General features: G+C 63.7%; 80 protein-coding genes, 2 tRNA genes and 6 pseudogenes. 31 read left to right on the forward strand and 57 right to left on the reverse strand.

The genetic code is table 11. The features are described from left to right. Positions 1 to 136: transposase domain-containing protein (locus N5J71_RS10395; protein WP_279916846.1), on the forward strand; the 136-nt coding region annotated here is incomplete at its 5' end. A 256-nt stretch (positions 137 to 392) separates the two neighbouring features. Here N5J71_RS10395 and ychF read toward each other — a convergent pair. The 9 genes from ychF to N5J71_RS10440 form a co-directional block, all read right to left on the reverse strand. Continuing rightward, positions 393 to 1,493: a redox-regulated ATPase YchF gene (gene ychF, locus N5J71_RS10400; protein WP_074861200.1), complete on the reverse strand. Its 1,101-nt coding sequence runs from the start codon at positions 1,491 to 1,493 to the stop codon at positions 393 to 395. A gap of 25 nt (positions 1,494 to 1,518) precedes the next feature. Next, positions 1,519 to 2,109, reverse strand: a complete 591-nt coding sequence (gene pth / locus N5J71_RS10405) for an aminoacyl-tRNA hydrolase (RefSeq protein WP_279916823.1) — start codon at positions 2,107 to 2,109, stop codon at positions 1,519 to 1,521. Between the two features lie 63 nt (positions 2,110 to 2,172). After that, on the reverse strand, positions 2,173 to 2,778 hold the full coding sequence (locus tag N5J71_RS10410) for a 50S ribosomal protein L25/general stress protein Ctc (protein ID WP_003459503.1): 606 nt from the start codon (positions 2,776 to 2,778) through the stop codon (positions 2,173 to 2,175). 107 nt (positions 2,779 to 2,885) lie between these two features. Continuing rightward, positions 2,886 to 3,827 carry a ribose-phosphate pyrophosphokinase gene (locus N5J71_RS10415; protein ID WP_003244667.1) on the reverse strand — a complete coding sequence of 314 codons (942 nt, stop codon included), beginning with the start codon at positions 3,825 to 3,827 and terminating at the stop codon, positions 2,886 to 2,888. Positions 3,828 to 3,873: 46 nt separating this feature from the next. Next, positions 3,874 to 3,948: transfer RNA gene (locus tag N5J71_RS10420), tRNA-Gln, on the reverse strand. Between the two features lie 56 nt (positions 3,949 to 4,004). Next, positions 4,005 to 4,079 (reverse strand) — tRNA-Gln (locus N5J71_RS10425). 26 nt (positions 4,080 to 4,105) lie between these two features. Next, complete coding sequence (ispE, locus tag N5J71_RS10430; RefSeq protein WP_279916824.1) at positions 4,106 to 4,981, reverse strand: 4-(cytidine 5'-diphospho)-2-C-methyl-D-erythritol kinase; 876 nt, start codon at positions 4,979 to 4,981, stop codon at positions 4,106 to 4,108. Between the two features lie 198 nt (positions 4,982 to 5,179). Next, positions 5,180 to 5,797, reverse strand: a complete 618-nt coding sequence (gene lolB / locus N5J71_RS10435; RefSeq protein ID WP_039964354.1) for a lipoprotein insertase outer membrane protein LolB — start codon at positions 5,795 to 5,797, stop codon at positions 5,180 to 5,182. Beyond that, complete coding sequence (locus N5J71_RS10440) at positions 5,794 to 7,521, reverse strand: tetratricopeptide repeat protein (RefSeq protein WP_279916825.1); 1,728 nt, start codon at positions 7,519 to 7,521, stop codon at positions 5,794 to 5,796. The genes lolB and N5J71_RS10440 overlap by 4 nt, the downstream gene beginning before the upstream one ends. A 208-nt stretch (positions 7,522 to 7,729) precedes the next feature. Here N5J71_RS10440 and hemA point away from each other — a divergent pair, with 208 nt between their 5' ends. The 6 genes from hemA (at position 7,730) to N5J71_RS10470 (ending at position 13,298) form a co-directional block, all read left to right on the forward strand. After that, positions 7,730 to 9,010 carry a glutamyl-tRNA reductase gene (hemA, locus tag N5J71_RS10445; RefSeq protein WP_104729116.1) on the forward strand — a complete coding sequence of 427 codons (1,281 nt, stop codon included), beginning with the start codon at positions 7,730 to 7,732 and terminating at the stop codon, positions 9,008 to 9,010. Next, positions 9,007 to 10,089 (forward strand): peptide chain release factor 1, encoded by a 1,083-nt coding sequence (gene prfA, locus N5J71_RS10450; protein WP_074861193.1) that lies wholly within the window; start codon positions 9,007 to 9,009, stop codon positions 10,087 to 10,089. The genes hemA and prfA overlap by 4 nt, the downstream gene beginning before the upstream one ends. A 40-nt stretch (positions 10,090 to 10,129) precedes the next feature. Beyond that, positions 10,130 to 10,963, forward strand: a complete 834-nt coding sequence (prmC, locus tag N5J71_RS10455; RefSeq protein WP_003459512.1) for a peptide chain release factor N(5)-glutamine methyltransferase — start codon at positions 10,130 to 10,132, stop codon at positions 10,961 to 10,963. 4 nt (positions 10,964 to 10,967) lie between these two features. Beyond that, positions 10,968 to 11,717 carry a molybdopterin-synthase adenylyltransferase MoeB gene (locus tag N5J71_RS10460; protein WP_074861203.1) on the forward strand — a complete coding sequence of 250 codons (750 nt, stop codon included), beginning with the start codon at positions 10,968 to 10,970 and terminating at the stop codon, positions 11,715 to 11,717. A gap of 177 nt (positions 11,718 to 11,894) precedes the next feature. Then, complete coding sequence (murI, locus tag N5J71_RS10465; RefSeq protein WP_257598766.1) at positions 11,895 to 12,686, forward strand: glutamate racemase; 792 nt, start codon at positions 11,895 to 11,897, stop codon at positions 12,684 to 12,686. A gap of 96 nt (positions 12,687 to 12,782) precedes the next feature. Beyond that, a complete protein-coding gene (locus tag N5J71_RS10470; protein ID WP_279916826.1) occupies positions 12,783 to 13,298 on the forward strand; it encodes an acyloxyacyl hydrolase in 516 nt (171 codons plus the stop codon). 840 nt (positions 13,299 to 14,138) lie between these two features. Here N5J71_RS10470 and N5J71_RS10475 read toward each other — a convergent pair. The 12 genes from N5J71_RS10475 to N5J71_RS10530 all read right to left on the reverse strand — a co-directional run bounded on the left by N5J71_RS10475 (position 14,139) and on the right by N5J71_RS10530 (position 24,493). After that, positions 14,139 to 14,450 carry a YkgJ family cysteine cluster protein gene (locus N5J71_RS10475; protein ID WP_003459516.1) on the reverse strand — a complete coding sequence of 104 codons (312 nt, stop codon included), beginning with the start codon at positions 14,448 to 14,450 and terminating at the stop codon, positions 14,139 to 14,141. 318 nt (positions 14,451 to 14,768) lie between these two features. Next, positions 14,769 to 15,296 carry a DUF2878 domain-containing protein gene (locus N5J71_RS10480; protein ID WP_074861227.1) on the reverse strand — a complete coding sequence of 176 codons (528 nt, stop codon included), beginning with the start codon at positions 15,294 to 15,296 and terminating at the stop codon, positions 14,769 to 14,771. Next, on the reverse strand, positions 15,289 to 16,563 hold the full coding sequence (locus N5J71_RS10485; protein WP_279916827.1) for an SAM-dependent methyltransferase: 1,275 nt from the start codon (positions 16,561 to 16,563) through the stop codon (positions 15,289 to 15,291). The genes N5J71_RS10480 and N5J71_RS10485 overlap by 8 nt, the downstream gene beginning before the upstream one ends. Next, positions 16,550 to 17,350, reverse strand: coding sequence for a DUF1365 domain-containing protein (locus N5J71_RS10490; protein WP_108234471.1), 801 nt, complete (start codon positions 17,348 to 17,350; stop codon positions 16,550 to 16,552). The genes N5J71_RS10485 and N5J71_RS10490 overlap by 14 nt, the downstream gene beginning before the upstream one ends. After that, positions 17,350 to 18,597 (reverse strand): NAD(P)/FAD-dependent oxidoreductase, encoded by a 1,248-nt coding sequence (locus N5J71_RS10495; protein ID WP_279916828.1) that lies wholly within the window; start codon positions 18,595 to 18,597, stop codon positions 17,350 to 17,352. Before N5J71_RS10495 ends, N5J71_RS10490 begins: the two co-directional genes overlap by 1 nt. Further along, positions 18,594 to 19,349: an SDR family NAD(P)-dependent oxidoreductase gene (locus N5J71_RS10500; RefSeq protein WP_074861219.1), complete on the reverse strand. Its 756-nt coding sequence runs from the start codon at positions 19,347 to 19,349 to the stop codon at positions 18,594 to 18,596. The genes N5J71_RS10495 and N5J71_RS10500 overlap by 4 nt, the downstream gene beginning before the upstream one ends. After that, the gene (locus N5J71_RS10505; protein ID WP_074861217.1) at positions 19,346 to 19,768 is read right to left on the reverse strand and encodes a nuclear transport factor 2 family protein; all 423 of its coding nucleotides are present in this window, start codon (positions 19,766 to 19,768) and stop codon (positions 19,346 to 19,348) included. Before N5J71_RS10505 ends, N5J71_RS10500 begins: the two co-directional genes overlap by 4 nt. Next, complete coding sequence (phrB, locus tag N5J71_RS10510) at positions 19,765 to 21,201, reverse strand: deoxyribodipyrimidine photo-lyase (RefSeq protein ID WP_279916829.1); 1,437 nt, start codon at positions 21,199 to 21,201, stop codon at positions 19,765 to 19,767. Before phrB ends, N5J71_RS10505 begins: the two co-directional genes overlap by 4 nt. Then, entirely contained in the window at positions 21,189 to 22,145 is a 957-nt protein-coding gene (locus N5J71_RS10515) for a MerR family transcriptional regulator (RefSeq protein WP_074861232.1), read from the reverse strand. Before N5J71_RS10515 ends, phrB begins: the two co-directional genes overlap by 13 nt. A gap of 4 nt (positions 22,146 to 22,149) precedes the next feature. Then, positions 22,150 to 23,100, reverse strand: coding sequence for a YbgA family protein (locus N5J71_RS10520; RefSeq protein WP_074861213.1), 951 nt, complete (start codon positions 23,098 to 23,100; stop codon positions 22,150 to 22,152). A 167-nt stretch (positions 23,101 to 23,267) separates the two neighbouring features. Next, the gene (locus N5J71_RS10525; RefSeq protein WP_074861211.1) at positions 23,268 to 23,510 is read right to left on the reverse strand and encodes a TIGR02450 family Trp-rich protein; all 243 of its coding nucleotides are present in this window, start codon (positions 23,508 to 23,510) and stop codon (positions 23,268 to 23,270) included. Continuing rightward, the gene (locus tag N5J71_RS10530; RefSeq protein ID WP_279916830.1) at positions 23,507 to 24,493 is read right to left on the reverse strand and encodes an NAD(P)/FAD-dependent oxidoreductase; all 987 of its coding nucleotides are present in this window, start codon (positions 24,491 to 24,493) and stop codon (positions 23,507 to 23,509) included. The genes N5J71_RS10525 and N5J71_RS10530 overlap by 4 nt, the downstream gene beginning before the upstream one ends. A gap of 191 nt (positions 24,494 to 24,684) precedes the next feature. On the opposite strand from N5J71_RS10530, the gene N5J71_RS10535 reads away from it, so the two are divergent. The 4 genes from N5J71_RS10535 to N5J71_RS10550 all read left to right on the forward strand — a co-directional run bounded on the left by N5J71_RS10535 (position 24,685) and on the right by N5J71_RS10550 (position 29,381). After that, on the forward strand, positions 24,685 to 25,587 hold the full coding sequence (locus tag N5J71_RS10535) for a TIGR01777 family oxidoreductase (protein ID WP_279916831.1): 903 nt from the start codon (positions 24,685 to 24,687) through the stop codon (positions 25,585 to 25,587). 213 nt (positions 25,588 to 25,800) lie between these two features. Next, positions 25,801 to 26,823, forward strand: coding sequence for a ferrochelatase (hemH, locus tag N5J71_RS10540; RefSeq protein WP_125874837.1), 1,023 nt, complete (start codon positions 25,801 to 25,803; stop codon positions 26,821 to 26,823). A gap of 309 nt (positions 26,824 to 27,132) precedes the next feature. Continuing rightward, complete coding sequence (locus N5J71_RS10545) at positions 27,133 to 28,464, forward strand: spinster family MFS transporter (RefSeq protein WP_279916832.1); 1,332 nt, start codon at positions 27,133 to 27,135, stop codon at positions 28,462 to 28,464. A 143-nt stretch (positions 28,465 to 28,607) separates the two neighbouring features. Then, positions 28,608 to 29,381 carry a hypothetical protein gene (locus tag N5J71_RS10550; RefSeq protein WP_279916833.1) on the forward strand — a complete coding sequence of 258 codons (774 nt, stop codon included), beginning with the start codon at positions 28,608 to 28,610 and terminating at the stop codon, positions 29,379 to 29,381. Between the two features lie 35 nt (positions 29,382 to 29,416). On the opposite strand, the gene N5J71_RS10555 is transcribed toward N5J71_RS10550, so the two are convergent. Then, a complete protein-coding gene (locus tag N5J71_RS10555; protein ID WP_108234459.1) occupies positions 29,417 to 29,758 on the reverse strand; it encodes a zinc ribbon domain-containing protein YjdM in 342 nt (113 codons plus the stop codon). Between the two features lie 468 nt (positions 29,759 to 30,226). Between N5J71_RS10555 and N5J71_RS10560 the strand changes: the two genes are divergently transcribed. After that, entirely contained in the window at positions 30,227 to 31,036 is an 810-nt protein-coding gene (locus N5J71_RS10560; protein ID WP_279916834.1) for a gamma-glutamyl-gamma-aminobutyrate hydrolase family protein, read from the forward strand. Positions 31,037 to 31,066: 30 nt separating this feature from the next. Here N5J71_RS10560 and N5J71_RS10565 read toward each other — a convergent pair whose 3' ends face one another. From N5J71_RS10565 to N5J71_RS10575, 3 genes are all read right to left on the reverse strand, one after another. Further along, complete coding sequence (locus N5J71_RS10565; protein WP_116619740.1) at positions 31,067 to 31,540, reverse strand: LEA/WHy family protein; 474 nt, start codon at positions 31,538 to 31,540, stop codon at positions 31,067 to 31,069. Between the two features lie 54 nt (positions 31,541 to 31,594). Next, on the reverse strand, positions 31,595 to 32,440 hold the full coding sequence (locus N5J71_RS10570) for an EamA family transporter (protein ID WP_074860181.1): 846 nt from the start codon (positions 32,438 to 32,440) through the stop codon (positions 31,595 to 31,597). Positions 32,441 to 32,560: 120 nt separating this feature from the next. After that, entirely contained in the window at positions 32,561 to 33,364 is an 804-nt protein-coding gene (locus tag N5J71_RS10575) for an outer membrane protein OmpK (RefSeq protein ID WP_279916835.1), read from the reverse strand. Positions 33,365 to 33,643: 279 nt separating this feature from the next. Between N5J71_RS10575 and N5J71_RS10580 the strand changes: the two are divergent. Next, positions 33,644 to 34,078: pseudogene (locus N5J71_RS10580) on the forward strand (SDR family NAD(P)-dependent oxidoreductase); the annotation flags it as partial. Between the two features lie 125 nt (positions 34,079 to 34,203). On the opposite strand, the gene N5J71_RS10585 reads toward N5J71_RS10580, so the two are convergent. Beyond that, complete coding sequence (locus N5J71_RS10585) at positions 34,204 to 34,770, reverse strand: TetR/AcrR family transcriptional regulator (protein WP_003459546.1); 567 nt, start codon at positions 34,768 to 34,770, stop codon at positions 34,204 to 34,206. 29 nt (positions 34,771 to 34,799) lie between these two features. After that, entirely contained in the window at positions 34,800 to 35,369 is a 570-nt protein-coding gene (locus N5J71_RS10590; protein WP_116619732.1) for a PaaI family thioesterase, read from the reverse strand. A 222-nt stretch (positions 35,370 to 35,591) separates the two neighbouring features. On the opposite strand from N5J71_RS10590, the pseudogene N5J71_RS10595 reads away from it, so the two are divergent. After that, positions 35,592 to 35,849, forward strand: a pseudogene (locus tag N5J71_RS10595) (dihydrolipoyl dehydrogenase); the annotation flags it as partial. 186 nt (positions 35,850 to 36,035) lie between these two features. Here the strand turns inward: N5J71_RS10595 and N5J71_RS10600 are convergent. From N5J71_RS10600 to N5J71_RS10635, 8 genes are all read right to left on the reverse strand, one after another. Then, a complete protein-coding gene (locus N5J71_RS10600) occupies positions 36,036 to 36,401 on the reverse strand; it encodes a DUF5064 family protein (RefSeq protein ID WP_257598065.1) in 366 nt (121 codons plus the stop codon). A 12-nt stretch (positions 36,402 to 36,413) separates the two neighbouring features. Beyond that, positions 36,414 to 37,340 (reverse strand): carbamate kinase, encoded by a 927-nt coding sequence (gene arcC / locus N5J71_RS10605; RefSeq protein ID WP_074860188.1) that lies wholly within the window; start codon positions 37,338 to 37,340, stop codon positions 36,414 to 36,416. Positions 37,341 to 37,451: 111 nt separating this feature from the next. Next, on the reverse strand, positions 37,452 to 38,462 hold the full coding sequence (locus N5J71_RS10610) for an ornithine carbamoyltransferase (protein ID WP_206408066.1): 1,011 nt from the start codon (positions 38,460 to 38,462) through the stop codon (positions 37,452 to 37,454). A gap of 84 nt (positions 38,463 to 38,546) precedes the next feature. Then, positions 38,547 to 39,797: an arginine deiminase gene (gene arcA / locus N5J71_RS10615; protein WP_279916836.1), complete on the reverse strand. Its 1,251-nt coding sequence runs from the start codon at positions 39,795 to 39,797 to the stop codon at positions 38,547 to 38,549. Between the two features lie 15 nt (positions 39,798 to 39,812). Continuing rightward, positions 39,813 to 41,240 (reverse strand): arginine-ornithine antiporter, encoded by a 1,428-nt coding sequence (gene arcD, locus N5J71_RS10620; protein ID WP_279916837.1) that lies wholly within the window; start codon positions 41,238 to 41,240, stop codon positions 39,813 to 39,815. Positions 41,241 to 41,642: 402 nt separating this feature from the next. After that, entirely contained in the window at positions 41,643 to 45,578 is a 3,936-nt protein-coding gene (gene putA / locus N5J71_RS10625) for a trifunctional transcriptional regulator/proline dehydrogenase/L-glutamate gamma-semialdehyde dehydrogenase (RefSeq protein WP_279916838.1), read from the reverse strand. Between the two features lie 261 nt (positions 45,579 to 45,839). Beyond that, the gene (locus tag N5J71_RS10630; protein ID WP_279916847.1) at positions 45,840 to 46,442 is read right to left on the reverse strand and encodes a LysE/ArgO family amino acid transporter; all 603 of its coding nucleotides are present in this window, start codon (positions 46,440 to 46,442) and stop codon (positions 45,840 to 45,842) included. Continuing rightward, positions 46,442 to 46,855, reverse strand: a complete 414-nt coding sequence (locus N5J71_RS10635) for an ACT domain-containing protein (RefSeq protein WP_074860197.1) — start codon at positions 46,853 to 46,855, stop codon at positions 46,442 to 46,444. The genes N5J71_RS10630 and N5J71_RS10635 overlap by 1 nt, the downstream gene beginning before the upstream one ends. A gap of 94 nt (positions 46,856 to 46,949) precedes the next feature. Between N5J71_RS10635 and N5J71_RS10640 the strand changes: the two genes are divergently transcribed. Both N5J71_RS10640 and N5J71_RS10645 read left to right on the forward strand, forming a co-directional pair. Then, on the forward strand, positions 46,950 to 47,852 hold the full coding sequence (locus N5J71_RS10640) for a LysR family transcriptional regulator ArgP (RefSeq protein ID WP_084341568.1): 903 nt from the start codon (positions 46,950 to 46,952) through the stop codon (positions 47,850 to 47,852). A gap of 112 nt (positions 47,853 to 47,964) precedes the next feature. Further along, positions 47,965 to 48,963 (forward strand): NAD-dependent epimerase/dehydratase family protein, encoded by a 999-nt coding sequence (locus tag N5J71_RS10645; protein ID WP_128579549.1) that lies wholly within the window; start codon positions 47,965 to 47,967, stop codon positions 48,961 to 48,963. Here the strand turns inward: N5J71_RS10645 and N5J71_RS10650 are convergent. Continuing rightward, entirely contained in the window at positions 48,954 to 49,241 is a 288-nt protein-coding gene (locus N5J71_RS10650) for a hypothetical protein (RefSeq protein ID WP_003459588.1), read from the reverse strand. The genes N5J71_RS10645 and N5J71_RS10650 overlap by 10 nt on opposite strands. A gap of 350 nt (positions 49,242 to 49,591) precedes the next feature. Here N5J71_RS10650 and N5J71_RS10655 point away from each other — a divergent pair, with 350 nt between their 5' ends. Further along, positions 49,592 to 50,440: an ATPase gene (locus tag N5J71_RS10655; protein ID WP_279916839.1), complete on the forward strand. Its 849-nt coding sequence runs from the start codon at positions 49,592 to 49,594 to the stop codon at positions 50,438 to 50,440. Between the two features lie 112 nt (positions 50,441 to 50,552). Here the strand turns inward: N5J71_RS10655 and N5J71_RS10660 are convergent, their stop codons facing one another. Further along, positions 50,553 to 51,602, reverse strand: coding sequence for an alkene reductase (locus tag N5J71_RS10660; protein WP_003459590.1), 1,050 nt, complete (start codon positions 51,600 to 51,602; stop codon positions 50,553 to 50,555). A gap of 27 nt (positions 51,603 to 51,629) precedes the next feature. Next, positions 51,630 to 51,950 carry an ArsR/SmtB family transcription factor gene (locus N5J71_RS10665; RefSeq protein WP_039964365.1) on the reverse strand — a complete coding sequence of 107 codons (321 nt, stop codon included), beginning with the start codon at positions 51,948 to 51,950 and terminating at the stop codon, positions 51,630 to 51,632. 102 nt (positions 51,951 to 52,052) lie between these two features. Here N5J71_RS10665 and N5J71_RS10670 point away from each other — a divergent pair, with 102 nt between their 5' ends. Beyond that, complete coding sequence (locus N5J71_RS10670; RefSeq protein ID WP_003459592.1) at positions 52,053 to 52,622, forward strand: acyl carrier protein phosphodiesterase; 570 nt, start codon at positions 52,053 to 52,055, stop codon at positions 52,620 to 52,622. A gap of 24 nt (positions 52,623 to 52,646) precedes the next feature. Here the strand turns inward: N5J71_RS10670 and N5J71_RS10675 are convergent, their stop codons facing one another. Then, complete coding sequence (locus tag N5J71_RS10675) at positions 52,647 to 55,385, reverse strand: cation-transporting P-type ATPase (RefSeq protein ID WP_279916840.1); 2,739 nt, start codon at positions 55,383 to 55,385, stop codon at positions 52,647 to 52,649. Between the two features lie 340 nt (positions 55,386 to 55,725). On the opposite strand from N5J71_RS10675, the gene N5J71_RS10680 reads away from it, so the two are divergent. Further along, the gene (locus N5J71_RS10680) at positions 55,726 to 56,574 is read left to right on the forward strand and encodes a universal stress protein (protein ID WP_003459594.1); all 849 of its coding nucleotides are present in this window, start codon (positions 55,726 to 55,728) and stop codon (positions 56,572 to 56,574) included. A 79-nt stretch (positions 56,575 to 56,653) separates the two neighbouring features. Here the strand turns inward: N5J71_RS10680 and N5J71_RS10685 are convergent, their stop codons facing one another. Next, positions 56,654 to 57,442 carry a lysophospholipid acyltransferase family protein gene (locus N5J71_RS10685; protein WP_074859335.1) on the reverse strand — a complete coding sequence of 263 codons (789 nt, stop codon included), beginning with the start codon at positions 57,440 to 57,442 and terminating at the stop codon, positions 56,654 to 56,656. A 151-nt stretch (positions 57,443 to 57,593) separates the two neighbouring features. Next, positions 57,594 to 58,325 (reverse strand): L-ornithine N(alpha)-acyltransferase, encoded by a 732-nt coding sequence (olsB, locus tag N5J71_RS10690; protein ID WP_003459597.1) that lies wholly within the window; start codon positions 58,323 to 58,325, stop codon positions 57,594 to 57,596. Positions 58,326 to 58,472: 147 nt separating this feature from the next. Here olsB and N5J71_RS10695 point away from each other — a divergent pair, with 147 nt between their 5' ends. The 6 genes from N5J71_RS10695 (at position 58,473) to N5J71_RS10720 (ending at position 63,593) form a co-directional block, all read left to right on the forward strand. Then, complete coding sequence (locus tag N5J71_RS10695; RefSeq protein ID WP_074859332.1) at positions 58,473 to 59,363, forward strand: acyl-CoA dehydrogenase family protein; 891 nt, start codon at positions 58,473 to 58,475, stop codon at positions 59,361 to 59,363. 66 nt (positions 59,364 to 59,429) lie between these two features. Beyond that, entirely contained in the window at positions 59,430 to 60,215 is a 786-nt protein-coding gene (locus N5J71_RS10700; RefSeq protein WP_003459601.1) for an oxygen-binding di-iron domain-containing protein, read from the forward strand. Positions 60,216 to 60,298: 83 nt separating this feature from the next. Beyond that, positions 60,299 to 61,417, forward strand: a complete 1,119-nt coding sequence (locus tag N5J71_RS10705) for a serine hydrolase domain-containing protein (protein WP_084341565.1) — start codon at positions 60,299 to 60,301, stop codon at positions 61,415 to 61,417. Next, a complete protein-coding gene (locus tag N5J71_RS10710) occupies positions 61,414 to 61,734 on the forward strand; it encodes an amidase (protein ID WP_108235196.1) in 321 nt (106 codons plus the stop codon). Before N5J71_RS10705 ends, N5J71_RS10710 begins: the two co-directional genes overlap by 4 nt. A 129-nt stretch (positions 61,735 to 61,863) precedes the next feature. Next, the gene (locus N5J71_RS10715) at positions 61,864 to 62,436 is read left to right on the forward strand and encodes a YceI family protein (protein ID WP_074859324.1); all 573 of its coding nucleotides are present in this window, start codon (positions 61,864 to 61,866) and stop codon (positions 62,434 to 62,436) included. Between the two features lie 2 nt (positions 62,437 to 62,438). Next, positions 62,439 to 63,593, forward strand: a complete 1,155-nt coding sequence (locus N5J71_RS10720) for a phospholipase D-like domain-containing protein (protein ID WP_244185620.1) — start codon at positions 62,439 to 62,441, stop codon at positions 63,591 to 63,593. 39 nt (positions 63,594 to 63,632) lie between these two features. Here the strand turns inward: N5J71_RS10720 and N5J71_RS10725 are convergent. The 4 genes and pseudogenes from N5J71_RS10725 to N5J71_RS10740 form a co-directional block, all read right to left on the reverse strand. Next, positions 63,633 to 64,976 (reverse strand): annotated as a pseudogene (locus N5J71_RS10725) (short-chain fatty acid transporter). Between the two features lie 190 nt (positions 64,977 to 65,166). Next, complete coding sequence (locus N5J71_RS10730; RefSeq protein ID WP_279916842.1) at positions 65,167 to 66,348, reverse strand: acetyl-CoA C-acetyltransferase; 1,182 nt, start codon at positions 66,346 to 66,348, stop codon at positions 65,167 to 65,169. 148 nt (positions 66,349 to 66,496) lie between these two features. Continuing rightward, complete coding sequence (locus N5J71_RS10735; RefSeq protein WP_074859311.1) at positions 66,497 to 67,153, reverse strand: CoA transferase subunit B; 657 nt, start codon at positions 67,151 to 67,153, stop codon at positions 66,497 to 66,499. 12 nt (positions 67,154 to 67,165) lie between these two features. Then, a complete protein-coding gene (locus N5J71_RS10740) occupies positions 67,166 to 67,864 on the reverse strand; it encodes a CoA transferase subunit A (protein ID WP_074859308.1) in 699 nt (232 codons plus the stop codon). A 106-nt stretch (positions 67,865 to 67,970) separates the two neighbouring features. On the opposite strand from N5J71_RS10740, the gene N5J71_RS10745 reads away from it, so the two are divergent. After that, on the forward strand, positions 67,971 to 68,855 hold the full coding sequence (locus N5J71_RS10745; protein WP_003459617.1) for a LysR family transcriptional regulator: 885 nt from the start codon (positions 67,971 to 67,973) through the stop codon (positions 68,853 to 68,855). A gap of 53 nt (positions 68,856 to 68,908) precedes the next feature. Here N5J71_RS10745 and N5J71_RS10750 read toward each other — a convergent pair whose 3' ends face one another. The 3 genes and pseudogenes from N5J71_RS10750 to N5J71_RS10760 form a co-directional block, all read right to left on the reverse strand. Beyond that, entirely contained in the window at positions 68,909 to 69,502 is a 594-nt protein-coding gene (locus N5J71_RS10750) for a nucleotidyltransferase family protein (protein ID WP_108235203.1), read from the reverse strand. Between the two features lie 2 nt (positions 69,503 to 69,504). Then, positions 69,505 to 71,703, reverse strand: coding sequence for an OsmC domain/YcaO domain-containing protein (locus N5J71_RS10755; RefSeq protein ID WP_279916843.1), 2,199 nt, complete (start codon positions 71,701 to 71,703; stop codon positions 69,505 to 69,507). A gap of 129 nt (positions 71,704 to 71,832) precedes the next feature. Continuing rightward, a pseudogene (locus tag N5J71_RS10760) lies at positions 71,833 to 72,276 on the reverse strand (LysR substrate-binding domain-containing protein); the annotation flags it as partial. On the opposite strand from N5J71_RS10760, the pseudogene N5J71_RS10765 reads away from it, so the two are divergent. Beyond that, a pseudogene (locus N5J71_RS10765) lies at positions 72,193 to 72,603 on the forward strand (ATP-binding protein); the annotation flags it as partial. The pseudogenes N5J71_RS10760 and N5J71_RS10765 overlap by 84 nt on opposite strands. Positions 72,604 to 72,899: 296 nt before the next feature. Here the strand turns inward: N5J71_RS10765 and N5J71_RS10770 are convergent. From N5J71_RS10770 to N5J71_RS10785, 4 genes are read right to left on the reverse strand one after another with little or no spacing between them, the layout of a single operon-like run. After that, entirely contained in the window at positions 72,900 to 74,063 is a 1,164-nt protein-coding gene (locus N5J71_RS10770; RefSeq protein ID WP_003459627.1) for a Wadjet anti-phage system protein JetD domain-containing protein, read from the reverse strand. Then, positions 74,050 to 77,424 carry an ATP-binding protein gene (locus N5J71_RS10775; protein ID WP_074859299.1) on the reverse strand — a complete coding sequence of 1,125 codons (3,375 nt, stop codon included), beginning with the start codon at positions 77,422 to 77,424 and terminating at the stop codon, positions 74,050 to 74,052. The genes N5J71_RS10770 and N5J71_RS10775 overlap by 14 nt, the downstream gene beginning before the upstream one ends. Then, complete coding sequence (locus tag N5J71_RS10780) at positions 77,421 to 78,128, reverse strand: DUF4194 domain-containing protein (RefSeq protein WP_003459631.1); 708 nt, start codon at positions 78,126 to 78,128, stop codon at positions 77,421 to 77,423. Before N5J71_RS10780 ends, N5J71_RS10775 begins: the two co-directional genes overlap by 4 nt. Then, positions 78,115 to 79,575 (reverse strand): DUF3375 domain-containing protein, encoded by a 1,461-nt coding sequence (locus N5J71_RS10785; RefSeq protein ID WP_074859337.1) that lies wholly within the window; start codon positions 79,573 to 79,575, stop codon positions 78,115 to 78,117. The genes N5J71_RS10780 and N5J71_RS10785 overlap by 14 nt, the downstream gene beginning before the upstream one ends. Positions 79,576 to 79,732: 157 nt before the next feature. Between N5J71_RS10785 and N5J71_RS10790 the strand changes: the two genes are divergently transcribed. The 4 genes and pseudogenes from N5J71_RS10790 to N5J71_RS10805 all read left to right on the forward strand — a co-directional run bounded on the left by N5J71_RS10790 (position 79,733) and on the right by N5J71_RS10805 (position 86,067). Beyond that, positions 79,733 to 80,647 (forward strand): WYL domain-containing protein, encoded by a 915-nt coding sequence (locus N5J71_RS10790; protein WP_003459634.1) that lies wholly within the window; start codon positions 79,733 to 79,735, stop codon positions 80,645 to 80,647. Between the two features lie 203 nt (positions 80,648 to 80,850). Then, positions 80,851 to 81,888: pseudogene (locus N5J71_RS10795) on the forward strand (IS630 family transposase). 199 nt (positions 81,889 to 82,087) lie between these two features. Then, the gene (locus N5J71_RS10800; protein ID WP_003459639.1) at positions 82,088 to 85,522 is read left to right on the forward strand and encodes an AAA family ATPase; all 3,435 of its coding nucleotides are present in this window, start codon (positions 82,088 to 82,090) and stop codon (positions 85,520 to 85,522) included. Positions 85,523 to 85,524: 2 nt separating this feature from the next. Next, on the forward strand, positions 85,525 to 86,067 hold the full coding sequence (locus N5J71_RS10805; RefSeq protein WP_003459641.1) for an isochorismatase family protein: 543 nt from the start codon (positions 85,525 to 85,527) through the stop codon (positions 86,065 to 86,067). Positions 86,068 to 86,172: 105 nt separating this feature from the next. Here N5J71_RS10805 and N5J71_RS10810 read toward each other — a convergent pair whose 3' ends face one another. The 5 genes from N5J71_RS10810 to nhaC all read right to left on the reverse strand — a co-directional run bounded on the left by N5J71_RS10810 (position 86,173) and on the right by nhaC (position 91,764). Then, a complete protein-coding gene (locus N5J71_RS10810) occupies positions 86,173 to 86,742 on the reverse strand; it encodes a transporter substrate-binding domain-containing protein (protein WP_279916844.1) in 570 nt (189 codons plus the stop codon). A 64-nt stretch (positions 86,743 to 86,806) separates the two neighbouring features. Next, entirely contained in the window at positions 86,807 to 87,808 is a 1,002-nt protein-coding gene (rlmF, locus tag N5J71_RS10815) for a 23S rRNA (adenine(1618)-N(6))-methyltransferase RlmF (protein WP_279916845.1), read from the reverse strand. A 220-nt stretch (positions 87,809 to 88,028) separates the two neighbouring features. After that, complete coding sequence (locus N5J71_RS10820; RefSeq protein WP_279870293.1) at positions 88,029 to 89,858, reverse strand: SLC13 family permease; 1,830 nt, start codon at positions 89,856 to 89,858, stop codon at positions 88,029 to 88,031. A gap of 32 nt (positions 89,859 to 89,890) precedes the next feature. Then, positions 89,891 to 90,187 (reverse strand): winged helix-turn-helix domain-containing protein, encoded by a 297-nt coding sequence (locus N5J71_RS10825; RefSeq protein WP_003459649.1) that lies wholly within the window; start codon positions 90,185 to 90,187, stop codon positions 89,891 to 89,893. A gap of 146 nt (positions 90,188 to 90,333) precedes the next feature. Next, a complete protein-coding gene (nhaC, locus tag N5J71_RS10830; protein ID WP_074859284.1) occupies positions 90,334 to 91,764 on the reverse strand; it encodes a Na+/H+ antiporter NhaC in 1,431 nt (476 codons plus the stop codon). Positions 91,765 to 91,769 lie beyond the last annotated feature (5 nt).

Consider the following 91,769-nt stretch of genomic DNA (forward strand, 5'->3'; position numbering starts at 1 on the left):
CGCCAAGGCTAATGGGCGAGAGCCCTATGCCTGGTTGCGCCACATCCTTGAACGCCTGCCAGCGGCGAGCCGCGTCGAGGGTTACGAAGCGCTGCTGCCGTGGAGTTGCTCGCCAGCTTCTGCCTCTGCTTCCTGAAAAAAAACCGTCCGCCAGGACGGGGTTTATGGAGCGGTTACGTGACTACATTGGTCGATTTTTCTGGGAAGGACTGGTCTAGTCAGCATTGGGGAGTGCTGAAAAGCCCATTTCCTGGGGTGGCCTGGTTCAGTCGGGTCGTTCGTAGCGGATTCATAATGCCCGGTTCGCGCTAGCCGCTACCTGGAGATTCCCAAACCCCAAAAACAACAAAACCCCGCTTCGCGGGGTTTTGTTCATGCACTGCTCCCAACGATCAAACGTTAAAGCGGAAGTGCATCACGTCGCCGTCCTTGACGATGTAGTCCTTGCCTTCCAGGCGCCATTTGCCGGCTTCCTTGGCGCCGGCTTCGCCCTTGTACTGGATGAAGTCGTTGTAGGCGATGACTTCGGCGCGGATGAAGCCTTTTTCAAAGTCGGTGTGGATCGCTGCAGCCGACTGCGGGGCGGTGGCGCCGACTTTGACGGTCCAGGCGCGTACTTCCTTCACGCCAGCGGTGAAGTAGGTCTGCAGGTTGAGCAGCGAGTAACCGGCGCGGATCACGCGGTTCAGGCCCGGCTCTTCCATGCCCATGGTTTCGAGGAACATCTGCATTTCTTCGAGATCGTCCAGTTCGGCGATCTCGGCTTCGATCTTGTTGCACACCGGTACGACGATGGCGCCTTCCGCTTCGGCGATGGCGTTGACCACGTCGAGGTGCGGGTTGTTCTCGAAGCCGTCTTCGGCGACGTTGGCGATGTACATCACCGGCTTGGTGGTGAGCAGGTGGAAGGTCTTGGCCAGGCGCTTCTCGTCGTCACCCAGGTCTTTGAGCAGGCTGCGTGCCGGCTTGCCTTCGGTGAGGTGGGGGATGAGCTTTTCCAGCAGGGCCTTCTGCGCCACGGATTCCTTGTCGCCACCCTTGGCGGTGCGAGCCACGCGCTGCAGTTGCTTCTCGCAGCTGTCGAGGTCGGCCATGATCAGTTCGAGGTCGATGATCTCGATGTCGCGCTTGGGGTCGACGCTGTTGGCAACGTGGATGACGTTCTCGTCTTCGAAGCAGCGCACCACGTGGGCGATGGCGTCGGTCTCGCGGATGTTGGCGAGGAACTTGTTGCCCAGGCCTTCACCTTTCGACGCGCCCGCTACCAGGCCGGCGATGTCGACGAATTCCATGGTGGTGGGGATGACCTTTTCGGGCTTGACGATCTCGGCCAGGGCATCCAGGCGCGGGTCGGGCATGGGCACGATGCCGCTGTTCGGCTCGATGGTGCAGAAGGGGAAGTTCTCCGCCGCGATGCCGGATTTGGTGAGGGCGTTGAACAGGGTGGACTTGCCGACGTTGGGCAGGCCGACGATGCCGCAGTTGAATCCCATGATGTGTCCCTCGGGGGAAAGGTGGTTACTTGGTGGCCTTCTGGCTATGCAGTTTGCGCATGGCCACGGCCCAGTCGCCGGCAAGTATTTCCGGCAGGACGTCCAAGGCGAAGTCGATGCTCTTGTCGAGCAGTTCCTGTTCGCTGCGTGGGGCGCGTCCGAGCACGTAGCCGGATACCAGGCTGGCGTGCCCCGGATGGCCGATGCCGAGCCGCAGGCGATGGAAGTTATTCTGGTTGCCGAGCTGGGCGATGATGTCGCGCAGGCCGTTGTGCCCACCGTGGCCGCCGCCCTGTTTGAGCTTGGCGACGCCGGGTGGCATGTCGAGTTCGTCGTGGGCCACCAGGATTTCTTCGGGCTTGAGCTTGAAGAAATTGGCCAAGGCCGCCACGGACTGGCCGCTGCGGTTCATGTAGGTGGTGGGGATGAGCAGGCGAACTTCGCGCCCCTGGTGAACGAACTTGCCCACCAGGCCGAAATATTTGCGATCGACGCTGAGGTTGACGCGCTGGCTCTCGGCCACGCGCTCAACGAAAAGGGCCCCTGCATTGTGCCGGGTCTGGTCGTATTCGGGGCCGGGGTTACCCAGGCCAACGATCAGTTGTACGGCAGTCATACAGGAGCCCTTTTGAGGAAATCGCCCGGCGTGATCGCCTGCCGGGCGGGTTCCGCGCTGCGATTACTCGGCAGCGCCTTCTTCGTCTTTAACGCGGCTGGCGTGGATGTTGGAGACAGCCAGGTCGTTACCGTGAGCCAGAGCAACCAGCTCAACGCCTTTCGGCAGCTTCAGGTCGGACATGTGGACAGTCTGGCCAACTTCCACGGCAGCCATGTCGACTTCGATGAATTCCGGCAGGTCTTTCGGCAGGCAGGAAACTTCGACTTCGCTGATGGTGTGGGAGATCTCGCCACCTTGCTGCTTCACGCCAACGGCGGTTGCTTCGTTGATGAAGTGCAGGGGTACGTGGGCGGTCAGTTTCTGGCCGGCTACGACGCGCTGGAAGTCAGCGTGCAGAACGAAGCCTTTGGCCGGGTGGCGCTGCAGGGCTTTGATCAGAACGTTTTCTTTGGTACCGGCAACGTCCAGGCTCAGGACGTGGCTGAAGGCAGCTTCGTTTTCCAGCAGCTTGGCCAGGTCTTTGGCCAGCAGGCTGATCGATTGCGGGGCTTTGTCGCCACCGTAGATCACGGCAGGCACCATGGACACGTTACGACGCAGGCGGCGGCTCGCACCTTTCCCCAGGTCGGAACGCACTTCGGCATTCAGGGCAAATTCAACAGTCATTTCACATCTCCAAAATAACCAAACCGCCTTGTGGCTTGCGACCAGCCTCGGGCGGTAGGGCAAAAAGCCCCGCACGAGGCGGGGCAGTGTGATCTGGCCAGTTCCGCTTAGCGGAACATGGCGCTGATCGATTCTTCGTTGCTGATGCGGCGAACCGCTTCGGCGACGACCGGGGCGATGTCGAGCTGGCGAATGCGCGAGCAGGACTGCGCCGCAGCGGACAGCGGGATGGTGTTGGTGACCACCAGCTCGTCCAGGACGGAATTCTCGATGTTCTCGATGGCGCGGCCGGACAGCACCGGGTGGGTGCAGTAGGCGTAGACCTTGGCGGCGCCGCGCTCTTTCAGCGCTTTGGCGGCGTGGCACAGGGTGCCGGCAGTGTCGACCATGTCGTCGACCAGGATGCAGGTACGGCCTTCGACGTCACCGATGATGTGCATCACTTCGGACTGGTTGGCCTTCTCACGACGCTTGTCGATGATCGCCAGGTCGACGCCCAGGCTCTTGGCCACGGCGCGAGCACGTACGACGCCACCGATATCGGGGGAGACGATCATCAGGTTGTCGAAGCGCTGGTCTTCGATGTCGTCGACCAGGACCGGGGAGCCGTAGATGTTGTCCACCGGGATGTCGAAGAAGCCCTGGATCTGGTCAGCGTGCAGGTCGACGGTCAGCACGCGGTCGATACCGACCACGGTGAGCATGTCGGCAACCACTTTGGCGCTGATTGCCACGCGCGCGGAACGCGGACGGCGATCCTGGCGGGCATAACCGAAGTAGGGGATGACTGCAGTGATGCGAGTCGCCGAGGAACGGCGGAAGGCGTCGGCCATCACTACCAGTTCCATCAGGTTGTCGTTGGTGGGTGCACAGGTCGGCTGAATCAGGAAGACGTCCTTACCGCGAACGTTCTCGTTGATTTCGATCATGACTTCGCCGTCGGAGAACTTACCGACCGAAGCATCGCCGAGGGGAATGTGCAGCTGACGAACGATCCGTCGCGCCAGATCGGGGTTTGCGTTCCCCGTGAAGACCATCATCTTGGACACGCGCAGTACCTGCCGGCTGGGGGTATACCTGGATGGGTATGGAAAATGGCAGGGGCGGCTGGATTCGAACCAACGCATGCCAGGATCAAAACCTGGTGCCTTACCGCTTGGCGACGCCCCTATATTCTGTGTTGAATGCTTTTTGACTCGGTTCTCGATGCCTCCCGAGGGAGGTTATGGCAGGGGCGGCTGGATTCGAACCAACGCATGCCAGGATCAAAACCTGGTGCCTTACCGCTTGGCGACGCCCCTGTATCGTATAACCGAATGCTGAGCATTCACTTCTTGGCCAATGCTTGGAGCTTGCGGTGCAGCATCGAAATGTTGCGACCTTGAGCGACAAAACTCGGCAGAGTGCCTGGAAGTTGGCGGGCGACTTTATCAGCATCGTCCCGATTTGGGAAGCTCCCAAATATGCAAGCTCCAGTGCCGGTCAATCTAGCTGAAACAAATTTGTTCAACAAGATCAAAGCGTTACGAACTTCAGGGTAACGCTTCTCTACGACCGGCTGGCAGTCGTTTCGACCACCCCCCGCAAGAAGGCTGCGAACTTTAATGGGCGGCGTATCCCGTGTCAACTCGGGCGAGCCGAAAACTTCTGCTGTGCTTACAAAGACTTGCGGTACGGCGACGAGGAACCAGGGTTCGTCCAGTTTTACGGGGGTCAGGCGCTCGCCAACGCCCTCGGCGAAGGCGGCGTGGCCGCGCACGAATACCGGCACGTCGGCGCCGAGGGCCAGGCCCAGTTCGGCCAGACGATCTTCGCCCAGTTGGGTGCTCCACAGGTGGTCGAGGCCGAGCAGGGTAGTGGCGGCATCCGAGCTGCCGCCGCCGATGCCGCCGCCCATGGGCAGGCGTTTGTCCAGCCAGATATCGGCGCCCAGTAGGGTGCCGCTGGCTGCCTGCAACCTTTTGGCCGCACGCACGATCAGGTTGCTGTCATGCGGTACGCCTTCGATGGGCGTGTGCAGGCGGATTTCGCCATCCTGGCGAACGCTGAAGCCGAGTTCGTCGCCGTGGTCGAGAAACTGAAACAGGGTCTGCAGCTCGTGATAGCCGTCGGCGCGGCGGCCGAGGATATGCAGCATCAGGTTGAGCTTGGCGGGGGCGGGCAGGATCAGTTCGGCGTGGCTGGGGATGGCGGTGTTGGTCATGGAGTGCGCTGAAGAGTCGTGTTAGGGGCGGGGGAGAGGGGCGGCAAATCACCCTCTCCCCGGCCCTCTCCCATAAATGGGAGAGGAAGTGGTTCGCGGAAGTAGCAGGCCGCGTGGCCTATCCACGCGGCTGCGTGCTATGGGCGGCGCTGGGCAAGCTGTCGCGGCTGAAGCCCCTCCCACAGAGAATGTGGTCGCTTACTGCCCCAACTGACGCGGCTGCCAGTCCTTGATCACCAGGGTCACTTCCAGGTCCTGGCCGTAGAGCTTCAGGCGCTCCGGCAGGGCGTAGCCGTTCTGCTCGGTGTAGCGCTGGTATTCGACCTGCCAGCCGTCCTGTTCCAGCTGCGCCAGGTGGCTTTGCTCATCGAGTGTAATGCGGCTGCGGCTTTCCGGGGCGGGCAGGCCGCGAATCCACCAGAGCAGGTTGGACACTGGCAGGTCCAGGCGCAGTTGCTCTTGCAGCAGGGCTTCCGGCGATTCGGCGCGGAAACGACCGCGGTTGGATACTTCCAGCAGGATGTCGCCCGGGCGGCCGGTCAGGCGGGCGGCGCCGCCACCCAGCGGGCCGGACAGGCGAATGTCGTAGTAATCCTGGCGCTGCAGCCAGAACAGGGTGGCGCTACCGGAATCCTGCGGGGCGCGGATGCCGATCTTGCCGTTGATCTGCCAGCCGTCGAGCTGAGTGATCTGCTCTTTGTGGGCTTTCCACTGGGCCGGGTCGCCCTGGCCTTCCAGCGCTTCGTGCGAGGTGAGGCCGGCGCAGCCGGCGAGCAGGGCGATAAGGCTGAATACGAGTAGGTGACGAAGCATCAAAGAGTCTCGGAACCGGTCAGGCGCAACAGCGTGTCACGCAGAATGGGGCTGTCGGGCGTTGCGCTGAGGGCGTCGCGCCAGACGCGTCGGGCGTCGCGCTGCTTGCCTTGGGCCCAGAGCACTTCGCCGAGGTGGGCGGCCACTTCGTGGTCGGGGAATTTCTCCAGGGCCTGGCGCAGCAGGCGCTCGGCCTCGTCGAGGTTGCCCTGGCGATAGTTGACCCAGCCGAGGCTGTCGAGAATCGCCGGGTCGTCCGGGTTGAGCTGGTGCGCTTTCTCGATCAGCTCGCGCGCTTCTTCATAGCGCGTGGTGCGGTCGGCCAGGGTGTAGCCGAGGGCGTTGAGCGCCATGGCGTGTTCCGGCTCGCGCTGGATGATATAGCGTAGGTCGGTTTCCAGCTGGGTCAGGTCATCGCGCTTTTCCGCGAGCATGGCGCGGGTATAAAGCAGGTTCAGGTCGTTGGGGTACTGTTCCAGCCCTTCGTTGATCACCTTCCAGGCCGCCTCGACCTGGCGGTGATTGCTCAGGCCTTCGGCTTCGATCAGGTACAGCTGGATGGCGTAATCGGGCTGTGCGCTGCGTGCCTGGGCCAGGCGTGCGCTGGCTTCTTCATTGCGCTGTTGGGCGAACAGCAGTTCGGCCTGGCGTTGCTGGGCCGGCAGATAGTCGTTGCTCGGGCCGACCAGGGCGTATTCCTGCAGAGCTCTGTCGTTGTCGCTCAGCGCTTCGTAAGCGCGGCCGAGGTTGTAGTGCGCGGCATCGACATGGCTGCGGCGTTCGACCAGCTCTTCGAGGTAGACGATGGCTTCTTCCCAGGCTTCAGCTTCCAGGCACACCAGCGCCAGGGAGAAACGCAGGTCGTCGTCGTTGGGGTTTTCCTGCACCAGCTTGGCGAACTCGCCCTTGGCGTCGTCGAGGCGATCCTGCTCGACCAGCAGGCGCGCATAGGTCAGGCGCAGGCGTTTGTCGTCGGGGTTGTTGCGGATGCCTTTCTGCAGGATCGGCATGGCCTCTTTGCCACGGCCGAGGCTCTGCAGCAGGCGGGCGCGCAGCAGGATCGGCGATACCTCGTTGCTGCTCGCCGCGCTGTCTTCGAGCAGCTTCAGTGCCTCTTCGGCGCGGCCGTCCTGTTGCAGGAGGATGGCCTTGCCGAACAGCAGCTGGCTGTTGTCCGGGTTCTTGCTCAGCAGGCGATCGAAGCCCTGCAGCAGGCCGGCGCGGGTATCCGGGTCGGTTTCTGCGGCGGACAGGGCGAGGAAGTCGAAGTGGGTATCGCCCTGGCGCTGCAGCACCTGCTCCATATAGGTCATGGATTCGTCGTAACGGCCAGCGCGGGCCAGCTGCACGGCGGCGGCGCGTTGGGCGTCGATGTTGCTTGGCGCGCTCCTGGCCCAGATCAGTGCGCTGTCGAGCGCGGCCTGTTCGGCGCCGAGGTACTCGGCAATACGGAAGGCGCGTTCGGCAACACCGGCATCGCCAGTGGCGTTGGCCTGCTGCACGTAGTTGCTGAGGGCGATGTCGAAGCGATTGCGCTGCCCGGCCAGCTCGGCAGTGAGCAGGGCGAACAGGGTTTCCTCGCTGAACGAGCCGTATTCGCTCGGTTCCAGCTGGGTGGTCTGATCGGCTTCCTGTACCGGCGGCGTACCGTCCGGCTCGCTGGGGGCGAAGGTTTGGCAGCCGCTGAGGAAGGCGAATGCAGTGAGCAACGCGAGGGGTCTGTTCATAGTGCCTTGTCGTGCGTTATTCCGGGGCGGGGCCGTGCTGGCGCGTGCCCTGCGACGTTCGCGGCATCATGACACAAGCCTTGGAGCAAGCCCACTGGCCAGGACGATGCGGCGAACTGTCTATTGGGACAATAGGTCGCGGGAGTTGTTCTCTCGGGGGCGAAGTAGGACAATTGCCGGCTCCCGTATTGCCCCTCAGCGACCCTGCATGGCCTTTATCGCCCTCGGTATCAACCACAAGACCGCCTCGGTAGAGGTGCGCGAGCGCGTTGCTTTCACCCCGGAGCAACTGGTCGAGGCGTTGCAGCAGCTGTGTCGGCTGACACCCAGCCGCGAGGCAGCGATCCTCTCTACCTGCAACCGCAGCGAGTTGTACCTGGAGCAAGATCAACTGAGCAGCGATGAAGTGCTGCAGTGGCTGGCCGACTATCATCGCCTGAGTGTCGACGAATTGCGCGCCTGCGCCTACGTGTACAGCGAGGAGGACGCGGTTCGGCACATGATGCGCGTCGCCTGCGGGCTTGACTCGATGGTGCTGGGCGAGCCGCAGATTCTCGGCCAGCTCAAGTCCGCCTACGCCGTGGCGCGTGAGGCCGGCACCGTCGGGCCATTGCTCGGGCGCCTGTTCCAGGCCACCTTCAGCACCGCCAAGACCGTGCGCACCGACACTGCCATCGGTGAAAACCCGGTGTCCGTGGCCTTCGCTGCCGTGAGCCTGGCCAAGCAGATCTTCGCCGACCTGCACCGCAGCCAGGCGCTGCTGATCGGCGCCGGCGAAACCATCAGCCTGGTCGCCCGCCACCTGCATGATCAGGGCATCAAGCGCATCGTCGTCGCTAACCGCACCCTGGAGCGCGCCAGCCAGTTGGCCGAGCAGTTCGGCGCGCATGCGGTGCTGCTGTCGGACATCCCCGATGAGCTGGCGCACAGCGATATCGTCATCAGCTCCACCGCCAGCCAGTTGCCGATTCTCGGCAAGGGGGCGGTGGAAAGCGCGCTGAAAAAACGCAGGCACAAGCCGATCTTCATGGTCGACATCGCCGTGCCGCGTGATATCGAGCCACAGGTGGGCGAGCTGGACGACGTTTACCTCTATACCGTCGACGACCTGCACGAGGTCATCGAGGAAAACCTCAAGAGCCGCCAGGGCGCGGCGCAGGCAGCCGAGGAGCTGGTGGCAGCCGGTACCGACGATTTCATGCTGCGCCTGCGCGAGCTGGCCGCAGTCGATGTGCTCAAGGCCTATCGCCAGCAGGCCGAGCGTCTGCGCGACGAGGAACTGGCCAAGGCGCAGCGCATGCTGGTCAATGGCAGCAATCCCGAAGATGTGCTGGCGCAACTGGCCCGTGGCCTGACCAACAAGCTGCTGCACGCACCCAGCGTACGCATGAAGAAACTCACCGCCGAGGGGCGCGTCGATGCGCTCAGCCTGGCCCAGGAATTGTTCGCTCTCGACGAGAGCGCGCCGCAGGACAAAGGTCTGCAATGAAAGCTTCACTGTTGAACAAGCTGGACAACCTCAGCGACCGCTTCGAGGAACTGACGGCGCTGCTCGGCGATGCCGAGGTGATTTCCAAGCAGACGCAGTTTCGCGCCTATTCCAAGGAATACGCCGAGATCGAGCCGGTGATTGCCACCTTCCGCGAGCTGCGCAAGGTACAGAGCGACCTCGAAGGCGCTCAGGCGCTGCTCAAGGACAGCGACGCGGACATGCGCGAGATGGCCGAAGAGGAAGTGGCCCAGGCCAAGGAAGCGCTGGTCACCCTGGAAGACAAGCTGCAGCGCATGCTGCTGCCGAAAGACCCCAACGACGGCCGCAACGTCTATCTGGAAATCCGCGCCGGCACCGGCGGTGACGAGGCGGCGATCTTCTCCGGCGACCTGTTCCGCATGTACTCGCGCTATGCCGAGAGGCAGGGTTGGCGCGTCGAGGTGCTGTCGGCCAACGAAGGCGAGCACGGCGGTTTCAAGGAAGTGATCGCCCGTGTCGAGGGCGACAACGTCTACGCCAAGCTCAAGTTCGAGTCCGGTGCTCATCGCGTGCAGCGCGTGCCAGAAACCGAATCCCAGGGCCGCATCCACACCTCCGCCTGCACTGTGGCGGTATTGCCGGAGCCGGACGAGCAGGCGGCCATCGAGATCAACCCGGCCGATTTGCGCGTAGACACCTACCGCTCATCCGGCGCCGGTGGCCAGCACGTCAACACCACCGACTCGGCGATCCGCATCACCCACATTCCCACCGGCACCGTGGTGGAATGTCAGGAAGAACGCTCGCAGCACAAGAACCGCGCCAAGGCCATGGCCTGGTTGGCGGCCAAGCTGCAGGACCAGCAGGAAGCGGCGGCGCACAAGGAAATCTCCGAAACGCGCAAGCTGCTGGTGGGCTCGGGCGACCGCTCCGAGCGCATCCGCACCTACAACTTCCCGCAGGGCCGGGTGACCGACCACCGCATTAACCTGACCCTGTATTCGCTGAACGACGTGATCGCAGGCGGCGTCGACGCCATCATCGAGCCGCTGCTGGCCGAGTACCAGGCCGACCAGTTGGCGGCGTTGGGCGATTAAGTGCAGCGGTGCGCATGGCTGGCGCCGCTACGAGAACGACATGGCCACCATTGAATCCCTGCTTAACAGCGCCGACCTGCCCGACTCGCCCACGCCGCGGCTGGACGCCGAGCTGCTGTTGGCGGCCGCGCTGAACAAGCCGCGCAGTTACCTGCGTACCTGGCCGGAGCGCGAGCTGGATGACGAGCAACTGGCCCTGTTTCAGAACCACCTGCAACGCCGTCGTCAGGGCGAGCCAGTCGCTTATATCCTCGGTCATCAGGGCTTCTGGAGCCTCGATCTGGAAGTGGCGCCACATACCCTGATTCCACGTCCGGACACCGAACTGCTGGTGGAAACCGCGCTCGAACTGCTGCCGGCCACGCCGCTGGCTGTACTCGATCTGGGCACCGGCACCGGCGCCATCGCCCTGGCCCTGGCCAGCGAGCGTCCGGCCTGGCAGGTGACCGGCGTGGATCGCGTCGAGGACGCCGTGGCCCTGGCTGAGCGCAACCGTCAGCGCCTGCAACTGGGTAACGCAGCGTTCTTGCATAGCCACTGGTTCTCTGCACTGAGCGGACAGCGTTATGGCCTGATCCTGAGCAACCCACCCTATATCCGCGCTGACGACCAGCATCTCGAACAGGGTGATGTGCGTTTCGAACCGAGCAGCGCTCTGATCGCCGGCAGCGACGGGCTGAACGATATTCGTGTGATCATCCAGGCCGCGCCGCAGCACCTGCTGTCCGGTGGCTGGCTGCTGCTGGAGCATGGCTTCGATCAGGCCGAGGCCGTGCGCAGCTTGCTCAGCGAGGGCGGCTTCGTCGCGGTCAATAGTCGGCGTGACCTGGGTGGTCATGAGCGCATCAGTTTGGGACGTTTCGACCGTGAGTGATCAGATGCTGAGCGATGATGAGCTGCTGCGTTACAGCCGGCAGATCCTGCTGAAACAGATTGATGTGCAAGGCCAGCTGCGCCTTAAACAGGGCCGTGTATTGATCGTCGGTATGGGCGGGCTGGGCTCGCCGGTGGCGCTGTATCTGGCGGCCGCTGGCGTCGGTGAGTTGCACCTGGCGGACTTCGATACGGTGGACCTGACCAACCTGCAGCGGCAGATCGCCCACGACACCGCCAGCATCGGCCAGGCTAAGGTGGATTCGGCCATGGCGCGGCTGGGGGCGATCAATCCGCAGATCACACTGGTGCCGCATCGGCAGGCGTTGGACGTCGACTCGCTGGCCGCCGCCGTGAGCTCCGTCGACCTGGTGCTGGACTGCTCGGACAATTTCTCCACCCGCGAGGCGGTCAATGCTGCCTGCGTCGCGGCGGGCAAGCCGCTGGTCTCCGGGGCGGCGATCCGCCTGGAAGGCCAGCTCTCGGTGTTCGATCCGCGCAACGCCGCCAGCCCTTGTTATCACTGCCTGTATGGCCACGGCAGCGAGGCCGAGCTGACCTGCAGCGAAGCCGGCGTGGTCGGCCCGCTGGTGGGGCTGGTCGGTAGCCTGCAGGCACTGGAGGCGCTCAAGCTGCTGGCCGGTTTCGGTGAGCCGCTGGTGGGTCGCTTGCTGCTGATCGATGCGCTGGGCACGCGCTTTCGCGAACTGCGGGTCAAGCGCGACCCGGCTTGCGAGGTGTGCGGTGGGCGCTAACAGGCCGTTGAAAAACGTAGGCGAGGCAGGCAAGACAAGGCAAAAACGGCCGAAAAAGCGCAGTTTACGTGTTGTAAATGAGCATTTTGAGGCCGTTTTTAACGCAGTATTGCCAACGCAGGTAGTTTTTCAACGGCCTGCTAAGGATAGGCTGCGTAGCCGTGGGGATGATTTGAAATGAATCAGTCGCAGGCGCCGATTGGCGTTTTCGACTCCGGCGTCGGCGGCCTGTCGGTGCTGCGCGAGATTCGTCAGCTACTACCCAACGAGTCGCTGCTTTACGTCGCTGACAGCGGCCACGTGCCTTACGGCGAGAAAAGCCCGGAATACATTCGCGAACGCTGCGTGCTAATCACCGAGCACCTGCTGGCGCAGGGTGCCAAGGCCCTGGTGCTGGCCTGCAATACCGCCACGGCCGCAGCTGCCGCCGAGCTGCGCGAGCGTTATGCGGATTTGCCCATCGTCGGCATGGAGCCGGCGGTAAAACCGGCGGCGGCGGCGACCCGCAGTGGCGTGGTCGGTGTGCTGGCAACCACCGGTACGCTCAAGAGCGCCAGGTTCGCTGCACTGCTCGATCGCTTCGCCAATGATGTGCGGGTGATCACCCAGCCCTGTCCGGGGTTGGTGGAATGCATCGAGGCCGGCGAGCTGCAGGCACCGGCCACGCGCGAACTGCTGCAAGGTTATGTGGCGCCGCTGTTGGCCGAGGGCTGTGACACGCTGATTCTCGGCTGCACCCACTATCCCTTCCTGCGTCCGCTGCTGGTCGAGCTGGTGCCACCTTCGGTGACCCTCATCGATACCGGCGCGGCAGTGGCGCGGCAGCTGCAGCGTTTGCTCACTCAGCACGACATGCTGGCAACTGCGCCCACTCGGGCCACTCGCTACTGGAGCAGCGGAAACACTGCGCAACTTTGCCGAGTATTGCCGATTTTGTTGAGTGAAACGGCCGAAGTGCTTTCGATATAGTGAATTTTTTTCGGTTTGGGCTTTCTCTGATATCGAATACTTCTATATTTTTGTAACGAGCCTGATAAAAACTTCCCGCTATACAAGGAATGACTCATGAAGAAGTTATATGCCTTTGCCGCAGCTACGGCCCTGACGTTTGGAATCATGGGTGCTGCGCAGGCTGCGGACGTAACCGCGGCTATTGGTCAGAGTGGCGACTCCACCATGGTTTATCGCTTGGGCGCGCAGTGGGACTGGAACCACAGCTGGCTGGAGAGCAGCTATGGACGTCTGACTGGTTACTGGGACCTGGGTTACACCTACTGGGATGGCGATGACACGGCGAGTAACCACAGCGTTTCTTTCGCGCCGGTATTCGTTTACGAGTTCGCCGGGCAGAACGTGCGTCCGTACATCGAAGCCGGCATCGGCGTTGCGGCGTTCTCCAGCACCGAGCTTGAGAGCAACGATCTGGGCTCGTCGTTTCAGTTCGAAGACCGTATCGGCGTCGGCCTGCGTTTCGCGGGGCAGGAGATTGGTCTGCGTGCCATTCACTATTCCAACGCGGGCCTGAAGAACCCCAATGACGGCGCGGAAGCCTACACCGTGCATTACCGCATGAGCTTCTGAATAAAAAGACCGGGCAAGCCCCTAATGCCAGTCAGTTAAGCTGACTGGCATTTTTATTGTGCGCCAGGCATGGCGCGTAGCGCCGTGACTGGCGCTGTTCGGTTCACTGTGGTGGTGGACTGGACGACTTGGAGGTGAAAGTCCTCTACACACCCGGCAAGGGGAAGTGTTAGCCAGAGGCAAGGGTGTCGCGGGCGACTGCGAATCTGAAGGAAGCCCGAGGCAAAATGCTGGCCTGACGAACAGGAAGCGGATAGAGGCGGCGTAGCGGGGTGAGGTAGCAACGATTGCCAAAGCCCGATACTTGCACGGAACGCTACGACGTAAATCCGACAGGCATAAGCAGGAAGGTCGCGCGAATTACCCTGGGAGATCTGTTTGGCCTGCCATGTGCTACCGGCCCCGAGAGGTGACGGGATGGGCGAACAGAAGTCAGCAGAGGCCGTAGTAGTTGCTCGGAACCGGAGCGATGAAGGGCTGAACCTGTCATGAGTGGATAGTCAGGTGTGCTCTCTGTTGGCGCGTAAAGCAGAAACGCCGTGAACAGCGGTGGTCGAGACCATCAGGAGGTAGGAGTCGGAAACTCCGAGGGCCGGTCTGGGCGCTTAGCTACCGCAGGCGACACATCAACGGAACCAAGCTCGCTGATGCTGTTTGTCAGTAGGCAGGAACCGCCGTATACGGAACCGTACGTACGGTGGTGTGGGAGGACGGCGGGGGTGACCCCGCCTCCTACCCGATTCAGCGCGCAGAAGGTCAAGCTGTAGCGCTTAACTGACTGGCATTAGGCAAGCCCCGGTCTTTTTCATTGTGCCTCTGGCCTGTGCGCGGTGCGCTCCGCTAGCGATAGGCCTGAGCGATGCCCCGGCGCTCTTCCAGGCATTCGGCCGCACCCAGCTCGAACTCCCGGCAGATCAGTGGGCGCACCTCGTAGATGGTGCAGCGCATGCTGTTGCGGTCCAGCGCTGCGCACCAGTTGTCGTCCAGGCGACGCATCACTTCGCTGCCCCACTGGTCGGTATCGATCAAATGCTGCGGCACGTCGTTATCGCCGAACAGCATCACTTCCAGCTGGCAGCAGCAAGCCGCGCAAGTGCTGCAACTGATCTCGGGTTCGGTTGGCAGTTGGGTATGGGGGATGGTCTGGCTCATGGCGCGGCAGTGTACGCCATGCAGTGGATACGCGGGGCTTTTCGTAGGAGCCCCGCCTCGGGGCGAAGCGTTTTGGGGCCGCGCCGCCTGGTTCGCGGCGCGGCGCCGCTCCTACGCATGCGGGCATTTGTGCTTTTCGTAGGAGCCCCGCCTCGGGGCGAAGCGTTTTGGGGCCGCGCCGCCTGGTTCGCGGCGGGGCGCCGCTCCTACACATGCGGGCATTTGTGCTTTTCGTAGGAGCCCCGCCCCGGGGCGAAGCTTTTCGAACCCGAGCCGAAGTGGTTTGCGGCGAGGCGCCGCTCCTACGGAGGCTATCGGCTAGGCCGAGCGGCGGCTGCGCAGGCTCTGCTCGTATTGCGCACGATAGAGTTTGGCGAAGCCGTGCAGCACCGGCATCACCATGGCCCAGACCAGCGCCAGAATGGCCAGGGTTGGCCAGGTACCCAGTGGCAGGGTGACGCCGGCGATCTTGGCGCCGCCGTAGTAGGACAGCGGTGCGGCAACCGCGCCGAGCAGGCTGGCTCGCCACCAGGGCTGGGCAGTCCAGGCCAGACAGTGATTGAGCGTGCTGGCCAGTAGCAGCCAGAGCAGGGCCAGCCACAGGGGGATCAGCTGGCGCTCCTCGCCGAAATCGAATACGCCGAGGTTGAGCAGAAAACTGTCCAGCGCGCTGCCGGCGAGAAACACGCTGAGCAGCAGCTTGCCTTCGGCCGCCCAACTGCTGACCCACAGCAGGTGCACGCCAATGATCACTGCCACCACCAGCAGCCAGGGGCTGTCGCCAGCAAAGACGCAGACCAGCCAGCCGAGCTGGAACAGGAGGGCATTGGCGATCAGCTTAGGCATCGAAGTTTCCTAACAGAGGCGCAGGGCGTGCGGCCGGTTTGGCCAGCAGCAATTGCGCGGTGCCAATGGTGCGTTCGAGGAAGCCGCCTTCGCAATAGCAGAGGTAGAACTCCCACAGGCGATAGAAGTAATCGTCGTAGCCCAACTGCTCCAGGCACTGCCGCGCGTGACGCAGGTTGTCGTGCCACAGACGCAGGGTACGCGCGTAGTGCAGGCCGAAATCTTCCATGTGATGCAGGTTGAAGTCGGTATGCCGGGTGACCACGTCGAGCATCTTCTGCACCGAGGGCAGGGCGCCGCCGGGGAAGATGTAGCGCTGGATGAAGTCCACCGACTTGCAGGCCTGCTCGTAGCGTTGATCACGGATGGTGATGGCCTGTAGCAGCATCAGCCCGTCGGGCTTGAGCAGGCGCGCGCACTGCTCGAAGTAGGTGGGCAGGAAGCGATGGCCGACGGCTTCGATCATCTCGATGGAGACCAGCTTGTCGTACTGGCCATCGAGGTCGCGGTAGTCCTCCAGCAGCAGGGTGACGCGATCCTCCAGGCCCAGCTCGCGAATGCGTCGCTCGGTATGGGCGTGCTGCTCGCGCGACAAGGTGGTGGTGGTCACCCGGCAGCCGTAATGAGTAGCGGCATAGATGGCCATGCTGCCCCAGCCGGTACCGATCTCCAGCAAGTGGTCCGTAGGCTGCAGTGCAAGTTTCTGGCAGATGCGTTCGAGCTTGTTGAGCTGCGCCTGCTCCAGGCTGTCGTCCTCGTTCGCGAACATGGCTGCCGAATACATCATGGTCGGGTCGAGGAATTGTTCGAACAGGTCATTGCCCAGGTCGTAGTGTGCGGCGATATTGCGGCGCGAGCCCTTGCGGGTGTTGCGATTGAGCCAGTGCAGGCCCTGGATAAGCGGCCGGCCGAGGCGCGCCAGGCCACCCTCCATGGCGTCCAGCACGTCGAGGTTGGCGACGAAGATGCGAATCACCGCAGTCAGGTCCGGCGTGCTCCAGTAGCCATGTATGTAGGCTTCGCCCGAGCCGATCGAGCCATTGCCCGCCACCAGACCCCAGACCGCAGGGTCATGCACGGTGATTTCGGCGCGCAGATGAGCCTGGGGGTTACCGAAGTGCAGGCTGTCACCCGCCTCATGAATTACCAGCAGACCGTGGTGCAGGTTCTGCAGCTGGCGCATCACGGCGCGCCGCAACAGACCGGCGCCAATGCCGTTGCCACTGCGTACCAGGCTTCTTGTTGCGGTCAGGCTAGAGCTCTTCATGGGGCATGTCCTTCGCTTGCGGGCGGGCTACACGGAAGCTGCCTTCCGCGGGCTTGTGGTCGAAAATCGGGATGCGCTTGAACAGCAGGCGCATCGCCTGCCAGTAGATGGCGGCCAGGGTTTTGCCGGTCATCCAGGGGAAACTCAGCAGATAGCGGTGCAGGCTGGCGCGGTCGAGAGCTTCGCGGTGCAGGCTGAGGCTGGCATCGAACATCTTGGTATCGGCTTGCCAGTCGGCCATGTGCACGCCAAGGCGTTCGCCGACGGCGCTGAAACTCATGCGGTATTGCAGCTCGCGCGGCAGGAAAGGCGAGACGTGAAAGGCCTTGTCCACGCTGACTTGATGGCGGCCTTCACCCTCTGCCGGCAGCACGTAGTGATAACGCTCACGCCACGGCGTATTGCTGACTTCACAGAGAATCGCCATCAGTCGCTGGTCGGCGTCATGGCAGTAAAAGATGCTCACTGGATTGAACGCCAGGCCCCAGCTGCGCGGCTGCGTCAGCACGCAGATGCGACCTTGCGGGCGTGTGCCCAGTGCCTGCTCCACGCGATCGCGCACCGCCTCATGCAGGGGCACGCCCTGGCGGGTGGACTCGGGCAGGTAGTCGCTCTCGCGAAAGGCGAATGGCGCCCAGCGGCCGGAACCGGCCAGCTTTGACAGGGCGAACAGCTGCGCCTGCTCACTCAGGTCGAGGTACAGCAGACCCATGCGATAGCGAAAGGCATGGGCGCGCGGGGCGAAGCGGCGATGCTGCACCCAGCCGCTGTACAGGGCGCTGTGCATCAGAGCGTCTCTCCGAAGGCACGGGCTACGCGCAGTGCGCTGACCACGCCATCTTCATGAAAACCGTTGGCCCAGTAGGCGCCGCAATAGTAGGTGTGCTGCGCGCCGAGCAGCTCTTCCCAGCGCGCTTGCGCCGCCGTGCCGGCCAGGCTGTACTGCGGGTGGGCGTACTGGAAGCGTGCGAGGATCTTGCTCGGGTCGATGGCGGCCGTCTGGTTGAGGCTGACGCAGAAGGTGGTGTCGCTGTCGATGCCCTGCAGGATGTTCATGTCGTAGGTCACCGCCGCCATCTGTTCACGCGGCCCGCCCAGGCGATAGTTCCAGCTGGCCCAGGCCAGCTTGCGCTTGGGCAGCAGGCGCGTGTCGGTGTGCAGCACCACGTCGTTGTTGGCGTAGGGCAGGGCGCCGAGGATTTCACTTTCTTTCTCGCTGGCTTGATCGAGCAGGGCCAGGGCCTGGTCGCTGTGGCAGGCGAAGATCACCTTGTCGAAGCGCTCGCTGCCGGCAGCGCTGTGCAGGGTGACGCCATCCTGATCACGCACGACGCGGCTGACCGGGCAGTTGAGGCGAATGCGCTCGGCGAAGCTGGCGGTCAAGGGCGCCACGTAGCTGCGCGAGCCGCCTTCGATCACCTGCCAGGTCGGCCGGTCGCTGACCGAGAGCAGGCCGTGGTTCTTGCAGAAGCGCACGAAGAACTGCAGCGGGAAACCGAGCATGTCGGCCAGTGACATCGACCAGATGGCCGAGCCCATCGGCACGATGTAATGCTCGATGAAGCGGCGGCCATAGCCGTTGCTGTCGAGGTACTGGCCGAGCGTGGTGTCGGCGCTGATGCGGTTGTTGGCCAGGTCGTCCAGCGACTGGCGATTGAAACGCAGGATGTCGCGCAGCATGCCCCAGAACGCCGGCGACAGCAGGTTGCTGCGTTGGGCGAACAGGGTATTGAGGTCGTGGCCGTTGTACTCCACGCCGGTGGCCGGGTCGCTGACCGAGAAGCTCATTTCGGTGGGCTTGAAGCCGACGCCGATCTGCTCCAGCAGGCGAATGAAGTTGGGGTAGGTCCAGTCGTTGAAGACGATGAAACCGGTATCGATGGCGTAGCTGCGACCGTCCACCTGCACGTCGACGGTATGGGTGTGGCCGCCGATCCAGTCGCTGGCTTCGAACACCTGAATGTCGTGCTGGCGATTGAGCAGGTAGGCACAGGTCAGGCCGGCGATGCCGCTGCCGACGATGGCGATTTTCATGCGTTGTCCTCGTTGCGCGCCAGGCGGCGACCTATGGCCAGTTGCAGGCTGCTGGGCAGGCTGCCGAGCAGTTTCAGCACGGCGATGAAGGGAGTGGGAAAGGCGACCTCGTGTGGGCGCTTGTCCAGGCGTTCGGCGATGTGCCGTGCGGCGCGCTCCACCGGCCAGCGCATGGGCATCGGAAAGTCGTTCTTCTGCGTCAGCGGGGTGTCGACGAAACCGGGGCTGACCAGGGTGACGTCGATGCCTTCGCTGGCCAAATCGATGCGCAGCGTCTGCAGCAGGTAACGCATGGCGGCCTTGGACGCACCATAGGCCTCGGCACGCGGCAGCGGCATGAAGGTGACCGAGCTGCCCACACCGACCAGATGCGGGCGGTTGCCCTGGCGCAGCAGCGGCAGGGCGGTTTCGATGCAGTAGCTGGCAGAAAACAGGTTGGCCTTGACCACGCGCTCGATCATCGCCGCCTCGAACTGACGCACCTCGACGTATTCGCAGGTGCCGGCATTGAGGATCACGCAATCCAGTGCGCCCCACTGCTGGGCGATGCGCTGGCCAATGGCACGCACCTGTTCGGCGTCGGTCAGGTCACCCGGGGCGACCAGTACCTGCTCGCCATAGCGCGTGGCAAAGTCTTGCAACGGGCCACTGCTGCGTGCGCTCAACGCCAGCTGGTGGCCGGCCTTGAGCAGTTCTTCGGCCAGGGCAGCGCCGATGCCGCTGCTGGCACCGGTCAGCCAGATGCGTTTCATGCCAGCCTCCGCTTCAACCAGGCGATCACGCTGCCGAGTACCGGCAGATGTTCATAGAGCAGTGCGCCAGCATCGAAGTAGTCACGGTGTTGATAAACGCGCTCACGCCAGAGCAGGTGCGAGCAGCCTTCGACGGCGATTTCCTCGCCGCCACGTAGGCGTGGGTGGCGATAACGCATGGTCCAGCGCAGGTAGCCCTCACCTTTGGCGACCTGATCGAAGCCGTGGAACTCGAAACGCAGCGCCTCGACGTTGGCGTAGAGTTCGGCGAAATAGCGGCGCAGCGCTGTCAGCCCATGCACTTCATGCAGCGGGTCGCGAAACAGCAGGTCATCGCTGTACAGCTCGCCGAGCAGATCGAGGTTGTCCTTGTTCAGCGCGGCGAAGCGCTCGGCGAAGTCGTGAAGAAATGCACTCATGCCGGAACCTCCCGCGCAGACAGGTTCTTGAACGCCGCCAACGCGCGTTCACGCGAGCGCGACAGATCGACGATCGGGCGCGGGTAACCGGCGGGCGCGAACAGGCCGCCCAGTGCGGACGGGTCATGAATATCGCGCTTGTTCAGGCCGGCCAGTTCCGGCACCCACTGGCGAATGAACTGGCCTTCGGGATCGAACTTCTGCGACTGGCTGATCGGGTTGAAAATGCGGAAGTACGGCGCTGCATCGGTGCCAGTGGAGGCGCTCCACTGCCAGCCGCCGTTGTTCGCCGCCAGATCGCCATCGATCAGGTGACGCATGAAGAAGCGCTCGCCCTCGCGCCAGTCGATCAGCAGGTTCTTGGTCAGGAACATGGCGACGATCATGCGCAGGCGGTTGTGCATCCAGCCGGTTTCCAGCAGTTGGCGCATGGCCGCATCGATGATCGGCAGGCCGGTGCGGCCCTCTTGCCAGGCGGCCAGGTCTTCGGGGGCGTGGCGCCATGGCACCGCCTCGGTTTCCAGGCGGAAGGCACGGTGGCGCGATACCCGTGGGTAGCCGACCAGTGTGTGCTTGTAGAACTCACGCCAGAGCAGCTCGTTGATCCAGGTGACGACGCCTGGGTTGCCACTGTCGAACTCGCCCTGATTGGCCGCGAGCGCGGCATGTAGGCATTGGCGCGGCGATACGACGCCGGCGGCCAGGTAGGCTGACAACTGGCTGGTGCCAGGCTTGGCGGGGAAGTCGCGTTCGTCCTTGTAGTAGGTGACCTGCTCGTCGCTAAAGCGCTGCAGGCGCTGCAGGGCCGCCTCCTCTCCGGCGGGCCAGAGCAGGCGCAGGCTGGCGCTGGGTGTGGCGAAACCCTCTGCGGTTTCGGGTATCGCCTCACTGCCGATGGCCAGCGGCGTTTGCGCCTTCGGTGGGGCGATCAATGCCGGCAGGGCCGTGTGCAGGCGCTCGTAGCACACCTTGCGGAACTGGCTGTAGACCTGGAAGTAGCCGCCGGAGCGGGTCAGTACGCTGCCAGGCTTGAACAACAGCTGATCGAGATGGCTGTGCCAGGCAATGGCCTGCTGGCCGAGGTAGGCGCAGACCTGCTGATCGCGCAGGCTCTCGTTGATGCCGTACTCCTCGTTGACGTGCACGGCGCTGATGTCGTGTTCATGACACACCTCGGCGACCTGCAGCGGCGCCTCGCTCCAGTCGTGGCAGTGGCGTACCAGCAGCGGCACATTGAGCGCCGCCAGGGCCTTGCTCAGCTCCGCCAGGTTGCGCAGCCAGAAGTCCACCTTGCTCGCGGCGTCGTCATGGCGCTGCCACTGGCCGGGCGTGACCAGATACAGGGCGATGGTCGCGCCGCTGCTCATGGCGCGGCTCAGGGCGGTGTTGTCCTGGGTGCGCAGGTCGCTGCGAAACCACATCAGTTGCTGCATGGGGTTACCTCTTGGGTGCCGAGCAAACCCTGTTGCAACAGCCAGGCGTGCGCGGCGAGCGGGTCGCTGGCCGACTCCAGGCTGGTCAGCGAGTCGCGGTGAATGTGAGCGGCGGGGCCGGCGAGCAGCAGCGGCACCCGGCATTGTTCGGCCAGACGGGGTAACTGGCGGCGTACCAGGGCGCCATCCAGCGCTTCTTCGGCATACAACAGCACGGCGCGCGGGGCGATGTGCTCCAGCGCCGTCAGCAGTTCATTGGTCGGCAGCGGCCAATCGAAGACCTCCACCGGACAATCGCTGGCGCTGGCCAGCCAGGCGCACAGCCACAGGCCCGGTTCCATCGGTGCCTCGCCGAGGTTGATCAGCAGCAGCGGCGCGCCACCGACCTGGCGATTGCAGTGGTAAATGCGGGTGGCCAGCTTGCTGCGCAGCCAGGAGAGGAAGAACACCTGCTCGGCACGTGCGCCGAACTGGCCCTGCCAGCGCTGGCGCAGTTCACCGAGCAGCGGCCACAGCAGTTGTTCGACCAGGGTGCTGGCCGGGTAGAGCGCCAGTGCCGAGTTGAAGCGATCATCCAGGCGTCGCTCGTTGAACTGGACGATGCAGCCGAGCAGCTCGTTGCGCTGACGTGACCAGTTGTCGCTGTGGGTTGCTTGCGGCACCTGCTCGTGGTCGAGCAGCGCCTTGACCTGGCCGACGGCAACGCCGCGAGCCAGCCAGGCGAGAATGGCGTTGATGCGTGCGAGGTTGGCCGGTGAGTAGAGGCGGTGTCCCTTGGGTGTGCGGTAGGGCACGATCAGCCCGTAGCGGCGTTCCCAGGCGCGCAGGGTCACGGCGTTGATGCCGGTGCTGCGGGCCACCTCGCGAATCGGCAGGTAGCCCTCGTCGAGCGCCTGGCGGTAGTCGTGGCCGGTTTCTTCTTCGGCGATGGTTTCGCTGGTCATGGCATCACAGCGCATTGCGCAGGCTGAGTGGCTCGGGGTGCGGCTGCAGATACGCTTGCTCGGCGATGTAGCGATCCGGGTGACGGCGGAAGTGGTGCTTGAGCAGCGTCAGCGGCACCACCAGCGGCACGATGCCGTCGCGGTATTGGCCAATCAGTTGCTGCATTTCCTGCTTCTCGGCGGGGCTGAGCGCACGCTTGAGATAGCCGCTCAGGTGCTGCAGCACGTTGCTGTGGGTGCCACGGGTGGCGCATTTCTTCAGCGCGCTCATCAGCTCGCTGAAATAGCGCGGCGCCAGCTCACCCAGATCGTGCTGGCTCAGGTCGCCGAGCATGCGTCCGAGCGTCTTGTAGCGCAGCGGGTCGGTGGCCATCAGCAGGTACTTGTAGCGCGAGTGGAAGGCGATTAGGGCGCGACGCGTCAGGCCTTGCTGCAACAGACGCTGCCATTCGGCGTGGGCATAGACGCGGGTGATGAAGTTCTCGCGCAACACCGGATCATTGAGGCGGCCGTCTTCTTCCACCGGCAGATCCGGATGCCGCGCGCATAAGGCCGCAGCGAAGATGCCGCGCCCCGGCTCGCTCGGGCGTCCGCCTTCCTGATACACCTTGACCCGCTCCAGGCCGCAGGACGGTGACTGCTGCATGAAGATGTAGCCGCTGATGCCCTGCAGTTCAGTGGCCATGCGTTCGCCGTAGGCGGCCAGGGCGTCGGTGACGTCTCGCGAGCGGTCGACGGTGCCGACGGCGCGCGGCGCTTGTGGGTCGCCGACCAGGCGAATCGGCTCCCGAGGGATCGACATGCCGATGCCGACTTCGGGACAGACCGGGATGAAATCGAAGTGTTCGGTCAGGCTGCGGCTGCACAGGCGCGACAGTTTGTGGCCACCGTTGTAGCGGACTTCGGCGCCCAGCAGGCAGGCGCTGATGCCCAGTTTGGCTTTGCTTGCTTGCATAACCTGACCTCATTAGACCTTGTACATGAAGTGATTCGTGTACAACTTGTGTCTATCATAGGTGCGCAGTTATACAAGTCAAATATTTTGTATAGGTTTGGTATTGGTTTTTCTGTGCAGGCAATCGGCGCCAGCCGAGGGGGCCGCCGCCGGGTATCACGGGAGGGTCAGCGCCAGCCTTGCAGCCAGCGTTCGCTGTCCTGCAACTGGTGCCAGTCGAGTTGCTGGCTGCGTTGTGTGAGGACCGCCTGAAGCTCGACGCCGAGGATGTTGTCCTGCTCGTCGCGGATCAGTTCGGTCACCAGGAAATGACGCTCGCGGTTCTGCGGCTGCGCGGCTGTCCATTTCGACAGCAGCAGTTTGCGCGGGTTGAGGCGGCGTTTTTCAGGCCTGTTGTTGGGTTGGCTCATTGCAGGTGCTCAAGCAGGCGACGCGCAGCATCCTGGCCGCTGAGCCAGGCGCCTTCGACCCGCCCCGACAGGCACCAGTCGCCACAGGCATACAGGCCCAGATCGGCATCGGCCAGTGCCCCCCACTGATGCGCCTGTGCCGGGCGTGCATACAGCCAGCGATGGGCGAGGGTGAAGCTCGGCGGCGGCACGGCGCAACCGATCAGCTCGGCGAAGGCGCCGTGCAGTTGTTCGATCACCGCTTCCTTGGGCAGATCGAGATTCTGCCGGCTCCAGACGCTGCTGGCGTGCAGCACCCAGGTGTCGAGGCGGGTGTCGCGGCCAGGTTTGCTGGGGTTGCGCGCCAGCCAGTCGAGCGGGCTGTCCTGCACGAAGCAGCCCTCGACGCGAGTGTCCAGGGGGCTGTCGAAACCCAGTGCGACCGCCCAGGTCGGGTCCATGATCACGCTCGCTGCGGTGCCAGCCAGTTTCGGCGCGGCTGCCAACAGGGCACTGGCTTGGGGGGCGGGCGTAGCAACGATCACATGGCTGTAAGGGCCGTGGCTGTTGCCTTCGGCATCGAGCAGGCTCCAGTAGCGGTCGCCACGGAACACTTCGGTGATACGGCAACTGAATTTGACCGGCAGGGCGCCGAGCATGGCACGGGTGATGGCACTCATACGCGGGCTGCCGACCCAGCGTAGTTGCTCGTCAGGTGAGGCGCTGAGCTGGCCGTCCTGGGCGTTGTACAGGCTCGGTTGCCACTCGGCGACCCAGCCGCGGGCCTGCCATTGCTGCACCACCTCGACGAAGCGGCGGTCACGTGCGGTGAAGTATTGTGCGCCAAGATCCAGGCTGCCTGCGTCACTGCGCTTGCTCGCCATGCGCCCGCCGCTACCACGGCTCTTGTCGAACAGTTCGATATCCTGGCCGGCGGCGTGCAGGGCCTGGGCAGCGGATAGCCCTGCGATGCCGGTGCCAATGATGGCGATGGGTGCGTTCATGGTTACCTCGTCAGCGCTGAATGCTATACAGGCTAAGGCTTGGACAAGAGCTATACAAGAGTGTTTTCATGTATAGCTGTCACCGAAAGCGGCGCTCCCTTACTTTAGGTTTAGGACAAACGCGACAGGTATGCGCGTCATGAACCAGACTAAAGGTGAAGTTTCTTCCATTGCCATGCGAGGACGATGCCATGCATATCCTGCTGACCGGCGGCACCGGTCTGATCGGACGAGCGCTCTGCGCGCACTGGAGCGAACAGGGCCACCGCCTGACTGTCTGGAGTCGTGAGCCAAGCAAGGTCGCGCGCCTCTGTGGGGCCGATGTTCGAGGCATTGCCCGGCTTGAAGAGCTGGGTGAAGAACCACTGGACGCGGTGATCAATCTGGCCGGCGCGCCCATTGCTGACCGCCCCTGGAGCAGCAAGCGCAAGGCTCTGTTATGGTCCAGCCGTATCGGGGTGACCGAGCAGTTGCTGGCCTGGCTGCAGGGGCGTACACAGCGTCCAGCGTTGTTGTTGTCGGGCTCGGCGGTGGGGTGGTACGGCAACGGCGGTGAACGTGAGCTGAGTGAAGATACGCCGCAGGTCACCGATGATTTCGCCGCGCAGCTGTGTGGGGCCTGGGAAGAAACTGCACAACGCGCCGAGGACCTGGGGATTCGCGTGGTGCTGGTGCGCACCGGCCTGGTGCTGAGCCCGGATGGCGGCATGCTCAAACGCCTGTTGCTGCCGTTCAAGCTCGGCCTGGGTGGGCGCATCGGTGATGGTCGGCAGTGGATGCCCTGGATTCATATCGCCGATCAAATCGGCCTGATCGATTTTCTCTTGCAGCAGGGCGACGCTCGCGGTCCTTATAATGCCTGCGCGCCATTACCCGTGCGCAATGCCGAGTTCAGCAAGGCGCTGGGCCAGGCGCTGAGCCGCCCGACCATTTTCCCGGCGCCGGCCTTCGTCCTGCGCGCTGCACTCGGCGAGATGTCCGAGTTGCTGCTCGGCGGCCAGCGTGCCGTGCCGGCGCGCCTGCTGGAGGCGGGTTTCAGTTTTCGTTTTACCCATCTGGATGTGGCACTAGCCGATCTATTGGGCCATCACTGACCGCAGGCAGTTGCAAAACTACCTGCGTTGCCATTGCAGCGTTAAAAACAGGCTCGGAATGCTCATTTACAAGACGTAAACTCCGCTTCCTCGCCTGTCTTGACTCGCTGGCGCTCGCCCTTCGGGCCAGCCTTCGGCTGTTACTCCCGATGGTCGTTGCGCCTTGCACTGGCTGCCTCGCTAACGTTTTTCAAAAGCCTGCTGGGATTTCGCATGACCGATCACGCATTGTTGCTGGTTAACCTGGGTTCGCCCGCGTCCACCGAAGTAGCCGATGTCCGCCGTTACCTCAATCAGTTCCTGATGGATCCCTACGTGATCGACCTGCCCTGGCCGCTGCGTCGATTGCTGGTGTCGCTGATTCTGATCAAGCGTCCTGCCGCATCGGCGCACGCCTACGCCTCGATCTGGTGGGAAGACGGTTCGCCGCTGGTGGTGATCAGTCGCCGTCTGCAGGAAGCGATGAAGGCTCATTGGACCCAGGGGCCGGTGGAGTTGGCCATGCGTTATGGTGAGCCTTCCATCGAGTCGACTCTGCAGCGTCTGGCTGCGCAGGGCATCCGTGACGTGACCCTGGCGCCGCTGTATCCGCAGTTCGCCGACAGCACCACCACCACGGTGATCGAAGAGGTCAAGCGGGTGGTGCGCGAGCGCGGCCTGAACATGCGTCTGTCCACTCTGCCGCCGTTCTACGATCAGCCGGAATACCTCGACGCCCTAGTGGCCAGCGCCAAGCCTTATCTGCAGCAGGATTTCGACCACCTGCTGCTGAGCTTTCACGGCCTGCCGGAGCGCCACCTGCACAAGCTCGACCCCAGCGGTCATTGCCTGAAAGGCGAAGATTGCTGCCGCAGCGCTTCGCCCGAGGTGCTCGCCAACTGTTACCGCGCGCAATGCCTGCGCAGTGCGGAGCTGTTCGCCCAGCGCATGGGCCTGCGTCCTGAGCAATGGTCGGTGAGCTTTCAGTCGCGTCTGGGGCGTGCCAAATGGATCGAGCCCTATACCGAGAGTCGTCTCGACGAGCTGGCTGCACAGGGCGTGAAGAAGCTGCTGGTGATGTGTCCGGCCTTCGTCGCCGACTGCATCGAGACCCTGGAGGAAATCGGCGACCGTGGCCGCGAGCAGTTCGTCGAGGCCGGTGGCGAGAGCCTGCAGCTGGTGCCCTGCCTGAACGATCATCCCGACTGGGCGGCGGCGTTAAAGGTGCTGTGCGAGCGGGCGCCACTGATGATCTGAGCGCCTGTTCAGGTAAAACAGCGCTGCGGCCAATGCCGGTCAGAGACAGAACGGTAGGAGCCGGCTTGCTGACGATCCGCTCAAAAAGCATCGCCGGCAAGCCGGCTCCTACAGATTCGCTTAACTGACGGGCAATACGCTCTGAGCGACTATTGAGTTTCGCTACCGAGCCATTCGCCTCGGCGGGTATGAAGCATTCGCCGATCTGATAACACCTTCGAGCGATACTCACTGCCGTTTATATCGTCCTAAGCTGGCGCTTCTTTCAACCGTCGCGTATCGCGTTCTGCGGTGCCGAGGAGAGCGTCCGTGCATAACAACAATAACGGCTATCCCTCCAGTGCCCGAGCCTGGACCACTGTTGCCATCCTGATGGTGGCGTATGTCCTGTCCTTCGTTGATCGGCAGATTCTCAACTTGCTGGTCGAGCCCATTCGTCGCGATTTGGCGATCAATGACACGCAGATGAGCCTGCTGATGGGCCTGTCGTTCGCCCTGTTCTACACCGTATGCGGCATTCCGCTGGGGCGGGTGGCCGATACTCGCAGTCGGCGCGGGTTGATCGCCGTCGGCATTCTGTTCTGGAGCGCCGCTACCGCCGCCTGCGGCATGGCCAAGATGTACTGGCAGTTTCTGCTGTGCCGCATCGGCGTGGGTGTGGGCGAGGCGGCGCTGTCGCCGGCAGCCTATTCGCTGATTGCCGACAGCTTTCCCGCCGAGCGCCGGGCCACGGCCATCAGCGTCTATTCCATGGGCGTCTACCTCGGCTCGGGCCTGGCCTTTCTGGTCGGTGGCCTGGTCATTCAGTTCGCCTCGGCGCAGGGCGACGTTACGTTGCCGGTGCTGGGTGAGGTGCGTCCCTGGCAGCTCATCTTCCTCATTCTCGGCGGTGCCGGCGTGCTCTTCACGTTGTTGATGTTCGCGGTCGAGGAGCCTGCTCGGCGTGGCGTCGGTGCTGGGGTGGCGGTGCCGCTCAGTGAAGTGGGGCGCTACATTCGTGCCAATCGACGTACCGTGCTGCTGCACAACTTCGGCTTCGCCGGTTTGGCCTTCGCCGGTTACGGTAGCGCCGCCTGGATACCGACCTTCTTCATCCGTACCCACGGTTGGGATGCCGGCCAGGTCGGCATTGTCTACGGCAGTATCGTTGCGGTATTCGGTTGCCTGGGGATCGTCTTCGGTGGGCGACTGGCTGACTGGATGGCCAAGCGCGGGCGCAGCGATGCCAACATGCGTGTCGGCCTTTACGCGGCTCTGGGTGCCTTGCCGATGGTGGTGCTGTTCCCGCTGATGGACAGCGCCTTCTGGGCCAGCATGCTGCTGGCGCCTGCGGTGTTCTGCCTGAGCATGCCGTTCGGCGTGGCGCCGGCAGCGATCCAGGAAATCATGCCCAACTCGATGCGCGGCCAGGCGTCGGCCATCTATCTGTTCGTCATCACCCTGATCGGCCTGGGCGTTGGTCCGACCGCTGTGGCACTGGTGACCGATTTCGTCTTCGCCGACGACAACGCGCTGCGCTACTCGCTGCTGATCGTCACCACCCTGGCGGTGTTGATGTCGATCATCCTGCTGGCCAAGAGTCTCAAGCCCTACCGCGAAAGCGTGACGCGCCTGGAGCAATGGGCCGCCAATCCAGCCTGAGTAGGCGCATTTTTCTGCCGTGCCGAGCATTGATCGGCACGGTTTATGCGCCAGGGCACAGGCAGCGTGGAATTTTTGCGCTTTACTGAGGTTCTGAGTGTTGCGCGCGCCATTGGGGCGCGTGCCAGCCAGGGAACCTCTGCATGGGAGCGAGGCCAGCGTCTGCTGCACAGGGCAGGCCAATCAACAGCTCGGTATTTTGGCAACGGCTGGTGCTGCCGGGGTTGGCTGCGCTGTTGTTGTTGGGTGGTTGCACAGGGCGCCTGGACAACGACTCCATCGTGCATACCCGCAGCCCGCTCAAGCCCGCCGAGGTGCTGCAGACCGATGTCGACCGTATGGCGACCCTGGCCATGCGCAACAACCTCAACAGCCTGTATCGGCTGATGAACAAGCTGTATCAACGTAACCCGCGCGAGTGGCGCAAGAATTCCCTGCCTGACGCCGCCGCTGCCGAACGCGCCATCCAGTACGCCATCGAACACAATCAGGATTGGCCGACACTGGGCGGTCGGCGTGATGTCGCGGCGCTGGATTACTCACTTAGCTCGGGATTCCAGGGCGACCGCGTGGCGGCCTTCACCTATGCCATCGGCAGCATGCTGGTGACGGCTCACGGCGGCCGCACCGAGTTCTACCTGACCGACAGCTTCAATGCGCAATTCATCCACAACGCTGCACGCAATCTGGAAAAGGCCGGCTGGATGCTGTCGCAGCGCCGTGATGCCACAGGCCGCCCGCTGCTGTTATCCAACGAGTTCTCCGAACAGGGCAACAACCTCAGCTACGCCGTGGAGTTCGGCAAGATGGTGGCGCGTCTCGATCTGCTCACCCATGTGCTGGAAGAGCGCTACCGGCGCATGGGCGCCAACTATGCGCAGAGCCTGTTCTTGCTGAATTTCCTGCCGGTGCAGTGAGCCGGCCGCCGCCCGTTGCGAGCGGCGGCGTAGCGTCACACCTTGCGTACGAACTCGGACTTGAGCTTCATCGCGCCGATGCCATCGATCTTGCAGTCGATGTCGTGATCGCCGTCGACCAGGCGAATGTTCTTCACCTTGGTGCCGACCTTGACCACCAGTGATGAGCCTTTGACCTTGAGGTCCTTGATCACGGTGATGGTGTCGCCGTCCTGTAGCAGGTTGCCAACCGAATCCTTGATCACCCGCGCGTCATCAGCGCCGTCGGCATTCTCGCCGGCTTTCCACTCATGGGCGCACTCGGGGCAGACCAGTTGATCGCTGTCTTCGTAGGTGTATTCGGAGTTGCATTTGGGGCAGGGCGGCAGAGCGGTCAAGAGGTGTCCTCGGTGCAGGTGAGAAACCGCAGATTATATAGGGTTTTGTCCGCAGGCGCCGCTCTAGGGCGCGGAGCGGCCTGGCGGACTTGTGTTTTAAATATTGGACTTGTTTTCCGGCGGTAGTTTGCCCGGATTGCCCTTAGAGCGCCTTTTAATGGGTGTTCACTTGTTGTGCGATAAATGGCTTACCAGAAAATCTTGAGCAGATTTGTTTGACATATTTTACGGCTCGGGCAGACTGGTTGCAGATTCCGTTGCCGAACCGGGTAGCGGGCAGCGTCGCTGTAGCCCCCTCTCTGGATGGAGTTGACCCGGTTCGAGCCGCCGTCGGAAGGCGGCACTCAGGCTCAGGATGAGTCTCGGTGCACGGGGTTAGCCAAACAGGCCGGAGGTGCTACAGCAGAGTGTTCTGCTGGCCTGCGGTCTGCACAGCAACGACAGGCCCGGCCTGTCCCAAGGTGACGTATGTCCGACAACAAGATCCGCAGCACTCCCAGCAAGAACACTTTCCGCAAGCCCGTCGTGTTGATGTCCATGGGCGCTCAAGAGCGCAAGGGCCACGACTATCAGGTAATGACTCACAAATATATCCAGCCCCTGGTCGAGTTCTCCGGTTGTGTGCCGGTGCTGGTGCCCACCTGCTGTGGCATCGACGACCTCGAACAGTACCTGGACATGGCTGATGGCGTGTACTTGACCGGTGCCGGCAGCAACATCGACCCGGCGCTCTATGGCCAGGAAAACGAAACGCCGAACAAGGGCCAGGACCGCGATCGCGACCTGTTCGATCTACCCTTGATCCGTGCCGCCATCGCCCGCGGTCTGCCGATCTTCGGTATCTGCCGCGGCATGCAGGAAATCAACGTCGCGCTGGGTGGCGACATCTACCAGAAGGTCTACGCCGAGCCGGGTTTCAACGACCATCGCGAGAATCCCGATGACCCGGTCGAGGTGCAGTACGCGCCCAGCCACAGCGTGCGCCCGGTAGCCGGTAGCTGGTTCGCCGAGCTGATGGGCAAGGACGAGATTCAGGTCAACTCCCTGCACGGCCAGGCCATTCGCAACCTGGGTAAGGGGCTGGAGGTGCTGGCAACCGCCGAGGATGGTCTGATCGAGGCGATCCACGCGCCGAGCCTGTCGCCCTTCCTGTTCGCGGTGCAGTGGCACCCGGAATGGCAGGCTGCACTGAACCCGGATTCGGTGAAGATCTTCCAGGCTTTCGGTGACGCCTGTCACCGCCGAGTCGCCTCGCGCAACAGCCGTCAGGCTGCCTGATCCGGGCCAAACGCGCCGCCGGCCCCTGCATTAGTAGGGGCTTGGCGGTTGCGGCCAGTTCAGGGTGCCGCTGTCGCTGAAGCGACGCGTGCCGAACAGGCCATCGGCGAGTTTGCCGCGCAGCACGTAGGGTGCTTCCTGGCCGGGTTGATAGCCGGCCGCGCCCCAGGCCTGACGCACCACTGAAAACGCCGAAATACTCACCGGGACGCTCAGTACCGTCTCGCCGAAGCGTGGCACGCTGCCGCTCTGGTCGCTGACGCCACTGGCCAGCGGTTGGCCGTTTACGTCCAGATCCAACGCCATGCCGTTGAAGCTCACCGCGCTGTCATTGGGGTTCTGCACTCGCAGTTTGACCGCGAAACGCACTTCCAGGCCCTGACCGGGCAAAGGTTCCAGGCCGACCAGGTCGACCCGTAGCGGATCACGATTGCTCAGGCTGGTGCAGGCGCCCAGGCTGGCTGCGAGCAGGCTGATGAGGCAGAGACGGAGCAGACGAGGCATGACGATCTTCCCTGGACTTGATGAGTTCAGGATAGAAGACCGCAGTGCGCGCCATTAGCTCCCGGCACGTTGCCGGCTGCCCAGCACCAGTGCGATACCGCCGAGCACGGCGATGGCGCTCAAGGTCAGGCGCAGAGACAACGCTTCGCTCAGCAGCAGGCTGCCGCCGAGAGCGGCGAGAATCGGCACGCTCAGTTGCACCGTGGCGGCCTGGCTGGCGCGTAGTCCGGGCAGGGCGCTGTACCAGATGGCGTAGCCAACGCCGGAGGTCAGGGCGCCGGACAGCACGGCGTAGAACAGACCGGGCCCGTCCCAGTCGAGGTGTGGCAGCAGCACCAGCGCCAGCAGCAGGGCCAAGGGGGCTGCACGCAGGAAGTTGCCGGCGGTCACGGCCAGCGCATCACCCTGGCCACGCCCAAACAGCGAGTACGCTCCCCAGGCGATGCCGGCCAGCAGCATCAGCAAGGCCGCCAGCAGTGGTGGCGCACTGGCGCCGGGCAGCAGCAGCGCCAGCAGGCCGGCCGTCGCCAGCGCCGTGCCGAGGCTGGCGCCCAGCCCCAGGCGTTCGCCGCGTAGCAAGCCCCAGAGCAGCATGCTCAATTGCACCGAGCCGAACAGCAGCAGGGCGCCGATGCCGGTATCCAGCTGCAGATAGGCGAAGGAAAACGTTGAGGCGTAAGTGAACAGTGCCAGTGCGCCTGGCCAGTTACCGGCGATGGGTTGTCTGGCCTGCCTCAGCCTGAGCAACAGCCAGAGTGTCAGCGCGCCGGCGAGCAGGCGGATCGCCGTGAAGCTGGCAGCATCGATGTCGGTTTCACGCAGCGCGAGGCGGCATAGCAGTGAGTTGCCGGCGAAGGCGAGCATGGCAAGGCAGGTCAGCAGCAGGATACGCGGTGGCATCGTCCATCCTTGGGTGAAGGTCTGGTGATGCCGTGCAGCTAACCACGCCAGGCTGGTCGATGGCATTGGCAGAAGGTCGCAAGTGGCTGCGACCTTGGCCATTCAGGCAGGGGCAGATGATCAGAAGTGCGCTTTGACCAGCAGGCTGGCGGTGTTCTGGTCGGTCGGGCCAACGAATTGGCTGACGTCGCCGCCGTCCTTGATGCCGTACTTGTTCTTCCAGTAGTCGTATTCGATACCGACGTAGAGCTGTTTCTCGCCCCACTTAAGCGCCTTGCCCAGGTCGTACTTGATCTGTGGGTTGAAGTGCAGGTTGGCGTGGTAGTCGCCACGGCGGTTGCTGTCGTTGTCCACCACCCAGTCCATGAAACCGTCGATGAGAATGTCCGATTCGCCGACGGGGATGGTGTAGCTCCACACCGGGGTGATCTGCCAGACGTTGCTGCCGGGGCGGCTGCCGTCGGTGGTGCGCAGGTAGGTATTGAGTTGGAAGTAATCGAAGCCGGGGATGTCCAGGTCGACCGCCGGGCCGATCAGGTAGGACTCGACGTCGTCTTCACCGAACTCGTAGGTGGTGGCGATCAGCACGTCCTTGATCGGCCCGAAGGAGAAGTCGGCACCGGTGATCTTGCCCAGCGAGAAGCGCGGGCTGAATTCGCCATAGAAGGTATGGCCGTCACCCGCGCCGTTGGTGGCCTCGGTGTTGTACTTGATCACGTCGACGAACAGGAACAGGTCACCGAAGCTCCAGCCGCTCGCGTGCTCGAAGGTGATGGTCTGCTGGATTTCCGGGTCGATCTTGAAATCCTGGCCGTAGAGGTAGGTCAGGCTGTTGTTCTGCCACTGCATCAGGTCACCGGCAATGGCCTGGCCGCCTGCCAGCAAACCGCCGGCCAGTGCCAGCGAAGAGAGAGTGCGATTCATGGAAGCTCCTGGTGGTTAAGACGTGTCGTTATGGTTTTTTGCCTGCCATTCATGGCGGTCGCCCTTGCGGAGCCGACGTCAAAAGTCGCTCCCGGCGGTTTTAAACCTGTCCGTCTGGTCAGGCTGGTGCTGTTAGAGCAAAAACGGTGCCAATTCTCTTGATTGTGCATATCCCTTGCAAATCAAAAGGATGCGCGGAATTTTCAGGTTCGCTCCAGTGCCATCGATGCACCCTTTTCTGACCAAAAGGACAAAAACGGCCATAACTTGGTGCGCAACCGTCTGGCGGCCGCGGCAGCTGGCAATTTCTCAGCAGCTGGGAGTGGCGGCATCATCAACCTCGGCTCGGTGGTGGCGCTGGCACCGGAAATGTTCAACGCCGTGTACAGCGCGACCAAGGCTTATGTGCTGAGCCTGACCCAGACCCTGGCTAGCGAATTGAGTGGTTCGGGGGTGCAGCTGCAGGCGCTGATGCCAGGCGTGACCCGCACCGAAATCTGGGAGCGCAGCGGCACCGATGCGTCGGCTCTGCCGCCGTCGATGATCATGGAAGTGGGCGAGATGGTCGATGCTGCGCTGGCCGGCTTCGATCAGGGTGAACTGGTGACCATACCCTCGCTGCCGAATGCAGCCGACTGGGACACCTTCGTCGCTGCCCGCGCTGCCTTGGGGGCGAACCTGTCGCGCAACCAGGCGGCTGCGCGCTACAAGTGAGTCGGAAGCAGTCTCGTTATTGGTTATGTGCACGTGAATGACGTTGTAGGAGCGGCTTCAGCCGCGAATTTCGCGGACAAATCCGCTCCTACGGGTGCACAGTTAACTCAGGCATAGCCTTGTCACTACGCGTCCTGCGCCTGCTCGATCAGCAGGCGACAGGTCGTTTTCAGCAGGCGGTCGGACAGCTCCGGGTCCTTGACGCTACGCGACAGCAGCAGGGCGCCGACCAGGCTCGAGAGCAGCAGTACGCTCTGCTCGGCGGCATCGTCACCGCCGAGGTTGTCCTCGATCATGGCCAGACGGTCGCGCACCAGGGCGTCGGTGGTTTCGCTGGCCTCGCCACGTTGGCCCAGCTCGGCGGACATGGTCGGCAGCGGGCAGCCACTGCCGGGGTTGGCGCGATGCGCGCTGGACAGGTAGCTGGCGATAAAGCGTGGCAGCGGTGCCTCGGCATCCTTGGCCAGCGCCTCGGTGCTGCGGGAAAGTTCCTCCACCGCATGGCGCAGGGCGTTTTCCACCAGATCGTCCTTGGACTTGAAGTGGGCATAGAAACCGCCATGGGTCAGGCCGAGCGCTTTCATCAGTGGCTGGAGGCCGGTGGCCCCGACGCCATCGCGGCGAAAGCGCAGGGCCGCCTCCTCGATGATGCGTTGGTGGGTCTTGGCCTTGTGGTCTTCCGAATAGCGCATGGGCTTTCTCGTCTATCAGATGCTGGCTGTCATCTTACACCTGCATCGCCGTTCTGGCGCGGCGCGCTCATGTCGAGAATAAGACAAGTGGTGGAGGCGACGGCGTAGAGGCGCTCGTCGACATCGTACAGTCGGCCTTCGGCCAGCGCGGTGGAACGGCCGACATGGATGATGCGGCCTTCGGCGCGTACCGGACCGGCTTCACTGCGCAGCGCGCGGATGTAGCTTACCCGCAGGTCCGCGGTGGTGTAGCCCAGGTCCGTCTTGAGCAGGGTATGCACGGCGCAACCCATGCAGGAGTCACGGAGTGTGGCGATGTAGCCGCCATGCAAGCTGCCCAGCGGGTTGTAGTGGCGCTGATCTGGCGTGCCCTGGAAGACGAACAGGCCGCTGGCCCATTGCACCGGGGTGAAGTCGAGCACTGCGTTGATCTGCAGGGAGGGCAGGTTGCCGCGGCCGATGCCGTCGAAGAAATCCATCGGCGACATGGTGGCCACCTCCGCCAGGCTGAGGATGCCCGGGGCGGCGAGTTGGTTGCGAATGGCCTGCTCCTCGGCAATCCAGGTGGCGAGTCGGGCATCTCTGGATAAGGCGGTCATGCAGGCTCCAGATAAATATGATGCTCGGTATTCAATGTTTCATATTGTGGTCGAAATATAATTAGCCGCCAGGCGCTGTTCGTCGGCGCCTTTGGCCTTGGCCAGTTGCGGCTCGGGCGCCGTCCGGTGCTGCTTGCCGGGTTGAGCCTCTATCTGCTGGTGACCCTGGGCATGCTGCTGGCGCCGAACATCGACGTGCTGATCGGCATGCGTATGCTGCTCACCGCCAACAGTCGGGCGAAGATCAACCACGAGACCGAAGGTTTCGTGAAGATCCTCGCCGACGCCAATACCGACCAGATTCTCGGCGTGCACATGATCGGCCCAAGCGTAGGTCAACTGATCGGCGAGTATTGCGTGGCCATGGAATTCTCCGCCTCGGTCGAGGACGTCGCGCTGACCTGCCATCCGCACCTGACCCGCTCGGAGGCAGGGCGTCAGACGGCGATGGGGGTGCATGGCTGGACCATGCAGGCCTGAGAACTAGTAGGGCGCGCGGGGTCGTGCTGGTCGAGCGTCAGGCGGTTACTTAAATTGAACGATCGCATCTGAAAAAACCGTTATGCCCGCCTTCGCGGGAGTGACGATAAATAGCCGTTTCAGCGCGCAGCCCAATGCAATCCGGGAAATGAGCGAGAGCCCCGGATTTCATCTCATTGGGCTACGTCATAGGATGTGGTCGAGATTTACCGGCTCGCCCGGTTGGGCGTTGAGTTTGCTGCGGATGTCGGCGAATACCTTGTCGTATTCGTCGTGGCCGCGCATCACCGGGCTGGCGTTGGGGGGCAGGCCATGGCGGGCGGCGATGCGGGTGGCGACGCTGGCGAAGTTGAAGGCGACGTCGCAATGCAGTTCGAATTCCTCCTCGAAGTGCTTGCCGTCCACCTCGCCGACCAGGCGCATGTGCAGCATCGGCCCCTGCTCCGGGTCCTTGCGGACTTCGTAGTAGAAGTCCACCGAGAAGGGCGGCAGCAGGCGCATGTGCTCGGGGCGGTCGTTATTGTCGCGGTGCAGGTGACCGGCGGTGAACATGATCGTGCCCTCTCAGCGATAGACGATGCCCTTGCAGTCCAGGCTGATGCGCGTGCCTGAACGACCCTGGACGATGGCTTCGATATTTTCCAGCGAACCGATCACTGCGCTGCGGCCGGTATTGCGGGCGAACTCGCAGGCGGCCTGCACTTTCGGACCCATGGAGCCGGCGGCGAAGCCGAGCGTTTCGATGGCGTCGGGATGAGCTTCGGCGATGGGTTTCTGCGTGGGTTTGCCCCAGTCGACATAGGCAGCGTCGACATCGGTGGCGATCACCAGCAGGTCGGCATTGAGCTGTTCGGCCAGCAGCGCCGAGCACAGGTCCTTGTCGATCACCGCTTCGACGCCGCGCAGTTGGTTGCCGTCGTACATGGTCGGGATGCCACCGCCACCGGCGCAGATCACCACGCTGCCCTTTTCCAGCAGCCATTTGATCGGGCGAATTTCGAAGATGCGCTGCGGGCGCGGGCTGGCCACCACGCGGCGGAACTTGTCGCCGTCCGGGGCGATACTCCAGCCTTTTTCGGCGGCCAGGCGTTCGGCCTCCTCTTTGCTGTAGAGCGGGCCGATGGGTTTGCTCGGTTTCTTGAATGCCGGGTCGGCGCTGTCCACTTCCACCTGGGTGAGCAGGGTGGCGAAGGGTACTTCGAACGGCAGCAGGTTGCCCAGCTCCTGTTCGATCATGTAACCGATCATGCCTTCGGTCTCTGCGCCGAGTACGTCCAGTGGGTAAGGGTTAGCCGCATCATAGGCGTTACCCTGCAGGGCCAGCAGGCCGACTTGCGGGCCGTTGCCGTGAGCGATCACCAGCTCTTTACCGGGTGCCACCTTGGCGATCTGCTCGCAGGCGATACGTACGTTCTCTCGTTGATTTTCCGCAGTCATGGCTTCGCCGCGACGAAGCAGGGCGTTGCCGCCCAAGGCGATGACGAGTCGCATGGTGTTCTCCTTGTTCGAGGCGCCTGGGCGCCTGACTTCGCGTAGGAGCTGGCTTGCCGGCGACGCTGTTGCCAGTGGATCGCCGGCAAGCCGGCTCCTACAGGGCAATACTCAGATGTCTGCCAGGGTCGCCACCAGAATGGCCTTGATGGTGTGCATGCGGTTTTCCGCCTGCTCGAAGGCGATGTTCCAGGGTGACTCGAAGACCTCTTCGGTGACCTCGATGCCGTTCTTCAGGTGCGGATACTGCTCGGCAATCTGCTTGCCGATCTTGGTTTCGCTGTTGTGGAAGGCCGGCAGGCAATGCATGAACTTCACCCGTGGGTTGCCAGCGGCCTTCATGATCTCGGCGTTGACCTGATAGGGCAGCAGCTCCTGGATGCGCTCACCCCAGGCTTCCACCGGCTCACCCATCGATACCCAGACGTCGGTATGGACGAAGTCGACGCCCTTGACCGCCTCCTTCGGGTCTTCGGTGAGCAGGATGCGTGCGCCGCTTTCCTCGGCGAATTTTCGGCAGGCGGCGACGTGTTTCTCGCTGGGCCACAGCGCTTTGGGCGCGGCGATGCGCACGTCCATGCCGAGCTTGGCGCCGATCAGCAGCAGCGAGTTGCCCATGTTGTTGCGCGCGTCACCCAGGTAGGCGTAGGCAATGTCGTGCAGCGGCTTGTCACTGTGTTCACGCATGGTCAGCACGTCGGCGAGCATCTGCGTCGGGTGGTACTCGTTGGTCAGGCCGTTGAACACCGGCACGCCGGCATAGGTGGCCAGCTCTTCGACGATTTCCTGCTTGAAACCGCGGTACTCAATGGCGTCGTACATGCGTCCGAGCACGCGGGCGGTGTCCTTCATCGACTCCTTGTGGCCGATCTGCGAGGAGTTGGGGTCGATGTAGGTGACGTTGGCGCCCTGGTCGTAGGCCGCCACCTCGAAGGCGCAGCGGGTACGGGTCGAAGTCTTCTCGAAGATCAGTGCGATGTTCTTGCGGGTCAGGTGCTGTTGCTCGGTGCCGCTGTACTTCGCGCGTTTGAGGTCGCGCGACAGATCGAGCAGGTAACGCAGCTCGCGGGTGCTGTGGTGCATCAGGCTGAGCAGGTGGCGGTTGTGCATATTGAATGCCATGGTTCGTTCTCCGTTGAGAATGCTGTGCGAGGGACGCCCCTCACCCCCGGCCCCTCTCCCGGGGGAGAGGGGTGGGCTGGGTGATCAGTAGTCGATGGGGTCGCGGATGATCGGGCAGGTCATGCAGTGGCCGCCGCCACGGCCGCGCCCCAGTTCGCTGGCGCTGATGGTGATGACCTCGACGCCGGCCTTGCGCAGCAGGGTGTTGGTGTAGGTGTTACGGTCGTAACCGATCACCACACCCGGCTCCAGGCAGACCACGTTGTTGCCGTCGTCCCACTGCTCGCGCTCGGCCTCGTAGGCGTCGCCACCGGTTTCCACCACGCGTAGCTTCTTCAGCTTGAGGGATTCGGCGACCACCTCGACGAAGGGTTTGTCCTCGCGGCGTACGTCGATGCCGCCTGGGCGGCTCTCGTCCGGACGCAGAATGAAGGGCACGATGCTGTTGGCCACTTCCGGGAAGATGGTCACCAGGTCGCGGTCGCAGAAGCTGAATACGGTGTCCAGGTGCATGGCGGCGCGGGAGCGGCCTAGGCCGGCAACGATGACCTTGTCTGCCGCGCCCTTGGCGAACAGCGCACGGGCCACCTGGCCGATGGCCTGGTGCGAGCTGCGTTCGCCCATGCCGATCAGCACGGTGCCGTTGCCAATGGGCATCACGTCGCCGCCTTCCAGGGTGGCCGAGCCATGGTCCTGATCCGGGTCGCCGTACCAGATGTCGAAGCGTTCCTCGGCGAAGTCCGGGTGGAATTTGTAGATCGCGGTGGTGAGCAGGGTTTCCTGGCGGCGTGCTGGCCAGTACATGGGATTGAGGGTGACGCCACCGTAGATCCAGCAGGTGGTGTCGCGGGTGAACTGGGTGTTGGGCAGCGGCGGGAAGATGAAGCTGGCTTCGCCGAGGTAGGCGTTGAACATCTTCGCCGCCTCGGAGTCCTTGTGCCTGGCCAGGTCGGCGCCGGACACGCCGCCGATGAGGAACTCGGCGATGCGCCGTGGCTCCAGGGATTCGATGAAATCACGCACCTCTGTCAGCAGGCCAAGGCCGACGCTGTTGGCGGTGATTTTGCGGTCGAGAATCCACTTCAGGGCTTGCGGGTCGCGCACGGTCTCTTCGAGCAGGTTGTGCATCTCCACCACTTCGACGCCGCGTTCGCGCATCTTGGTCATGAAGTCGAAGTGGTCGCGTTTGGCCTGGGATACCCAGATCACATCGTCGAACAGCAGTTCATCGCAGTTGGCTGGGGTCAGGCGCAGGTGCGCCAGGCCTGGCGAACAGACCATCACCTTGTGCAGTTTGCCGGCTTCGGAATGAACGCCGAGGGGCTTCTTGGACATGTCGAACTCCTTCTCTTACAGACTCAGGAAACCGTCATACAGCCCGTAGGCGGCGATGGCGGCACCGATCAGCACGGCGACGAAAATCAGTTTTTCGAGGCCGGTGAAAATGGGTTGACCCAGCTCGCGCTTGGCCTTGGCGAAGAGAATCGCGCCAGGGGCGTAGAGCAGCGCGGAGAGCAGCAGGTACTGCACGCCAGCGGCATACACCAGCCAGACCGCGTACAGGGTGGAGATGGCCGCGATCAGCAAGTCCTTGTTGCGCTCACCGCCAGCGTTCTCGTAGGTCTCGCCACGTACCGCCAGCAATACCGCGTAGGCGCTGGACCAGAAGTAGGGCACGAGGATCATCGAGGTGGCCAGGTACAACAGGCTGAGGTAGGTGGAAGCGTTGAACAGGGTGATGATCAGGAACAGCTGGATCAGCCCGTTGGACAGCCACAGCGCATTGGCCGGGACGTGGTTGGCGTTCTCCTTGCGCAGGAACTCGGGCATGGTGTGGTCGCGGGCGCTGGCGAAGAGAATCTCCGCGCACAGCAGCGTCCACGACAGCAAGGCGCCTGCCAGCGAGACGATCAGGCCGATGGAGATCAGTTGCGCGCCCCAGGGGCCGACCACCTGCTCCAGCACGCCGGCCATGGACGGGTTTTTCAGCCCGGCCAGTTCGGCCTGGGTCATGATGCCCTGGGACAGGACGTTGACCAGCACCAGCAGCAGAAGCACGCCGACGAAACCGATCACCGTGGCCTTGCCGACATCGCTGCGCTTCTCGGCACGGGCGGAGAAGATGCTCGCGCCTTCGATGCCGATGAACACCCAGACGGTGACCAGCATCATGTTGCGCACCTGATCCATCACGCTGCCCAGTTCGCTGTTGCCACGGCCCCAGAAGTCCGCAGTGAATACGTCGAGCTTGAAGGCGATGGCGGCGATGCAGATGAACAGCGCCAGCGGCAGCATCTTGGCGATGGTGGTCACGGTGTTGATAAAGGCCGCTTCCTTGATCCCGCGTAGCACCAGAAAGTGCAGCAGCCAGAGCAGCACCGAGGCGCCGATCACCGCCGGCAGGGTGTTGCCTTCGCCGAACACCGGGAAGAAGTAACCCAAAGTGGAAAACAGCAGCACCATGTAGCTGACGTTGCCGATCCAGGCGCTGATCCAGTAGCCCCAGGCTGAGGAGAAGCCCATGTAGTCGCCGAAACCGGCTTTGGCGTAGGCGTACACCCCGCCGTCGAGTTCGGGCTTGCGGTTGGCCAGGGTCTGGAACACGAACGCCAGGGTCAGCATGCCGACCCCGGTGATCAGCCAGCCGATCAGGGTGGCGCCGGCGCTGGCGCTGGCGGCGATGTTCTGGGGTAGCGAGAAGATACCGCCGCCGACCATGGAGCCGACGACCAGCGCGATCAGCGCGCCAAGGCGGAGTTTTTGCGTCGAATCAGACATCTTAATTACCTCCGTGTCACGAGTGGACATAGGCATTGAGCGCGTTTGGCGAGCACTGCATCCTGACCTGAATCAATAGGTCAGGATTCGTCAACGCACATCCATTCCTTAAGCGTTGTCGAGCCCCTGACGAGCATCAGGACTGCAGCTCCGACTGACACCATAGTCCGAACTTTTCGTTACGCAATGATGGCCAGGCGAGATGGAATAGCGAGGAGGGAGGGAACGAACGGGGCGTTTGGCCCCGCCCGAAGCGCCTGCCGGGTAGGCTGGCGCAGACCCTAAGGTCAGGAGGAGAGAACACGGCGCCGGGCGGGTAGCCCCTGCAGGCAGTTGCGCCGTGTGGGTACAGCATGCCGCGGAAAGCTTTCAGTCAGCTTTCCACGCCGTTATCGGCTGCGATCAGCCGATGGTCATCAGGCTGGCGTTACCGCCAGCCGCCGCAGTGTTGACGCTCAGGGCGTGTTCCACCAGCAGACGTTCCAGGGCGATGTCGGTCTCGCCCTTGTTCAGGCCGTGTACACCGACGATGGCGCCCTTGCGCTGCGCCGCCTGCTCGCTGACTGCGCGCAACTGGTCGGAGTCGCCGTGATGGAGGATGGCGTCCAGCGCCACGTCGACGCTGTTCCAGTCGGCCACCAGCTGGATGTGCTTCTGCACCTCCTTCGGCAGTTCGGCATGCAGTGCGCGCTGGCTGTCCAGCCAGATCGCCTTGCTGCCCACGGCGAGGGTGGCGGCCAACTGGGCCAGCAGGTCGCTGCGCTCGTCGGCCAGGTTCAGCACCTGCTCGCGCGGCAGCAGGGTGTAGCTGTTGCGCTCGCCGGTCGGGCCGGTCAGCGTGTGGCTGCTGTAGCTCTGCGACAGCGCACGGTAGCGCTCGAACAGCGCGGCGATGGCCGGCTCCTGCTTGGCTGCCCATTCGGCGAAGGCGCTGCGCACTTTGTCCAGTTCGGCCGGAACCGGCAGGGCCTGCACCTCGGCCTGTTGCAGGTACTGGGCGACGGCTTCCTGCGGGCGAGTCGAGAGCAGACGATAGAGGTAGAGCGGGCCACCGGCTTTCGGGCCGGTACCGGACAGGCCTTCACCGCCGAACGGCTGCACGCCGACCACGGCGCCGACCATATTGCGGTTCACATACAGGTTGCCGACCTTGGCCGTGCCGACCACCTGGGCGATGGTCTCGTCGATGCGCGTGTGCACGCCGAGGGTCAGGCCGTAGCCGCTGTCGTTGATCTGCTGCAGCAGCTTGCCCAGGTCCGCGCGCTGGTAGCGCACCACGTGCAGCACCGGGCCGAAGATCTCGCGCTTGAGCTCGTCGAAGCTGTCCAGCTCGATCAGGGTCGGCACGACGAAGGTGCCGCGCTTGATCTCGTCAGCGTTGACGCGCGCCAGTTGAGTGACCTTGCGGCCTTTCTCGCGCAGCTTGGCGATGTGCGTGTCGATACCGGCCTTGGCTTCGGCGTCGATCACCGGACCGATGTCGGTGTTCAGGCGCTCGGGGTTGCCGAGCGTGTATTCGGCCATGGCGCCCTTGAGCATGGTCAGCACGCGGTCGGCCACGTCGTCCTGCACGCACAGCACGCGCAGGGCTGAGCAGCGCTGGCCGGCGCTGTCGAAGGCGGAGGCGATCACGTCCATCACCACCTGCTCGGTCAGCGCCGAGGAGTCGACGATCATGGCGTTGAGGCCGCCGGTTTCGGCGATCAGCGGAATGGTGCGGCCCTGGGCATCCAGGCGCCCGGCTATGTTGCGCGCAAGGATGCCGGCCACCTCGGTGGAGCCAGTGAACAGCACGCCACGTACGCGCTCGTCACCCACCAGGCGCGCACCGACGGTTTCGCCACGGCCCGGCAGCAACTGCACCGCGCCGGCCGGCACGCCGGCCTCGCGCAGGATGCGCACGGCCTGGGCGGCGATCAGCGGCGTCTGTTCGGCCGGCTTGGCCAGCACGGTGTTGCCGGCGGCCAGTGCGGCGCAGACCTGGCCGGTGAAGATTGCCAGGGGAAAGTTCCACGGGCTGATGCACACCACCGGGCCCAGCGGGCGGTGGCTGTCGTTGCTGAAGCTGCGTGCCTGAATGGCGTAGTAGCGGAGGAAGTCCACCGCCTCGCGTACTTCGGCGATGGCGTTGGCGAAGGTCTTGCCGGACTCGCGCACCAGCAGGCCCATCAGCTGTTGCAGCTCGGCTTCCATCAGGTCGGCGGCGCGTTCCAGCACGGCGGCGCGTTCGGCGGGCAGGGTGGACTGCCAGATCTGCCCACTGGCCAGGGCGCAGAGAATGGCGCTGTCGACGTCCTTGATGCTGGCTTCGCGCACATGGCCGACCAGGTCGCGATGATCGGCCGGGTTGCGCACCGGCTCCGGCTCGCCCGGATTGGCGCCATCGCAACCGAGCATCGGCTCGGCCAGGTAGCTGTGGTTGACGGTCGACAGCAGCGCCGAGGACAGCGAGCCGAGGCGGTGTTCGTTGGCCAGGTCGAGGCCGGCGGAGTTGACCCGCTGCTTGCCGTACAGATCACGCGGCAGCGGGATGCGCGGGTGCGGCAGGCCGACGGTGCCTTCCTGCGCGGCCATCTGCTCGACCTGCAGCACCGGGTCGAGAACCAGGTCTTTCAGCGAGATGCTGTGGTCGGCGATGCGGTTGACGAAGCTGGTGTTGGCGCCGTTTTCCAGCAGGCGACGCACCAGGTAGGCCAGCAGGGTTTCATGGCTGCCGACCGGGGCGTAGATGCGGCACGGGCGGTTCAGCTTGCCATCGGCGATCTTGCCGACCACCTGCTCGTACAGCGGCTCGCCCATGCCGTGCAGGCACTGGAACTCGTACTGGCCCGGGTAGTAGTTCTGCCCGGCCAGGTGATAGATGGCCGACAGCGAGTGGGCGTTGTGCGTGGCGAACTGCGGGTAGATGGCTTCCGGCGCGGCCAGCAGTTTGCGTGCGCAGGCGATGTAAGAGAGGTCGGTGTACGGCTTGCGGGTGTACACCGGGTAGCCTTCCAGGCCACCCACCTGGGCCAGCTTGATCTCGCTGTCCCAGTAGGCGCCCTTGACCAGGCGGATCATCAGGCGATGACGGCTGCGCTTGGCCAGGTCGATGACGTAGTCGATCACGTACGGGCAGCGCTTCTGGTAAGCCTGGATGACGAAGCCGATGCCGTTCCAGCCGGCCAGGCTCGGCTCGAAGCACAGGCGCTCGAGCAGATCCAGCGACAGCTCCAGGCGGTCGGCTTCCTCGGCGTCGATGTTGAGGCCGATGTCGTACTGCTTGGCCAGTTGAGTCAGGCCCAGCAGGGTCGGGTACAGCTCGTCCATCACCCGGTCGTACTGGGCGCGGCTGTAGCGGGGGTGCAGGGCGGACAGCTTGATCGAGATGCCCGGGCCTTCGTAGATGCCGCGACCGTGCGAGGCCTTGCCGATAGCGTGGATGGCCTGCTCGTAGGAGGCCAGGTAACGTTTGGCGTCTTCCTCGGTCAGCGCCGCTTCGCCGAGCATGTCATAGGAGTAGCGGAAGCCCTTGGCCTCCAAGTTGGAGGCGTTGGCCAGGGCTTCGGCGATGGTTTCGCCGGTGACGAACTGCTCGCCCATCAGGCGCATGGCCATGTCCACGCCCTTGCGGATGACCGGTTCGCCGCTCTTGCCGATGATGCGGTTGAGTGCCGAGGTCATGCCGGCTTCGGTGTGGGTCGAGACCAGTTTGCCGGTGATCAGCAGGCCCCAGCTCGCCGCGTTGACGAACATCGACGGGCTCTGGCCGAGGTGCTGGCTCCAGTTGCCGTTGGCGATCTTGTCGCGAATCAGCGCGTCGCGGGTGGCCTTGTCGGGGATGCGCAGAAGAGCTTCGGCCAGGCACATCAGGGCCACGCCTTCCTGCGAGGACAGCGAGAACTCCTGCAGCAGGCCCTGCACCAGGCCCTGACGGCCGCTGGCGTTCTTCTGGTTGCGCAGCTTTTCGGCGATGCCGAGAGCCAGTTTCTGCGAGGCCTCGGCCTGCTCCTTGTTCAGGCGCGCCTGCTCCAGCAGCATCGGCACCATTTCGGTTTCCGGGCGGCGATAGGCGCTGGTGATGGCGGCGCGCAGCACCGATTGCGGCAGGATGCTCTCGGCGAAATCGAGGAACACCTGCAGACCCTGCTCGGTCAGCGACTCCAGCGCTTCTTCACCGGCAGCGGCAGCCAGGCCGGCATGCTCGGCGGGCGTCAGGCCACTCTCGACTTGCTCCAGATAATTGAAGATCGCCTGCTTGATCATCCAGTGCGGCGTGCGGTCGATCTGCGCAGCGGCCTTTTTCAGGCGTTCGCGGGTGGCATCGTCGAGTTTTACGCCAAGAGTGGTGGTAGCCATGGAGGGTGTCCTACTTGTTGGTTATGCACGCCAGGAACAGGCCGGAGCGGTTCTTGGGCTTGCCTGCTACGGCTCGAAGGGTGCCGCCATGATGTGGCGTGCAACCCAAAGTTGCAGGAGAGTAAACCTGAGAATATATCCGGTGCAACTAGGTGCAACCAATAATTTCCATGGCCCGACGGACGTTGCCTAATGCAGCCCTGGCGCCATCCATGGTGGTGGCGTCAAGGGTGCAACCCCGGCTCTGTCGGCGGGTGGCCTCTACAAGGCGCCGACGATCAGTTGCGCCGCCACGGCGAACATCATCAGCGCAACGCCCAGGTCGATCAGGCGCCAGGTCAGGGGTTTGGCCAACCAGGGCGCCAGCCAGGCCGCGCCGAGCGCCAGAGTGCTGAACCAGAGAAAGGAGGCGCTGGCCGCGCCTGCGGCATAGGCGCCGGGTTCAGGTTGCTGGGCACCGAGCGAGCCGATCAGTAGCACGGTATCCAGATAGACGTGCGGGTTGAGCAGGGTGACCGCCAGCGCTGCGAGCATCACTGTGCGCAATGAGCGCGGTTCGCTATCGGCCGCCTGCAGCGATTGCGGGTGCGCGGCGCGCAGTAGCGCCTGGCTGCCATACCAGATCAGGAAGGCGGCGCCACCCCAGCGGGCGATGGCCAGCAAGGTCGGGCTCTGTGCCAGCAGGGTGGCCAGGCCGAACACGCCAGCGGCCACCAGCAGGGCATCGCAGACGATGCACAGGGCTGCCACTGGCAAATGATGTTCGCGGCGCAGGCTCTGTGCCAGGACGAAGGCGTTCTGCGCACCGATGGCCATGATCAGACCGATGGCCACCAGCAGGCCGTTGCTGTAGCTCTGCCACATCATGCCGGCTCCGGCATGGACGCCGCCGACAGGGCGCGCAGGGTGGACAGCGCCCGTTCGGCTCGTTCGTTGGGCACGAAGATATGGTCGTGATGAAAGCCGGCGACCACGTTGCAGCTGATGCCGGCCTGCGCCAGGGCGGCGGAAAAGGAAGCAGTAAGACCCACGGCCGCCAGCGACGAATGCACCTCAAGGGTGATCCAGGCGGCGACGTAGTCGTAGTGCAGACCATGGGCATCGGCGATTTCGCGCGTCAGCACCAGGCTCAGCCCTTCAGGCTCGCGCATGCTGGCGACCGGCTGCAGGGCGTTGCAGTCATGCTCGTCCGGGACGCAGCAGAACACGAACTGACCGGGATTGAGCTGCGGCGTCATGCTCTGCAGCAGGCGTGCGAGATTGGTTTCGCCAGACATGACGGGCTCCTGATGGCGTTGAATGCTGGCGAGTCTGCTCCGGCTGGATGTATAAGAGAAACCAATATTGCTGATCGCTCATTAGGAAAATCGATTGTTCGACTACAAGCTTCTCGCCGCGCTGGCCGCGGTGGTCGAGCAGGCCGGCTTCGAACGCGCGGCGCAGGTGTTGGGGCTGTCGCAGTCGGCGGTGTCGCAACGCATCAAGTTGCTCGAAGCACGGGTCGGCCAGCCGGTGCTGGTGCGCGCGACGCCGCCGGCGCCCACCGAAATCGGCCGGCGTCTGCTCAACCACGTGCAGCAGGTGCGCCTGCTCGAGCGCGACCTGCAAGGCCAGGTGCCGGGGCTGGATGAACAGGCCTTGCCCGAGCGCCTGCGCATCGCCATCAACGCCGACAGCCTGGCGACCTGGTGGGCGGCGGCGACCGGCGAATTCTGTGCCGCTCAGCAGGTGTTGATGGAACTGGTGGTGGAGGATCAGGAGGTCGGTCTCAAGCGCATGCGCGCGGGCGAAGTGGCCGGTTGCGTATGTGCTGCCGAGCGCCCGGTGGCGGGTGCGCGCAGTCTGGCGCTGGGGGCGATGCGCTATCGCGCGCTGGCCAGCCCGGCCTTCATCGCCCGGCATTTTGCCGCTGGCGTCAGCGCTGACGCGCTGGTGCGTGCGCCGGCCATCGTTTATGGCCCGGATGATCAGTTGCAGCATCGTTATCTGGCAGGCCTCGGTGTCACCGGTGCTTTTGCCTATCACCTGTGCCCTTCGTCCGAAGGCTTCGTGCGTCTCGCTGAAGGCGGTTTGGGCTGGGGCCTGGTGCCGGAACTGCAGGTGCGCGAGGAGCTGGCCAGCGGCAGGCTGGTGGATCTGCTGCCCGAGCGTTTCATCGATGTGCCGTTGTACTGGCACCATTGGCGCAATGGCGGCGAATTGCTCAGCGAGCTGACCGAACGCCTGCGTCGCGCAGCCGGCGGCGCGCTGGTGCAGGTGCAACCCGGGACGTAGGGTTCGCGGGTTAGGCTTGCCGGGGCGTCGTTCTGGCCTCCGCCGACAGCGCACAACCGCGGTGGCGCTGCTAGAGTGCGGCGACTACAAGAATCAATGGTAGGGGATGGCGATGAAGATTCTGGTCACCGGCGCGAGTGGCTTCATCGGGGGGCGCTTCGCTCGTTTCGCGCTCGAACAGGGCCTGGACGTGCGGGTCAACGGCCGTCGTGCCGAGGGCGTGCAGCATCTGATCAAGCGCGGCGCCGAGTTCGTTCAGGGCGATCTGGGGGATGCCGAGCTGGCCCAGGCGCTGTGCCGGGATGTCGAGGCTGTGGTGCACTGCGCGGGCGCGGTGGGCGTGTGGGGCGACTATGCGCATTTTCATCAGGCCAACGTCACGGTCACCGAGAATGTCGTCGATGCCTGCCTCAAGCAGAAGGTGCGGCGCCTGGTGCATCTGTCCTCACCGTCGATCTATTTCGATGGCAAGTCCCATGTCGATATTCGCGAGGAGCAGGTGCCCAAGCGCTTCTCCGATCACTACGGCAAGACCAAGTACCTGGCCGAGCAGCAGGTGTTCGCCGCGCTGGAGTTCGGCCTGGAGGTGATCGCCGTGCGTCCGCGCTTCGTCACCGGCGCGGGTGATACCAGCATCTTCCCGCGCTTGATCGGCATGCAGCGCAAGGGTCGCCTGGCGATCATCGGCAATGGTCTGAACAAGGTCGACTTCACCAACGTGCACAATCTCAACGACGCCTTGCTCAGCTCGCTGCAGGTGGGCGGGGCGGCGCTCGGCCAGGTGTACAACATCAGTAATGGCGCGCCGGTGCCGCTGTGGGACGTGGTCAATTACGTGCTGCGCCGCCTTGAGTTGCCGCCGGTGACGCGGCATGTGCCGTTCCCGCTGGCCTACGCCGCGGCGACGCTCAACGAAGGCGTGTGTCGGGTGCTGCCGGGGCGGCCCGAACCGAGTCTGTTTCGCCTTGGTGTGGCGGTGATGGCCAGGGATTTCTCCCTGAACATCGACCGTGCCCGCGAGTACCTTGGCTACGAACCCCGGGCCAGTCTGTGGGATGCACTGGATGAGTTCTGCACCTGGTGGCAGGCGCAGATGGGACCTCAGGCGTAGATGCGTTGGCCGCGATAGATGCGTACCGAGCCGGTTGGCGCGCCGACTGGTATCTCGACGGCGGCCAGTGGGGTGGTCGATGCGCGCTGCGGTTGATCGGACAGTTCGGCCAGGCGCTGGCCGAGGCGGCGGGTTTCTTCATCGTCGGATTTCAGGCTGCCATCGAGCATGGCGCCGACTGCGTTGGGCTGGCTCAGGCGAATGTCCACGTCCTGCTCTTCGCGTAGACGGCGACGCAGCGCTTTCATGCAGTCCAGTACTTCTTTGTTCAGTTCCATTGCCACTTCTCCCGATTGGTTGAAGGGTCACGGGTTCAGGCCTTCCTCACCATCCGTAACCGCGCCAGCCGTAATCCTTCGGCAGGGACACATCTTCGTGCTTTGCAGAACTCTCAGGCCGCCTGCTGGCTTGTGAGCGACGCGCTATCGGCTCGTTCACGACGGAAGAAAAAGCAAAGTGCGTACCAGTTCATGTTTTGCGGAACTGCTGGGCTGCAGGCGAGTCGATGGCCCTGTCGCGCCCTTCGTCGGTGCGCCGCGCACCTGCTTGGCGCGACGCTGATGGTGTAATGGTGAATCGGTATACTGCGCGGCATTTCCGTTCATTCGTTCCAACCATAGGTCCGACCATGCGTAACGACGCCAACGACGAGCTCGACAATCTGCCCAGCCTGACTCCGGAGCGCCGTGAGGGTTTCGCCGAGCCGCGTGAGGAGCCCGCTGCGCGTAGCAGCCGCGTGGCCAGCAGCAAGGCTGCAGTGGCCAAGGGCGCCAGTACCGGGCCGCTGTGGGCGCTGGTTGGCGCGCTGAGTTTCGCCCTGGCCGGCCTGAGCTGGTGGAGCCTGCAGCAGATCGGCCTGATGGAGCAGCGCCTGGTGGCGACCCAGGAAAGCTTCGCGCGCATCAGCGAGGAGGCGGCCGGACGAATTCAGGATATTTCCGGCAAGGTGGTGGCCACCGAGTCCAGCGTTACTAGCGGCAACGAGGCACTCAAGCTGCAGGTCAAGCAGCTGGAAAATCGCCTGGTCGAGCTGGGCAAGCAGCAACAGCAGAGCGCCACGGCGCAGGCAGCGCTGGACAAGCGCATCGAACAGTTGAGGGCGGAGCTCAAGAGTGGCATCGGCGCCAACGCCGATTTCGACAAGCGTCTGCAGGCGCTCTCCACCGAGCAGGCGGCGCTGAAATCCGCCCTGGCGGACGTCAAGACGACCCAGGCTGAACTGGCCAAGCTCGATACCCGCATCAAGGCCCTCGGTGGCGATATCGATGCGCTGAAGAAGCAGGGCAATCCGGCGCAATTGATCCGTAGCCTGGAGCAGGATCTGCTGGTGCTGCGCAGCGAGCTGGACAACCGCCCGGCCGCCAGTGCCGGGCCGAATACCGCCGAGTTCGATGCTTTCCGCGCGCAGATGACGCGCAACATCAATACCCTGCAGAGCCAGGTGATGAATCTGCAGCAGCAGATCAATCAGCGCTGAGTGCCACCATCTCGATAAACGAACGCCCAGCAATGCGGGGCGTTCGTTTATTGGTCGCGGCTAAAGCCCCTCCCACGGGATATCGCTTGCGGGAGGTGCATTAGCTGCGATCTCACAGACGCGGATAGTCGATATAGCCGACCGGGCCGGAGCCGTAGAAGGTTTCCGGGTGCGGCTCGTTCAGCGGCGCGTCCTTCTGCAGGCGCTCGGGCAGGTCCGGGTTGGCGATGAAGGGGATGCCGAACGCCACGGCATCGGCCTTGCCTTCGGCCAACCAGGCATTGGCCTGCTCCTTGGTGAAGCGCTCGTTGGCGATGAACACGCCGCCGAATTCCTTCTTCAGTTGCGGCGACAGGCTGTCGTCACCCTCCTTCTCGCGGGCGCAGATGAAGGCGATGCCGCGCTTGCCCAGTTCGCGGGCGACGTAGCCGAAGGTCTCGGCGCGGTTGGCGTCGCCCATGTCGTGGGCGTCGGCGCGCGGCGCCAGGTGCACGCCGACGCGGCCGGCGCCCCACACCGAGATGGCGGCGTCGGTCACTTCCAGCAGCAGACGCGCGCGATTCTCGACGCTGCCGCCGTACTGGTCGGTGCGCTGGTTGGTGCTGCTCTGCAGGAACTGGTCGAGCAGGTAGCCGTTGGCACCGTGGATCTCCACGCCATCGAAACCGGCGGCCATGGCGTTCTCGGCGCCTTGACGATAAGCCTCGACGATATCGGCGATTTCTTCGGTCTCCAGCGCACGTGGGGTGACGTAGTCCTTAAGCGGACGGATCAGGCTGACGTGGCCGGCCGGCTTGATCGCGCTGGGAGCGACCGGCAGTTCGCCGTTCAGGTAGATGGGGTCGGAGATGCGGCCGACGTGCCACAGCTGCAGGACGATCTTGCCGCCATTGGCATGCACCGCCTGGGTGATGTTGCTCCAGCCGCGGATCTGCGCATCCGACCAGATGCCGGGGGTGTTCGGGTAGCCCACGCCCATCGGCGTGACGGCAGTGGCTTCGCTGATGATCAGACCGGCCGAGGCACGCTGTACGTAGTACTCGGCCATCAGCGCGTTGGGCACGCGGTCTTCGTCGGCGCGGCAGCGGGTCAGCGGCGCCATGATGATGCGGTTGTTCAGGTGCAGATCACCGATCTGGATGGGGTCGAACAGTGTGGGCATGGTGGTTTCTCCGAGGGAAAGGTCAAATCAGAGTTGCTGGCCGAGGCGCTCGACGAAAGCCTGGATCAGCTCGTCGTTGCGCTTGAAGACGTGCCACTGGCCGACCTTGCGGCTGGTCACCAGATCGGCGCGTTGCAGGGTGGTCAGGTGGGCGGAAACGGTGGATTGCGAAAGCCCGGTACGCAGGTAGATCTTGCCGGCGCAGACGCCGATCTCCAGCGGATGCTCCTGCTCGGCGAAGTGGCGCTCGGGCTCCTTCAGCCAGTAGAGGATGTCGCGGCGCACGGGGTGGGCGAGGGCCTTGATGATGGTGTCGATGTCCATGGCAGTGTCGGTGTGTATCGTCATGGGGCGAACTTTATATCGTCTCTGGGCGATATACAGATTGATTGTGCCAATAGTCCCCATCAACAGCTTCGATTGTCCTGCTCAGGGCGGTAAGCTCGTGTCATGAACTACCTGGCCCATCTTCATCTTGGCGGCGATGCGCCGCCGCAACTGCTCGGCAGCCTGTATGGCGACTTCGTCAAGGGCCCCCTGGCCGGACGCTGGCCGACTGAGATCGAAGCGGCCATCCGCCTGCACCGGCGTATCGACGCCTTTACCGACAGCCACCCGCTACAGGCGCGCGCGCGTGCCCGGTTTCCCGCCGCGCGGCGCCGCACGGCCGGCATGCTGCTGGATCTGTTCTTCGACCATTGCCTGGCCCGCGATTGGGTCGAGTATGCGGCGCAGCCGCTGGATCATTTCACCCGCGAGGTGTACCGGGTGCTGGCCGCCGAACCGGAGTTGCCGGGACGCCTGGCGCTGATGGCGCCGCGCATGGCGGCGCAGGACTGGCTCGGCAGCTACCGCGAGTTCGCGGTGCTGGAGCAGGTGATCGCCGGCATGCAGCGGCGCCTGTCCAGGCCGCAGTTGCTCGACGGCAGCCTGGCCGAGCTGGAGCGGCTGTACCAGCCGCTCAGCGAGGATTTCCGCGCCTTCTACCCCGAGCTGATCGCCTTCGCCCGTCAGGCGTAGGGCGGGGGTACCCCGCCAGCCCGGCTAACGGCGGGTTGCACCCGCCCTACGGGCCTGTGCATGCAGGCCGAAGCGCCGCACCACCCACTTCTCCAGTTCCGCCGCGCAGAACAGTGCCAGGCCGGCCAGCAGCACGCGCAGCCATTCATCAAAGCTCAGCCCGGTGGAGCCGAACACCTGTTGCAGCGGCGGGGCATAGGTGAACAGCATCTGCAGCACGATGCAGGCGGCGATGGTCAGCAGCACGACCCGATTGCCCAGCAGGCCGTCGCGGCTGAGTACCGAGCCGAAGATGCTGCGGCTGTTGAGCAGATAGAAAATCTCGCACATCACCACGGCATTGACCGCGATGGTGCGGGCGCTCTCCAGGCTGTTGCCACGCTCAAGCTCCCAGAGGAACAGGCCGATGCCGGCGCCGGCGATCAGTACCGACACCATCACCACGCGCCAGACGAAGAAGCCCGATAGCAGCGGCTCGTTGGGCGCCCGTGGCGCGCGTTTCATCAGCCCGCGTTCGGAGGGCTCGAAGGCTAGCGCCAGGCCCAGGGTGCTGGAGGTGACCATGTTGACCCACAGTACCTGTGCCGGGGTCAGTGGCAGCACCACCTGAAAGAGGATGGCGAAGATCACGATCAGCGATTGGCCGCCGTTGGTGGGCAGGGCGAAGAGGATGAATTTCTTCAGGTTGTCGTAGATCGCCCGGCCTTCGCGCACGGCGCCGGCGATGGTGGCGAAGTTGTCGTCGGCCAGCACCACTTCGGCCGCTTCCTTGGCCGCCTCGGTGCCCTTGAGCCCCATGGCCACGCCGACGTCGGCGCGCTTGAGCGCCGGGGCATCGTTGACCCCGTCGCCAGTCATCGCCACCACCTGGCCACTGTCCTGCATGCATTGCACCAGACGCAGCTTGTGCTCGGGGCTGGCGCGGGCGAACACCTCGATGCCGGGCAGTACCTCGCGCAGGCGGCGCTCGTCGAGCAGTTCCAGTTCCGCCCCGGTCATCGCCGGCATGCCGACGCCGATGCCCAGTTGCGCGCCGATGGCGCGGGCGGTTTCTGCGTGATCGCCGGTGATCATCTTCACCCGGATGCCGGCGCGCTGGCATTCGGCGACGGCGGCGATGGCCTCGGCACGCGGCGGGTCGATGATGCCGACCAGTGCCAGCAGGGTCAGGCCGCTTTCCACGTCGGCGAAATTCAGCGTGCGTTGTTCGGCCGTCGCCGGCTTGCTGGCCAGTGCCAGCAGGCGCAGGCCACGCGCGGCCAGGTCGGTGGCCTGGCGGCGCCAGTAGTCGGTATCCAGCGCCTCACTGCTGCCATCGGCGCTGCGCTGGTTGCTGCACATCTCCAGCACGCGCTCGGGGGCGCCCTTGAGGTAGACCAGGCCATGGCCGGTGTGGTCGTGGTGCAGGGTGGCCATGAAGCGGTGTTCGGACTCGAACGGGATCGCATCGCTGCGCGGCAGTTGCGCGTGCAGGGTCGGACCATCCACACCGCTTTTCAGCGCCAGGGTCAGCAGTGCGCCTTCGGTCGGGTCGCCATGCAGCCGCCAGTGGCCGGCATCATCTTGTTGCAGGCGGGCGTCGTTGCACAACTGCGCGGCGCGGGCGACTTCCAGCAGGGCGGCGTCAGGCTCACACAGCGCACCGTCCTGATGAAAGGCGCCTTCCGGGGCATAGCCCACCCCCGAGACATCGAGGATGCGGCTGGCGCTGACCACACGCTGCACGGTCATTTCGTTGCGGGTCAGGGTGCCGGTCTTGTCCGAGCAGATCACCGTCACCGAGCCCAGGGTTTCCACCGCCGGCAGGCGGCGGACGATGGCGTTGTGGCCGGCCATGCGCTGCACGCCGAGGGCGAGGATCACCGTCATGATCGCCGACAGACCTTCGGGGATGGCCGAGGCGGTCAGTGCCACCACCATCATGAACATCTCGCCGGGGTTCTGCCCGTGCCAGAGGATGCCGAGGACGAAGGTGGCGAACGCCAGGATCAGGATGATCACCGCCAGCCAGCGGCTGAACTGTTCGATCTGTCGCAGCAGTGGCGTGGACAACGCCTGCACCTGCTGCAGCATCGCGCCGATTCGGCCGAGTTCAGTGTTGGCACCGGTCGCCACCACCACGCCGCTGGCCTGTCCGCTGCTGACCAGGGTGCCGGAATAGGCCATGCAGCGGCGGTCGCCGAGCGCGGCGTCGGCGTTGCAGTGGGCTACGGATTTTTCCACCGGTACCGATTCGCCGGTCAGCGCCGCTTCTTCCACCAGCAGGTTCTTCACACTGATCAGGCGCAGGTCTGCCGGCACCTTGTCGCCGGACGCCAGCAACACGATGTCGCCGGGCACCAGGCGCTCGGCATCGATTTCATGACGTTCACCGCCACGCAGCACCATGGCGTGGGGCGAGAGCATGCTGCGGATGGCGTCCAGCGCGTTCTCTGCCTTGCCTTCCTGGATGAAGCCGATGATCACGTTGATCAGCACCGCGGCGAGGATCACCGAGGTGTCGACCCAATGGCCGAGCAGCGCGGTGATGATGGCGGCCACCAGCATCAGATAGAGCAGCACGTTGTGGAACTGGTAGAGCAGGCGCAGTAGCGGCCCACGGCGTTGCGGCGGCGGCAGGCGGTTGGCACCATGCTGCTGCAGGCGCCGCTGCGCCTCGTCCTGGCTGAGACCGCTGGCGCTGCTGCGCTGCACTTTCAGGGCGTCCTGTGCAGTCAAGGCGTGCCAGGTGTGGTCGGTATATTCTGAGGGGGCATTGCCCATGGGGCGAGTCTCCTGCGGTGTCCGGGCCGTGCTCGCGGGGCAGCGTGCGGCGGGACGGCGAGTGTTGCGGGTTACCCTAAGTGCGCGTTAACGCACAGGAGCTGACCTGCATCAAGGACTGGGGCGTCGGCAGGCGTTTGAATGTAACGCGGTGTTAGGTTCTGTACGAAAAGTGCCTGTGCTTGGTGAAAATGGGGCCGGAATGCTCATCTACAGCTCGTAAACCCGAGTGCGAGCCCAGTCCGGATCTTATCCGTTTTTATGGGGGCGCCATCGGTATCGCCTGATCTTCGCACGGCGACTTTTCGTACAGACCCTGGAATGCAATGGAGGAAACGAGATGATCAAGATTCTGGTAGCAACCGATCTGTCCGAGCGTTCGGCGCATGCGGTGCAGCGTGCCGTGCAACTGATTCGTCGTCAGGGTGGCGGAGAATGGGGTCTGTTGCATGTGATCGATGATGAGGCCCCTGCCGCCTATGTGCAGCGCCAGGTACAGCAGGCCGAGAGTCTCTTGCAGACCCAGGCCGAACGCCTGGGGGAGCAGGCCGGCAGTGTGCCGCGTGTGATTGTCGGCACGGGCGAAGCGGCCGCGGTGATCGTCGAGAGTGCGCAGGGCATGGGCGCCGATCTGCTGGTGGTGGGGGCGCATCGCAAGTCGACGCTGCGTGACTTCTTTGTCGGCACCACGCTCGAGCGCGTCGTACGCAGCAGTCATCTGCCGGTGCTGCGGGTCAACGGCCCGGTCACCCACGAGTACCGGCATGCCTTGCTGGCGATGGATCTGTCGCGTACCTCGCTGCAGGCATTGAGCCGGGCGCGCGACTTGGGCCTGGTGAGCCTGGATGAACTGCATGTGGCCAGTGCCGTCGAGCCTTTAGCCGCCGGCGCGATCATGGAGCCCGGGATCAGTGCCGAGGTGCTGGAAAACCAGCGCCAACTGCTGCGCCAGCAACTGCAGGAACGCCTGGCGGCGGTCGGCGCGTGCCTGAATGACGAGCGCCTGCTGGTGCAGATCGGCTCACCGGAAGGGGTGATCGGCGAGGCGCTACGCCAGAGTGGCGCGGACCTGCTGGTACTCGGTACCCATGCCCGTGAAGGGGTTTCGCGCTTCTTCCTCGGCAGCGTCGCCAGTCGCCTGCTGGCCTCGCTCGACAGCGACGCGCTGATCGTACCGCCGGCTGACTGAGCGGCTACGACCTGTAGCCCAATGAACTCCGGGGCACCCTTGGCAAAGCCCCCGGATTGCATCCGGGTTACGCGGTGGATCAGGCGGCTTCGGCTTCGGCTTCGGTCGGCAGCGTGACCGGCGTTTCCAGTTGCAGGGCGCTGGCGATCATGGCCTGGCTGTGCCGGGCCAGTTCGTTACGGCTGCGTGAGGCGCTGGGAATCGGCGCGAGCAGGTGTATCTCCACCTCGCAGGCCGGCTGCGAGAGCAGGCGCAGCAGGTGCGAGAGCATGTCGTCATCGCCGACGAAGGGCGCTACCGGACACGGTTGGCCATCGCGCAAATAACGGATGGCCACAGGTTGCAGCGCCACGCCGCTGTCGATGGCGCTGCTCAGCAGACGGCCATGGAAGGTACGCAGGGCCAGGCCGTCGGTGGTGGTGCCTTCGGGAAATATCAGCAGGTGATGACCCTGCTGCAGATGGCGAGTGAGCTGCTGGCCGACCTGGCTGCTGTCGCCCGCACCGCGGCGGATGAACTGCGTACCACCCTTGTGTGCCAGCCAGCCGGCGACCGGCCAGTCGCGCACCTCCGCCTTGGACAGGAAGGACAGCGGCTGCAGAGCGCCCAACAGCGGAATGTCGGTCCATGACACATGGTTGCTGACCCACAGCATCGGTTGCGTCGGCAGCTCGCCCTCGACCCGCACGCGAAACGGCAGGGCGCCACCCAGGCGTGCCAGGAACCCGCGGGTCAGACGTTGGCGCAGCGGCATCAGGTCATGCCGAACCACCCGCTCGAACAGGCTGACGATGCCGGCCAGCAGGGCGCCAAAGGCGATTACCAGGGCCAGATGAAAGAGGCGCAGGGACAGACGCAGTTTGGCCATTGAGGCCTCCGCTTGAGGACGAGTGGCGGCATTATCCATTGATAGAGTCGTTTGGCGATGCTTGGGGGCATGCTGATGTGTAGGAGCGAGCTCTGCTCATGAATGCTGGACACTCTCGTTCGCGAGCAGAGCTCGCTCCTACAGCCGGGTGTCAGACTGCCGCCTTGAAGTGCCGGGCATAGCGCGGGCACAGCTCGTCGCGCTTGAGCAGGATGAACACGTCGGCCACCTGGAAGTCGCGATCCCAGCAGGGCTCGCCGCAGATCTTCGCGCCCAGGCGCATGTAGGCCTTGAGCAGCGGTGGCATCTCGGCGATGACGTTGCCCGGCAGATCCAGCTGTGGCAGCGGGTGCTTGGGCTCGGCGCGCAGGTGCTCGGTGCACAGGTAGCGTTCGCGCAGGCGCTGCATGATGGCCTGGGCCTGGATGCCGCCGTCCTGCATGGAGATGCTGGCGCAGCCCATCAGGTAGCGGTAGCCGCCTTCGTTGAGCACCTCGGCCAGTTCGCCCCAGAGCACGGCGATGGTGGCGCCGTTGCGGTAGGTGACATCGACGCAGGTGCGGCCGATTTCCAGTACCGGGCCTTCCAGTCTGGCCAGGCCGTGCAAGGCGAATTCCTCTTCGCTGTAGTAGCGGCCGAGACCGGCGGCGGCCTGGTGATCGAGCAGGCGAGTGGTGGCGACCAGTTCACCGCTGTTGAGATCACGCACGCCGATATGGCTGCAGTGGATGTCGTAGTCGTCCATGTCCAGACCCAGTTCGGCGCCGTTGAGCTTGGCATCGAATTCCGCGCTGAACACGCGGTAGCGCAAGGCCTGGGCTTCACGCAGGGCGGCGGGGCCTTGCAGGCGTTCGGCCTGCAGACGGCGAGCGGTTTGAGTCATGCCAGATCCTCCGTGTGCCGGCTGAATGCTTGCAGCCGGTCGATCTTGTTGGGCAAGCTCAGGCTAGGTAGCTGTGGTGTCACCACCGTGACGCTTTTTTGATGCTTATATGACGGCGCTCGAAGCGCTGCTGCGAGGAGGCCCGTGATGCCCTGGTCGAGTCTGTTTCAGTCTGTCGAGCGCCTGTCTGCCGAGCAGGGCCTGGAGGACTGGTACGCCCGTCTGCTGACCCGCCTGGGGGATACGCCGCAACCCTTCGAGCTGGCACTGGTGGGCGGCCTGCTGGCGGCCACGCCGGGGTTGGCGTTTCTCGCCGGCTATCAGGCGGCGTTGCGCATGCTGTGGCCGGCGGCGCCCTGGACGGCAGGCGCGCTGTGCGTGACGGAGAACCGCAGCACCCGCCCGGCGGACATGAACACACGTATCGACGGCCTGCAGATCACGGGGCGCAAGGATTTCGTCACCGCTGCCGAATGTGCCGACTGGCTGCTGGTGGCGGCGCGCGAGGAGGACGAGGGGCAGGCGCCGCGTCTGGCTCTGGGCGTGGTACGCCAGGGCGCGCCAGGTGTGCGTATCGAGCCGCTGCCGGCCCTGCCGTTGATGCCGGATATCGGCCATGCGCGACTGCACCTGGAACAGGCCCACGGCGAGCGCCTGGCCGGCGACGGCTGGGGCGACTACGTCAAACCCTTCCGCACCCTGGAAGACGTGCATGTACTTACCGCTGTTGTCGCCTGGCAGTTTGGCGTGGGGCGCGATTGTGCCTGGCCTGAAACGCTGCTATTGCGCCTGCAAGCGCTGCTGGCCGGTTGTGCCGAGGTCGCGCGGCAGGCGCCCGATGCGCCCACCACCCATCTGCTGCTGGCCGGGTTGTTCGCCGAGCAGCAGGCGTTGGCCGTTGAACTGAAGGTGGCCTTTGCCGGCGGGCCTGTGCACTGGGCCGAGCTGTGGCAGCGCGACAAGGGCTTGCTGCGCATCGCCGAGGCGGCACGCAGCAAGCGCCTGGAGAAAGCGCGGCGGATTGTCGCCGGCCGTTGACCCATATCAGTACCCATTGTTGCTTGCGCGCCTAAGCTTGCCTCGCGTTTCTTCTACGAGGTTTCCATGCGCCGCGAGCCCATCGTGCTGTTCGATAACGGCAGCCACCAATGCCTGATGTTCGATGACCTGGTCAGCGGCGAGGGCGTGCAATCCAACCAGTTCCTGATCACCGACAACGAACAGTATCTGCTGCTCGACCCGGGCGGTGACCTGACCTATACGCCGCTGTCGCTGGAACTGTCCAAGCATATTCCGGTGCAGGATCTGACCTACATCTTCGCCTCGCACCAGGACCCGGACATCATCGCCTCGCTGGACAAGTGGCTGCTGCACACCCGCGCGCGGGTAATCTGCTCCAAGCTTTGGGCGCGTTTTTTGCCGCACCTGACGGCCAATTACCTGGCGTTGAGCCGTGGCATCAATACCTATGACCGCATCATCGCGCTGCCCGATCGTGGCCAGAGCATCCCGTTGGGCAAATGCACGCTCAAGGCCGTGCCGGCGCACTTTCTTCACTCGGTGGGCAACTTCCAGGTCTATGACCCGGTGAGCAAGATTCTGTTCTCCGGTGACATGGGCGCCTCGCTGGTCGATGATGCCTCGCCGGTGCGCGACTTCGTCAACCACGTACCGAACATGGAAGGTTTCCATCGCCGTTATATGGCCGGCAACAAGGCCTGTCGCCTGTGGGCGGCGATGGTGCGGCAGATGGATGTGGAAATGATTGTGCCGCAGCACGGCCGGCCCTTCGTCGGCCCGGAAATGATCAGCGCCTTCCTCTACTGGATCGAGAACCTGGAATGCGGTCTCGACCTGATGGGGCCGGAGGATTACCAACTGCCCAAATGAAGGTGAGAGATGGCGTTTTCGTCGCTTCAAGCCGTCATCATGGCCATGCTAGGGTGCGCCACGATTTCTGATCGAGGCCGTCCATGTCCATCTCCTTGCTTCGTCGACTGAGCCTGGCGCTCGGTTTCAGCCTGGCTGCCAGCAATGCCTTGGCGGAAAACTGGCCGCAACCCGACTGGCAGAGCCAACCCCGTATCGAGAGCCCCGCGCTGGCCGAGCTCGAACAGTACGCCTTCCCGAAGCGCGATGACGTCGAGCGTACGGGCGTGCGCACCGATGCGCTGCTGGTGATCCGCGACGGGCAGATCGTTTACGAGCGCTACGCCGAACCGACCACGGCGCGGACCGCGCACCTGACCTGGTCGATGGCCAAGAGCCTGCTCGCCACCACCCTCGGCGTCGCTTACGCCGAGGGGCGCTTCAAGCTCGATGCACCGGCCGCGCAGTACTACCCGGCGATGGCCGAGCACCCGCAGATCAAGATCGGTCACTTGCTCAACTGGGCCTCGGGCCTGGCCTGGGAAGAGGACTACGAGTACGCGCCGCTGAAATCCTCGGTAGTGGCCATGCTCTACACCCGCGGCCGCGCCGACATGGCGGCCTTCACCGCTGCGCATGCGGCGGACGCTGCGCCGGGCACGCGCTTTCGTTATTCCAGTGGCGACAGCAACGTGCTGGCTGCCGCGTTGCGCGGCATGGTCGGCGAGCAGGTTTACGCCGACTATCCCTGGACAGCGCTGTTCGAGCCGCTGGGCATTACCAGCGCGACCTGGGAGCGCGACGCCAGCGGCACCTTCGTTGCGTCGTCCTATGCCTACCTGAGCGCGCGCGACCTGGCCCGTGTCGGCCTGCTGATGCAGCGCGGCGGTCGCTGGGGCGAGCGCCAGTTGCTGCCGGCTGCCTGGGTCGATTTCGTCTCCACGCCTTTCGCTGGCTACCAGCCGCAGTTGGCCAAGTCGGGGGATGCCGTGCCAGGCGGGCATTGGTGGCTCAACGCCGAACTGCCAGGCAGCACGCGGCCCTGGCCGGATGCACCGGCCGATACCATCGCCGCGCTCGGGCATTGGGGGCAGGGGCTGTACGTGATGCCACAAGAAAACCTGCTGGTGGTGCGTTACGCCGATGACCGTGACGGCAGCTTCCAGCACAACGACCTGCTCAAACGCGTGCGTGCGGCCTTCGCCGCGGAGGTGCAGCCATGATCCGTCGCCATCCGATCCGCAGCGCGCTGGTGCTGCTGTTGGTTCTGCTGCTGGCCTGGGCCTGGCCTAATCGCGCCCATCTGGCCGCCTTCCCCGACATCATCGGCGCCTACACGGCCAAGGAGTACTGCTCCTGCCGCTACGTCAGCGGCAACCCGGCGGCCTACTGTGAAGGCTATGTGAAGCAGTACGTGCCGATCAGCAGCCTGCTGGATGACGAAAGCGCCAAGCGTGTGACCGCCAGCGGCCTTGGCCGCAACCACAGCGCTGTCTGGCTGGGTGAGCGGCAGGGCTGCCAGTTGCTGCCGAGCAAGTAGGGCGGGTGAAACCCGCCACCTCGGCAGCGGCGGGTTGCACCCGCCCTACGGTTCTGTGCGCGCCGGGCTTTGCAAGGCTCGCGCAGGCGACTATCGTTGCCGCTTGGTCATGCCGTTTTTCGAGTTCTCATGCGCCGTTCGCTTCTCGCCCTGTTGCTTGCCGCTGCCTTGCCCGTCCACGCCGACTGGTACCTGGACAACGAGTCTTCGCGGCTGTCGTTCATCTCCACCCATTCCGGCAGTCAGTCGGAGGTGCATCGCTTTCTCACCCTGCACGGGCAGATCGCCGCCGACGGTCGCGCGCGCCTGCGCGTGGATCTTGACTCGCTGAGCACCGGTGTCCCTCTGCGTGACGAGCGCCTGCGCACCATGTTGTTCGACACTTCACGTCTGCCCGAGGCGCGCATCAGTGCCCAGGTCAACCTGCCGCAACTCACCGACCTGGCACCCGGGGCACAGCTGGAACTGCGACTACCGCTGCAACTGACCCTCAACGAGCGCACGCGTGAGCTGCACAGCGAACTGCTGGTAACGCGGCTGGATGATCACCGCTTCCAGGTGGTGACCCTGGCTCCGCTGGTGTTGCATGCCGAAGACTTCGCCCTGGCCAGTGGCGTCGAGGCGCTGCGCAAGGTCGCTGACCTGCCTGCCATCAGCCTGTCGGTGCCGGTGGGCGCCGTGCTGATCTTCACGGCGCGGTGAGCGTGCACAAGCGCGGCCGCATCTTTCCCTGGCGGGGTGGCAATCGCTTCGAATTGCTGCTGGACGGGCCGGTGTTTTTCCCACGCATGCTGGCGGCCATCGAGGGCGCGCTGCAGCAGGTGGAAATCGAGCTTTACCTGATCGAGGACGGCCGCTGCAGTGAGCGCCTGGTCGATACCCTGTGCCGGGCGGCCGAGCGCGGCGTGGCGGTGCGCGGCCTGTTCGATGCCTATGGCGCGGCGGGGCTGGGAGTCGCGCTGCGTGAACGCATGCAGGCCGCGGGCGTGCAACTGCGCTGGTACAACCCGGTGCGTTGGCGGCGTGGCATCCGCAACTTTCACCGCGACCACCGCAAGCTGCTGCTGGTGGATCAGCGCCTTGCTTACGTCGGCGGCACTGGTTCTACCGACGAGTTCTGGCTGCCAGACGAGCCCCGCAGCCCCTGGCACGAAGTCATGGTGGAAATGGAAGGGCCGCTGGTGGGCGACTGGCAGCAGTTGTTCGAGCAACTCTGGCTGGCGCGCTTTTCCTGGCGCCCGAGCCATCAGCCGGCCGCGCTGAGCCTGCCCGAATGCCCGCCAGCAGGGATTGGCCTGGGGCGTGTGGCCTATGCTGACGCGGCGCAGCACCGCGACATCCTGCTGTCGCTGCTACGTGCCTTGCGCGGGGCCAAGCAGCGGGTCTGGCTGGCCACACCGTACTTCCTGCCTACCTGGAAAATACGCCGTGCCCTGCGCCGCGCAGCGGCCCGTGGCGTCGAAGTACGCCTGTTGCTGGCCGGGCGCCACACTGACCATCCTCCAGTACGTTTTGCTGGCCAGCGCTACTACCCCAAGTTGCTCAGGGCTGGAGTGCGGATCTTCGAATACCAGCCGCGTTTTCTGCACCTGAAGATGGTGCTGGTGGACGACTGGGTCAGCGTCGGCTCGTGCAACTTCGACCACTGGAACCTGCGCTTCAACCTCGACGCCAACGTCGAGGCGCTGGATCCGGATTTCACCCGGGCAGTGACGGCCAGCTTCATCGAGGACTTCGGCGTCAGCCGCGAGATCACCCTCGATGATTGGCACCAGCGCCCCTGGTGGCGCCGTGCGCAACAGCGCCTGTGGGGTTGGCTGGATCGGCTGGCGGTGAATCTGCTCGATCGCTGGCGTTGAGACAGGCTCGCTCGGAACGCTGAGCGGGCCTGATGGCTTTTAGCCGAGGAAGTAGAACGCGCCGCTGATGACGATGCCCGAGTACAGCAGCATGATCAGGCAGTAGCCCATGATGTCGCGCGCGCCGAGGCCGACGATACCCAGCAGCGGCAGTGCCCAGAACGGCTGGATCATGTTGGTCCAGGCGTCGCCCCAGGCAATCGCCATGGCGGTAACGGTGGTCGACACACCCAGCGCCTCGGCAGCCGGCAGCATGATCGGCCCTTGCACGGCCCACTGGCCACCACCGGACGGCACGAACACGTTGACCACGCCAGCGCTGAGGAAGGCCAGCAGCGGGAAGGTGTCGGCCGAGGACCAGGAGATGAACGCTTCGGTGATCTGCCGGCCGAGGGAAATACCGTCGGCGTTGGCGCCCATCATCATGCCCATGATCCCGGCATAGAAGGGGAACAGCAGGACGATGCCGCCGATGCCGCGCACGCTCTCGTCCACCGCGCGCATGTAGCGCTCCGGGGTGCCGTGCATCAGCAGGCCGCTGAACAGGAAGATGGCGATGACCACGTCCAGGCCAAGCACGAAGCCCTTGGTGGCGAAGTGGTTGAACAGGTAGATACCGGCCATGGCCACCAGTGCCAGACCGAGGATGCGGCTGTCGTCCAGGCGCTGCGCCGGGGTTTCACGGGCCGGCAGTTCGGCGCGCGCTTCCACCAGTTTGGCCGGGTCGGCGACCTTGGCGCCCTGACGCGGGTGCATGGCGCGGTTGAGCAAGGGCAGGCCGATCATCAGTAGCGCGACGATGGTCAGGTTGAGGGTGCTGAACAGGGTTTCGGTGATGCTTACCGGGTCGGTCAGCACGCCTGCGGTGATGCGCGCCAGATCCGGTCCGCCGGTGGCCATGGACAGCGGAATCGAGCCGGCCAGGCCGCCGTGCCAGACCAGGAAGCCCGAGTAGGCCGAGGCCACCAGCAGCGGGTAATCGACGCCATCGACCTTGCGTGCCAGGGCGCGGGCGAACACCGCGCCGATTACCAGGCCGAAGCCCCAGTTGACCCAGCAACCGACCAGCGCCACCAGGGTGACCATGATGATCGCCTGACCGGGTGTGCGTGCCAGGCCGGCCAGGCGGTCGAGTTGGCGATTGATGATCGGTGCGCTGGCCAGAGCGTGGCCGGTGACGAAGATCAGCGACATCTGCATGGCGAAGCCGAGCAGCGTCCAGAAACCGCTGCTCCAGTGCTGCACCATGGCCGGTAGCGATTGGCCGGTGGAGAAAATACCAGCCAGTAGGACTCCCAGGGTCAGGAGTGCAGAGAACACGAACGGTTAGGGCAGGTACTTCTGTACCAGGCTCACGCTCATGCGGCTGAGGGTATTGAACATGGGGTGATGCCTCTCTCTTATGCTTGTGTAAGGGCTTTACCAGGCATTCAGGGTTGGCTATGCCTGAGGGTTGCAGTGGATATAACAACGCTCGGCCGGGGCCGAACGGTTGGTTGTGTTGCTCCGTAGGGCGGGTGCAACCCGCCGGTTCCGATAGTGGCGGGTTGCACCCGCCCTACGGTTTCGCGCTTTACTCGCGCTCGATGGCCAGGGCCACGCCCTGGCCGCCACCGATGCACAGCGTGGCAAGGCCTTTCTTGGCATCGCGGCGGATCATCTCGTGCAACAGGCTGACCAGCACGCGGCAGCCCGAGGCGCCGATGGGGTGGCCGAGGGCGATGGCGCCGCCGTTGACGTTGACCTTGTCGGCATCCCACCCCAGCTCCTGGCCGACCGACAGCGCCTGGGCGGCGAAGGCTTCATTGGCTTCGATCAGATCCAGGTCAGCCAGGCTCCAGCCAGCTTTTTCCAGGCAACGACGGGTGGCCGAGACCGGGCCGATGCCCATGATCGCCGGGTCGACGCCGGCATTGGCGTAGCCGGCAATCTTCGCCAGCACCGGCAGGCCCAGCGCCTGTGCCTTGGCCGCGCTCATCAGCAGCACGGCGGCGGCGCCGTCGTTGAGGCTGGAGGCGTTGCCGGCGGTGACGCTGCCGTCTTTCTTGAACGCCGGCTTGAGCTTGGCCAGGGATTCGGCGGTGGTGCCGGCACGCGGCTGCTCGTCACGGGCGAAGGCGATGGGGTCGCCCTTGCGCTGCGCGATCAGCACCGGAGTGATCTCGGCATCGAAGCGTCCGGCTTCGATGGCCGCCACGGCTTTCTGCTGCGACGCAGCGGCGAAGGCATCCTGGGCTTCACGGCTGATGCCGTACTTTTCCACCAGGTTCTCGGCGGTGATGCCCATGTGGTAGTCGTTGAAAGCGTCCCACAGGCCGTCGACGATCATGCTGTCGAGCATCTGTGCATGGCCCATGCGCAGGCCGGTGCGGGCTTTCGGCAGCACGTAGGGCGACAGGCTCATATTCTCCATGCCACCAGCGATGATCACCTCGGCGTCGCCACAGCGAATGGCCTGGGCCGCCAGGTGCAGGGCTTTGAGGCCCGAGCCACAGACTTTGTTCAGGGTCATGGCCGGCACGGCATGGGGCAGGCCGGCGCGGATAACGGCCTGACGTGCGGGGTTCTGACCAGAACCTGCAGTGAGTACTTGGCCGAGGATGACTTCATCGACCTGGGCGGCGTCGAGGCCGGTTTGTTCCAGCAGGCGCTTGATGACGATGGCGCCGAGTTCCGGCGCGGGAATATCGGCCAGGCTGCCCTGGAAGCTGCCGATGGCGGTGCGGGTGGCGGCGACGATGACGACGTCTTGCATGGGATGACTCCTCTCGGCTGATGGGCCGCGTATTGTGGGAGGGGCTTTAGCCGCGACGAGAAAGTCTCGCCGCTAAAGCGCCTCCCACAATGTAGAAAAACGCCTCGAAGACGCCGTGCGTGGTGGCGCCTTCGAGACGGTAGACAACCTAGAACTGCATTTCCGGGACGTGCTCGGGGACGATCAGCTTGCCGGCGGTCTTGGCGACGATTTCCTCGACGCTCACGCCCGGTGCGCGTTCGCGCAGGATGAAGGCGCCGTTCTCGATCTCCAGGTAGGCCAGGTCGGTCAGTACCCTGCGAATGCAACCGCTGCCGGTCAGTGGCAGGCTGCAACGCTCGAGCAGCTTGGATTCGCCGTCCTTGGAGGCGTGGGTCATGGTGACGATGATGTTGTCGGCGCCGGCCACCAGATCCATGGCGCCGCCCATGCCCTTGACCAGCTTGCCGGGGATCATCCACGAGGCGATGTTGCCGTTAACGTCCACCTCGAAGGCGCCGAGCACGGTCAGGTCGACGTGGCCGCCACGGATCATGGCGAAGGATTGCGACGAGTCGAAGATCGCCGCGCCCTTGATTGCGGTGACGGTCTGTTTGCCGGCGTTGATCATGTCGGCGTCCACTTCCTCTTCGGTGGGGAAGGCGCCCATGCCGAGCAGGCCGTTCTCCGACTGCAGCATCACGGCCATGCCCTCGGGCACATAGTTGGCCACCAGAGTCGGGATGCCGATGCCGAGGTTGACGTAGAAGCCGTCCTGCAACTCGCGGGCGACGCGCTGGGCCATTTGTTCACGGGTCAGTGCCATGCTGGTCTCTCCTCAGGCGCGCAGGGTGCGTTTTTCGATGCGTTTCTCGAAGCTGCCGCAGATCAGCCGGTCGACGTAGATGCCGGGGGTGTGAATCTGCGTCGGGTCGAGTTCACCGGGCTCGACGATCTCTTCGACCTCGACCACGGTGATGCGCCCGGCGGTGGCGACCACCGGGTTGAAGTTCTGCGCGGTGTGGCGGTAGACCACGTTACCGAAGTGGTCGGCCTTCCAGCCTTTGACGATGGCGAAGTCGCCGGTGATGGCCGGTTCGAGGATGTAGTGGCGGCCATTGATCTCGCGCGCTTCCTTGCCTTCGGCGACCGGGGTGCCGTAGCCGGTGGCGGTGAAGAACGCGGGGATGCCGGCGCCGCCAGCGCGCAGCTTCTCGGCCAGGGTGCCTTGTGGGGTCAGTTCGACTTCCAGCTCGCCGGAGAGCAGTTGCTGCTCGAACAGGGCGTTCTCGCCGACGTAGGAGGCGATCATCTTGCGGATCTGCCGGTCTTCCAGCAGCACGCCGAGGCCGAACCCGTCGACACCGCAGTTGTTGGACACCACGGTCAGGTCACGCACGCCGCGACGACGGATCTCGGCGATCAGGTTCTCGGGGATGCCACACAGGCCGAAACCGCCGGCCAGCACAGTCATACCGTCCTGCAGGCCGTCCAGGGCTTCTGCATAGCTGCCGACGCGTTTGTCGAGTCCGCTCATTAGAGGCTGCCTCTTTTGTTGTTATCTGGGGTGAGACCAAGCTTCTGCGCTATGGGCTTATTTGTTAAGTTTGTTTTTCCTCTTGATTGATCAGGTAAATAAATCAATGACCGTCAAGCAGCTACGCGCCTTTCTCGCCGTGGCGCAGAGCCTGAGCTTCGCCCAGGCCTGCGAGCGCCTGCATCTGTCGCAGCCAGCACTGAGCCTGGCGATCAAGAACCTGGAACAATCGCTCGGCGGCCAGTTGCTGGTGCGCACCACCCGCAGCGTGGCGCTGACGCCGGAGGGTGAGACGTTGTTGCCGATTGCCGTGCGCCTGCTGGCCGACTGGGACAACGCCGAGGATCTGCTGCGTCAGCACTTCACCCTGCAGATGGGCAAGGTGGCGGTAGCGGCCATGCCGTCGTTCGCCGGCAACCGTTTGCCGGCGGCGCTGCGCGCGTTTCGCGATGCCTACCCGCGGGTCAACGTGGCGGTGCACGACGTGATCAACGAACAGGTGATGGAGATGGTGCGCGACGGTCGCGTCGAGCTGGGCATCGCCTTCGAACCAACGACACTGGATGGCTTGCAGTTTACCCCCCTGTACGAGGACCGTTTCGTCGCCGTGGTGCCTGTCGCCAGCGAGTTGGCCGAACAGTCCGCGCTGACCTGGGCACAGCTGCTGGAACAACCCTTTATCACCCTGCAACGGCCCTCGGCGGTGCGTTTGCTACTGGAAGACAGCGTGACCGCCAGCCACGGCAAGCTACCGGTGGCGTTCGAGAGTCATCAGTTGGTCACGGTCGGGCGCATGGTCGCCGAAGGCCTCGGCGTCAGCGCCGTGCCGCAGCTGTGCCGGCAGCAGATGGAAGAACTGGGTGCGCGCTGCCTGCCGCTGAGCGAGCCGCAGGTGTCGCGTCGTGTCGGCCTGCTGCACCAGGCCGGACATCAGCTGTCCAGCGCGGCGCAGGCGTTGAGCGAGGTGCTGCTGCATCAGGTCGGGCAGTAGGGCGGGTGAAACCCGCCGCCTGCGTTGTGGCGGGTTGCACCCGCCCTACGAGCCTAGAGCTGAATCAGGTCTGCCGGGGTGTCGATGTCCTGCAGTACGCCAGGATCGTTCAGCTCGACGATGCGCACAGCCTCGGGGTGCTGCTGCAGCACCGGCTTGGCGCCAGCATCGCCGCTCAGCGTCGCGAGCTGCGGCCAGAAAGCGCGGCCGAACAGCACCGGATGGCCGCGTTTGCCCTGGTAGCTGGGCAGTACGATGGTGTTCGCGATGGCGTGAGCGAACAGGGTTTCCAGGCTGTCACGGCGAATCGCAGGCATATCGGCGAGAAAGATCGCCACGGCGTCAGCGCTCGATTCGGCCAGTAGTCGCTCGGCACCTGCCGCCAGGCTGTGGCCCATGCCCTGCGCGGTGGCCGGGTTCTGCACGATACGCACACCCGTCGGCAGATCCAGCTCTGCCGGCGCTTCGTCTGGGCGTAACACCAGCCAGACCTCTTCCAGCATCGAGCAGGGCAGTGCCAGGCTGGCGCTGAGCAACGAGCGTCCGTCGCCAAGTTGCAGGCGGCGCTTGTCGGCACCGAAGCGGCGGCTGTAGCCGGCCGCCAGCATCAGCGCTGCGACCTTGTGGGCTGGGCGCTCGCTGACCATGTTCAGCCGGCCAGCCCGGCTGCTTTGGCGCGCGCAGCGTGCAGTTTCTTGTAGCTGTCGATCAGGCGCAGGTGCTTGTCCAGGCCTTCCAGTTTCATGCTGGTCGGTGTCAGGCCATGGAAGCGCACGCTGCCGTCCACCGAGCCGATCACCGCGTCCATGCGCTCGTTGCCGAACATACGGCGTAGGTTGTGCTCGTAGTTGGCCAGTTCCAGCTCGTCGTCCAACTGGATCTCCAGCACAGCGTTGACCGCCTGGTAGAACAGGCCGCGCTCGACGGTGTTGTCGTTGTACTGCAGGAAGGCCTCGACCAGCTCCTTGGCATCGTCGTATTTCTTCAGCGCCAGGTTGATCAGCAGCTTCAGCTCGAGGATGGTCAGCTGGCCCCACACCGTGTTGTCGTCGAACTCCACGCCGATCAGCGTGGTGATGTCGGTGTAGTCGTCGACTTCGGCGTTGTTCAGGTTGCGCAGCAGCGACTTGAGTTCGCGGTCGCTCAGGGCGTGCAGGTTGAGGATGTCCTTGCGGAACAGCAGCGCCTTGTTGGTGTTGTCCCAGATCAGGTCCTCGACCGGGTAGATCTCCGAGTAGCCGGGCACCAGGATGCGGCAGGCGTTGGCGCCGAGGTCGTCATAGGTGGCTACGTAGACCTCCTTGCCCATGTCCTCGAGGATGCCGAACAGGGTCGCGGCTTCCTGTTCGTTGGAGTCGCTGCCTTCGCCGGAGAAATCCCACTCGACGAATTCGAAGTCCGGTGTGGCGCCGAAGAAGCGCCAGGAGACCACGCCGCTGGAGTCGATGAAGTGCTCGACGAAGTTGTTCGGCTCGGTCAGTGCCAGGCTGTCGAAGGTCGGCTGCGGCAGGTCGTTGAGGCCCTCGAAGCTGCGGCCCTGGAGCAGCTCGGTGAGGCTGCGCCCCAGCGCCACTTCCAGGCTCGGGTGGGCGCCGAACGAGGCGAACACGCCGCCGGTGCGCGGGTTCATCAGGGTCACGCACATCACCGGGAATTCACCACCGAGCGATGCATCCTTCACCAGTACCGGGAAGCCTTGTTCTTCCAGGCCCCGGATGCCGGCGACGATGCCCGGGTACTTGGCCAGCACGTCCTGCGGCACGTCCGGCAGGCACAGCTCGCCTTCGAGGATTTCGCGTTTCACCGCCCGCTCGAATATCTCCGACAGGCACTGCACCTGAGCCTCGGCCAGGGTGTTGCCAGCGCTCATGCCGTTGGACAGGTACAGGTTCTCGATCAGGTTGGACGGGAAATACACCGTCTCGCCATCGCTGCGGCGCACAAAGGGCAGCGAGCAGATGCCGCGTGCGGTGTTGCCCGAGTTGGTGTCGAACAGGTGCGAGCCGCGCAGTTCGCCATCCGGGTTGTAGATGGCCAGGCAGTGCTCGTCGAGGATTTCCTTGGGCAGCGCATCCTTAGGCCCCGGCTTGAACCAGCGCTCGTTGGGGTAGTGGACGAATTCGGCAGCGGCGATGTCCTCGCCCCAGAACTGGTCGTTGTAGAAGAAGTTGCAGTTCAGCCGCTCGATGAACTCGCCCAGGGCCGAGGCCAGGGCGCTTTCCTTGGTCGAACCCTTGCCGTTGGTGAAGCACAGGTTCGACTGCGCGTCGCGGATATGCAGCGACCAGACGTTGGGCACGATATTGCGCCAGGAGGCGATCTCGATCTTCATCCCCAGCTCGGCGAGGATGCCCGACATGTTGGCGATGGTCTGCTCCAGCGGCAGGTCCTTGCCCGGGATGTAGGTGGTGGTGTCACTCACCGGCATCAGCAGCGCCTGGGCATCGGCGTCGAGGTTGTCCACTTCCTCGATGATGAACTCGGGGCCCTGCTGTACCACCTTCTTCACGGTGCAGCGGTCGATGGAGCGCAGGATGCCCTGGCGATCCTTTTCGGAGATGTCCGCCGGCAGCTCGACCTGGATCTTGAAGATCTGCGCGTAGCGGTTCTCCGGGTCGACGATGTTGTTCTGCGACAGGCGAATGTTCTCGGTGGGAATGTCGCGCGTCTGACAGTACAGCTTGACGAAGTACGCCGCGCACAGCGCCGAGGAGGCCAGGAAATAGTCGAACGGCCCCGGCGCCGAGCCGTCGCCCTTGTAGCGAATCGGCTGATCGGCAATCACCGTGAAGTCATCGAACTTGGCTTCGAGGCGAAGGTTGTCGAGAAAGTTGACCTTGATTTCCATGGGGCAATACCAGCGAGCGAAACAAAATGGCCGCCATTATCCGGGTTTTCGGCGGCCTGTCTTGCTCGCTGGTTGCGGATGAAAGCGCGTCGGACCGGCGGCGAGTGCGACGGTGGCCCGAGCGATGCCTCAGCTGTCGACTTCGGCGGGATTGCTGGTGCCAATGGAGGTGTAGCTCGGCCATTGCCGCAGCAGGGTTTCGACGAACTGTTCGGCTGCCGGCGACAGCGAAGAGCCGCGGCGGCGCACCAGACCCAGGGTACGGCTGATCACCGGATCGACCAGCGGCCGGCTGACCAGAATCGGATGATCCTCGGCCGGCATCGCCAAGCTGGGGAGGGCGGCGATGCCCAGGCCGGCCTCGACCATGCCGAGTGATGTCGACAGATGCTGCACCTCGTAGAACCAGCTTGGGCGCCAGTCGAGATGGGCCAGGCCGTGATCGAGCAGCACGCGGTTGCCACTGAGACGGCCGACGCCAATCAGGCGATAGTCGCTGAGCTCGCGCCAGGCCGCCTCCGAGCGTTTGGCCAGGGGATGATCGCGCCGGCAGGCGAGCACGAAAGGCTCGTTGGCCTGCTGGTCGACCGCGAGCTGACCGACCGCGACGACAAGCGCCTGAGTAGCCGCCTGCGCCAGGCCCGGCTCAAGCACAACGCCTGCATCGAAGACATCGACTACCGCAGCCCGCGCGGGCTGGATAAGGCGCTGATCCTGCAACTGAGCAGTGGCCAGTGGCTGCGCGACGGTCTCAACCTGATCATCGGCGGCCCCACCGGTGTCGGTAAAACCTGGCTGGCCTGTACCCTGGCCCACCAGGCCTGCCGGGCCGGCTACCGCGTGCGCTATCTGCGCCTGCTGCGGACATCCGCCACTTGCACTGCAGCCATCGGGTTCGGCGTGCTGCTCGGTTGCGCAACTTGGCTTCACGCCGTTTCGGCCCTTCGTAGTCGCCGCTCATCTTCTCGGCGCAGACGCACCCGACGTCGAAGCTCTCGTCCAGATCGGGATGCTCCATGATGTGGACGTAGCGGATCTTCTCGTTGCCGCACATTTGGCAGGTCGCTTAGTCGGTCTCGTCTGCTGACTCGCCGTCGGCCCTCAGATCGACCACGTCAACGCAGTGCCATCCCTTGTGGGGCACACCCGGCTGGTCCCATCGATTTCCACTCACGACTGACTTCCCTGATCCTGGATCATCGAATACTTGCCTGTATGGCATTCCACGCCACATCCCAGCGTATCCGCTCCTGCTCGAGGCGGACTTGTTGGTCCCAGACATTTCCTTTAATCGACTGGTAGAGCTTTTGTTCGGTATTGGTGAGTAGTGGGAGCTCTGTGGAAGAGTGCTGGTCTTTCTCTTCGACCCATAAATCGCGATGACTCATCAGCGTAAACTCGTCCATAAGCACAGACTTCAGGCTTGGGATGTATGTTCTGGCTCGATTAAGAATGGCAAAGCCGTGCGTATCAATGTCACCCCAGTAGATACATTGCGCCTGTTGTAGCCATGGAAGCTGTCCCAAAACGTCAACCGCGTAACCCAGTCGCATGATCACAACCGCCCCTGGCAGATCATCAAAGGCCAGGCCAGTTTGAAGGTTCTCAACAACGAAGACACTCTTTGGTCGTATACCAATTCTCGCGACCTCATCACAAGGCGCAGAGATATCGCCAAGACCGCCAAAATGGGCCCTTAGATCCGGGTCTAGAACGCGCATGCGCATTAACTGCGGCTGTGCCCTCAAGCCGCAGCGCCAGAAGAAGTCGCGCTCTCCTGTTGGGTCACCCTGGAGCGTTGCAATCAAGTCAGAGATGATGCCCTTTCTAGAATCCAGCCATTTGCTGTCGGCACCGGCAACCGGAATTTGTCGTGGGTAGAGATTCGATTTCGGATTGCGACTGATCCAATCCAGCATCTCTGCCAGTCGACGGAAATCGGCATCGCTGTAGTCAGCGAGGACATCAAAGTATCTCGGCAACTGCTGTGCAAGCACCGGCCAGCGAGCAGTGAGCGTCTGATACCGAGACAGGGAACGAACCCACCGTGCGGATGCACCGATCCACATGGCAACATCTTCAGGGCCTCGTAACGCCAGTTTCTCTGGCAGTCGCTGGACACCAAGCGCTTTCCACCGACGCTCACACCAGGACAGGGTGCCGACTCCTTGCCAGCCTTGCCATGCGCTCACCCAAGCGCGAACGCCGTCGACTTGCCTCAGCGCAGCCTGCTCCGTCGGTATGCCGAGGGGAACTTCCAATGGCCATTGGCCCTCGCCCGGATCACCGACCAACCACTCGCGGTGCTTGCTTTGAAAGCGACGGGCAAGAAACTGCCGAACATCTTCAGGAAGCTTCAACGCTAGCCTCCTCTCGTGCGTGCTCTGGCAGCTTCAACCGCTGACGATCACCGTCGTACTCGATGAGCAGGACGCCTGAGACGCGCCGATCGCTGATATCCACAAAGCAGGCGCCACCGATGAATGGCTCAAGGGTCATGACCGACTTTAGCGGCGTAGCGACCACCATCTGGAATCCGAAATTGGTAAAGATGTTCATCGCCAACGCGGTGAACTCGTTATCCGCCTTGTCGAAGGCTTCATCCAGCACGACGGGGGCATACATCGGCACGCCGTGGTCGTTCCCGCCCAGTTGATATCGCAGGGCTGCGGCCAAGCACGTGGTGGCTAGCTTCTGCCGTTGGCCGCCGGACTTGCCTGCTCCGCTGCGGTAGATCTCGACCTCGACACCGCTTTCGTCGATCTCCCGCCCGATGAATTCAACATGCTGTCGAACATCGAGCACAGTCTCACGCCAGCGTTTCTGCTCGGGGTCCTGACTGGCAAGTCGATCAACAAGTCGCCGCAAGGCCAGGAACCGCGCCTCGGCAAACTCGCGATCCTCCGTCCATGCGTGGCTCAGTGCCTGCTGGATCTCCCGCTTGAATTCCTTGACGTCGACAAGCTGCCGGTCACTGGCGTCGATGTGGAGATAGGTGCGTTGATTGGCGCTCTGGTTGAAGGGCACCTGGCCAAGACTGTCGTTGACCAGATCCATCCGCTCCAGGATCGCCTTACGCGCATCGTTCAGGTAGGTGGAAAGCGCCGCCAGATTCTGGTGACTTTGGTTCTGCAGCAATTCAAAGAATCGCTGCTCATAGGCGGGCAGCCCATCTGTCTCCAGCCGAACCAGTTTGGCGAAGAAGTCTGGCGCGCTGGCAAGGCTCGTGTCCATGTCGCCCGCGTCCATCGGCCATTGCCGTTTGAAGTCGGCAAAGCGTGCTTCTATTTCCTTCTCGCAGGCACCAATCCCACGGTTGACCTCTTCGATCTCCGCATTGAGTGCGCGTTCTACAGAAGTTGTCACCTTGTCGATGTTGTCGAGCCGGACTGCATCTGACTGCTTGGCGAAGCGCTCATCGAGACCCGAAACCTGATGGGACGTCAATGGAACGATAGACGCGTCCTGCAGGAGGGATTCCAGTTTCTGGGTGTTGGTCTTGATCTGGTCAACAATCGAGTCGTGCGCACGCGTTGCCTGCCGAAGATCTTTGTCAGCATCATCGACGAGTTTCTTTTGCTTCTCGATCTGCTCACTGATTTGCAGCAGGGTGGTGTTCCCCTCGCGCGCTTCGCGGATTTGCCGCTCAATGGTGGAGATGCGATCCAGCAATGGGAGCAGATCTATTTCTTGCCACTGGAGATTCACCAGAGTCTGGCACTGCATCGCTCGGGCCGCACGATTCTTGTCTTGCTCGGAGAGTTTGTCGATCTCCCCGGCGAGGCGCGCAACCGCGTCAGCCTGCTCCTGCGCCTGAGCTTGAAAGAGCCCTAGCTTCTCCCGGTTATCAAATCCGAGCACCCAGTTTCGCCGGTCGCCGACACTTCTGCGGTCGTCTTTCTCATGCCGAGTTTTGCTGTGCTTGACCTGACCCTCGCGGGTAATGGCGCGATCTGCGCTCCTGAACGACTGAATGGAATCGACGCACGCGTAATCGAAGCGTTGCCGCAGCTCGGCCTGGAGCCAATCAGCGTAGCTCCCCTCCTTGACGTTCAGCTTGAGGACGAGCGAATTGGTCCCGATGGGCTTGGCCTGCCGCGTCTCCGGGCGGCCAGTCCGGTAATACACCAAGCGCTGCCCAAGGTGGGTGGTGTTGATGTGATTGGCCAATGCCGAATACTGGCGCTCGTCTACCAGGAGTGAGAGCGCAAACCCGTGCAGTACGCGCTCAATGGCCCCCTGCCATTCGACCTCGTCAGACTTCACCTCGACGAGTTCGCCAACAAAGGGAAGTGCCGACTCCGAGATCCCGATGGCGGCGGCGATGTTTCGACGCATTTCCAGCATGTCCGCCGGAATGTTCGATGGCTGGCGCTGGAGTGCCTGCACCTCTTTCAATGCTTGCGAAAACGCGGTCTCGGCATCCTTCTTTTCTCTGTCCAGGCGGAACTGCTCGGCGCGGCTATCGTTGCTGCGCTGCTCCCAGTTTTCGACCTCCTGCCGCGCGCTGCCCAACAGTTCCGCAAAGGCTTGAGGCGAATCCGGGAGACTCCAGCCCAGCTTCTTGCACGCATCTTCGGCCTGGGCGCGTTTGCGCAGACGATCCGTACGCTGGCCCTCCAGCCCCGATTTCTCGGTTTCCCATTGCTCGATCTGATCACCGCCTGCCTCACGGTGCTGTCGCTCCAGATCGCGCAAGATTGCGGCGTGGTTATCCAGCGTGCTTTGACGTCGCCCCACTTCACCTTCTGAGCCGTTGGCTTGCACCTCCAGGGATGCCACGTGCTCCTTGAGGAGATCAATGCGGCGGGTCTCCCGGTAGCCGTCCACGCCCAACCGAAGCTCATCCAAGCCATTGCGCTGCAGCATCAGCGAGTCCCTGCGCAGGTGCTGGTCCCGCGCTGGTGCGAGCGTTTGAACCTGCTCGCGAGCCGTGACGACTGACTGGTGGGCCGCATTGAGCTCGCCAAATTCACTGACCAAGCGATCCGCTACCTCGAAGGTCTCGGGCTTGTCGAGCATGAAGTCGCGCAGGAAGGTATTGAGGTCGCCGAGGTTTTTGGCCGACTGGGTTTTGTGCAGCAAACGTAGCGCCATTTCGCTCTCGATGCCGAGCAGACGGCAGAACCGTTCGCAATAGGGACGAAATTCGTCGCGGGCGAATGCCTCCGGGAAGGACTGCTTGAGCTTACGGATGTCGAAGTTGGATTGGCCGAAGTCCTCGAGCTCGCGCAGGTCAAAGGCCCGCTCCATGACAAGGTAGTGGCGTTTGACGTCGGTGCTGCCGTTCGCATTGCCCCGCAGCCAGAACACCTGAACCAACGCCACAGATTGGCCCAAGGCATTCTGGTAGGTCAGCGCCAAGGCTGACCAGGTCGTCCCCGCGCGCAGGTAGCGCGTTGCGATCTCTCCCGACTCCCCATCCTTCTGTTCAGCCCACGCACCACGTATGTAGGTGACGAGGTTCCGGTCTCGGCCACTGCGGTCTGCCTCACGCGCAGCAGCGTTGAAATCGATCCAGCGAGGTGGCGTCAGCAACGCCGAAAATGCATCGAGCAGCGTCGACTTCCCTGCGCCGGATCGACCCACAAACAGAAAGCCTCGCTCGCTGATTGGTACGTCGTGCAGGCCGGAGAAAGTACCCCAGTTGTAAACCTGCAGGCGGGTCATCCGGAACTGCTCGCGGGCAAACAAGGAGGCGGTTTGGGGTTCCGAGATCATTGGTCAGCCTCCTCATCAGCTTCAGTCTGAACCAGCTGCGCTGGCGTTTCTGCGGCAGCCATTCGCTGATACAGGTGCGTCAGCGCTTGTATTTCCTCTGCCGAGAAGAGGAGCTTCAGCGTCGGCGAAATCTCGAAGCGATCCTCACTCGAGCGAATTTTCTGAAGAATGCTGTGCTTCTTGATCTTCTCGATGGAGGCATGAACCCGTTTCACGAACCCTGCACGGTCGGTGTTGGCGGCGCGCTCATAGAGGGATAGAAACTCCGTGATCTCGTCTGTCGACACCACGGCACGATCCCCCTGCGAGTCCGCCTGGGTCAATCGCTGGCGAAGGTGGAGCAACAGAATGGAGTCAATGAACGTCAGTTGGGCGCGACGCAGCAGCAGGGGCACTTCAAGGTCGCCGGTATCTGCCTGACGCGTGAAGGCCACTTGCACATCCCGATCGATGACCAGTTCGAGAAACAGTTCGGCAAGACGCCGACGGATCACTGCTTCGTCTCGCGCCAAGATCGGCCAGAGTTTTGGATGCCGACGACCGTCGAGCGATGGCCCTGCCAACAGTTGTACTAATGCGCGTCGGGTATCCAGTGGCAACTCGCCGCTGTCACCCATGAAGAGGGTGTTGGTAGGTGCTTGAGCAGCATCTGGCGCTTGTGTTTCGGCTGGTATTGCCGATTCGTCGTTCTCAGACCAGTTCATTGGCCCGCTCCCTCAAAAAGAAGATCTTTGGAATTCGGGCGCTACGACGCTGCTCGTCGCCTCCAACCCAGCCTACGGTTTCACTGTGGTCGGCTTTGAACCCATGCCGACTGCCCAACGCCAGCAGGCCGACGACGCTGCCCAGCCCCTGTGCAGCGGGGAACTGCTCCAGCACGTCGGCAATGGATGCCTGGGAGCGTTGCTCCAGGACAGCCAGCACGTTGGCCTTCAGTGTTCGGAAGTCGATCTCGGACTGTGCGACCAGTTCGCTCACAGACTCAAGGTCGATTGGCGGCGCATCCCCTTCTGCCATCTGCCCGGGCAATGCTTGTAGGGATGGGTCGTGCAGCACCCATTGAGACAATGAGCGCAAACGACTGCTCGTTAGCTCAAGCGTGTACTGGAGGGTTTCTGTGGCCCTGACCTCGTTCTTCAGGGCCAGTGCTGCGCGCTGGGCGTCTTTCAGCAGGTGATTGAGTCGGCGTTGCTCGAGGTATTCACGACTCTGGACGAAGTGCTTCAGGCTGCGCGCGAAGGTCTGGAGCACCTCGTGAACCATGCCGCCCTGCTCAAGAAGGGTGCGCGTCAGCCGCAGAAGGAATCGTCGCTCCTTGGCTTCGAGCTGCCCCACGAACTCCCGCGACATAACGCTATCAAGCGCCTGATCAAGCGTGGCCGCTTGCTCTGGGTCCGTAAGCAATCGCCAGAAAGCGGAGAAAGTTCTTCCGGCGTCACTCTCTGAAATCAGGTCGATTCCGGCGAACAGCGAATCCAGCACATCCCCACGATTGCCATCGTTGTCCATGATGCGTTCACGAAGATCGCGATTAAGCTGGTCGAACTGATCTCGAACGCGGCGGAAATCACCGGCCAGATCGTCAGCCAGCGTGATGATCTCCCGCGTGCGCTCGAGCGCCGTCGTATGGGGCAGCACGCGCATCTGCCCCTTCTGGATGGCGTCAATCTCCTTGTCGATGCGGGCTTGCTCGGCCATGAGCCGGTCGATGCGGCGGAACTTGTCGGTGTCGGTGTCCTCGGCAAGTCTGGTCAAGGCCTCGATGACGAGCGTCAGGCGGCTTTCGGTGGCGGCGGAATGCGGCTGTGCCAGGCCAGAGACAAACCGGATGGCTTCGACGGCCGCCGTGGTGAGTTCATATTCCTCTTCGGAAGCGCCAGCCGGGAAGCGTCGCTCGAGGAACCCATCGGCGAGCCAGCTGGCGACATACGCCTGTGCCGTTTGGGGAAAGTCTTCGCCTTGGGCGCGCAGCTCTTCCAGATCCCTTGCGATGCGTTCGTGAAAAATGGAGGCAGGGAGGCTTCGCTCGCCCTCATACAGATGAGATTGAAGCAGGCCAATGACGGTAGGCCCGGTAGTCGAGGCAAGCAGACGCCACAGCGGCTGCGCCCGCATGCGTCGGTAGGTCGCGATGGCTTTGTCTGCTTTCACTCCCATGCTCCAAAGTGCGGGCATCGCCCGTCATGTAGTAATCAAAATGCAACGCATGCAAGAATCAAAAACATTGCATTGCCGCATTATAGAGCAGCTTATATACTTCGCGCAATAATCCGCACAAGCATTCGTTAACCCGATAGAGCACTCAGGAATGCCCAAAGACCAACTTGCAGAACTGACCCAGTCTCAGCGCGACCGGCTCGCCTTCATTGAGCTGCGTGTGCGCTTCGTGGGGGAGATCCGCCGGCAGGACTTGGTTGCGCGGTTTGGCATCCAGTCCGCAGCGGCAACTCGGGATTTAGCGCTTTATAAGGAGTTGTCTCCGGGCAACATCGAATATGACCCGAAAGGCAAGGCCTACGTCCTGGGGTCGGACTTCCGGCCCGTGTTCGACTATCCCCCGGAACGGGTGATGTCGTGGCTAACGCAAGGCTTTGGAGACGGCGAGCCGATGCGACTCAAGGTGTGGGTGGCCAGCGAGAGTCCGTCGCGGCTTACGCACCCAGATCTGGATGTGTTGGCAAGTGTGACTCGAGCGATTCACCAGGAATGCGCACTTGCTATCGACTATTACTCGATCTCAAGTGGCAAGTCCGAACGAGAGATTGTTCCCTTCGCATTGATCGACAACGGCCTGCGCTGGCATGTCCGCGCCTTCGACCGGAAGTCCCAGGAGTTCCGGGATTTCGTCATCACCCGGATCAAGAACCCTGTCGTGCTCAAGGGGCGGCCAGTTGCAGCCCATGAGATGAGCGATCAAGACATCCAGTGGACGCGGATCGTCGAACTGGAGTTGGTGCCGCACCCGGATCAGCCCCGGCCGGAGATCACCGAAATGGATTACGGCATGCGCGACGGCGTGCTGCGGATGAAGCTGCGCGCTGCCACGGCTGGATACATCCTGCGCAAATGGAGTGTCGACTGCTCTCCTGACCACAGCCTCCGCGGGCATGAGTACCGGCTTTGGCTGAGAGACCACCTTGCCATCTACGGCGTGCGCAATGCTGTGCTGGCCCCGGGATATGCGGCACCAGGTAGCTCTGGCGCGGGAGCTGCTAATGACTGATCAACAGATGCATCAGCCTACGCGGGTCGTGTTGGAAAAACCAACGAACAAAGAGAAATGAAATGAAGGAATCCTACCTATCCACCCTGCTGCAAATGAGGCCCCTCGTCGGCTTCCTCGGTGAGCGTGCTCAGTGCATCTGGTGGTCCGCGGCGCTCTATTAATATGGCAAATAAATAGGGCATATTGCATAATCTACCTCCATGAAAATAGATGCCCGCAAACTCAGCCCCCAAGAACAACGTGAAAAGCGCTCCACGGCCCTACGCATGCGTGAGCAGGGTTACACCTACAAGGCTATTGGCGAAGCGGTTGGTGTTCACCCCCGCACTATTGCTCACTGGGCGCAGGTCGCAGAACATAAAGGCGAAAAGGCTGCCATAGCCGGCGGCCAGCGTGGTGTGCGCCAGGGTGATCGCCGCAGTTTGAGCTCCAGCCAGGAAGTGCTGATTCGCACCTTGATGACCGATAAGATGCCCGAGCAACTCAAGCTCGGCTTTGCGCTCTGGACGCGTGATGCGGTGCGAGAACTGATCCGCCAGCGCTGTGGTTTTCTCATGCCGGTTCGAACGGTTGGTGAATACCTCAAGCGTTGGGGCTACACCCCGCAGCGACCGCTGCATCGGGCTTATCAGCAGAAACCTGAAGTGGTTCAGCACTGGCTGGATAATGAATATCCACGCATCGCACAGCGGGCCAAGGCTGAGAATGGTGAGATTCAGTGGGGCGACGAAACCGGTATGCGCAGTGACAGCCATGCTGGCCGCAGCTACGCCCCTATTGGCGAAACGCCGGAGCGCCTGGTCAGCGGCAGTCGTTTTTCCACCAACATGATTTCCACCGTGACCAATCGGGGCAAACTGCGCTTCATGCTGTATCGGGAAACGCTGACAGCCCCAGCGCTGATTCGCTTCCTGAGTCGCCTGATTCGCGATGCTCAGGGCCGCAAGGTGTTCCTGATTCTCGACAACCTGCGCGTACACCACAGCAAAAAGGTGAGTGCCTGGGTCGGCGACCGCAAAGAGCAAATCGAACTGTTCTTCTTGCCGGCCTATGCCCCGGAGTTGAACCCTGACCGAGTATCTGAATTGTGATTTGAAACATCAGGTTCGTACGGGCTTGCCGGCGTGTAATCAGGACGAACTGGAAAGGCGTGTTCGCTCGGTCATGAGACGATTGCAATTACACCCTGAAAGATCCGTTCTTATTTCCGGCATCCACGTATCGCCTACGCAGCATGATTTGGGGTATTTGATTGCCGGGTTAATAGCTTTTCGATCCCGTCGCCAGCGCGGTTGCATTCACATATTCAGGCTGTTCTTGAAATCTACCGCCTTGGTCGTTCTGCAGTCCGCGCAGGCGGCTGAACCAGCCAAGCCGCTGCAGCCAGCGGCCAACAATGCCAGAATGCCTGCCTGATTCCCGGCTAGCCATTCCCGCATGAAAATCATCAGCCTGCGCCTCAAGAACCTCAATTCCCTCAAGGGCGAGTGGAAGATCGACTTCGCTGCCGAGCCTTTCGCCGGTAGCGGCCTGTTCGCCATTACCGGGCCGACCGGTGCGGGCAAGACCACCTTGCTCGACGCCATTTGCCTAGCCCTGTATCACCGCACGCCGCGCATGAGCACGCTGTCGGCCAGTGGCAACGAGCTGATGACGCGGCATACCGCCGACTGCCTAGCCGAGGTCGAGTTCGAGGTCAAGGGGCAGGGCTACCGCGCCTTCTGGAGCCAGCGCCGCGCGCGCGACAAGGTCGACGGTGCGTTGCAGGCGCCCAAGGTCGAGCTGGCACGTATCGCCGATGGTGAAATCCTCACCGACAAGATTCGCGAGAAGGAAAGTCTCACCGCCGAGCTGTCCGGCCTCGATTTCGAGCGCTTCACCAAGTCCATGCTGCTGGCCCAGGGCGGCTTTGCGGCGTTTCTCGAAGCCAATGCCAATCAGCGCGCCGAGCTGCTGGAGGAACTGACCGGCACCGAGATTTACGGGCAGATCTCGCAGCAGGTCTACGAGCGCACCAAGGCTGCCGAACAGGCACTCAATCTGCTGAAAAGCCGCGCTCAGGGCATGGAGTTGCTCGACGAAGCGCAGCGCGCCGAGCTGCAGGCCGAGCAGCAGCGTCTAAGCTTGGAGGAGTCGCCGCTGCTGGCCCGGCAGCAGGCTCTGCAGGCCCAGCGCCGTTGGCGTGAGGCACTGCAGCAGGCCGAGCAGCAACGGGAGCAGGCGCGACTCGGACTGCAGCAGGCCCAGCAGGCTCGTAACGAGGCAGCCGGTGAACTGCAGCGCCTGGCCGCCAGTGAGCCGGCAGCTCGATTGCAGCCGCTGTATCTGGCCTGGCAGCAGGCGCAGCAGGACAGGCAGCAGGCACAGCAGGTGCTGGATGACCTGCATCAGCAGCAACGCCACAGCGCTGAGCGCGAGCACCAGCAACTCTGGCTGGCCAGCCGCTATGCCCAGCAAAGCGTGAGTCTGCGTCACGAGGAGCTGCAGCGTCTGGCCGGGCAGCGTGAAACGCTGCACGCACGCATGAGTACTGCGCCGCAACGGGAACGCCTGGGCGAGCTTCTGGGTAGTTGGCGTGTGCAGTTCGATCAGCGCGGGCAACTGCTCAAGGAGCAACAGGCACTGCACGCACGCATGGCGCAGGAGGGTGAACAGCTCGCCGCCTTGCAGCAGCAGCGTGATCAGCTCGGTGTGCAGCAGGCCGACGCGCTGAAGCGGCTGGAGGATGCGCGCGCCAGCGAGGCCAGGCAGCAGAGCGAGCTGCAGGTCCTGCTGGGCGAGGGCGACGAGGCCGGACTGCGCCAGCGTTGGCAGCAACTGCAAGTGCAAGGGCGCGTATTGGATCGTCTGGAACAGTTGGCGCAGAGCCGTGAGCAAACGGCTGCACAGGTCGCCGAGTTGACCCCGCGTCTGGCTCAGTTGCAGCAACAGCACACCCGCAAGAACGATGAAATCACCGGCCTGCGCGAGCGTTACAAGGCGCTCAAGCAACAGCAGGCCGACAAGGAAAAGCTGCTTGAACAGGAGCAGCGCATTCAGGATCTGGAAGCCTACCGCGCCCAGCTGCAGCCCGGCGAAGCCTGCCCGTTGTGTGGTTCGCACGAGCATCCGGCGGTCAGCCAGTACCAGGCGCTCAACGTCTCCGCCACGCGCCAGGCGCTGGAACAGTGCCGCAACGAACTGGCGCAGCTGGAAAGCCAAGGCGGCACCCTGCGTGACGAGCTGACTCGGCTGGTCACGCAGATCGCTCAGGTTCAGCAGCAACTGGAGCAGGCGAGCCAGCAGGCCGCTCAGCAGGATGCGCAGTGGCAGCAGCAACTGATCGAGCAGGCCTTGCAGATATCTGACGGCGCCGCTTTGCGCGAACTGCAGCGCCAGCACGAGCAGAGCCTGACGCATCTGCAGACGCGACTCGCCTTGGTCGAGACCGGGCAGGCGCAACTGGCACAGGCGCGTGGTGCACGTGAAGTGGCCGAGCGGGCGTTGGCTGATGCGCAGCAGCGCCTGGCGCTACTGGCGCGTGATGAGGAGAACCTGCAGGCGCGACAAGCCGAACAGGGCCAGGGCCTGCAGCGTTTGCAGCAGGCGCTTCGGCACCACGAGCAAGTGCTACTGAGCAGTCTGGAGGGCTTTGCTGTTGAGTTGCCGTCGGACGCTGGCCTCTGGCTGGACGAGCAGGAGCAGGCCTGGCGCGACTGGCAGCAGGCCCAGGCGCAGGATCAGCAACTGCAGGAGCAGCAGCGCGAGGCGCAGCGCCTGCTCGCCGACGCCGAGACACAGGCCGGGCACTGGCAACAGCGCTGGCAGGACGAAGGTGCGCTGACGCTGGCTGAACCCGAGCCATCGGCACAGCCGCAACTGGCGTTGAATGAGGCCGCCAACAGCCTGGCCAGTGCCCAGCGCGAAAGCGATGCGTTGCGCGGCCGCGAGCAGAGTCAGCAGACCTTGTTGCTGCAGCTGCAGCAACGCTCGAGCGAGGCCGAGCAGCACTGGCTGACGGCTCTGACGACCAGTCCTTTCAGCGATCTTGCGGCGTTTCTCGCTGCGCTGCTGGACGAGGGCGAGCGAGAGCGTCTGGCGGCTTTGCAGGCACGTGTGGAGCGCGCTCTTACCGAGGCTTCGACGCTGTTGGCTGCCGCCGACGCGCAGTTGCTGAAGCTCAGCGCTACACCGCAGACAGAGCTGGCGCTTGGTGAACTGGATGAGCAGTTGCAGGTACTGCAGAGCGAATTGCGTGCCCTGAGCCAGCGCCAGGGCGAGCTGCGTGCGCAGTTGCAGGCCGACGAGACGCGGCGCAGCAGCCAGCAGTCGCTGTTCGCCGAAATTAGTGCACAGGAGAGTGAGCAGCGCCTGTGGCAACAGCTCAACGGCCTGATCGGCTCGGCCGACGGCGCCAAGTTCCGCAAGTTCGCCCAGGGCCTGACCCTCGATCACCTGATCCACCTGGCCAACCGTCAACTGACGCGCCTGCATGGGCGTTATCAACTGGCGCGCAAGAGCAGTGGTGAGCTGGAGCTGGAGGTGCGCGACACCTGGCAGGCCGACGTGGCGCGCGATTGCCGCACGCTGTCCGGTGGCGAGAGTTTTCTGGTCAGCCTGGCGCTGGCCCTGGCGCTGTCGGATCTGGTCAGCCACAAGACCAGCATCGACTCGCTGTTTCTCGACGAAGGCTTCGGCACCCTCGATGGCGAGACGCTGGAGGTGGCGCTGGACGCGCTGGATAACCTCAACGCCAGCGGCAAGACCATCGGCGTGATCAGCCATGTCGAGGCAATGAAGGAACGCATTCCGGTGCAGTTACGGGTACACAAGGGCGTTGGCCTGGGTTACAGCCGGCTCGACGCACGTTTTGCAGTCAAAGAAGGGGCATGACGATGTTGATGCGAGCGAAGGATTCCACCCTGCTGGTGATCGACCTGCAGGAACGCCTGTTGCCCGCCATCGATGGCGGCGCGGCTGTGGTCGAGCAGGCCACCTGGCTGGTGCGCGTGGCGCAGCGCCTGCAGGTGCCGGTGATCGCCACCGAGCAATATCCCAAGGGGCTGGGCTACACCGAGCCGGCCCTGCATGAACTGCTGCCGGGCGATGGCCTGCGCGAGAAGATTCATTTTTCTGCCACGGCCGGGGCCGGGGTGTTCGATTTGCCCGGCGGTGAACGCCAGCAGTTCATCGTTTGCGGCACGGAAACCCATGTTTGCGTGCTGCAGACGGTAATGGGCCTGTTGGTGGCCGGGCGTGAAGTATTCGTGGTGGATGAAGCCGTTGGCTCGCGCCGCCCGCGCGACAAGGCACTGGGCCTGGGGCGCATGGAGCGTGCCGGGGCGGTGATCGTGTCGCGTGAGATGGTCGCCTTCGAGTGGCTGGAACAGGCTGGCACCGAGCTGTTTCGCGAGGTCAGCAAGGGCTTTATTCGCTGATCATTGACTGCTTATTTTTGGGTCCCCGCCTTCGCGGGGATGACGACTGTCTGGAGTCCTCGTCATTTCCGCGCAGGCGGGAATCCAGGCACCACGTTTTTTCAGTTATGGCGCGGCATCTTCCGGCACGGGTTGGTAGTGGCCAGCCTGCAGATCGTCGAAGTACTGCTGGTAACGGCCGTCGTCGCGAAACTGCTGCAGGCGGGCGTTGAAGCGTTCGCGTAGCACGTCGCTTTGCGCCAGTTGCCTGGGCAGCATCAGGTAACTGCGATTGACCAGCAGCGGCTTGCGGTGATGGGTGATGCGCTCGGCCTCCGCGCTGCTGAACGTGTTGCGCAGCGCGGCGTAACCGACATTGATCTCCTGCGGGTAGAGCACCACGCGCTCCTTGAGCAGCTTTTCGAAGTTCTGTCGGTCGCTGGAGACCCGTTCGAGGCGTACCTTGCCTTTGGCGAGAAAGGCATCGAACGCCGGCCCATAGCTGTATTCCAGGCCGCCGCCGAGGGTCATGCCGCTGAGGTCATCGAAGTGCAGCCAGTCGAAGGGCTGCGTTTTCAAGTGAAAGAACACGAACTGTTCATCGAGCAGGGCGTCGCTGAGCATGGCCGTGGCCGGGCTTTGGCTGGCGCTGGGCGGCTGGTTGCCCTGGTAGGGCGAGCAGTGCGCACGGCACATCCTGCGGCCCAACCCGGTATCAACGTCGCCTCCGGGTAGGGTGCGCCGTGCGCACCAGTAGGTCTCAGCGCCAGCGGCTGTCGCGCCAGGCGCAGCGGGCTTGTCCGTCCTTGAACGTCCAGGCCACCAGGCGGCTCTGCTTCTGACCCTGAGACATGCCGAGGATGCGTACCTCGACCGCACCGGCCCTGGCCAGCCAGCCTTGCAGCAGTTCAACGTTACCGCCTTTCGATACCAGGCTGCTGAACCACAGCACCTGCTCGGCGACCTGCGCGCTTTCGCTGGCCATGCGCTTGAGAAAGGCGGCCTCGCCACCGGGGCACCACAGCTCGGCCGCCTGCCCGCCGAAGTTGAGTACCGGTAACTGGCGTTTGGGGTCGAGCTTGCCGAGGTTGCGCCATTTGCGCATGCTGCCGCTGGTGGCTTCGTCGGCGCTGGCGTGGAAGGGCGGGTTGCACAGGGTCAGGTCGATACGCTCCTCGCTGCCCAGCAGGCCGAGGAAGATATGCTCGGGATTGGCCTGCAGGCGCAGTTCGATACCACTGGCCAGTTGCGGGTTGGCGGTGACGATGGCCCGCGCCGAGGCCAGCGCGGCCGGGGCGATATCGGCGCCGATAAAGTGCCAGGCGTACTCGCAATGGCCGATCAATGGGTAGATGCAGTTGGCCCCGACGCCGATATCCAGCGCGTACACTCTGGCGCCGCGAGGTATTTGCCCATCATTGTCGGTCGCCAGCAGATCGGCGAGGTTGTGCAAATAGTCGGCGCGACCGGGAATCGGCGGGCACAGGTAGCCGTCGGGTATGTCCCAGTGACGGATGCCGTAGTACTGCGCCAGCAGCGCGCGATTGAACACCTTGACCGCCGCCGGGTTGGCGAAGTCGATGCTGGGTTTGCCATAGGGGTTGGTGATCACGAACTGGCCCAACTCGGGGCTGGCCTTGATCAGCGCAGGAAAATCGTAACGCCCCTGGTGACGGTTGCGCGGGTGCAACAGGCCCTTGCTCGGAGCAGTCTTTACAGCGGCAGGGGCAGGTTTGCGCGGGCGTTTCGGTGGCTTGGGCATGAACGGGCATCGGCGAGTCGGGCGCGCGATTTTCCCATAGTCGGGCCAGGCACGCACTGCATTCGGGACAAGGGAAGCCGGTGAGCGCGGCGCACCCTAGGGTCTGTTGCCGTTTCGTCGCGGCCGTGCGCGAAACGGCAACAGACCCTAGGTCTCTGCTCTTGTAGGAGCCCGCTTGCGGGCGATCAGCGGTAGCGGATGATCGCTGGCAAGTCAGCTCCTACAGCGGAAAGATCAGCGGCACCAGCAGCACGCTGACCATCATCACCAGCAGGGTGAAGGGCACGCCGATGCGCACGAAGTCGCCGAAACGGTACTGGCCGGGACCGAGCACCAGGGTATTCACCGGCGAGGAGATCGGCGTCATGAAGGCGGCCGAGGCAGCCAGGGCCACGGTCATGGCGAAGGGCAGGGGCGACACATCCAGCGCCTGCGCCGTGGCGATGGCCACCGGGGCCATCAGTACCGCCGTGGCGGTGTTGGAAATGAACAGGCCAATCACCGCGGTGAGGGCGAACAGGCTGGCCAGGATTAGATGCGGCCCGGCATCGCCCAGGCCGCCGACCAGGCCCTGCACGGCCAGCTCGACGCCGCCGGTCTGCTGCAGCGCCTGGGCGAAGGGCAGCATGCCGACGATGAGAATCAGCGTCGGCCAGTGAATGGCGCGGTAGGCGCTGTCCAGATCGATACAGCGAAACGCGCCCATCAGCAGGCAGGCAATAAGTGCGGCCTGTACGTTGGGCACCAAGCCGGAAACCATCAGCACGACCATCACTGCCAGGCTGAGCAATGCGTAGGGCGCCTTGCGTGCGGCAGGTGCCACCTCGGCCACTTCCGCCGGCAGGCTGAGCACCAGAAAGTCGCGGCTCAGCCCCTGCAGGCGATGGATGTCGCGCCAGGCGCCGGCCACCAGCAGGGTGTCGGAGGCCTTGAGTTTCTCGTCCACCAGCACGCCCTCCAGCGCCTGGCCCTGGCGGCGCAGGCCGACCACGTTGAGCTTGTGCCGCGAACGAAAGCCCAGTTCCTGAATGGTCTTGCCCGGCAGTTGCGACTCCGGCGGCAACGCCACTTCGGCCAGGCCCAGTTCATGAGCGTGCAGGCTGAAATACGAATGCGGCAGCGGCATGGGTTCCAGCCCCAGTGCCTGGTAGCTGCCGAGCAGGCCGATGGTGGGGCTGGCGATATCCACCAGCAGCACGTCGCCCGGCTCCAGCAGGGTATTGCCGCTGGCCATCAGCAGCAGGGTGCGCAGGCGTTGGCGGCGTTCGACGGCGATGACGTTGATGCCATGTTCGCGGCGCAGTTGCAGTTCGTTGAGCACCTGATTGGCCAGGGGCGAGTTGGCGCGCACCTGCAGGCGTCGCTCGCGCTCACCCAGGCGATAGCGCTCGGCCAGATCGGCCAGAGTCAGGTGTGGCGGTTCGTTGTTGCCTCCTGCTTCGCTGCGCACAAGCCAGCGGCGCGCCAGCAGCATGTAGCCGATACCGAGCAGCAGCACGGTGAGGCCGATGGGGGTAAAGGCGAAAAAGTCGAAACCCTCCAGCCCGGCACGGCGCAGTTCGGCATGCACCACCAGGTTGGGCGGGGTGGCCACCAGGGTCAGCATGCCGCTGATCAGCCCGGCGAAGGCCAGCGGCATCATCAGGCGTGCCGGAGCAATGCGCAGGCGGGCGGCGACGCCAAGTACCACCGGGATGAAGATCGCCACCACGCCGGTGGAACTCATCACCGAGCCGAGCCCGGCCACGGCCAACATCAGCAGAATCAGCAGGCGCGTCTCGCTGCTGCCGGCCTTGGCCACCAGCCAGTCACCCAGGCGATAGGCGATGCCGGTGCGCACCAGGCCGTCGCCGATGACGAACAATGCGGCAATCAGGATGACGTTGGCGTCGCTGAAACCGGCCAGAGCCTGCTGCAAGTCGAGTACGCCGGTCAGCGGCAGGGCGACCAGCACCAGCAGGGCGACCACGTCCATGCGCGGTTTGCCGATGATGAAGAGAGTGACGGCGCCGGCCAGCAGGCCGAGCACCCAGAACAGATCCGGATTCATCGTAATTCCCAGGAGGTATGGGAAGAATTATCTCAGGGATAACCGAGCGTGGTTTTGATCTGCTGCAGGTTGGCGGCAATCCAGCGTTTGTCGATCGGCCCCCAGTCGCGAATCTGGTAGTGACCGGCGTTGTTGCGTTCGCCCTCGTTCTGCTCGAATTGGCAGTCGATATCCAGCTCGGAAAGGGCGGCCAGGGTGTCCTGCGCGGTGCGCCTGGGCATGCCGGTAACGTCCATCAGTGCCGGCACACTGACGGCCTGGCCGCTGTCGATCAGCCAGGCCACGTAGAGGCGACGGTAGAAGCTGGTGCGGGTCTTGCTCGTCTGCATGAGAAGTCCTTATGCGTTGATCCTCGCCACCGAAGCCGGCGAAGGGCCTGAGCATATAGCCGCTGGCACCGTTGAGGTAGCCCCGCATGCCAGGCCGTCAGCCAATGCAGAGGTGCCGGGCGTTCGGCGGCGTCAGTGCGTATGACTCAAACGGCCGTTTGCACCCTGGGTGGCAGCAGATAGGCGAGGGCGATGGCCAGCACCGGCATGATCAGGTTGAAGAAGCAGTACGGCAGGTAGCTTAGCGTTGCCACGCCCAGTGTGGCGGCCATGTAGGCGCCGCAAGTGTTCCACGGCACCAGCACCGAGGTCAGGGTGCCGCCGTCTTCCAGCGCGCGTGACAGGCTGGTCGGCGCCAGGCCGCGTTTCTCGTATTCGGCACGGTACATGCGCCCCGGCAGCACCAGGGCGATGTACTGGTCGGCGGTAATGATGTTGGTGCCGATGGTGGTGGTGATGGTGCTGGCGACCAGGCCGCTGTTGCTGCGTACCAAACGCAGTGCGCTTTGCAGCAGGCGTTGCAGCAGGTCGAGGCGCTCCAGTACGCCACCGAAGCACATGGCGCAGATGATCAGCCAGACGGTGGTGAGCATGCTGGCCATGCCGCCCTTGGACAGCAGGCCATCGAGTTCGGCGTTGCCGCTGGCCGACGCGTAGCCGGCGAAAAGCGCAGTCCATACCGTTTTCAGTGGCGCCAGGACGCCGGCTTGTGGGTCAGCCAGGCGCGCCATCACTTCTGGCTGGAACACTATGGCGAATACGGCGCCGAGCAGGGCGGCGAGAAACACCGCCGGGAAGGCGGCCCACTGGCGCACCGCGAGCAGCAGCAGGAAGGCCACCGGCAGCAGCAGGTGCCAGCCCAGGTTGAACTGCCCCTCCAGCGCGCCCAGCACTTCGATGATGCGCCCGGTGTCATGTTCGGCGCTGGCCTGCTGGCCGAGGGCGAAGAAGATCACCAGGGCGATCAGCAGCGCCGGCACAGTGGTACGCAACATGTTGCGGATATGCGCGAACAGCTCGGCGCCGGCAGCGGCCGGGGCCAGGTTGGTGGTGTCCGACAATGGCGACAGCTTGTCGCCGAAGTAGGCACCGGAAATGATCGCGCCGGCGGTGATCGCCGGGTCCAGGCCCAACCCGGCCGCCACGCCCATCAGGCCGATGCCGAGGGTGCCGGCCACCGTCCACGAGCTGCCGATGGACAGTGCGGTGAGCGCGCAGATCAGGCAACTGGTGAGGTAGAAGTACTCGGCGCTGATCAGCTTCAGGCCCAGCCAGATCATGGTCGGCACCGTGCCGGCGAGAATCCAGGTGCCGATCAGCGCACCGACCGCCAGCAGGATCAGGTTGGCCTTCATCGCCATATGGATGCCGGCGAGGATGCCTTCCTCGATCTCGGTCCAGCGCAGGCCATTCTTCAGGCCGACCAGGCCGGCGATGAAGGCGGCGCTCATCAGGGCGATCTGGTTCGGGCCGCTGGAGGAGGCGTCACCGAACAGGTAAACGGAGAGGCTGAGCAGTACGACGAGCACGCCAATGGGTAGCAAGGCGTCGGACAGGGAAGGGGCACGGGCGGTCATGGGTG

Source organism: Ectopseudomonas oleovorans (assembly GCF_029845265.1).
Taxonomy (GTDB): domain Bacteria; phylum Pseudomonadota; class Gammaproteobacteria; order Pseudomonadales; family Pseudomonadaceae; genus Aquipseudomonas; species Aquipseudomonas oleovorans.

Coding starts and splice junctions, on each gene's coding strand:
- ychF (WP_074861200.1), bottom strand. CDS start 1,493: ATGGGATTCAACTGCGGCATCGTCGGCCTGCCCAACGTCGGCAAGTCC.
- pth (WP_279916823.1), bottom strand. CDS start 2,109: ATGACTGCCGTACAACTGATCGTTGGCCTGGGTAACCCCGGCCCCGAA.
- N5J71_RS10410 (WP_003459503.1), bottom strand. CDS start 2,778: ATGACTGTTGAATTTGCCCTGAATGCCGAAGTGCGTTCCGACCTGGGG.
- ispE (WP_279916824.1), bottom strand. CDS start 4,981: ATGACCAACACCGCCATCCCCAGCCACGCCGAACTGATCCTGCCCGCC.
- N5J71_RS10440 (WP_279916825.1), bottom strand. CDS start 7,521: ATGAACAGACCCCTCGCGTTGCTCACTGCATTCGCCTTCCTCAGCGGC.
- hemA (WP_104729116.1), top strand. CDS start 7,730: ATGGCCTTTATCGCCCTCGGTATCAACCACAAGACCGCCTCGGTAGAG.
- prfA (WP_074861193.1), top strand. CDS start 9,007: ATGAAAGCTTCACTGTTGAACAAGCTGGACAACCTCAGCGACCGCTTC.
- prmC (WP_003459512.1), top strand. CDS start 10,130: ATGGCCACCATTGAATCCCTGCTTAACAGCGCCGACCTGCCCGACTCG.
- N5J71_RS10460 (WP_074861203.1), top strand. CDS start 10,968: ATGCTGAGCGATGATGAGCTGCTGCGTTACAGCCGGCAGATCCTGCTG.
- murI (WP_257598766.1), top strand. CDS start 11,895: ATGAATCAGTCGCAGGCGCCGATTGGCGTTTTCGACTCCGGCGTCGGC.
- N5J71_RS10470 (WP_279916826.1), top strand. CDS start 12,783: ATGAAGAAGTTATATGCCTTTGCCGCAGCTACGGCCCTGACGTTTGGA.
- N5J71_RS10475 (WP_003459516.1), bottom strand. CDS start 14,450: ATGAGCCAGACCATCCCCCATACCCAACTGCCAACCGAACCCGAGATC.
- N5J71_RS10480 (WP_074861227.1), bottom strand. CDS start 15,296: ATGCCTAAGCTGATCGCCAATGCCCTCCTGTTCCAGCTCGGCTGGCTG.
- N5J71_RS10485 (WP_279916827.1), bottom strand. CDS start 16,563: ATGAAGAGCTCTAGCCTGACCGCAACAAGAAGCCTGGTACGCAGTGGC.
- N5J71_RS10490 (WP_108234471.1), bottom strand. CDS start 17,350: ATGCACAGCGCCCTGTACAGCGGCTGGGTGCAGCATCGCCGCTTCGCC.
- N5J71_RS10495 (WP_279916828.1), bottom strand. CDS start 18,597: ATGAAAATCGCCATCGTCGGCAGCGGCATCGCCGGCCTGACCTGTGCC.
- N5J71_RS10500 (WP_074861219.1), bottom strand. CDS start 19,349: ATGAAACGCATCTGGCTGACCGGTGCCAGCAGCGGCATCGGCGCTGCC.
- N5J71_RS10505 (WP_074861217.1), bottom strand. CDS start 19,768: ATGAGTGCATTTCTTCACGACTTCGCCGAGCGCTTCGCCGCGCTGAAC.
- phrB (WP_279916829.1), bottom strand. CDS start 21,201: ATGCAGCAACTGATGTGGTTTCGCAGCGACCTGCGCACCCAGGACAAC.
- N5J71_RS10515 (WP_074861232.1), bottom strand. CDS start 22,145: ATGACCAGCGAAACCATCGCCGAAGAAGAAACCGGCCACGACTACCGC.
- N5J71_RS10520 (WP_074861213.1), bottom strand. CDS start 23,100: ATGCAAGCAAGCAAAGCCAAACTGGGCATCAGCGCCTGCCTGCTGGGC.
- N5J71_RS10525 (WP_074861211.1), bottom strand. CDS start 23,510: ATGAGCCAACCCAACAACAGGCCTGAAAAACGCCGCCTCAACCCGCGC.
- N5J71_RS10530 (WP_279916830.1), bottom strand. CDS start 24,493: ATGAACGCACCCATCGCCATCATTGGCACCGGCATCGCAGGGCTATCC.
- N5J71_RS10535 (WP_279916831.1), top strand. CDS start 24,685: ATGCATATCCTGCTGACCGGCGGCACCGGTCTGATCGGACGAGCGCTC.
- hemH (WP_125874837.1), top strand. CDS start 25,801: ATGACCGATCACGCATTGTTGCTGGTTAACCTGGGTTCGCCCGCGTCC.
- N5J71_RS10550 (WP_279916833.1), top strand. CDS start 28,608: ATGGGAGCGAGGCCAGCGTCTGCTGCACAGGGCAGGCCAATCAACAGC.
- N5J71_RS10560 (WP_279916834.1), top strand. CDS start 30,227: ATGTCCGACAACAAGATCCGCAGCACTCCCAGCAAGAACACTTTCCGC.
- N5J71_RS10565 (WP_116619740.1), bottom strand. CDS start 31,540: ATGCCTCGTCTGCTCCGTCTCTGCCTCATCAGCCTGCTCGCAGCCAGC.
- N5J71_RS10570 (WP_074860181.1), bottom strand. CDS start 32,440: ATGCCACCGCGTATCCTGCTGCTGACCTGCCTTGCCATGCTCGCCTTC.
- N5J71_RS10575 (WP_279916835.1), bottom strand. CDS start 33,364: ATGAATCGCACTCTCTCTTCGCTGGCACTGGCCGGCGGTTTGCTGGCA.
- N5J71_RS10585 (WP_003459546.1), bottom strand. CDS start 34,770: ATGCGCTATTCGGAAGACCACAAGGCCAAGACCCACCAACGCATCATC.
- N5J71_RS10590 (WP_116619732.1), bottom strand. CDS start 35,369: ATGACCGCCTTATCCAGAGATGCCCGACTCGCCACCTGGATTGCCGAG.
- N5J71_RS10600 (WP_257598065.1), bottom strand. CDS start 36,401: ATGTTCACCGCCGGTCACCTGCACCGCGACAATAACGACCGCCCCGAG.
- arcC (WP_074860188.1), bottom strand. CDS start 37,340: ATGCGACTCGTCATCGCCTTGGGCGGCAACGCCCTGCTTCGTCGCGGC.
- N5J71_RS10610 (WP_206408066.1), bottom strand. CDS start 38,462: ATGGCATTCAATATGCACAACCGCCACCTGCTCAGCCTGATGCACCAC.
- arcA (WP_279916836.1), bottom strand. CDS start 39,797: ATGTCCAAGAAGCCCCTCGGCGTTCATTCCGAAGCCGGCAAACTGCAC.
- arcD (WP_279916837.1), bottom strand. CDS start 41,240: ATGTCTGATTCGACGCAAAAACTCCGCCTTGGCGCGCTGATCGCGCTG.
- putA (WP_279916838.1), bottom strand. CDS start 45,578: ATGGCTACCACCACTCTTGGCGTAAAACTCGACGATGCCACCCGCGAA.
- N5J71_RS10630 (WP_279916847.1), bottom strand. CDS start 46,442: ATGTGGCAGAGCTACAGCAACGGCCTGCTGGTGGCCATCGGTCTGATC.
- N5J71_RS10635 (WP_074860197.1), bottom strand. CDS start 46,855: ATGTCTGGCGAAACCAATCTCGCACGCCTGCTGCAGAGCATGACGCCG.
- N5J71_RS10645 (WP_128579549.1), top strand. CDS start 47,965: ATGAAGATTCTGGTCACCGGCGCGAGTGGCTTCATCGGGGGGCGCTTC.
- N5J71_RS10650 (WP_003459588.1), bottom strand. CDS start 49,241: ATGGAACTGAACAAAGAAGTACTGGACTGCATGAAAGCGCTGCGTCGC.
- N5J71_RS10655 (WP_279916839.1), top strand. CDS start 49,592: ATGCGTAACGACGCCAACGACGAGCTCGACAATCTGCCCAGCCTGACT.
- N5J71_RS10660 (WP_003459590.1), bottom strand. CDS start 51,602: ATGCCCACACTGTTCGACCCCATCCAGATCGGTGATCTGCACCTGAAC.
- N5J71_RS10665 (WP_039964365.1), bottom strand. CDS start 51,950: ATGACGATACACACCGACACTGCCATGGACATCGACACCATCATCAAG.
- N5J71_RS10670 (WP_003459592.1), top strand. CDS start 52,053: ATGAACTACCTGGCCCATCTTCATCTTGGCGGCGATGCGCCGCCGCAA.
- N5J71_RS10675 (WP_279916840.1), bottom strand. CDS start 55,385: ATGGGCAATGCCCCCTCAGAATATACCGACCACACCTGGCACGCCTTG.
- N5J71_RS10680 (WP_003459594.1), top strand. CDS start 55,726: ATGATCAAGATTCTGGTAGCAACCGATCTGTCCGAGCGTTCGGCGCAT.
- N5J71_RS10685 (WP_074859335.1), bottom strand. CDS start 57,442: ATGGCCAAACTGCGTCTGTCCCTGCGCCTCTTTCATCTGGCCCTGGTA.
- olsB (WP_003459597.1), bottom strand. CDS start 58,325: ATGACTCAAACCGCTCGCCGTCTGCAGGCCGAACGCCTGCAAGGCCCC.
- N5J71_RS10695 (WP_074859332.1), top strand. CDS start 58,473: ATGCCCTGGTCGAGTCTGTTTCAGTCTGTCGAGCGCCTGTCTGCCGAG.
- N5J71_RS10700 (WP_003459601.1), top strand. CDS start 59,430: ATGCGCCGCGAGCCCATCGTGCTGTTCGATAACGGCAGCCACCAATGC.
- N5J71_RS10705 (WP_084341565.1), top strand. CDS start 60,299: ATGTCCATCTCCTTGCTTCGTCGACTGAGCCTGGCGCTCGGTTTCAGC.
- N5J71_RS10710 (WP_108235196.1), top strand. CDS start 61,414: ATGATCCGTCGCCATCCGATCCGCAGCGCGCTGGTGCTGCTGTTGGTT.
- N5J71_RS10715 (WP_074859324.1), top strand. CDS start 61,864: ATGCGCCGTTCGCTTCTCGCCCTGTTGCTTGCCGCTGCCTTGCCCGTC.
- N5J71_RS10730 (WP_279916842.1), bottom strand. CDS start 66,348: ATGCAAGACGTCGTCATCGTCGCCGCCACCCGCACCGCCATCGGCAGC.
- N5J71_RS10735 (WP_074859311.1), bottom strand. CDS start 67,153: ATGGCACTGACCCGTGAACAAATGGCCCAGCGCGTCGCCCGCGAGTTG.
- N5J71_RS10740 (WP_074859308.1), bottom strand. CDS start 67,864: ATGAGCGGACTCGACAAACGCGTCGGCAGCTATGCAGAAGCCCTGGAC.
- N5J71_RS10745 (WP_003459617.1), top strand. CDS start 67,971: ATGACCGTCAAGCAGCTACGCGCCTTTCTCGCCGTGGCGCAGAGCCTG.
- N5J71_RS10750 (WP_108235203.1), bottom strand. CDS start 69,502: ATGGTCAGCGAGCGCCCAGCCCACAAGGTCGCAGCGCTGATGCTGGCG.
- N5J71_RS10755 (WP_279916843.1), bottom strand. CDS start 71,703: ATGGAAATCAAGGTCAACTTTCTCGACAACCTTCGCCTCGAAGCCAAG.
- N5J71_RS10775 (WP_074859299.1), bottom strand. CDS start 77,424: ATGATCTCGGAACCCCAAACCGCCTCCTTGTTTGCCCGCGAGCAGTTC.
- N5J71_RS10780 (WP_003459631.1), bottom strand. CDS start 78,128: ATGAACTGGTCTGAGAACGACGAATCGGCAATACCAGCCGAAACACAA.
- N5J71_RS10790 (WP_003459634.1), top strand. CDS start 79,733: ATGCCCAAAGACCAACTTGCAGAACTGACCCAGTCTCAGCGCGACCGG.
- N5J71_RS10800 (WP_003459639.1), top strand. CDS start 82,088: ATGAAAATCATCAGCCTGCGCCTCAAGAACCTCAATTCCCTCAAGGGC.
- N5J71_RS10805 (WP_003459641.1), top strand. CDS start 85,525: ATGTTGATGCGAGCGAAGGATTCCACCCTGCTGGTGATCGACCTGCAG.
- N5J71_RS10810 (WP_279916844.1), bottom strand. CDS start 86,742: ATGTGCCGTGCGCACTGCTCGCCCTACCAGGGCAACCAGCCGCCCAGC.
- rlmF (WP_279916845.1), bottom strand. CDS start 87,808: ATGCCCAAGCCACCGAAACGCCCGCGCAAACCTGCCCCTGCCGCTGTA.
- N5J71_RS10820 (WP_279870293.1), bottom strand. CDS start 89,858: ATGAATCCGGATCTGTTCTGGGTGCTCGGCCTGCTGGCCGGCGCCGTC.
- N5J71_RS10825 (WP_003459649.1), bottom strand. CDS start 90,187: ATGCAGACGAGCAAGACCCGCACCAGCTTCTACCGTCGCCTCTACGTG.
- nhaC (WP_074859284.1), bottom strand. CDS start 91,764: ATGACCGCCCGTGCCCCTTCCCTGTCCGACGCCTTGCTACCCATTGGC.